Annotated in this window: 103 protein-coding genes and 4 tRNA genes (2 of these 107 only partly in view); 31 read left to right on the forward strand and 76 right to left on the reverse strand. The window is 65.0% G+C overall.

Annotated features, from left to right (window positions below; genetic code table 11):
* The 9 genes from murD to LB310_RS07845 all read right to left on the reverse strand — a co-directional run.
* Window positions 1–1570: the 5' portion of a UDP-N-acetylmuramoyl-L-alanine--D-glutamate ligase gene (murD, locus tag LB310_RS07805; RefSeq protein WP_301154861.1), read on the reverse strand. The gene continues 152 nt to the left of window position 1, outside the view; only the first 1570 of its 1722 coding nucleotides appear in the window; its start codon is at window positions 1568–1570; the stop codon falls past the left edge of the window.
* 3 nt (window positions 1571–1573) lie between these two features.
* Window positions 1574–2620, reverse strand: coding sequence for a phospho-N-acetylmuramoyl-pentapeptide-transferase (gene mraY / locus LB310_RS07810; protein ID WP_227153981.1), 1047 nt, complete (start codon window positions 2618–2620; stop codon window positions 1574–1576).
* A 1-nt stretch (window position 2621) separates the two neighbouring features.
* Entirely contained in the window at window positions 2622–4118 is a 1497-nt protein-coding gene (murF, locus tag LB310_RS07815) for a UDP-N-acetylmuramoyl-tripeptide--D-alanyl-D-alanine ligase (RefSeq protein ID WP_301154862.1), read from the reverse strand.
* The gene (locus LB310_RS07820) at window positions 4118–5746 is read right to left on the reverse strand and encodes a UDP-N-acetylmuramoyl-L-alanyl-D-glutamate--2,6-diaminopimelate ligase (RefSeq protein WP_301154863.1); all 1629 of its coding nucleotides are present in this window, start codon (window positions 5744–5746) and stop codon (window positions 4118–4120) included. Before LB310_RS07820 ends, murF begins: the two co-directional genes overlap by 1 nt.
* 9 nt (window positions 5747–5755) lie before the next feature.
* Window positions 5756–7522 (reverse strand): penicillin-binding protein 2, encoded by a 1767-nt coding sequence (locus LB310_RS07825; protein WP_278807243.1) that lies wholly within the window; start codon window positions 7520–7522, stop codon window positions 5756–5758.
* A 4-nt stretch (window positions 7523–7526) separates the two neighbouring features.
* Window positions 7527–7997: a cell division protein FtsL gene (locus LB310_RS07830; RefSeq protein WP_096226918.1), complete on the reverse strand. Its 471-nt coding sequence runs from the start codon at window positions 7995–7997 to the stop codon at window positions 7527–7529.
* 110 nt (window positions 7998–8107) lie between these two features.
* On the reverse strand, window positions 8108–9079 hold the full coding sequence (gene rsmH / locus LB310_RS07835; protein WP_278807246.1) for a 16S rRNA (cytosine(1402)-N(4))-methyltransferase RsmH: 972 nt from the start codon (window positions 9077–9079) through the stop codon (window positions 8108–8110).
* An 18-nt stretch (window positions 9080–9097) separates the two neighbouring features.
* Window positions 9098–9574 (reverse strand): division/cell wall cluster transcriptional repressor MraZ, encoded by a 477-nt coding sequence (locus LB310_RS07840; RefSeq protein WP_087191989.1) that lies wholly within the window; start codon window positions 9572–9574, stop codon window positions 9098–9100.
* Window positions 9575–10702: 1128 nt separating this feature from the next.
* Entirely contained in the window at window positions 10703–11608 is a 906-nt protein-coding gene (locus LB310_RS07845; protein WP_278807252.1) for a site-specific tyrosine recombinase, read from the reverse strand.
* 248 nt (window positions 11609–11856) lie between these two features.
* Between LB310_RS07845 and LB310_RS07850 the strand changes: the two genes are divergently transcribed.
* Window positions 11857–13338, forward strand: coding sequence for a DUF1846 domain-containing protein (locus tag LB310_RS07850; RefSeq protein WP_096226920.1), 1482 nt, complete (start codon window positions 11857–11859; stop codon window positions 13336–13338).
* 605 nt (window positions 13339–13943) lie between these two features.
* Here LB310_RS07850 and LB310_RS07855 read toward each other — a convergent pair.
* The 4 genes from LB310_RS07855 to LB310_RS07870 all read right to left on the reverse strand — a co-directional run bounded on the left by LB310_RS07855 (window position 13944) and on the right by LB310_RS07870 (window position 17901).
* Window positions 13944–15101: a hypothetical protein gene (locus LB310_RS07855; protein ID WP_301154864.1), complete on the reverse strand. Its 1158-nt coding sequence runs from the start codon at window positions 15099–15101 to the stop codon at window positions 13944–13946.
* 287 nt (window positions 15102–15388) lie between these two features.
* Window positions 15389–15970 (reverse strand): hypothetical protein, encoded by a 582-nt coding sequence (locus tag LB310_RS07860; protein WP_301154865.1) that lies wholly within the window; start codon window positions 15968–15970, stop codon window positions 15389–15391.
* Between the two features lie 71 nt (window positions 15971–16041).
* Complete coding sequence (locus LB310_RS07865; RefSeq protein WP_278806147.1) at window positions 16042–16539, reverse strand: hypothetical protein; 498 nt, start codon at window positions 16537–16539, stop codon at window positions 16042–16044.
* 414 nt (window positions 16540–16953) lie between these two features.
* A complete protein-coding gene (locus LB310_RS07870; protein WP_123673998.1) occupies window positions 16954–17901 on the reverse strand; it encodes an NAD(+)/NADH kinase in 948 nt (315 codons plus the stop codon).
* A gap of 66 nt (window positions 17902–17967) precedes the next feature.
* On the opposite strand from LB310_RS07870, the gene murJ reads away from it, so the two are divergent.
* A complete protein-coding gene (murJ, locus tag LB310_RS07875; protein WP_123673997.1) occupies window positions 17968–20088 on the forward strand; it encodes a murein biosynthesis integral membrane protein MurJ in 2121 nt (706 codons plus the stop codon).
* Window positions 20089–20106: 18 nt separating this feature from the next.
* Here murJ and LB310_RS07880 read toward each other — a convergent pair whose 3' ends face one another.
* The 6 genes from LB310_RS07880 to LB310_RS07905 all read right to left on the reverse strand — a co-directional run bounded on the left by LB310_RS07880 (window position 20107) and on the right by LB310_RS07905 (window position 29776).
* Entirely contained in the window at window positions 20107–21339 is a 1233-nt protein-coding gene (locus LB310_RS07880) for a hypothetical protein (protein ID WP_301154866.1), read from the reverse strand.
* 475 nt (window positions 21340–21814) lie between these two features.
* The gene (locus LB310_RS07885) at window positions 21815–22114 is read right to left on the reverse strand and encodes a 4Fe-4S dicluster domain-containing protein (RefSeq protein WP_096226925.1); all 300 of its coding nucleotides are present in this window, start codon (window positions 22112–22114) and stop codon (window positions 21815–21817) included.
* Window positions 22115–22160: 46 nt separating this feature from the next.
* Window positions 22161–22472, reverse strand: a complete 312-nt coding sequence (locus LB310_RS07890) for a hypothetical protein (RefSeq protein WP_096226926.1) — start codon at window positions 22470–22472, stop codon at window positions 22161–22163.
* A gap of 154 nt (window positions 22473–22626) precedes the next feature.
* Complete coding sequence (locus LB310_RS07895) at window positions 22627–25374, reverse strand: molybdopterin-dependent oxidoreductase (protein WP_161959456.1); 2748 nt, start codon at window positions 25372–25374, stop codon at window positions 22627–22629.
* Between the two features lie 247 nt (window positions 25375–25621).
* Window positions 25622–28369, reverse strand: coding sequence for a LuxR C-terminal-related transcriptional regulator (locus tag LB310_RS07900; protein ID WP_301154867.1), 2748 nt, complete (start codon window positions 28367–28369; stop codon window positions 25622–25624).
* 48 nt (window positions 28370–28417) lie between these two features.
* On the reverse strand, window positions 28418–29776 hold the full coding sequence (locus tag LB310_RS07905; protein ID WP_278806158.1) for a trigger factor: 1359 nt from the start codon (window positions 29774–29776) through the stop codon (window positions 28418–28420).
* 318 nt (window positions 29777–30094) lie between these two features.
* Between LB310_RS07905 and LB310_RS07910 the strand changes: the two genes are divergently transcribed.
* Both LB310_RS07910 and LB310_RS07915 read left to right on the forward strand, forming a co-directional pair.
* Window positions 30095–31519 carry an AAA family ATPase gene (locus LB310_RS07910; RefSeq protein ID WP_301154868.1) on the forward strand — a complete coding sequence of 475 codons (1425 nt, stop codon included), beginning with the start codon at window positions 30095–30097 and terminating at the stop codon, window positions 31517–31519.
* Window positions 31520–31523: 4 nt separating this feature from the next.
* Entirely contained in the window at window positions 31524–33302 is a 1779-nt protein-coding gene (locus tag LB310_RS07915; protein ID WP_301154869.1) for a vWA domain-containing protein, read from the forward strand.
* A gap of 1 nt (window position 33303) precedes the next feature.
* Here LB310_RS07915 and asnB read toward each other — a convergent pair whose 3' ends face one another.
* A complete protein-coding gene (gene asnB, locus LB310_RS07920; RefSeq protein ID WP_278806162.1) occupies window positions 33304–35265 on the reverse strand; it encodes an asparagine synthase (glutamine-hydrolyzing) in 1962 nt (653 codons plus the stop codon).
* A gap of 418 nt (window positions 35266–35683) precedes the next feature.
* Between asnB and LB310_RS07925 the strand changes: the two genes are divergently transcribed.
* A complete protein-coding gene (locus LB310_RS07925; protein WP_301154870.1) occupies window positions 35684–36973 on the forward strand; it encodes a carboxylate--amine ligase in 1290 nt (429 codons plus the stop codon).
* A gap of 57 nt (window positions 36974–37030) precedes the next feature.
* Window positions 37031–37387 carry a DUF1648 domain-containing protein gene (locus LB310_RS07930; RefSeq protein ID WP_301154871.1) on the forward strand — a complete coding sequence of 119 codons (357 nt, stop codon included), beginning with the start codon at window positions 37031–37033 and terminating at the stop codon, window positions 37385–37387.
* Here the strand turns inward: LB310_RS07930 and map are convergent.
* Window positions 37384–38154 (reverse strand): type I methionyl aminopeptidase, encoded by a 771-nt coding sequence (gene map / locus LB310_RS07935; RefSeq protein ID WP_087192241.1) that lies wholly within the window; start codon window positions 38152–38154, stop codon window positions 37384–37386. The two genes, LB310_RS07930 and map, sit on opposite strands and share 4 nt — an antisense overlap.
* Before the next feature lie 205 nt (window positions 38155–38359).
* Between map and LB310_RS07940 the strand changes: the two genes are divergently transcribed.
* Window positions 38360–39670, forward strand: a complete 1311-nt coding sequence (locus LB310_RS07940; RefSeq protein WP_301154872.1) for a hypothetical protein — start codon at window positions 38360–38362, stop codon at window positions 39668–39670.
* Window positions 39671–39799: 129 nt separating this feature from the next.
* On the opposite strand, the gene LB310_RS07945 is transcribed toward LB310_RS07940, so the two are convergent.
* The 12 genes from LB310_RS07945 to LB310_RS08000 form a co-directional block, all read right to left on the reverse strand.
* Complete coding sequence (locus LB310_RS07945; protein ID WP_087191847.1) at window positions 39800–39991, reverse strand: hypothetical protein; 192 nt, start codon at window positions 39989–39991, stop codon at window positions 39800–39802.
* 49 nt (window positions 39992–40040) lie between these two features.
* Window positions 40041–41048, reverse strand: coding sequence for an SPFH domain-containing protein (locus tag LB310_RS07950; protein ID WP_301154873.1), 1008 nt, complete (start codon window positions 41046–41048; stop codon window positions 40041–40043).
* Between the two features lie 266 nt (window positions 41049–41314).
* Window positions 41315–42025, reverse strand: a complete 711-nt coding sequence (rplA, locus tag LB310_RS07955) for a 50S ribosomal protein L1 (RefSeq protein ID WP_301154874.1) — start codon at window positions 42023–42025, stop codon at window positions 41315–41317.
* A gap of 114 nt (window positions 42026–42139) precedes the next feature.
* Window positions 42140–42646, reverse strand: coding sequence for a 50S ribosomal protein L11 (gene rplK / locus LB310_RS07960; protein WP_087191848.1), 507 nt, complete (start codon window positions 42644–42646; stop codon window positions 42140–42142).
* A gap of 114 nt (window positions 42647–42760) precedes the next feature.
* Window positions 42761–43303, reverse strand: a complete 543-nt coding sequence (gene nusG / locus LB310_RS07965; protein WP_015539791.1) for a transcription termination/antitermination protein NusG — start codon at window positions 43301–43303, stop codon at window positions 42761–42763.
* A 4-nt stretch (window positions 43304–43307) separates the two neighbouring features.
* Window positions 43308–43745 carry a preprotein translocase subunit SecE gene (gene secE, locus LB310_RS07970; RefSeq protein ID WP_015539792.1) on the reverse strand — a complete coding sequence of 146 codons (438 nt, stop codon included), beginning with the start codon at window positions 43743–43745 and terminating at the stop codon, window positions 43308–43310.
* Window positions 43746–43865: 120 nt separating this feature from the next.
* Window positions 43866–43942 (reverse strand) — tRNA-Trp (locus LB310_RS07975).
* Between the two features lie 24 nt (window positions 43943–43966).
* Window positions 43967–44116, reverse strand: a complete 150-nt coding sequence (gene rpmG / locus LB310_RS07980) for a 50S ribosomal protein L33 (RefSeq protein ID WP_041239432.1) — start codon at window positions 44114–44116, stop codon at window positions 43967–43969.
* A 112-nt stretch (window positions 44117–44228) separates the two neighbouring features.
* Window positions 44229–45431, reverse strand: coding sequence for an elongation factor Tu (tuf, locus tag LB310_RS07985; RefSeq protein ID WP_087191850.1), 1203 nt, complete (start codon window positions 45429–45431; stop codon window positions 44229–44231).
* Window positions 45432–45518: 87 nt separating this feature from the next.
* Window positions 45519–45595 (reverse strand) — tRNA-Met (locus LB310_RS07990).
* Window positions 45596–45606: 11 nt separating this feature from the next.
* Window positions 45607–45682, reverse strand: a tRNA-Thr gene (locus tag LB310_RS07995).
* Between the two features lie 7 nt (window positions 45683–45689).
* Window positions 45690–45774 (reverse strand) — tRNA-Tyr (locus LB310_RS08000).
* Between the two features lie 675 nt (window positions 45775–46449).
* Here LB310_RS08000 and LB310_RS08005 point away from each other — a divergent pair.
* The 3 genes from LB310_RS08005 (at window position 46450) to LB310_RS08015 (ending at window position 48720) form a co-directional block, all read left to right on the forward strand.
* Window positions 46450–47589 (forward strand): C40 family peptidase, encoded by a 1140-nt coding sequence (locus LB310_RS08005; protein ID WP_096226939.1) that lies wholly within the window; start codon window positions 46450–46452, stop codon window positions 47587–47589.
* Between the two features lie 94 nt (window positions 47590–47683).
* Entirely contained in the window at window positions 47684–48196 is a 513-nt protein-coding gene (locus tag LB310_RS08010) for a YbhB/YbcL family Raf kinase inhibitor-like protein (protein ID WP_096226940.1), read from the forward strand.
* Window positions 48197–48210: 14 nt separating this feature from the next.
* The gene (locus tag LB310_RS08015; protein WP_096226941.1) at window positions 48211–48720 is read left to right on the forward strand and encodes a DNA-deoxyinosine glycosylase; all 510 of its coding nucleotides are present in this window, start codon (window positions 48211–48213) and stop codon (window positions 48718–48720) included.
* Window positions 48721–48856: 136 nt separating this feature from the next.
* Here LB310_RS08015 and LB310_RS08020 read toward each other — a convergent pair whose 3' ends face one another.
* On the reverse strand, window positions 48857–49039 hold the full coding sequence (locus tag LB310_RS08020; protein ID WP_015539795.1) for a hypothetical protein: 183 nt from the start codon (window positions 49037–49039) through the stop codon (window positions 48857–48859).
* Window positions 49040–49430: 391 nt separating this feature from the next.
* Between LB310_RS08020 and LB310_RS08025 the strand changes: the two genes are divergently transcribed.
* Entirely contained in the window at window positions 49431–50717 is a 1287-nt protein-coding gene (locus tag LB310_RS08025; protein WP_301154875.1) for an aminotransferase, read from the forward strand.
* Between the two features lie 207 nt (window positions 50718–50924).
* On the opposite strand, the gene LB310_RS15325 is transcribed toward LB310_RS08025, so the two are convergent.
* The 7 genes from LB310_RS15325 to LB310_RS08050 form a co-directional block, all read right to left on the reverse strand.
* The gene (locus LB310_RS15325; RefSeq protein ID WP_367316808.1) at window positions 50925–51212 is read right to left on the reverse strand and encodes a zinc-ribbon domain-containing protein; all 288 of its coding nucleotides are present in this window, start codon (window positions 51210–51212) and stop codon (window positions 50925–50927) included.
* Window positions 51213–51223: 11 nt separating this feature from the next.
* Window positions 51224–51637 (reverse strand): hypothetical protein, encoded by a 414-nt coding sequence (locus tag LB310_RS08030; protein ID WP_301154876.1) that lies wholly within the window; start codon window positions 51635–51637, stop codon window positions 51224–51226.
* 64 nt (window positions 51638–51701) lie between these two features.
* Complete coding sequence (locus LB310_RS08035; RefSeq protein ID WP_301154877.1) at window positions 51702–52073, reverse strand: hypothetical protein; 372 nt, start codon at window positions 52071–52073, stop codon at window positions 51702–51704.
* A 29-nt stretch (window positions 52074–52102) separates the two neighbouring features.
* Window positions 52103–53239: an AAA family ATPase gene (locus tag LB310_RS08040; RefSeq protein WP_301154878.1), complete on the reverse strand. Its 1137-nt coding sequence runs from the start codon at window positions 53237–53239 to the stop codon at window positions 52103–52105.
* A gap of 31 nt (window positions 53240–53270) precedes the next feature.
* Window positions 53271–53492, reverse strand: a complete 222-nt coding sequence (locus tag LB310_RS15330) for an ATP-binding protein (RefSeq protein ID WP_367316809.1) — start codon at window positions 53490–53492, stop codon at window positions 53271–53273.
* Window positions 53493–53551: 59 nt separating this feature from the next.
* Complete coding sequence (locus tag LB310_RS08045; protein ID WP_301154879.1) at window positions 53552–55822, reverse strand: molybdopterin-dependent oxidoreductase; 2271 nt, start codon at window positions 55820–55822, stop codon at window positions 53552–53554.
* 104 nt (window positions 55823–55926) lie between these two features.
* Window positions 55927–56385, reverse strand: coding sequence for a response regulator transcription factor (locus LB310_RS08050; protein ID WP_301154880.1), 459 nt, complete (start codon window positions 56383–56385; stop codon window positions 55927–55929).
* A gap of 334 nt (window positions 56386–56719) precedes the next feature.
* Between LB310_RS08050 and LB310_RS08055 the strand changes: the two genes are divergently transcribed.
* Window positions 56720–57205, forward strand: a complete 486-nt coding sequence (locus LB310_RS08055) for a hypothetical protein (RefSeq protein WP_301154881.1) — start codon at window positions 56720–56722, stop codon at window positions 57203–57205.
* Window positions 57206–57319: 114 nt separating this feature from the next.
* On the opposite strand, the gene LB310_RS08060 is transcribed toward LB310_RS08055, so the two are convergent.
* From LB310_RS08060 to LB310_RS08075, 4 genes are all read right to left on the reverse strand, one after another.
* Window positions 57320–57784 carry a PIN domain-containing protein gene (locus LB310_RS08060; protein WP_301154882.1) on the reverse strand — a complete coding sequence of 155 codons (465 nt, stop codon included), beginning with the start codon at window positions 57782–57784 and terminating at the stop codon, window positions 57320–57322.
* A 1-nt stretch (window position 57785) separates the two neighbouring features.
* Window positions 57786–58085 carry a type II toxin-antitoxin system RelB/DinJ family antitoxin gene (locus LB310_RS08065; protein ID WP_301154883.1) on the reverse strand — a complete coding sequence of 100 codons (300 nt, stop codon included), beginning with the start codon at window positions 58083–58085 and terminating at the stop codon, window positions 57786–57788.
* A 166-nt stretch (window positions 58086–58251) separates the two neighbouring features.
* Complete coding sequence (nifJ, locus tag LB310_RS08070) at window positions 58252–61794, reverse strand: pyruvate:ferredoxin (flavodoxin) oxidoreductase (RefSeq protein ID WP_301154884.1); 3543 nt, start codon at window positions 61792–61794, stop codon at window positions 58252–58254.
* 300 nt (window positions 61795–62094) lie between these two features.
* Window positions 62095–62688: a very short patch repair endonuclease gene (locus LB310_RS08075; protein ID WP_096226950.1), complete on the reverse strand. Its 594-nt coding sequence runs from the start codon at window positions 62686–62688 to the stop codon at window positions 62095–62097.
* A 210-nt stretch (window positions 62689–62898) separates the two neighbouring features.
* On the opposite strand from LB310_RS08075, the gene LB310_RS08080 reads away from it, so the two are divergent.
* The 7 genes from LB310_RS08080 (at window position 62899) to LB310_RS08110 (ending at window position 72410) form a co-directional block, all read left to right on the forward strand.
* Window positions 62899–64509, forward strand: a complete 1611-nt coding sequence (locus LB310_RS08080) for an ABC transporter substrate-binding protein (protein WP_096226951.1) — start codon at window positions 62899–62901, stop codon at window positions 64507–64509.
* A 281-nt stretch (window positions 64510–64790) separates the two neighbouring features.
* Complete coding sequence (locus LB310_RS08085) at window positions 64791–65747, forward strand: ABC transporter permease (RefSeq protein ID WP_087191865.1); 957 nt, start codon at window positions 64791–64793, stop codon at window positions 65745–65747.
* A gap of 1 nt (window position 65748) precedes the next feature.
* Window positions 65749–67776, forward strand: coding sequence for a dipeptide/oligopeptide/nickel ABC transporter permease/ATP-binding protein (locus LB310_RS08090; protein ID WP_096226952.1), 2028 nt, complete (start codon window positions 65749–65751; stop codon window positions 67774–67776).
* On the forward strand, window positions 67773–68633 hold the full coding sequence (locus LB310_RS08095; RefSeq protein WP_015539808.1) for an ABC transporter ATP-binding protein: 861 nt from the start codon (window positions 67773–67775) through the stop codon (window positions 68631–68633). Before LB310_RS08090 ends, LB310_RS08095 begins: the two co-directional genes overlap by 4 nt.
* Window positions 68634–68823: 190 nt before the next feature.
* Window positions 68824–69807, forward strand: coding sequence for a dihydrodipicolinate synthase family protein (locus LB310_RS08100; RefSeq protein WP_087191867.1), 984 nt, complete (start codon window positions 68824–68826; stop codon window positions 69805–69807).
* 10 nt (window positions 69808–69817) lie between these two features.
* Complete coding sequence (locus tag LB310_RS08105; RefSeq protein ID WP_087191868.1) at window positions 69818–71032, forward strand: AGE family epimerase/isomerase; 1215 nt, start codon at window positions 69818–69820, stop codon at window positions 71030–71032.
* A 4-nt stretch (window positions 71033–71036) separates the two neighbouring features.
* Window positions 71037–72410: an ROK family protein gene (locus LB310_RS08110; RefSeq protein ID WP_087191869.1), complete on the forward strand. Its 1374-nt coding sequence runs from the start codon at window positions 71037–71039 to the stop codon at window positions 72408–72410.
* A gap of 441 nt (window positions 72411–72851) precedes the next feature.
* On the opposite strand, the gene nagA is transcribed toward LB310_RS08110, so the two are convergent.
* The 5 genes from nagA to LB310_RS08135 form a co-directional block, all read right to left on the reverse strand.
* Entirely contained in the window at window positions 72852–73979 is a 1128-nt protein-coding gene (nagA, locus tag LB310_RS08115) for an N-acetylglucosamine-6-phosphate deacetylase (protein ID WP_301154885.1), read from the reverse strand.
* Window positions 73980–74399: 420 nt separating this feature from the next.
* Window positions 74400–75137 (reverse strand): glucosamine-6-phosphate deaminase, encoded by a 738-nt coding sequence (nagB, locus tag LB310_RS08120; protein WP_301154886.1) that lies wholly within the window; start codon window positions 75135–75137, stop codon window positions 74400–74402.
* Between the two features lie 103 nt (window positions 75138–75240).
* Entirely contained in the window at window positions 75241–77430 is a 2190-nt protein-coding gene (locus LB310_RS08125) for a cytochrome C oxidase Cbb3 (protein WP_087191872.1), read from the reverse strand.
* 92 nt (window positions 77431–77522) lie between these two features.
* Window positions 77523–78149 carry an adenylate kinase gene (locus tag LB310_RS08130; protein WP_087191873.1) on the reverse strand — a complete coding sequence of 209 codons (627 nt, stop codon included), beginning with the start codon at window positions 78147–78149 and terminating at the stop codon, window positions 77523–77525.
* A gap of 234 nt (window positions 78150–78383) precedes the next feature.
* Complete coding sequence (locus tag LB310_RS08135) at window positions 78384–79823, reverse strand: helix-turn-helix transcriptional regulator (protein WP_157780532.1); 1440 nt, start codon at window positions 79821–79823, stop codon at window positions 78384–78386.
* A gap of 334 nt (window positions 79824–80157) precedes the next feature.
* Here LB310_RS08135 and LB310_RS08140 point away from each other — a divergent pair, with 334 nt between their 5' ends.
* From LB310_RS08140 to LB310_RS08155, 4 genes are all read left to right on the forward strand, one after another.
* Window positions 80158–82407 (forward strand): molybdopterin-dependent oxidoreductase, encoded by a 2250-nt coding sequence (locus LB310_RS08140; RefSeq protein ID WP_096226958.1) that lies wholly within the window; start codon window positions 80158–80160, stop codon window positions 82405–82407.
* 2 nt (window positions 82408–82409) lie between these two features.
* Window positions 82410–82742: a 4Fe-4S binding protein gene (locus tag LB310_RS08145; protein WP_096226959.1), complete on the forward strand. Its 333-nt coding sequence runs from the start codon at window positions 82410–82412 to the stop codon at window positions 82740–82742.
* A 69-nt stretch (window positions 82743–82811) separates the two neighbouring features.
* Window positions 82812–83201: a SpoVA/SpoVAEb family sporulation membrane protein gene (locus LB310_RS08150; RefSeq protein WP_096226960.1), complete on the forward strand. Its 390-nt coding sequence runs from the start codon at window positions 82812–82814 to the stop codon at window positions 83199–83201.
* An 11-nt stretch (window positions 83202–83212) separates the two neighbouring features.
* Entirely contained in the window at window positions 83213–83608 is a 396-nt protein-coding gene (locus tag LB310_RS08155) for a SpoVA/SpoVAEb family sporulation membrane protein (protein ID WP_096226961.1), read from the forward strand.
* A gap of 568 nt (window positions 83609–84176) precedes the next feature.
* On the opposite strand, the gene secY is transcribed toward LB310_RS08155, so the two are convergent.
* The 19 genes from secY to LB310_RS08250 all read right to left on the reverse strand — a co-directional run bounded on the left by secY (window position 84177) and on the right by LB310_RS08250 (window position 96026).
* Window positions 84177–85457 carry a preprotein translocase subunit SecY gene (gene secY, locus LB310_RS08160; protein WP_087192276.1) on the reverse strand — a complete coding sequence of 427 codons (1281 nt, stop codon included), beginning with the start codon at window positions 85455–85457 and terminating at the stop codon, window positions 84177–84179.
* Window positions 85451–85900 (reverse strand): 50S ribosomal protein L15, encoded by a 450-nt coding sequence (gene rplO, locus LB310_RS08165; RefSeq protein ID WP_087192275.1) that lies wholly within the window; start codon window positions 85898–85900, stop codon window positions 85451–85453. The genes secY and rplO overlap by 7 nt, the downstream gene beginning before the upstream one ends.
* A 183-nt stretch (window positions 85901–86083) precedes the next feature.
* A complete protein-coding gene (gene rpmD, locus LB310_RS08170; RefSeq protein WP_015539820.1) occupies window positions 86084–86275 on the reverse strand; it encodes a 50S ribosomal protein L30 in 192 nt (63 codons plus the stop codon).
* Window positions 86275–86805 (reverse strand): 30S ribosomal protein S5, encoded by a 531-nt coding sequence (gene rpsE, locus LB310_RS08175; RefSeq protein WP_015539821.1) that lies wholly within the window; start codon window positions 86803–86805, stop codon window positions 86275–86277. Before rpsE ends, rpmD begins: the two co-directional genes overlap by 1 nt.
* A gap of 15 nt (window positions 86806–86820) precedes the next feature.
* Window positions 86821–87189, reverse strand: coding sequence for a 50S ribosomal protein L18 (gene rplR / locus LB310_RS08180; RefSeq protein WP_015539822.1), 369 nt, complete (start codon window positions 87187–87189; stop codon window positions 86821–86823).
* A gap of 40 nt (window positions 87190–87229) precedes the next feature.
* Window positions 87230–87772, reverse strand: a complete 543-nt coding sequence (rplF, locus tag LB310_RS08185) for a 50S ribosomal protein L6 (protein ID WP_087192274.1) — start codon at window positions 87770–87772, stop codon at window positions 87230–87232.
* 19 nt (window positions 87773–87791) lie between these two features.
* Window positions 87792–88190, reverse strand: a complete 399-nt coding sequence (rpsH, locus tag LB310_RS08190) for a 30S ribosomal protein S8 (protein ID WP_015539824.1) — start codon at window positions 88188–88190, stop codon at window positions 87792–87794.
* Window positions 88191–88301: 111 nt separating this feature from the next.
* Window positions 88302–88487: a type Z 30S ribosomal protein S14 gene (locus tag LB310_RS08195; RefSeq protein WP_041239446.1), complete on the reverse strand. Its 186-nt coding sequence runs from the start codon at window positions 88485–88487 to the stop codon at window positions 88302–88304.
* 71 nt (window positions 88488–88558) lie between these two features.
* The gene (gene rplE / locus LB310_RS08200; RefSeq protein WP_015539826.1) at window positions 88559–89107 is read right to left on the reverse strand and encodes a 50S ribosomal protein L5; all 549 of its coding nucleotides are present in this window, start codon (window positions 89105–89107) and stop codon (window positions 88559–88561) included.
* 258 nt (window positions 89108–89365) lie between these two features.
* Window positions 89366–89677 carry a 50S ribosomal protein L24 gene (rplX, locus tag LB310_RS08205; protein ID WP_172623276.1) on the reverse strand — a complete coding sequence of 104 codons (312 nt, stop codon included), beginning with the start codon at window positions 89675–89677 and terminating at the stop codon, window positions 89366–89368.
* 25 nt (window positions 89678–89702) lie between these two features.
* A complete protein-coding gene (gene rplN, locus LB310_RS08210; protein ID WP_015539828.1) occupies window positions 89703–90071 on the reverse strand; it encodes a 50S ribosomal protein L14 in 369 nt (122 codons plus the stop codon).
* 48 nt (window positions 90072–90119) lie between these two features.
* Window positions 90120–90380 (reverse strand): 30S ribosomal protein S17, encoded by a 261-nt coding sequence (rpsQ, locus tag LB310_RS08215; RefSeq protein ID WP_015539829.1) that lies wholly within the window; start codon window positions 90378–90380, stop codon window positions 90120–90122.
* Between the two features lie 25 nt (window positions 90381–90405).
* Window positions 90406–90600, reverse strand: coding sequence for a 50S ribosomal protein L29 (gene rpmC, locus LB310_RS08220; protein ID WP_015539830.1), 195 nt, complete (start codon window positions 90598–90600; stop codon window positions 90406–90408).
* The gene (gene rplP / locus LB310_RS08225; RefSeq protein ID WP_015539831.1) at window positions 90601–91023 is read right to left on the reverse strand and encodes a 50S ribosomal protein L16; all 423 of its coding nucleotides are present in this window, start codon (window positions 91021–91023) and stop codon (window positions 90601–90603) included.
* Window positions 91024–91737, reverse strand: a complete 714-nt coding sequence (gene rpsC / locus LB310_RS08230) for a 30S ribosomal protein S3 (RefSeq protein WP_015539832.1) — start codon at window positions 91735–91737, stop codon at window positions 91024–91026.
* Between the two features lie 5 nt (window positions 91738–91742).
* On the reverse strand, window positions 91743–92084 hold the full coding sequence (gene rplV / locus LB310_RS08235; protein WP_015539833.1) for a 50S ribosomal protein L22: 342 nt from the start codon (window positions 92082–92084) through the stop codon (window positions 91743–91745).
* A 15-nt stretch (window positions 92085–92099) separates the two neighbouring features.
* Window positions 92100–92372 carry a 30S ribosomal protein S19 gene (gene rpsS / locus LB310_RS08240; RefSeq protein WP_041239448.1) on the reverse strand — a complete coding sequence of 91 codons (273 nt, stop codon included), beginning with the start codon at window positions 92370–92372 and terminating at the stop codon, window positions 92100–92102.
* Between the two features lie 22 nt (window positions 92373–92394).
* Window positions 92395–93225 (reverse strand): 50S ribosomal protein L2, encoded by an 831-nt coding sequence (gene rplB, locus LB310_RS08245; protein ID WP_015539834.1) that lies wholly within the window; start codon window positions 93223–93225, stop codon window positions 92395–92397.
* A gap of 653 nt (window positions 93226–93878) precedes the next feature.
* Window positions 93879–96026: a YgiQ family radical SAM protein gene (locus LB310_RS08250; RefSeq protein WP_123673977.1), complete on the reverse strand. Its 2148-nt coding sequence runs from the start codon at window positions 96024–96026 to the stop codon at window positions 93879–93881.
* Window positions 96027–96254: 228 nt separating this feature from the next.
* Here LB310_RS08250 and LB310_RS08255 point away from each other — a divergent pair, with 228 nt between their 5' ends.
* Window positions 96255–97145: a DUF5996 family protein gene (locus LB310_RS08255; protein WP_096226964.1), complete on the forward strand. Its 891-nt coding sequence runs from the start codon at window positions 96255–96257 to the stop codon at window positions 97143–97145.
* A 163-nt stretch (window positions 97146–97308) separates the two neighbouring features.
* Here LB310_RS08255 and LB310_RS08260 read toward each other — a convergent pair whose 3' ends face one another.
* Both LB310_RS08260 and LB310_RS08265 read right to left on the reverse strand, forming a co-directional pair.
* Window positions 97309–98238, reverse strand: coding sequence for a diacylglycerol kinase family protein (locus LB310_RS08260; RefSeq protein WP_123673976.1), 930 nt, complete (start codon window positions 98236–98238; stop codon window positions 97309–97311).
* 95 nt (window positions 98239–98333) lie between these two features.
* Window positions 98334–99518 (reverse strand): FprA family A-type flavoprotein, encoded by a 1185-nt coding sequence (locus LB310_RS08265; protein ID WP_123673975.1) that lies wholly within the window; start codon window positions 99516–99518, stop codon window positions 98334–98336.
* A gap of 355 nt (window positions 99519–99873) precedes the next feature.
* Here LB310_RS08265 and LB310_RS08270 point away from each other — a divergent pair, with 355 nt between their 5' ends.
* Both LB310_RS08270 and LB310_RS08275 read left to right on the forward strand, forming a co-directional pair.
* The gene (locus LB310_RS08270; RefSeq protein ID WP_301154890.1) at window positions 99874–100752 is read left to right on the forward strand and encodes an SDR family oxidoreductase; all 879 of its coding nucleotides are present in this window, start codon (window positions 99874–99876) and stop codon (window positions 100750–100752) included.
* 355 nt (window positions 100753–101107) lie between these two features.
* Window positions 101108–103075, forward strand: a complete 1968-nt coding sequence (locus tag LB310_RS08275) for a GGDEF and EAL domain-containing protein (protein ID WP_301154891.1) — start codon at window positions 101108–101110, stop codon at window positions 103073–103075.
* Between the two features lie 55 nt (window positions 103076–103130).
* Here the strand turns inward: LB310_RS08275 and LB310_RS08280 are convergent, their stop codons facing one another.
* Window positions 103131–103838: a DUF5714 domain-containing protein gene (locus tag LB310_RS08280; RefSeq protein ID WP_123673972.1), complete on the reverse strand. Its 708-nt coding sequence runs from the start codon at window positions 103836–103838 to the stop codon at window positions 103131–103133.
* 193 nt (window positions 103839–104031) lie between these two features.
* On the opposite strand from LB310_RS08280, the gene LB310_RS08285 reads away from it, so the two are divergent.
* From LB310_RS08285 to LB310_RS08295, 3 genes are all read left to right on the forward strand, one after another.
* Window positions 104032–104658: a type IV toxin-antitoxin system AbiEi family antitoxin domain-containing protein gene (locus LB310_RS08285; RefSeq protein ID WP_123673971.1), complete on the forward strand. Its 627-nt coding sequence runs from the start codon at window positions 104032–104034 to the stop codon at window positions 104656–104658.
* Window positions 104655–105545: a nucleotidyl transferase AbiEii/AbiGii toxin family protein gene (locus LB310_RS08290; protein WP_301154892.1), complete on the forward strand. Its 891-nt coding sequence runs from the start codon at window positions 104655–104657 to the stop codon at window positions 105543–105545. The genes LB310_RS08285 and LB310_RS08290 overlap by 4 nt, the downstream gene beginning before the upstream one ends.
* A gap of 105 nt (window positions 105546–105650) precedes the next feature.
* Complete coding sequence (locus LB310_RS08295) at window positions 105651–107354, forward strand: CdaR family transcriptional regulator (protein WP_123673970.1); 1704 nt, start codon at window positions 105651–105653, stop codon at window positions 107352–107354.
* Here LB310_RS08295 and LB310_RS08300 read toward each other — a convergent pair.
* From LB310_RS08300 to LB310_RS08315, 4 genes are all read right to left on the reverse strand, one after another.
* Window positions 107351–107542, reverse strand: coding sequence for a hypothetical protein (locus LB310_RS08300; RefSeq protein ID WP_301154893.1), 192 nt, complete (start codon window positions 107540–107542; stop codon window positions 107351–107353). The two genes, LB310_RS08295 and LB310_RS08300, sit on opposite strands and share 4 nt — an antisense overlap.
* Window positions 107543–107608: 66 nt before the next feature.
* Window positions 107609–108877: a CynX/NimT family MFS transporter gene (locus tag LB310_RS08305; RefSeq protein ID WP_301154894.1), complete on the reverse strand. Its 1269-nt coding sequence runs from the start codon at window positions 108875–108877 to the stop codon at window positions 107609–107611.
* A 231-nt stretch (window positions 108878–109108) separates the two neighbouring features.
* Window positions 109109–109456: an oxidoreductase gene (locus LB310_RS08310; protein WP_087191808.1), complete on the reverse strand. Its 348-nt coding sequence runs from the start codon at window positions 109454–109456 to the stop codon at window positions 109109–109111.
* 13 nt (window positions 109457–109469) lie between these two features.
* Window positions 109470–111869, reverse strand: a complete 2400-nt coding sequence (locus LB310_RS08315) for a molybdopterin-dependent oxidoreductase (RefSeq protein WP_123673966.1) — start codon at window positions 111867–111869, stop codon at window positions 109470–109472.
* Window positions 111870–112198: 329 nt separating this feature from the next.
* Between LB310_RS08315 and LB310_RS08320 the strand changes: the two genes are divergently transcribed.
* Together LB310_RS08320 and LB310_RS08325 are read left to right on the forward strand one after the other, a co-directional pair.
* The gene (locus LB310_RS08320; RefSeq protein ID WP_096226974.1) at window positions 112199–112435 is read left to right on the forward strand and encodes a hypothetical protein; all 237 of its coding nucleotides are present in this window, start codon (window positions 112199–112201) and stop codon (window positions 112433–112435) included.
* A 94-nt stretch (window positions 112436–112529) separates the two neighbouring features.
* On the forward strand, window positions 112530–113054 hold the 5' portion of the coding sequence (locus LB310_RS08325) for a CynX/NimT family MFS transporter (protein WP_123674606.1). It continues 717 nt past the right edge of the window; only the first 525 of its 1242 coding nucleotides appear in the window; the start codon lies at window positions 112530–112532; the stop codon falls past the right edge of the window.

Genomic DNA, 113054 nt, shown 5'->3' on the forward strand with positions numbered 1-113054 from the left:
CGTCCTCCAGGTGCGATGCCCGGAGGACGGCGAAGTCGCTGCCGTCCCGACCCGCAGGTCCACCAAGGTCAGCGAGGGTTTCCCCGGCACCCTGCATCGTGGGGAGGGCGAGGGCGTGGCGTACTTCGGTACGCGAGTCCTCGGCCTCGCCGCGAGGCGGGGTGCCGGGGGAAGCCGCAGCGTCGGCCGGTTCCGACGGCCGGCAGCCCGCCGGAGCCCCGAACGCCGTCGCGAAGCGCGGGCCCGCCGCCCCGAAGCAGACGACGCCGCGCGCGCGGGCGCGGGCGGCCGCCACGAGGGGGGCCAGGTCGGTGCCCTTGTCGTCGCCGCCGAGCAGCACGATGGGGCGCGTCTCGGGGAACGCGGCCAGCGCGGTGAGCGTCGCGTCGACGTTCGTGGCCTTGGAGTCGTTGTAGCAGGTCACGCCCGCAACGGTGCCGCAGGGCTCGATGCGGTGCTCGAGCGGCTTGAACGAGCTCAGATGCGCCGCCACGTCGGGGTCGTCCACGCCGAGCGCGAACGCGGCGGCTGCCACGGCCAGCGCGTTCGAGGCGTTGTGCGCGCCCTTGACCTGCAAGTCGCCGGCACGCCCCGCCTTGTGCTCCTTCCCGTCCAGCGCCACGCACAGCATGCCGTCGGCATCGAGAAACGCGGCGTTGTCGCTGCCGCACCGCGCGCGCATGTCGCCGCCCAGGCCCTCGGCCGTGCCCATCGGCACGTACGCGAAGCCGCGCCCGCCCTCGCCCAGCGCGCGCAGGCGGCGCACCTCGGCACGCACGACATCGTTCGTCGCATCGAGCACGGCCACGGCCCCCGGCACGCCGGCCAAGTTCGCCAGCAGCTTGAGCTTCGCGTCGCGGTACGCCTCGAAGCTGCGATGCCAGTGCAGGTGGTCGGGAGTGATGTTCAGCAGCACGGCCACGTTAGGCGCGAAGCGCACCGTGGACGCCAGCTGGTAGGACGACACCTCGGCCACGTACACGTCCGTGGCGCCCGCGCCCACCGCGGAGATGCACGGGTCGCCGATGTTGCCGACGGCGGCAGCGGCCAGGCCGGCGCCCGCCAGCACATGCGCGGCGAGCGCGCAGACCGTCGTCTTGCCGTTCGTGCCCGTCACGGCCACCCAGCGGCTGTCGGCGGCGCTCTCGCGCCAGGCGAACTCGACTTCGCTCACCAGCTCGGAGCACGAGGCGGCCGCCGCCTGGTAGAACGCCGAGAACTGCGGGATGCCGGGACTCGCTATGCCAAGGTCGAAAACCGGCGCGGCGCCGGCTTCCCGCGCGCTTTCGCCGTCGGCGCCCGCACCCTGCGCCGCCCTTGCGGCCAGCTCCGCCACGGCGCCGTCGCCGAACGCCACGAGCGCGCCGCGCGCCGCCGCCTCGGCAGCGAACGCCTCGGAGGCCTCCGTGCGCGCGCCGGCCGCCACGGCCAGCGCGTCCACGCGCCCGCCCACCAGCGGCAGCAGGTATTCCACGGCCGCGCGGCCGCTCTTCCCCAGCCCCAAAACGAGCACGCGCCCGAGGTGCTGCGGCGCGTGCTTCCTTCCCGGTATCAGGTCCCTGCGCGCCATCCGCTACGCCACCGCCATGAGCGTCTGGGCGAAGTACAGCGAGAAGCCGCAGGCCGCCAGCACGCCCGACACGATCCAGAAGCGCACGACCACCTTCGTCTCGCTCCACCCCTTCTTCTCGAAGTGGTGGTGCAAGGGCGCCATGAGGAAGATGCGCTTCCTCGTCTTCTTGTAGTAGAACACCTGGATCATGACGGACAGGGCCTCGGCCACGAACAGGCCGCCGATGATGATGGACACGAACTCGGTCTTCGTGAGCACGGCCAGGCACCCCAGCGCCATGCCGAGCGCGAGCGAGCCGGTGTCGCCCATGAAGATGTCGGCCGGGAACGAGTTGAACCACAAAAAGCCGATGCACGCGCCCGCGAGCGCCGCCGCGAAGATGGCGGGCTCCAGCATATCGGAGCGGTACGCGATGGCGGCCATCACTATCATCACGATCATCACCGTGCCCGCCGCCAGGCCGTCCAGGCCGTCGGTGAGGTTCACGGCGTTGCACATGCCCACCAGCAGGATGTTCGCGAATATCAGGTAGAGCCACGGGATGGCGATGCCGTCGCCCACGGGCACCACCGTGGTGAGCAGCCCCAGGTCGAACGTGTACACGAAGGGTATCTCCACCGTGGGGGCCACCCCCAGCCAGTTCACCGCCACGAGCGTGAACACGGTGGCGATGGCGAACTGGCCCGCGAGCTTCGCCTTCGGCGTGAGGCCGAGCGAGCGCTCCTTCACCACCTTCGAGGCGTCGTCCACGAGCCCCAGAAGGCCCGTGAGCACGGTGGCGCCCAGGAGCAGGAATGTCTCGGGCGTGGGCATGCCGATGACGAGCGCCGTGGCTATCACGGCCACGAGCATGATGACGCCGCCCATGGTGGGCGTGCCCTGCTTCACCAGGTGGCTCTCGGGCCCGTCGGCGCGCACCTGCTGGCCGATATGGCTCGACTTCAGGAACTTGATCCATATTGGCATGAGCGCCATCGTGACCACGATGGCGGCCACGATGGCCAGGAACACGAGGAACGTCGGGTAGTGGGAGAATATCGCAAACATATCAGTTGACCAGTCCTTCGACCACGCGCTCGAGCCCCATGAAGTGGGACGCCTTCACCAGCACGGCGTCGCCCGGCTCGAGGTACGTATCCATCTCTCCGAGCACGTCGGAGACCGTTGCCGCGCGCACGATGCGCGCCGCGTCCATGCCCACCGCCTCGGCGGCGTCGGCGATGTGCGCCGCCAGCTCGCCCACGCATACGAGGCGGTCGAGCGGCAGCGTTCCCGCCAGCTCGCCGATGCCCGCATGGCAGGCGCGCGCGAAGTCGCCGAGCTCGCCCATGTCGCCGAGCACCGCCACGCGGCGGCCCGGCACCTCCAGCGCGCAGAACGTGGTGAGCGAGGCGCACATGGAGTCGGGGTTCGCGTTGTAGGCGTCGTTCACCACGGTGAACCCGCCGCGCGCGGCGAGCACCTCTTGGCGCCCCGCCTCGGGCTCGGCATGCGCGAGGGCCTCGGCCACGGCGGCGAGCGGCATGCCGAACGCACGGCCCACGGCCGCGGCGGCGCAGGCGTTGCCCACGTTGTGCAGCCCGCGCAGGTTGAGCGAGCAGGGAGCCTGCTCGCCGTGCGGGGCGGAGGCATCCGAGCCGCCGAAGCCGACGGCGTGCAGCACGAAGCGCGGGCGGCCCTGCTCGTCCAACTCCACCTGCTCGGCCCACACGGCCGGGCGCACCATGTCCGCCGCGTCGGCGGCCACGCGGCGGGCGGCGGCGTCCGGCGACCCGTCGAACAGCACGCACGGCACGCACCGGGCGTCCAGCCGGGCCTCCTCGCGCACGAAGCCCGCGAAGTCGTCGGCCGCGTTCACGAACGCGAGCCCCGCGCCCTCCGGCAGCTCGCGCAAAAGCTCGGCCTTGGCGCGCGCGATGTTCTCGCGGCTGCCCAAGAGCTCTATATGGCTCTCGCCCACGTTCACCACCAGGCCCCAGTCGGGGCGCACGAACGAGCACAGCTCGGCTATCTGGCCGGCGCCGCGCATGCCCATCTCCACCACCACGGCCTCCGTCTCCGGTTCGGCCGAGAGCAGCGTCTTGGGAACGCCCAGCTCGTTGTTCTGGTTGCCCACCGTGGCCACCACGCTATGCGCAGCCGCCAGCACGTCGCGCACGAGGTTCTTCGTGGTGGTCTTGCCCGTCGAGCCCGTGAGCGCGACCACGCGCCCCTGCAGGTGGGCGCGCCACTCGCGCGCAAGGTCGGTCACGGCGCCCGCCGTGTCGGGCACGTCGACGACGGCCGCGCCCAGCTCGCGCGCGAGCGCCCGCACGTCCTCGGCCACCGGCTGCATGACCAGCGCGCCCAGCGCGCCCGCGGAGAGCGCCGCGGCCACGAAGTCGTGCCCGTCCGCGCGCTCGCCCGGAAGCGCCACGTACAAATCGCCCGGGCGCACGTCGCGGGAGTCCCAGGTAATGCCCGTGAGCAGCGCCCGCGGGTCGAGCGGCTCCACGGCGAACGTCCCGCCCGTGTAGGCCGCAATCTGCTTCGCGTTCAGACGCATTACTTTTCCTCACCCGCTTGTCCATCAAAGTCAGCGAGGGTTTCCGCAGTGCCGGAGATTGCGGGGCTGGCGGAGGCGTAGCGTACTTCGCTACGTGAGCCTCCGTCAGCACCGCAAGATCCGGTGCTGCGGGAAGCCGCAGCGTCGGCAGGCACGAAGAGCTTGCAGAGCTCTTCGGCCGCAACAACACGGTCGTCGAAGGACAGCACCTCGTCGCCCACCAGCTGGTAGTCCTCGTGGCCCTTGCCCGCGATGAGCACGGAGTCGTCGGGCCCGGCCCATTCCAACGCCAGCGCGATGGCCGCGCGGCGGTCGGGCTCCACGGCAAAGCGCCCCTCGCCCGAGCCCATGCCGCCCACGATGTCGTCGATGATGGCCAGCGGGTCCTCGTGCCGCGGGTTGTCGCTCGTCACCACGGCGTAGTCGGCCGCGAGCGCGGCCTTGCCCATGATGGAGCGCTTCGACGCGTCGCGGTCGCCGCCGCAGCCGAACACGCAGACGGTGCGCCCGAGCGTCAGCGCCATGATGGACGAAAGCGCCTTCTCCAGCGCGTCGGGGGTGTGCGCGTAGTCCACGAACACGGCGATGCCGCCGTCGCACGGCGCGCTCACGCGCTCCAGGCGGCCGGGGATCTGCGGCGCCTCTTCCAGCGCCTCCACTATCACGTCGGCCGGGATGCCCAGCTGCAGCCCGATGCCGAAGGCGCACATGACGTTCTCCACGTTGAACTTGCCCACCAAGGGGTAGCGGAAGCGGTGGCGGCTGCCGCGCACGTCCAGCTCCACCTCGGTGTGCGTGGGGGCGTAGCGCACGTCCACGGGATGGATCTGCGCCGCCGCGTCGAAGCCCGTGGTCACGATGCTGTCCTCGTTCGTGGCGCAGCGGCGCAGAAGCTCGCGGCCCCACTTGTCGTCGATGCAGATGACGCGGCGGGCCGGGTAGTCCTTGCCGAACAGGCGCGCCTTGGCCTCGAAGTAGGCCTCGAACGTGTGATGGTAGTCCAGGTGGTCCTGCGTGAGGTTCGAGAACGCGGTCACGGCGAACGTCGTGCCCCACGTGCGCTCCAGGTCGAGCGCGTGCGAGCTCACCTCCATGGCCACCACGCCGCAGCGCTCGTCGCGCATGCGCGCGAGCAGCTTCTGCAGGTCGGGCGACTCGGGCGTGGTGTGCGCCGTCTTCTCCTGCTCCCCGCCTATGCGCACGCCCACGGTGCCGATGACGCCCGTGCGCTTGCCGGCCACGTGCGCGATATGCTCCACGAGGTAGGTGGTGGTGGTCTTGCCGTTCGTGCCGGTGATGCCCACGAGCGCGAAGTCCTTCGAGGGGTGGTCGTAGAAGTTGGCCGACGCGGCCGCCATGGCCTTGCGCGTGTCGGCCACCACCACCTCGGTCACATCGGTGGCGTCGGCCAGGTACACCTTGCGCTCCACCACGAGCACCTTGGCGCCGCGGTCGATGGCGTCCTGCGCGAACGAGTGGCCGTCCGCCGTCAAGCCCACGATGCAGAAGAACGCGTCGCCCGGCTGCACGCGGTCGCTGCGGTAGGCGATGCCGCCCACTTCCTCGTCGGCGTTGCCGATGACGGTGCAGTCAATTCCTGCGAACAGGTCGGTGCAGGTTTTCCCCATGGCTTGTCCTCACTCAGGCATTATCTGGAATCGGTCGATGGCAGTTGACATTATATCCTTAAACACCGGCGTGACGATGGAACCGTATTCCGTCTCGTTGGCACCCACAAAACAAACCAATTGGGGACCCGTGGAGTCGGCTATGAAGCCGGTGAACGCCATGTTGTACACGCCCTTGCGGTAACCGCCGTTCACCTCGTCGTAGATCTCCGCCGTGGAGGTCTTGCCCGCCACGTTGTACCCCTCGATAGCGGCGTCGGTGCCCGTGCCCTGGCTGACCACGGTCTTGAGCATGTCGGTCATGTCGGAGAGCGCCTTCTCGCTGCCGATAACCTTCTCCGTGGCGTACTCGGGCGTCTCCCCGGACTGCGGCTTGCCGATGAGGAAGTGCGGCGTGCACTCCACCCCGTCGTTGGCGAGCGCCCCGTAGAAGCGCGTCATCTGCAGCGGCGTCACCGACACGCCCTGGCCGAAGCTGATGTTGTAGGCCTGCACCTTGCCCCACTTGTCGAACGGAAGGAGCGCCCCCAGGTACTCGGTGCCCTCCTCGCCCTCGCCGGGGTAGTCCACGCCGGTGCGCGTGTGCAGGTTGTACTCGTTTATCTTGTTGTACAGGTTCTCGAAACCCGATACGCCGTTCGCGGTGGCGTTCTCCGTGGCCAGCGAGATGCCCACGTTCGACGACTGGTCCATGATCTGTTCCAGCGTGAAGGTGGCGTCGCCGCGGTCGTGCGCGTCGGAGATGATGTAGCCGTCCGCCTCGATCTCGCTCGGGCAGAACAGCTCGCTCTCGGGCGTCATGGTGCCCGACTCCAGAATGGCCATGGCCGAGACGGACTTGAAGATGGAGCCGGGCTCGAACAGGTGCGTGACCACCTTGAGCTCCGTCGCACCGGCCGGGATGTTTTCGCGATCGTTCGGGTCGAGCAGCGGAAGCGACGCGGCGGCGTAGATCTCGCCCGTCTCGGCGTCCATGACCACGGAGCTGCCGCCGTTGGAGGTGAGCCCCTCCTTGTCGGCCAGCAGGCGGTCCTCCACGTACTGCTGCAGCTCTATGTCCACGGATATGATGATGTCCTGGCCGTCCACGGCGGGCGTCTCCTCGTGCACGCCGCCGGGGATGGGCGTGCCGTCGCGGCCGCGCTCGGCCTCGTAGCGGCCGGGCTCGCCGGACAGGATGTCGTCGTAGTACTTCTCCAAACCGCTCAGGCCGTTGCCGTCGATGTCGGTCAGGCCGACGATCTGCGCGCCCACCCGCCCGTTGGGATAGGTGCGCTTCGTGTCGGCGATGAAGTAGATGCCCTTGAGGTCCAGGGCGCGCACCTGGTCGGCCACGGCGGTGTCGGCCTTGCGCTGGATGAAGGCGAACGTAGAGGTGCCGGCGGACAGCGCGTTCTGGTAGTCGGCCGCCTCGCCGCCCAGCACGCCGGCCAGCGCCGCGGCCGTGCCCGGCAGGTCCTCCACTTCGGAAGGATTGGCGTAGATGGTGGTGGCATCCACGCTCACGGCCAGCACCGTGCCGTTGCGATCGTAGATGGTGCCGCGCCGAGGCTCGATGTCGAAACCCACGGTGCGCGCCTGCTCGGCCTGCGAGGCGTACGAAGGAGCCACGATGACCTGCAGGTACACCAACCGCACGAGAAAGAGGGCCGCTATGACGGCGAAGGCGACAAGGGGGATGAACGCGCGGCTCGAATCAGCTGCGAAACCGGGAGCCGATGCGCGCGGCGCGCCCGGGCGGCGCGGGGCGCGCGGGGTGTGGGGCCGTCCCGCCACGCCGCTACTCCGCGGCGCCGGCGGCGATCTGCACGCTCTTGGAAAGCGACAGGTTCCCGGCCTCGTCGGTGGCGACGACGTCGGTGCCCAGGTCGATGACGCCGACGCTCTCGGGCGCGGCCATCTTGAGGCGGCTCGCCTCGGCCTTCACGCGCGTGGGGTTGGAAAGCGAGCTCTGCTGCACTTCCAGGTTGTTCCCGCTGGCGCGGGCGTCGCTTATCTGGCTTTCGAGCTGCTGCGACTGCACGGACGTGGCCACGGTCGCCGATCCGATGGCAATGCGGGCAAAGCACAAGAGCGCCGCCACCACCAGCACCACGGCGAGCGTCTTGGCCATGAACACGACGGTGGAGGGAATGGTCTGGGTGCTTGTGCGGGTGCCCTGGCCCGGCACGACGCGAACGCGCGGGCGTTCGGGACGCTCGGGTACGCGCTCGGAATAATTGTAGGAAAACGCCGGTGCGGCTCCTGCCATGACCAACCTCCTTTTCTTCGTTTCTGGCTGCGGTTTCGGTGGTCGCGGTGCTGTTTATGATGTTGCTTGCAAGGCGGCCGGGACCAAGGCCCCGGCCGGATAGGTCGGTTTCAGCGTTTTCGGGCGACGCGCAGCTTGGCGCTGCGTGCCCGGGGATTGCGCTCTATCTCCCCTGCCGTGGGCAGAAGCGGCTTGCGCGTGACCAGGTCGAGTATCGGCTCCTTGCCGCACACGCACACCGGAAGGTCCGGCGGGCAGGTGCAGCGGTTCGCATACGCGTTGAAGGTTTCCTTCACGATGCGGTCTTCGAGCGAATGGTAGCTGATGACCACGAGGCGCCCGCCCGGATTGAGCCAGCGGACGGCGGCGTCGAGACCTCGACGCAGCACGTCCAGCTCCGAGTTGACTTCTATCCGAAGCGCCTGGAACGTCCGTTTCGCCGGATGCCCCCCGGCGCGGCGCGCCGAGGCCGGTATGGCGGCCTTGATGATGTCCACGAGCTGCTCGCTCGTCTCTATCCTCCCATTCGCCCGCGACCGCACGATGAAATCTGCGATGCGGCTGGCCCATTTCTCGTCCGAGTAGGCACGGATGATCCGAGTGAGATCTGCTGCGTTGTAGGTGTTCACGATCTCTGCTGCGGTTAGGGTGGTTTTCCCCGGATCCATCCGCATATCAAGGGGGCCGTTCTCCTTGAAGGAGAAGCCGCGGGACGGTGTGTCTATCTGCACCGACGAGACGCCCAGGTCGAAGAGGAACGCATCGACCCCAGGTACCTCGGCGCTGACGAGAAGGTTGTCCATATCCCCGAAGTTGCCGCGCAAGAGCTCCAAGTTGGGGCGTTGCTCGTCGGGCAGTGCCTCGAGCCGGGAGCGGGCGGCGGCGAGCGCCACCTCATCCTGGTCGATGCCGATGAGCGTGCCCCCCGGACCTACGAGCTTGGCCATTTCAAGGGAATGCCCTGCCCCGCCGAGTGTTGCGTCCACGAACGTTTGCTGTGGTTTGAGGTTCGATTGTTCGAGGCACTCGGCGAGCAGAACGGGGGTATGCTGGAATTCATGTTGCCGATATTCGCTTGTCATTGCGCTCACGTCCTACGATCAGCCGAACAGGACACCGAGGTCGGTGTCGTCGTCCTGCGCCTCGTAACGCTTCGCGTCCCACACTTCGAAGTAGCCCGTGTTGCCCACGACGACGACGTCCTTGTCGATGTCCGTCGCCTCGCGCGCCTCCGTCGGGAGCATGATGCGCCCGGAGCCGTCCACTTCCACGTCCTTCGCGCGGGCCTTGAGCTTGCGGCGCAGGCGCACGTGCAGGTCGTTGGAGGAGTCGTACTTGCCGAACTTGTCCTCGAACACCTCCGCGACCCAGGCGTTGAAGCCACGGGGCTCGAAGACGTAGAGGCACTCGTCCTTCGGATTGCGGGTTACCACCAAGTCGGTCGAAAGCACCTTGCGGAATTTCGCGGGCAGGGACATACGGCCCTTGGCATCGACCTTGAAACGGAACTCGCCGTTGAGGTCGACGATATGCGCCGCCCCCTCCGTGCTCTCCGTTGTGTCGACGACCTCCGCCATGCCATCCTTTCCGCGTGCAGCCGTTCGGCCCTTTCGATGTTTGGCATTCTATCCCACTTCGCCCCACTTCGCAACATTTATAGGGTATTCCGCCCCCTTTTTGCCGTGATGAAACCCACTGTTCACCCACCCGTCATTCATTTTCCAGCACGCGGAAAAACGGCCATACCACGGGTAGGCAGAGCCGCGGAATCGTCCACAACATATGGATTCGCTGCCCGCCGTGGCACGAAGTGGGAGAATTTGTGACGCCCTCCCACCCCGCCCCACGCAGACCCCGCAGGATCAACCGCTCGTTCAAGCGCTCCGGCCATCGGGCCGGGAATCGGGGCCGGGTCGGAAACGGAGGCGGATGGGCACCGGGGCGGCGCCCGCGCTCCCAGCGCGGGCGTACCGGGCCTAAGCGGGGACGGGAACGGGGGCGGGGGTCCCGCACGGAGGCGGGAGCAGGTCGGGGGTCGGGGGGGCGTCACCCAGCAACTCCAGTCAAGCCCGGCAGCAGCGCGAAGGGAGCAAGCGAAAGATCGAATTAGCGAACGGATGTTTCACGTGAAACATCCGTTTCGTAGCGAGCCCTATTTCTGCACAAGCACACCATCCCTTTCCGAAGAAGCTGCGAGCCCGTCCCGCGTGCGCCTCCAAACAGCACCCAAGAAGCTCCGCACGCTCCCAGCGCGGGCGTACCCGGGCCTCGGCGATCAGCGGAGTCTAATATTACCAATTCGGTCATGTACAAGATCGGAGCCTGTGGTAGGTTTTTGCGACCGCGCGTAAGCAATTCCCGTAAAAGGCCTGTTCGCAACAAGCATCTGGCGATTCAGACACCAGCAATCGTGCCATAGACTCGAATCTCGTCCACGCGGATTTGCGCCAGGCGCGCGACAGACTGCCCCACCGAATACGCATCGCTGCACGACGCACGCAGCAGGCCGCTGCCCGAGCGCAGATGATTGCGGTCGCATACGCAACAAGTCGCCGCGCCAGGCGCGGGCGACCGTACTGCGCACGCAACGGGCTCCTGCACCGAACGCGGGAGCATGCGTCGCGCATGCGACGGGGATGCTGCACCAAGCGCACGAGCCAGAGCGTTATCCACGCGAAGCGCCATGTGCATGACGAGCAGGTGCGCTATGCTCGCGGGCATTGCGCGCGCGGGTGGGCGCTCAGGTACTCCTCGCGGATGTGGGCGCGGCTCACGTGAGTGTATACCTGGGTGGTGGAGATGTCGGAGTGGCCGAGGATCTCCTGGATAACGCGCAGGTCCGCACCGCCTTCCAGCAGGTGGGTGGCGAAGGAGTGGCGGAGCGTATGAGGATGCAGGTTCGCCACGCCCACGAGGCGTCCGGCATCGGCGACGATGGCATGCACGCTCTGGCGCGTCAGGCGGCCGCCGCGGGCGTTCAGGAACACCGCCGCCGTGGGCTTGGCGTAGGGCCTCGCAAGCGCGGGGCGGGCATGCTCCAGGTACGCGCCCAGCGCCTCGAGCGCAGCGCCCGAGATGGGGCTGATGCGCTCCTTGCCCCCTTTGCCCACGACGCGCAGGTACCCTTCCTCCAGGATGCAATCGCCCAGATCGAGCCCCGTGCACTCGCTCACGCGCAACCCGCAGCCGTACAGCACCTCCAGGATGGCGCGGTTGCGCATCTCCGACGGACTGTCGCCCGTGCAGGCAGCCAGCATGGTTGACACCTGATTCACCGACAGCACGTCGGGCAGCCGCTCGGGGGGCTTGGGCAGCTGCAGGGTGTCGGTGGGGTTGCGGCGCGCATAGCCCTCGCGCACGAGGAAGCGGTGGAATCCCTTGATCACCGAAACGCGCCGATCCACGCTCGACGTGGCGTAGCCGCGGTCCACGAGGTCGGCCTCGTAGGCCACCACGCAGGCGCGGTCCACGTCATCGGCATTGTCCACTCCGCGCCCGTCGAGGAAGGCGGCGTAATCGCGCAGGTCGGTGGCGTACGCCGACACGGTGAGCGGCGAGGACCCCCGCTCCACGCGCAAGTGCGAGAGGTACTCTTCCATGAGCGTGCGCACGGCGTCCACATCCGCCCCCCTTTCCAGCGGCCCTCGGGATCGCCTACGAGTATAGCACCGGCCTACCGGTCCTTAAGGGGGCTTTCGGCGCACTGCCCAACATGGGAGACGCTGCACTCCCCGCCGCACCGCCCTGCCCGCGGCGAGTTTTTACACGCTAGCAACACCGGGTACGGCAAGTGCGATATACTTTGGTTCGCGCGCGTACGCGCATCACCGTCTTCTCACGAAAGGGGCGCCGCAGACCCATGCGCATAGGATTCGACAACGACCAGTATATCGCGCTGCAGGCAGAGCACATCCGCAACCGCATCGACCAGTTCGGCGGCAAACTCTATCTGGAGTTCGGCGGCAAGCTCTTCGACGACTACCATGCCTCGCGCGTGCTGCCCGGCTTCGAACCCGACTCCAAGATCCGCATGCTGAAGAGCCTCATCGACGACGCCGAGATCATCATCGCCATCAACGCGAACGACATCGAGAAGAGCAAGGTGCGCGGCGACCTGGGCATCACCTACGACGAGGACGTGCTGCGCCTCATGGACATCTTCCGCGGCATGGGCTTCGCCACCAGCGGCGTGGTCATCACCCATTACACGAACCAGCCCTCGGCCGAGGCGTTCCGCAAGCGCCTGGACAGCCTGGGCATCCGCAGCTACCTGCACTACCCCATCCCCGGCTACCCCTACGACATCGACCGCATCGTGAGCGACGAAGGCTATGGGCGCAACGAGTTCATCGAGACCACGCGGCCGCTCGTGGTGGTGACGGCCCCCGGCCCCGGCAGCGGCAAGATGGCCACGTGCCTCTCGCAGCTCTACCACGAGCACAAGCGCGGGGTGGCGGCCGGCTACGCGAAGTACGAGACGTTCCCCATCTGGAACCTGCCGCTCAAGCACCCGGTGAACATAGCCTACGAGGCGGCCACCGTCGACCTGAACGACGCGAACACCATCGACCCGTTCCATTTGGAAGCGTACGGCGAGACCACGGTGAACTACAACCGCGACGTGGAGATATTCCCCGTGCTGAAGGCCATGATGGAGCGCATTTCCGGCGAGAGCCCCTACCAGTCGCCCACCGACATGGGCGTGAACATGGCGGGCAACGCCATCGTGGACGACGAGGCCGTGCGCGAGGCGGCGAAGATGGAGATCGTGCGCCGCTACTTCCAGACCGCCGTGGAGACGCGCCGCAGCGGCACGGGCCAGGAGCACGTGGAGAAGCTGGAGCTGCTGATGAACCAGGCCGGCGTGAACGCGAGCTTCTCGCCGGCCCGCTCGGCCGCGCTGCTGAAGGAGGAGACGACCGGCGGACCGGTGGGCGCCATGGTGTTGCCGGACGGCTCGGTGGTCACGGGAAAGACGTCGTCGCTTCTGGGCGCGGCGTCGTCGCTCATGATGAACGCGCTCAAGGGCGTCTCCGGCGTCGACGATGAGATCGACGTCATCAGCGACGAGGTCATCGAGCCCATCTGCCGCCTGAAGACCGACTGCCTGCACAGCCGCAACCCGCGTCTGCACTCCGACGAGACGCTCATCGCGCTGTCCATCAGCTCCGCCACCGACCCGCTTGCCGCCAAGCTCATCGAGCACATCGACGACCTGCGCGGCTGCGACGCGTACTTCTCGGTCATCATCTCGTCCACCGACGAGAAGCTCTACCGCACCCTTGGCATCAACGTCTGCTGCGAGCCCAAGTACGAGCAGCACCGGTACTACCACAAGTAAGACGGCGCGCGCAACGAACCCTATCGAACGCCCCCCTCACCTCAGAATTACAAGGCGAGGGGGGGCGTTCTCACGAGGGCCCTCAAAACACCGGCAAAACCTTGCACGGATCTTTCCAAAGCCTTGCAGGAATCCAGTGCATTTTCGCTCGTTTTCTGCCTTTTACCAGGCTGAATAGCCTCTATCCAAGTGTGCGTTCAAGGCGTAGAATGAGCGTGCCGGCGGTGTCCGCGCTCGGGTGGCGCTTCTTTCGAGAGGAGTGTTCGCCTATGAACGCAGCTCTAGAAATTCTTAACGCCTACGCAGCGATAGCCACGATCGCGAGTTTCTTCCTCGCCCTGTGGACGAACCATAAGAACGCGGACGAAGCAGGGAGGGAACCAGGAGATGGAAAAGGCCGGGATTAACCCGGCCTCCCACTAGTACCCGCGCCGCCCAACCTGGATGGTGAAGCCCGTTAAACTCGCCGTCCTGGGCACCGCCGGTAATTTGCATTATAGCGACTCGATGCCATCAAATGCAAGAAGGCCGGCCTCGCATATTATAGGCGACACGTTCGCCGCAGCCACTGGAATGAAAAGATTGCTCCAAGGGAAGCAAGCCGATCAGGCGGCTGAGACTATCCAGATCATGGAGCCGTAGGTGAAGCCGGAGTCGCCGGAGGCGATGACGGCGTCGAGCAGGGTACGCATGCCGTAGTCGGTGAAGGCGCCGTGCCAGACAAGCTGGGTGCCCATGTCGCCGGCGGCGATGATGACGGGGCGGTCGAACGTCACCTCCAGGCCGAGAGGCGTGAAGCGGGCGTCCTGCACGAACGTCGTGGCGCCGCCCTGGGTGGAGAGCGACCACGAACCGCCCGGCAGGTCCATGTCGGAGCGCTTGAGGCGCGCGCCCGTGATGGCCACGGCGCGCTCGGAGCGGTTGGCCACCATGACGGGGATGGTGGCGGCGTTGGGGTCGTCCTCGCCCAGCATCATGGAAACCGACGAGGGGATGGTGATGTTAACCTGGGCGGCCTCTTCCTCGGGGGCGTTCGGCACGACTGGCTCGGCTTCGGGCTCGGACGTTTCCTCCGTCGGGACGGGCGGCTCGTCGCTTTCGGGCAGCGGCGCCTCCACAGCGTCCTCGGCGGGATCGTCCGCAGGCTCGTCGGAGGAGTCGTCGGCGGGCGCCTCGGGGTCGGCCGGCTCCTCGACCGCAGGCGGCTCGGGCACGTCGGGGTTCACGAGCGCGCGGCCGTCGAGGTCCCACGCGTAGGCGAGCACGTTCTCGTCCGCGCCACGATAGACGGTGGACAGCGGCTCGTCAGGCAGCTCGGCGAAGCCAAAGCACTCCTCGAGGATCGCATCATCAGCGAACGCGAGATCGTCCGGCAGCTCCACGAGCTTCGGGCAGTCGAAGAACGCGCGCGTGAGGTCCTTGACGTCGGCGGGGACGTTCGCGACCTCCTCGAGGTTCGCGCACCCCTCGAACCAGTGCGCCAGGCTGGAAGGCTCCACCGCATCGGCGAACACAACGCGCTTGATGTCGTCTGCCACGCCATCCGCAAGCCACGGCACCTCGTCGGCACTCTCGAACGCAAGGGTGTCCCCCGCCCCGTCCACGACGAACGTCCCGTCGTCCCACAACTCGGCAACGACCGCCGAGGTTTCGTCAAGTCCGATAGGCCAGGCGTTTTCGTACTTGGGGACGGAAGGAGTCGCGGGGGGCTCGACCGGAGCGGTCGGTGCCGAAGGCTCGTTCGAAGGAGTTGTGACGATCACGTTGTCTGCATCGTTGACAGAAGGTGCCGTGGTAGCAGGAGGTTCGGCGGACTTTGCCGCACCAGACGTAGCTTCAGGAGCAGCTTCAACCGAAGGAGGAGTTTCGCTGGAAGCCGCTTCCGAAGCAGCAAACGAACACGGAACAGGCCATAATACGCCGAAAAGCAGCATCAAGCAAAGAATCAAGGCCGCGCTCCAAGAGAGCGCGGCCTTGGCAGATCGAATCCTATATGCTGCCGGCTTCGTCATTCGAAACCATTATTCACTATACTTGAGGCTTTTGCGAACTAAGCAGCCGGCAAAGTATCAGCTGCGATCGTCCAAGTGATGGTAACAAAGTCGAGCGCCGGGGCACCCATCGCCTCTGCAGTCAAATTCTTGATCGCGCCAGAGAATTTGACGTCTGCGGTCGCCCCGGTTCCAAGTTCAATAGCGGAAGTCGGCTTAGTCGCTGTCGAATAGGATGCCAAATCGAGGGGCACACTACCAACAGTAGCACTAAGCTTGGCGATATTGTTAGTTGCAGTATCCGTCCCGAACTCCGTATCACCCTTCAAGGTCATGATACTGTCGGCCGTTTTTGCGACGGCAATCTTAGAAACATGAACCCCACAAAGGGAGTTATTCGTAAACGTTCCCCCCGCTATATCGGTAAAAGTTCCGTTCGAGCCCACGGCTACCGCTACAGGGGATGTTGGAACGGTCACGCTGATATTTACGTCAGCAGTCTTAAGTTGAACAGCCGTCTGTGATTCCTGGTCAGCAACAGCGCCAAACGCCGTCCCCGCGCACAAACCCGTCAGCATCGTGGCGGCGCATACGCCTACCAGACCCCGCTTGATGTAGTTGAACCGGCTCGTCTTCGTCATGATACTTTCCCTTTCCTGATGTGCCCTTACGTTGTCTGACATGCTCTGACTATCTCTCGTCGAAGGTTGTCTTAGCCTTCGACGCGTAACGTGATCTCGGCGGCCGCTTGGCCGGTCTTCTTATGCGTCTCGCGGTCATAACCTGTGAACGTGGCCACGGCGGCGTACTCGCCGGGCTCCAGATCGCGCGACAGCTTGATGTTCTGGATGTGCTGGTCGGGCGCGATGGCGCCGGACTCGTAAACCGTCTCTTCGGAGTCCTTGAGCGTGATGGTCACCTTCTGGTCCATCGGGTTCGCGGCGATGTTCTCGATGCGCGCTTCGCCCTCGGACGCGCCGTCGGGGAACGTGATGACGGCGGCGATGGAGATGTTCATCATACCCTTCGCCACCTCCTCGTTCAGGGCGGCCTGGATCTCTTCCTTGGACTTGCCCTCGAACTGGCCTTGGGCGGCATTCGAGTCGAACCAGTCCTCCACGGCCGGCTGCTGCGTCAGCACGACGCCCGCGGTAACGGCGGCAGCCACGGCTACCACGGCCACCAGGCCGGCGAAGACGTGCTTGGACATCCCGAGAATCTTCCCGGTTTTCTTGGCCGTCTCGACGGCAGCGTTCGTTGCAGTTGAATGAGAGTCAGAAGCCCCGGTTTGGGAGGCCTGTTCGGCAGATGTCGAATCAGGAACGGCACCCGAACCCTGCTTGCCCGCGGCACTATCGGCGGCGTTTCCGCCATCCGCCTGGTGCGAGGAAGCATTCAGTTCGGTGTCGTCTACTGGAAAGCTCTGCGTGCTCTGGCTGTCTTGCTTGCTCATACGTATAACCCCTTGGTCCGGTTCGCATGCTGAGGCATGGAACTTAGTAAGCTAAGATACGACAGGGGGGTGGCGAAGTCAACCGAGACCGTATACAACGATTATTCTATTTTCGGCATATAGGCAGGTAAAATCCCAGTAGAACACGCATATTTATCAACACGCATGCACCTAGAAGAACACCCGCGCCGCATGCTCGTAGAAGCCTTCCCGCTGGTAGCGCAGCAGTACCGTGGGGGTGTCACCGCGGCGGACGTAGACGCGGCGCACGGGGCGCTCGAACTCCAGCAGCTCGCCGTCGACGAACAGCGTGGCCTCGCGGGTGTCGGCGTTGTGCGACAGGTCCATCTCCACCACGTCGTTGGACGCCGTGACGATGGCGCGCGAGTGCAGCGTATGGGGCGCGAGCGGCACGGCCACGAGACCCGCGAAGCCCGGCGACACGAGCGGCCCGCCGGCCGAGAGCGCGTAGGCCGTAGAGCCCGTTGCCGTGGCCACCACCAGGCCGTCACCGCGCATGTCGGCGATGTGCGCACCCGAGATGCTCAAGCCGAAGTCGATGATGCGGCCGTGCGCGCCGCGCGTCACCGCCAGCTCGTTGAGCGCGAAGAACGTGCGCGCATCGCTTCCGCAGGGGAACCCGGATGCGGAGGGCGCCCCGTCGGGCCTTCCCCCTTCGTCGGGACCGTCTGACATGAGGTCGCCGTCGTCGCCCCAGCGGTCCCGCTCGCCCTCGCACACCACGTCGATGCGCAGGTTCGTGCGCTGTTCGGCCACCACGTCGCCGGCGAGCGCGGCGGCCACCACGGCCACCACCCCCTCGTCGCTCGTGTTCGCCAAGAAGCCCAGGCGGCCGAAGTTCACCCCCAGGATGGGCACGCCCGACGTGCCGATCTGGCGCGCCGTGCGCAGGATGGTGCCGTCGCCGCCCAGCACCACGGCCATCTCCACCCCGTCGGCAAGCGCCGCGTTCAGCCCTTCGTGGTCGCCGCGGCACGACAGGTCCGACGAGTCCACGAGCGTGTAATCCGCTCCCTGCGTGGCCAGGTACGTGGCCAGCAAGAGCGAGGCGTCCACGGCCTTCGAGTTGGAATTATTGCGTACGATGAGGATGCGCATGAGGGTCTTCTTTCCGGGTTTGCTATGATGGGCCATTATATCCGATGCGCAAGAAAGCGTCCGTCCATGTCCGACAAGCTCGCACGAGCTCAACATACGCGCGTTGCCGAGCCGACACCAGCCCCCACGCCCGCTTCTCCGACCGCCCCCGCCAAGCGCGCCGCGACGCCGTCGCATGCGCGCGCGGCCGATCCGGGCTCGACGTCGGAGATACGCGTGGGCGGGCGGCATGCGGGTCTCGACCGCACGGCCATCGCGGCCGCCGTGGCACAGCAGGTCGTTCCGCGCCCAGAGCCCCGGCTCGACCCTGCCAGCGCGAAGGCCCGCCTACGCGGCGCGGCGCCCGGCGAGACGTCGGAGATACGCATCGGCGGAAACCATGCCGGTCCCGACCGCACGGCGCCGGCACGCGACCCCTTCGAGCCCCAGACGCCCGACCCGCGCGCAGCGGCGCGGGCTGCGGCCGTGGCGAGCCGCCGCGCCGAACGGGCGGCCTTCCCCGGCTCGACCTCCGAGCTGCCCATCGTCAGCAAGCACGCCGGCGTGGACAAGACGGCGCTCGCGCGCACGGACGATGCCGCGCAGGGCGACGCGGCCGCCGTCGGGTCGTCGGCCGCACTCATCAGCGTGTGCACCATGGTCTCGCGCGTGCTGGGCTTCGTGCGCACCTGGACCATGGCCTTCGCGCTGGGCTCAACGCTGCTCTCCAGCTCCTACCAGGTGGCAAATAACCTTCCCTCCCAGCTCTACGAGCTGGTGATAGGCGGCATCCTGGTGACGGCGTTTTTGCCGGTGTATATGTCGGTGAAGAAGAGGCTCGGGCAGCAGGCGGGCAACGAGTACGCCTCCACCCTGCTCACCATCGTGGTGGTGCTGCTGGGCGCGGTGTCGGCGCTCTGCATCGCGTTCCCGTCGTTCTTCATCTACACGCAGAGCTTCTACTCCGACCAGCGCGAGATGGCGCAATCGGTGTTCTTCTTCCAGTTCTTCGCCATCCAGATCGTGTTCTCCGGGGCCACGGCCATCATATCGGGCCTGCTCAACGCTAACCGCGATTACCTGTGGTCGGCCATCGCGCCGGCGGCGCAGAGCATCGTGGTCATCGTGTCGTTCCTGACGTACGCGGCGCTCGCGCCGGGCAACCCCGACGCGGCGCTCTACGTCATAGCCATCGGCAACCCGCTGGGCGTGTTCGTGGCGCTGGCCATCCAGCTGCCGGCACTGCGCCGCAACGGCATCAGGCTGCGCCCGCGCATGAACCTGCGCGACCCGGCTCTGCGCGAGACGCTCTCGTTGGGCGTGCCGGCACTGTTCGTCATGGTATGCTCGTTCGCGGTGGTGTCGGTGCAGAACGCGGCGGCGTACAGCTTCGCCGACAACGGGCCTTCCATCCTGCTGTACGCGCGCCAATGGTTCACGCTCCCCTACTCGTTCTTGGCCGTGCCCATTACCACGGCCATGTTCACCGAGCTGGCCGACATGCAGGCAGAGGGCAACGCCAAGGGCGTGAAGCGCGGCATCGTGAGCGGCACGAACCAGATACTGTTCTTCATGATCCCCTTCGCGCTGTACCTCATGGTGTTCTCGCTGCCGCTCATCACCGTGTTCCGCGCCGGCGCGTTCACGGCGGAGAACGTGGCGTCCATCGCCTCGTACATGAGTGTGCTGGCGTTCGCGCTGCCGGTGTACGGCGTGAACACCTACCTGCAGAAGATATTCTCGAGCCTGCGCAAGATGGGCGTGTTCGCGGCGTTCAACTTCGTGGCGGGCGCCGCCCAGGTGGCGCTCACGATGTTCGGCGCGTCGCACGCGGAGAGCTTCCCCATCGAGATCATCGCCGTGGGCGAGGTGCTGTTCTACGTGGTGGCCGACGTGTGCCTGTTCGCGTACCTGCGCCGCCGCCTGGGGCCGTTCGGGCTGCGCTCCACGGCGAAGGCGTTTCTCGTGGCGCTGGTGTTCGGGGGGCTGGGCGCGGCGGCGGGCGGCGGCGTGCTGTTCGCGCTCACGACGTTCGTCGGGCCGCTGTCCGGGTCCATCCCGCAGGCGCTCGCCTATGTGGCGTGCGGCGGCCTGGTGTCGCTGGCGGTGACGTTCGGCCTGGCCATCAAGCTGCACGTGCCGGAAGCGGCGTTCGTTGGCAACATCGTGGGCAAGGTGGCCGGCAAACTGGGGCGCGGCCGGGCGTAGCGCGTCTCGGTACGCGGCCTACCCGCGGCGTTTGCCTGCCGCCGCAGCCACGACCGCCGCCGCGGCTGCGGCGGAGCCGGCGGCTGCGATTGCCCCGAGCCCCCAACCGGCCGCATCGCCCGTTGCGGCGAGCTTCTTGGGGGCCGGGTAGTACCTCGACGGAGGCACCGACGTCGACGCCGGTGCAGCAGAGGGCGCGCCCGACCCGCCCGTCGGCGGAGCCGAGGCCGGCTCGGGCTGCGGCGCGGGATCGGGCAGCTTCTCGAACAGGGCCGTTACGGTCAGGTTCTGCACGATATGCGAGAAATCGACATCCCATCCTGTGAAGCGATAGCCTTCGGGGGCTTCCACATCGGGCGCGGTTGCTGCGCTGAACAGCGGCACCTCCTCGGTGGCGAGCACTTGGCCCTCCCAGCCTGCGAACGTCACCGTGCGCGTGGCGGTGATGAGGAACGAGCCGTCGTCCTGGAGCGTGCCCACGCGTTCGCCGTCCTCCACGATGGCGGTGTCGCCGCCGTTCACGAACAGGTGGTCGAGCGTCATGAGCTCGGAAAGGCGCGTCGCCCCGAACGGCGCCACGATGGTGTTCGACGTGCAATCGCCGCCCACCGAGTAGCCCAGCACCCGCACGGGGGCGCCGAACACGATATGCGAGAGATCGAGGGTGCCGCCGAAATGCGTGATGTTGCTGAGGCTGGCTCCCGGCTCGAGCACGAGCGTGGCACCGGCCCAGATGGACATGCTATAAGCGCCGCCCGTGAGCGTGACAGTGGCCGAGGGCAGCAGGTCAAGGGGAAGCGTGGCCTCGGCGATCGTGACGGAGCCGGGGCCGCTCACGTTGGCAGGCCGCGTCAGGTCGAACGCCTGCACCTCGTTGCCGGCACCGTCCAAGCGAAGCGCCGTGACCCCGGCGAACGAGAGCGTGCCAATGCGCACGCCCGAGCCCACGTTGATCGCGCCCACGCCCGCGGCGACCCGCACGTCGCCCATCGCCGCCGAGGTCGGGTCCGCCATGCCGGCGATGGTCACGCCGTCGCCCGTGACGGAGAGCACCGCGCCATCCCACGCGTAGGCATCGGCGGGCCCCTCCACATCGAACGGCCCTGCCGGAGCGGCGTCGGCCTGGCCAGGGGCAAGCGCAAAGAGCACCGTGGCAAGAGCGCAGACGACGATCGCAAACGTGAGCGCATGACGGCGCGGCTGCGGCTCCGGCGCGCGGAATCGGGGCGGGACGACGGTTTCGGCGGGCATGGGGTCACTCCTATCGCATCGGTTGATGCGACGAGCCTATCACCTGCGCCCGACATCGCCCCACCCATCCGCCAGCCTGCACTCAACGGTAGCAAGGCCGTTGACCTGGCGAACGCACAACGAGAACCCGATGCTCCCGCTTACTTTCGGAAGGGAGCCTCGGGGGATTCAGGCGTGGCGGAAGCGCCAAGGGCACCAGGCGTCCCGGGAGCTTTGGGGGCTCCGGGAGCACCAGGGGCTCCCGGGGCACCAGGGGCACTAGGAGCCCCGGGAGCGCTTGAGCTGCCTGCGCCTTCGGGATTGTTGACTACCGGGGTCGACGGTCTGAAGCACATGGGAAAACCTCCTTTTGAAATGAAAGCAGCCTGTCCTCGCCGCTTTCCCTGTTCGCTATTGTAGGGGCGGATGCCATGCAGAACATGACCCTGCCTGCGTGGTTTACCCCACCCTATCGCACGGTGAGAAGAGGGGCGGTTCAAGGGGTGGCACGATGCTGACCGGGAGCGATAACGGGCACCATACGAGGAGAAAGCGCTCCTTTCACGAGCTCTTCCTCCATATGCACGGCGTTGGCGGGGCAGATGCGCAGGCACGCCCCGCACCCGCCGCACACCAAGGCATCGTCCACATAGGCACGGCGCGCGTCCGCATCGTAGCCGATCACCTTGCCCAAAGGGCAGCAGCGCATGCAGAGCTTGCAGCCCACGCACAGGCCAGCATCTATCGTGATGCGCTTTCGCGAAGTGAAATGGGTTCTGAGAGGTCCGTAAGCCATTCATCCATCCAGTCCTACGGCAAGCCGCACGCCGCAAACGCGGCGTCTAGCCGTCTTCCAACGCGCACGCCGCCTGCGCCTCGCGTTCCTTGTCGCGCTTCGAGTTGATGAAGTACAGCACGATATCGGTTCCCACGAAGCAAAGGTTGATCACGTAGAACACCACCACGTAGCTCAAGGACGTAGCCATGAACTTCGAGGTGATTCCGCACAGGTAGGCGCAAAACGATATGCTCAAGAACAGTAGGCTCTTGCCTTTCGCCGTTTTCGAGCGGATCGATTTCACGATGGAGGAAGGCCAGGCGATACCGAAGCCCACCAGAAACAGCATCTCGAAGAATTGCGACCAAAACGTCATGGGACGTCTCCTCCCCCGCCGCCGTGCGTCCGCGCTCACCGTGCCGCCACGCGCTGTCTTTCAACGCTCCGTCGAGGGGGCGCCAGCACCAGCTGCCGCCCCCTCGGTTCCACTCGTTACGGGAGCGAACCACCTCTCCCGTCCCGACAGCCTGCTACTTGCCGAGCGTGTCGTACGTGCACTTGGGATGCTGGCCCGGATCGTCGTTCTCCCAGTCGATCCGCTTGATCTCACGGCAGCCCAGCTTGTCGTACTGGTCGTTGAAATAGGTGTCGCCCTCGATGAACTGGTCGCCCGTCACCGTCACATCCGTGCGGTCGGCAGGATCGATGCACGGGTAGATGCGGCAGAGCAGGCCGCGGTTCGTCCACGTTCCCGTGGCCTCGTCGGAACCCCTGACCGTGCCATCCACCAAACAGCCGACGTTGGAGATGAACGCACCCTGGCTCCACGGCTCCTCCGCCGGAAGCTCCGGATACCACCACGAGGGCATGGCCTGCACAGTGCCCTTGATGATGGCCTGGTCGACATGGGCAACCTGCTTGATGCGGCCGCGCTCGTTCTCGATCCACACCCAGTCGCCGTCGCGCACACCGCAGGCACGGGCATCCTCGCGGTGCATGTACACGCTGGGATACGGGAAGATGGAGCGCGTGCCCTGGCCGGGAACGCGGTTCTCGGAGTGGTACAGAACCGAGACGCGGCCGCCGGTGGTCAGGCGCAGCGGGTACTTCTTGGCAAGCTCTGGATTCGAAAGCGGCGTCTCGGGCAGCTCGCGGTAGTACGGGAGCGCGCTGTAGTCCAGATCTTCCATGAGCGTGGGGTAGATCTCGGCCTTGCGGGTGGGCGTCGCGAAGCCCTTGGTCTGGCCGTTCGGCAGCGTCTCGGCGTACTTGAAGGAGCGGGTGGGACCGGGGAACCAGGTACCCTGCTCGCACAGCGTGGTGTAATCCACGTCGACTCCGCGCGAGATACGGTGCTTGATGACATCTTCGTAGGTCTCCCACGGCCAAGCCTCGGCCTGACCCATGCGGATGCCCAGGCCACGGAAGAAGTCGTAGTCCATAACGCGGTCACCCACCGGCTTGGAGCCGCGGTCGCCGCACACCACGAAGTCGTTGGAATCCTCGGCGGTGGTGAAGCACGGGCGCTCGAGGGAGTCACAGCCGGGGATGATGTAGTCGGCCATAGCTGCGGCAGGGGTCTTCCAGTACTCGACGGAGACGATCAGCTCCAGGTTGTTCTTCATGATCTTGTACAGGCGCTGCGGATCGGGCGCCCAGGCGAACGGGTTGGACGACCACATGATCATGGCCTTGATGGGATAGGGATCCCCGAACTCCATGGCATCGTATACCAGCACCGGCGAGCACAACAGCTGATGCAGCATCGGGCGCGGAACGCCGAACATCTTCATGTAGGCGTCGTAAATCGGCTCGTAGCCCTTCCAGCTCATAGCGCGGAACTGGTCGTAGCCGATGTACTTCTTGCGAATCTCGGGCGTGACGAGCTCGGACATCTCCATCTCGGCATCGCGGTACGGGAACGGCTTGGAGCCGTCGGCCTGCACGACACCGGGCTCGCCCACGTACTCGCCGCCCGGCTTGTCGATGTAGTTGCAGATGATACGCAGAATGGTCTTGGTGATGCACAGGCGCGAGGCGTTCGGGCCGGCCTGGTCGCCGCCTCCGAGGCCCCAGGTGATGAACGCGTTGCCGTTGGTGGCGTACACGCGGGCGGAATCGGCGATCTTGTTCTCGGGGATGCCGGTGATGGGAGATGCCCACTGCGGGCTGTAGGGCTCGGCCATCTCCTTGATGGCATCCCAAGCGGTGTAGCACTCGACCGTGGAGCCGTCGAGCAGCGAGATGGTATGGGTACCGCTCAGAGCCGGGTCGACGTCGCCGTCGGCGAACCACTCGTTCTTGTCGGAGTTCCACAGCAAGATGTTGCTGGCAAGGTTGTCCCACACCACGAAGTCGGAGTGCGCGGCGCCTTCTTTAACCTGGTCGGCGCGAATGGTGTGCTTGGTCTTCTTGTCCAGCAGGAACGGGCCGTTCGACCACCACTTGATGAACTCCTCGTCGTACCAGCCGTTCTCGATGACCTCGTGCAGCCAAGCCAGGGCAAGCGCATGGTCGGTGCCGGGGTAGATGGGCATCCAGATGTCGGCAAGCAGGGCCTGCGTGGTGCAGTACGGGTCGATGACGATCATCTTCGGCTTCTTGCCGGGGCGGTCCATCGCAGCCAGGTACTGGCGCCACATGGGGCTTTGCGGGCCGTATTTCTCGGAAGCCGAAAGGCCCCACACCACGAACGTATCGGACTGGTCGATGCCCACCGGAGAGATAGCTTCGATGGGCCAGCCCACCATGGCCATGTTCAGCGTGTAGTTCCAGCACCAGCAGATGGTGCCGGGATCGATGACGTTGCCCGGGTTGCCGAGGTTGTTGAAGAAGCGGGTGCGCGCCCACAGGTGGTCGGAGCGGTACGTGCCCTCGGAAGAGACCAACGTCTCGGGGCCGTACTTGTCGATAAGCGCCTGCAGCTTGTCGGCGATCTCGTCCATCGCCTGCTCGTAGGGGATCTCCTCCCATTTGTCCTCGCCGCGCTCGCCGGCACGCTTCAGAGCATGGTTGATGCGCTTGGGATGGTAGTGCATCTGGATGGCCTTCTGGCCGCGCTCGCCCATGCGGTCGCACAGCACCGTACCCTCTTTCCAATTGCCGCGAATCTCCACCACGCGGTCGGTCTTGGTGTCGGCGCCGATGACGATGCCGCAGTTCATGTGGCAGTAAAAGCAGCGGGAATACGTCCATTGGACACCGGTCTCGTCGATGTACTTGTTCGGCATGTCGGCAGGAAGCTTGACCTCGACCCGTTCGGTCTTCTTAAGTTCCATTGAAGCCCCTCTCGAATAGTCTGTGCGGGGCATTCTCCCAGCCCCGCGAAAGTCACATGCGAGCAAGCCCGGGTTCCGCTCGCATGCCGTTGAGACCATTCTATTGAGGGAGGGAGCGGAGGGCATGACGCGCCCAAGGTGGTTTCCCCAGCCTATTCCGGGGAGGGAGCCTAGGATGAGAGGCAGGGTGAGGCAGAGACGTGCCCCCGCCCCCGCCGATGCCGGCTGGGGCGGGGGCGGGGCGCGATTATTCGTCCTCGCCGTCGTGGACGATAGAGAAGGCGTCGATGCGGTTGGTGACGCCCAGCTTGCTGTAGATACCGCCCACGTGGCTTTTCACCGTGTTCAGCGACACGGTGAGCATCTCCGCAATCTCGCGCCTGGAAAGGCCCGCGTCAAGGAGCTCCAGCACTTCGCACTCGCGCTCGGTCAAGCCGAAGCGGGCCATAGGATTCACCGTACGCTCCAGCACCGTCTCCTCGGCTTCGTTGGCCCCGAAGCGATGCAGCACCGCCTTCGCAAGCTGACGGGCCTGTCCGCCGGATTTGCGCACGTCCACGATCTCGTGGAGCAGCGCGCGGATTTTCCCGCCGGCACGCAAGAAGGGGCCTACCACCTGCTGGCCGGCTTGCAGCCTGAGCGCGCGGTTGAGGTACATGAGCGCATCGGAGCGCCTTCCGCATGCCGCCAAACGCTCGGTCGCCCGAAGGGAAAGCTCAAGCTCGCGCAAGCCGAGCCCCGCTTCGCACGCGCGCTCGACGAGCGGCAGGATGTCGTCGGGGTCGCCGACGCTTCCCGAAGCATCGTCCACGGCAGCGCGCACGGCCAAGCCGGCCAGCTCGAAGTCGATATCACCCCGGCCGATGCCCGCCTCGAGGCGCCTCGCCGCCGCATCCGCCTCGGGGATATACCCCATAGCCAACGCAACCTGGGCTTGCCTGACATGCACGAGCAGGTTGATGCTGCGCGGCACGCTTGCCGTGCCCATCTGCAGTGCCGTCTTCGTTATCAGGTTGAAAGCCTGGGCGTGCTTCCCCGCCGCCGCGTAGTAATGGGCGCGCTCGGCCTCGGCCTCGTAGAGCATATCCACGTTGCGAGACGTGGACACGATACGGTGGGCGCGCTCAACGCACTCGCGCGCCTCTTCCAACCGGTCCATCTCCACGCAGAGGTATCCCTTGGAGGCAAGCAACGATCCGTACGGGATAACGGTATCGGGACATTCGGCAAGCGCCTTCTCGCACAGCTCGAGGGCTTCCTTCAACTCTCCTTGCGCAATGCGCAAGGAGATGATGCCCATGCGGCACATGGCAAGGTAGAAGTCCGATTTACCCAGCTCGGCCATGACCTCCGCCTGCAGATAGTTCTTCAGTGCCTCGTCGAAGCGGCCTCTGCGTGCATACGATTCCGCCAGCGAGTGCAGCAGCAGGCAACGCTGCGGAAGGGAGAGCTCTTCCTCGTGGGAGCGCAGGATAGCCTCGCTTTTGGCCATGGCTTCATCGTGAAGGCAGTCCATCTCAAGGCATTTTGCCCGGAACAGGTCAACCACGATCGAGGCATCGGGTCCGTCCTGACCAGGCTCGTGGGCTGCGGCGCGCTCGAACACCTCGATCCAGCGCAAGCCCTCGTCCGTTCGGGCGCAGATAACGTACCCCCATGCCGCATGGAGCGCCAACTGGGGAGACTCGGTGAACCGAGCTGCCGTGATGCGGCTGATCCAATCGAAGTAGGACATGCCGGTGCGCTGCGATTCATATCCCGAGGCCTGGGCCAGGTTCTCGATGAAGTTGGAATCTGACGCCATCAGCAGGTACTTCGCCGCCTCGGAGGTCATCTTGTGCGCCTCGTACCAGTCGCTTGCCGTCCGGCAGAGCTCAAGCAGATGGTTGGCGTCCATTTGCCCCTGCTTCATGCGCAGCCACCGGCGAAACAGCGGATGGAACTCGAACCAGCCCGCCTCGTTGGCGCACGGGCTGAGAAAGCACCCCCGTATGCGCAAATCGCGCAGGACGAACTTGGAGTCGGTGCGCCCGGTCAGCGCATTGCACAAGTCGGCGCACACCGTATCGGTCAGCGCTACCTCTATCACGAACTGCGCCAGATCTTCGGGCAGCGCATCCAACACGCTGCTGCGGAAGAAACGGTTGAGCATCTGGCCGAGCGCGCGCTCGTCCACCGTTGCAGAACAGTCGATCGACCCGCGGACAAGCGCATCGGCATACGTGCGAACACCGAGCGACCAGCCGTTCGTAATACCCCACAGATCAGCCGCAAGCGCCTTTAAATCCCGCGCATCCAGCTTGATGGGTGTTTCGGAAACGTAGGAGACCCGAGGCGATGTCTGAGCGTCCATGGCCTGTCTCAAGATGGCCTCCACCTCGTCTTGGCTGAAATTGAGCTTATCCGAGGGGAACATGCGCACCTCGTCACGAAAAGCCAAATCGATGTGCTCCCACAACAGGTAGTTTCCCGAGGCTACCACGTGCACCGTTTCGGGGAAATAGCGCGCCGCCGAATTGAGGAATTCCGCTATGGCGTCGGGGGCCGCCCTATGTAGGTCGTCGACGAGCAAAACCACATCCACCCCCACATCGGAGGCGCGTTCAAGCAGGAAGTTGCTGAGCGCAACCCAAAAATAAGTAGGGTTTTCCTGGTAAAGCCGAACCAGCTCGACCATATCGAGCTCGGACCATACCGTATGCAGGGCGGCAAGCACATGGCGCGCCAACCTATCGCAGTCGTCGGCATCATCCACCGACAACCAGGCTGTTCGCCAATGCTCGGCATCATCGCCAAGGCGCCGGTACGCTTCCGCCAGAAAGCCGCTTCTTGCCGACCCCACCGGAGCCTCAACCGTCACGATCTTGCCGCTCAAGCACTCGATCAGGCTTTGCAGCGCACCGTCCCGGTCGATGGAGAGAGACGAGCGGCGAGGTGGAGTGATCTTCGCCAAAGCAACGTCATGCGAAACCTTCATAGGTATGCCTGCCGCCATGGTCCTTCCCCCTTGCCAACCCGTGCGCTGCCGGTATCCACCCTGCCATTATGCTACTTTTCCTACCGCCGGAGCAGACCCTGCCGGCATTTGCAGAGAAGCATCTTCAATCAACGTGGAGCACGCCACCAGATCCTCGCTTGCCTTGAGGCGCAAGGCACCCTCGCGCGCCAGGTAAAGATAGCCGCCGCTTTCAACCTCTTCGCGCATCTGGGCGCCCCGGCCCTGCGCCGAAGAGGCGAAGAACGCATCGACGTCGGCGTCGGTTATCTCAAGGCCGCGATACCTGGCCCACGCGTCGAGCGCAGCCCCCTGGCGCAGCTGGGCGCGTGCCTGCATAAGCACCATCATGCGGTACTCCTCCTCGCTCGAGCCTTGCGCGCTCAGAAGCTCGTCGACCGTCGTATGCTGGGCGCGGGCCTGCTCGTACAGCGAATCCATCATCTGGTCGGCCACGGCATCGTAGGCCGCATCGGGAAGGTAGCCCTCGATGCGCTTGGCAAGCTCGCCCGCCGCGAGGAAGTTGCGGTAATGGCGCATCTGCTCCGCCTTTTGCCGCTCAAGCTCCTTGCGGGACAGCTCCCGCAGTTCAACCACGCTGCTGGCGCCGGGAATGCTCTGGGAGATGAAGTCGTCGTTCAGCACGCAGGCCACCTCGCGCATGATAGCCTCCACTTTCACCTCCGCGCACACAGAAGGACCCGAAAGCGTCCCATCGAGCTCCTCGCGCGTCGGCAGCAGGAAATCGACGTGCACCATGCTGCCCACGGGCGCATGGGCAAGCGCCTCGTCGAAGCCATCCGGCATCTGCCCCGAGCCCGCTCGGTACAAGCGGTTGGCGAAGCACAGCTGCTCGAAGCGCTCTCCGTCCTTCAGGCAGTCCATCGATATCTGCACCACATCGCCCTCGGCAACCTGGGTGCGGCTCTCATCGGGTTCGACGCCGGTGTAGGTCTGCGCCACTTCCTCCATCCGCGCATCGATTTCGGCCTCGCTCACCGAAACGGGCGGAACCGCCAGCTCAAGGGGTTCGTAGGAGGAAAGCGTCACGGCGCCGAGGCGCGTCCACGTTGCATCGAAGACTAAATCCCCTTCGGCTTCCAATCTGCGATCGGCATCGAAGATTGGCGCGCCCACCACCGAGTAGTCTTCGCTTTCCGATGACAGGGCAAACGGTGCGACGAAGTTCTTCATGGTTTGCGTCACCAGCGACGCCGCCTCGGATACGCCAAGCGCGCTCTCGAGCAGCTGGCGTGCCGTCTCGTTGCGGCCCAGATCGATGTTGTTTCGCTGGGCCACCACCAAGCAGGCGCCGCGCTCGAGCGACTCCAGCTCGCTTGCAGCCACGCGCACCGTCAGCGTTACCGACTCGTCCTCAACACGCCTGCCCTCAACCCGGATCTCCATGCTTTCATCCTCCTTGTGCGCCATCATGCCGACACCGCAAACCATCCCCGCAGTGCGCTTTCGACGATAGTGAACCCCTCTCACCCCTCCGTACAGCTACTACCCGGGTGGTTTGACAGGGTGAGAGACAGGGCGAGATCGAATGCCCGCAACCATCCTTCTTTTCTTCAGAGTCCAAGAAGGAAACGTATCGCCTGATCACGTTCATTTCGCCCCGTGTTTCACCCTATCATTTCACCCTTTCGAGCGCATGAAGTCGCCCCGGGTGGGCGCTAGGGTGAAAGCACGAGCCATACCGACCAGGAAACGAGGGGGATCATGCGGTTTGAAAACCTCGCCAAACACTATATTCCCGCCCTGCAGTCATACGGGATTACCATCCCCCAAGACGGAGAAGGGCGCTTCATGCTTTTCGAGGAAGACGGGACCATCGTGCCCGAAGTGCGCAAGCAGATAATTCCGTTGGGCGAAGAGGGCTTGATTCCCCAAAAGCTCATGCAGGACGCGGTTTTGCAGTACCTCGACTACCAGCAGCAAGAAGACGACATCCTGGCAACCTACGCGCTCGCGGAGCTTCACGAACGCCAGCTCGATGCGCATCTGGCTTTGTGGCAGACGATGGTCGATGCCGCCAAGGCCGGCCGCGCCTTCACCGATGTCGAGCTGGCCTGCTACGAGAAGGATATCTCCCGTGCGCGCAAAGACCTGAAAGCCGCGCGCAGCAACGCGCGGGCCGACATAGCCGAGCGCGCCCAAGCGCTGCACGACCGCGAGACCATACGGCGCTACGGCCTGCTGTTCGACCGCGAGATGATACAGGACATCGATACGCTGGTCGGCAACGCCCTCTCGGCGCGCCCCACCCTCCTCGTCGGCGACAAAGGCATAGCGAAAACCCAATTGGCGAAGTTCGTCATGCGCCTCTACGGCACCGAGCCGCTCATCGTCTCGGTCAAGGGCGACATGATGAGCGACGAGCTGGTAGGGAAGATGGTTCACGATGCCCCCCGCAATACGTTCGTGTTCGAGGAAGGAGCCCTTCCCCGCGCCATGCGCGCCGGCGTTCCACTGCTGCTCGACGAAATCAACTTCGGCGATCAGGCGATCATCGCGCGTTTGCAGGACATCCTTCTCAAGGGCCCCGGCGAATCGGTGTTTTTGCAGGAAGAGGGCATCGACCTGGTAGTACAGCCCGGATTCACCGTGTTCGCCACCGCCAACGAAGCATCGGCGCGATATCGGCACCGCGAGGTCCTAGACCCCGCCATCCGCGACCGCTTTGAGGTCATCGAGCGAACCTATCCCGACCTTGATCGGGATCCCCTGCGCCGTCCCAGCCCCTCCCTGATGCGGCTCGCCCTCTGCGAGGCGGTCGATGCCGACGGGGTTTTCAGCCGCCATCTCGACCGCGACCTGCTGAACGCCTTGGTGCATCTTGCCACCTTGACCGAGCACCTCTATGCCGTGCCGGCGAAAGACGCGGCCATCTCGCTTGAGAAAGACCAAGCTGGCAGCATCGTGCGCGAAGACACCGCCCCTTTGCTGACCGACTGCATCACGCCGCGCGCCCTCAATCGCGCCGTCCAGGACAGCGCAGGAGGAAACCTGCCCGGACGCCACCTTGACCTCTACCTCATCGACAAGCTGCTGCGCACCCTTGACCAAGCAGGATCGAACCATAACGCCAGCCTAGCGCGGCAAGCCGCCCTGCTGGTGGGCATCGACCTAAGCCCGGTTGGCTGAACCCATGGCCACCCGTGTTGAACAGGTGAAGCGCACGGTCGAGCACGTTGCGGCAATCAGCGGGCTCCGCACCGCCACGGTTTGCGTGAGCGCCGAGGGCAAAACCGGATGCCGGCTTACCCGCAGCGGCATCGACCTGCTGGTAAACCACGAGCTCAACGAGGACATTGCCGCGCGTAAGCGTTATGGCGTGCGCGGCACCATCGCCCTTGGCGAAGTCGACACCATGGTTGCCTGCTTCGTGGCAACCCGTGCGCAGGATTTCCTGCTCGACGACTGGCGCCAGCGCTTCGACTACCAAAACAACCTGTCGTCCCCCGCGCAACGCTACCTGCAGACGTGCATCGACGATATGGCAGCGTATGCGCGCATGATCAGCCGCATTCCCTTTGCCAAGCTGCACTTCGAAGCCTACCTCTCGCGCGCGGCGGCCCATGTGATGGCGAGCGAGCCTCTACACATCCAGATTATGCGCACCCTGCGCCTCTACCTTTTCGAAGACCAGCCCAACGTGGTCGTCTCGCCGCTCATCGTCGAATGCCTGGGCACCGCCGCCGCCATGGACCCGCGCGTTGCCGCACTCGAGCGCCTCCTGTTCGACGAGAGCCTGTCCTACAGCGCCCGCCACAACCAGGCAGCGCGCCTGATAACGCCGCTGTTCGCACGCATGATAAAGTTGGATGAGGAGGCATTGAGCTTTTACGACCTGGTGCACCTCTACGACAACGAGCAATCCTACGGCGCTTCCAAAGATGCCGCCAACGACGAGAACGCGCTGCGCCAAGAGGCTAACGAAACCGAGTTCATCCAGGCGTCGCTCGCCACGGTGAACGAAGGTAATATCGACCAGCTGATCGCCGACAACAACGAAGCACCCGTCGAGGCGGGCAAGACGCCCAGCCTCAGCCTGCCCAGCATGTCCGCCGAAGCGAAAGCCATGGCGTTCCTCGACGATGGCCGGGCGTCCTACGAACGCACGGCAGAGCGCTATCACGACACCATCGAGCGCATTGCCGAGGTTCTCGTGCGCATAGCCACTCCGCAGGAGCAGTTGGGCGTTTTCCGCTACCGCGCCCGACTTACCCGCAGCGGCACCCGCATGCATCCCAGCACGCTCGTGCAAGCCCATCTCCAACTCGAGTCCGGTTGCGAGAATGCGATCTGGCAGAAGCGGCAGCGGCGCAGCCGCCCACAGAACAGGCAGTTTCACGGCATGGATATATACGTGCTGCTTGACGTGAGCATCTCAATGACAGGAAAAAATGCCAGCAGCGCCGGTGCACTGGCGGTTTGCCTTGTCGAAGGCATCGATCGGGCACTACAGCTTGCCGCGCGCGATCAGCAGCAGGGTGCGGTGGATATACGCACCCAGCTGCTTGCCTTCGGCGAAGGCTGGGCAGAGCTGACGCCCCTGGAGTTCACCCATGATCATGAGCGCAAGCGCTTTGCCTTCAACCTGGTCAACAACCCCACGAGCGAGCAAACCCTGATCACCGCAGCACTCAAGCAGGTGCAGGCCCGCGCCGCTGCCGAACCGACACGCAACATCGTATGCCTGGTGGTGGGCGACGGCCTATTTGCCGACGGCCTGCAGGCCAGAAAATGCGCGATGGGGTTGCCGCCCAACGTTTACCTCGCGCACATCAACATCGGCGCGTTCAATGGACTGCCCCTGACGGGCAACTTCGAGACGATCCAGGATCCTGCCCTGCTCCCCGAGAAGCTGCACCTCGTCTTGGCCCGGCAGCTTGAGCGCCCGGACGACTCCCTCGACGCCCGATAGGCTACGCCACCTTCGTCTTCGGCGCCAGCTTCTCGCTCGACTTCCCGAAGAACACCTCGTACCAGCACAGGAAGCAGTAGATGTTCCAGATGCGCATCATCTTGAGCTTACCGCGGCCCTCCACCGTGGAGAAGTCGGCCGACTTGTGGTCGTCGAGCATCTGCACGAGGTAATCCACGTTGAAGAACTCGTGCGCAGCCTCGCTCGTGAATGCCTCCTTGATGCGGTCGTAGTAGAGGTCGGTCTGCAGCCACACCGTGAGCGGCGTGATGAACGGCTGCTTCGGCATGTTCGCCACCTTCTTCTGGAAGCCCAGCTTGCTCGCGGCCACGCGCAGCGCGTATTTGGCGTGCTCGTCGTCCACGCGGCACGCGGTGGGCAGCTGCAGCGCCACGTCGAGCACCTTCTTGTCCAAGAACGGCACGCGCAGCTCGAGCGACTGCGACATGGACATCTTGTCGGCCTTGAGGCAGATGTCGAAGGGCATGTAGCTCACCATGTCAACGTACTGCGTCTGCGTGATGATGTCGATGTCCTGCTTCGCCGCCTCGTCGAAGTGCGGCTTGCACCATTCCCACGGCTTGCAGGGACCGTCGTAATCGCGCAGCACGTTGGGGATCTCGTCCCACATGTAGTTCATGCTCGCGCGCTGGTAGCTTTTCTCGGGGCCGCCCGACCCGCGCATGGCGAAGCGGCGCCCGTGGAACGGCGGCAGCTTCTCGGCCACCGCGCCCGCGGCGGCGCGCAGGGGGCGCGGCACGCGGAAGTACTTGCCGAACTCGAACTGGTCGTGGTAGATCCAGTACCCGCCGAACAGCTCGTCGGCGCCCTCGCCCGACTGCACCACCTTCACCTGCTCGCGCGCCAGGCGGCTCACGAAGAAGAGCGGGATGGCGCTCGGCGCGCCCAGGGGCTCGTCCATGTGGTACTGCTCGGTGGGCACGATGTCGAGGAACTCCTGCGCGTCCACCTTCACCTGCCAGTTCGGCAGGTTGGCCCACTTCGCGAACTCTTCGGCGTCCTCCAGCTCGTTCAGCTTGATCTCGAAGTCGGACTGCGCGGCGATCTCGGCCAGCTTGTCCTCGCAGCCGATGTCGTAGCCCACCGAGAACGTCTTGATGTCCGGCGCGTGCTGCCCCATGCAGTACGCGGCCAACGAACTGTCGATGCCGCCCGACAGGAAGCTGCCTATCTCCACGTCGGCGATCTCGTGCGCCGCCACCGATTCGTCGAACGCGCGCACGATGACGTCGGCCCACTCGTCGAGCGATTTCGAATCGTCGATCTTGTACGTGATGTGGTAGAAGCACTCAGTGCGCAGCTCGCCGCCCTCGAGCACCATGAAGTGGCCGGGCAGCAGCTTGTGCACGTCTTTGAACATGGTCTGCGAGTCGTTCATGTACTCGAAGCACAAATACTGCGGCAGCTGCTCGCGGTTGAGCTCCTTCTTGAACGCGGGATGCGCGAGGAACGCCTTGATCTCGCTGCCGTAGATCAGGCGGCCACCGTCGTGCTGGTAGTAGAACGGCTTGATGCCGAAGAGGTCGCGCGCGCACACGAGGCGCTTCTTCGGCGCGTCCCAGATGGCGATGGCGAACATGCCGCGCAGCTTCTCGAACACGTCCGTGCCCCACGCCTCGTAGCCGTGGACGATGGTCTCCGTGTCGCCGTTCGTGACGAACGTGTAGCCCATCGCCTCGAGCTCGGCGCGCAGCTCCTGGAAGTTGTAGATCTCGCCGTTGAACGTGACGGTCACGGTGCCGTCGGTGTTCTGCATGGGCTGGCGGGAGCCTTCGAGGTCGATGATCGACAGGCGGCGAAAGCCCATCGCGATGTCGTCGTCCACGAAGAAGCCCTCGTCGTCGGGCCCGCGGTGGGCGATGCGGTCGGCCATGTCCTTGACGATGGCCTGGTTGGCCTCCCGGTCGTAGTCGACCGCGGTGAATCCCACGAATCCGCACATGTGACTGGTTCTCCTGTTCACGTGACGATGCTGTGAATCTCATATGATACGGCAACCTCTCCCGCCCCGGATGGTTTCCACGAAACCGGCAAGGAGAATGCGCTGCCCGACCAGCTGTTCGATCGGCCAGCCACGCGCCGGACGACGAACCTCGCGGGTGCCGGCACATTTGACGCATCGATCGGGGGTTTTCTGCCAAAAAATGCACGGTTTGGCAATTCCGAAAAGCGGAATCCTCGGTTGCTTTTTCTGCGACCAGGCGAAACGGAAAATCACAGCCTTGAAAACCGGCCGAAAAGAGCGCGTCGATTGCCAAACCGGCCGTTTTTTGGCAGAAGGATGGGTTTTCGATGTCAAGGCGCCGAGCGATCAAGATATGGGATAATGAGCGGTCGAGAAGAACACACAAGGAGACCACATGACCGCGCAGAACCTCCGCATCGCCTCCGCCGCCGACGTGGCGCGCCGCTTGCAGCCCGTCGTGGTGGGCGGCGACATCCTCGCGTACAGCTACGTGCGCGAGCTGCACCGCGCCTACGGCGTGGAGCGCACCATCGTGCTGGCCGCGCACGACATCAAGATGCTCTCGACCAGCCGCTTCACCGACTACCGCCTGGAGCCGAACGTCCACGACCCGGAGGGCCTCTACGACGCGCTCGAGGGCGTGGCCGCCGAGGTGCGCGCGGCAGACCCCGAGCGCGTGCTGCTCGTGCTTGGCTGCGACGACTGTCACGCGCGCATGCTCTCGTCGGGCAAGCCGCGCCTCGAGGCCGCCGGCTACACGGTGCCCTACCTCGACTTCGCCCTGCTCGACGACATCACGCAGAAGCGCCGCTTCTACGAGCTGTGCGAGCAGCTGGACATCCCCTACCCGCGCACGTGGTACTTCTCGTGCGGCCCGGACGGCCCCGAGGAGCTGCCGGTGCACGACTTCCCCTACCCGCTCATCGCGAAGCCGTCGAACTCGGCGCAATTCCAAAGCGCGACCATCGAGGGCTGGCGCAAGATCTACGAGATAGAGAGCCCCGAGGAGCTGGCGCAAGTCTGGCGCAGCATCCGCACGTCGGACTACAATAACGAGCTGGTGCTGCAGGACTTCATCCCCGGCGGCGACGATGCCATCCGCACGCTCACCACATTCTCGGACGCGTCGGGCGAGCTGCGCGTGGTGTCCGGCGGCGTCGTGTGCCTGCAGGACCACGACCCCACCGCGCTCGGCAACCCGCTCTGCATCATGGGCGAGCGGGAGCAGGCTATCATCGACGGCGCGCGGCGCTTCCTCAAGGAAGTCGGCTACCGTGGCTTCGCGAACTTCGACATCAAGTACGACGAACGGGACGGGAGCTTCCGCTTCTTCGAGGTGAACACGCGCTGCGGCCGCAACACGTACTATATGAGCCTGGGCGGCCAGAATTTCGTGGAGCTCATCGTGCGCGAGTTCATCCTGGGTGAGACCATCGAGTACCGCGAGGCGTACGACCCCTTCGTCTACTCCTGCGTGCCGCGCTACGTGCTCGACCGCTCCATGGAGAACCGAGCGCGCCTGCAGCAGGCTCTCGACGTGCTGCGCCGCACGCCCGAGCCCTACCCGCTGCACTACGCGCCCGACTCGCTCGCACACAACTTCTGGGCGCGCGTCATGCACGTGAATCAGATCCCCAAGTTCAAGCGCTTCTACTGGGACACGAACGGCAAGCAGCTGAAATAGGGGACCTCCCAAGCGGGGCTATCCTCTTTCGAGAGGTTGCAGAGAGAAGGGGCGGGAATGAAGGCTTGGCAATGGGCAGTCTGGCTGGCTCTGTGCATCGCGCCGCTCGCCGTGGCGGCAGCATCCTTGGGCTCGCTGCCGGACACCGTCGCGATGCACATCGGCCCTGACGGCACGATCGACCGCTATGGCTCCAAGTACGAGCTGCTGCGCATAGCGTGCCTCTTGGCCCTTCCCAACCTCCTCTTGATGCTCGCCTCCTGGAAGGCGGAGGCGCTCTTCGCCAAAGGGCTCGTGCACGGCATCGACGACCCCCACAACCTCAGAGTCCTTTTCCTGGTACTCGGCATGATCGAAACCGTCATCTACGCCGGTATCGTGCTCTCGTTCGGCCGCGGCGTCCTCGCGGGCTAAACCGGGCGCCGGTGCCCCTCCTCGCAGGTGAGCACCACAGGCCCGTCCTCGGTGATGGCGACCGTCTTCTCGAAGTGGGCGGAGGGAAGCCCGTCGCGCGTGCACACCAGCCAGCCATCCGGCATCTGGCGCGTCTTGTAGGTACCCAGGTTGATCATGGGCTCGATGGCCAGCACCATGCCGGCCTCCAGCTTCACGCCCGTGTGGCGATGGCCGAAGTTCGGCACGTTCGGATCCTCGTGCATGTCGCGGCCGATGCCGTGCCCCACGTACTCGCGCACCACGCCGAAGCCCTCGGCCTCGGCGATGCTCTGCACCGCATGCCCGATATCCCCCAGGTGGTTGCCGGGACGCGCCGCCTCAAGGCCGGCCCACATGCACTTCTCCGTCACGTCCAGCAGGCGCTGCTTCTCCGGCGAGATGCGGCCGACGGCATAGGTCCAGGCGTTGTCGCCCACCCAGCCGTCCACGATGGCACCCGTGTCGATGGAGATGATGTCGCCGTCCTGCAGCACGACGCCCGCCGACGGGATGCCGTGGACGATCTGCTCGTTCACGGAAGCGCAGATGGAGCCGGGGAACCCGCCGTAGCCCTTGAACGCGGGGATGCCGCCCTCCGCGCGGATGAGCGCCTCGGCCAGCTCGTCCAGCTCAAGCGTGGACACGCCAGGCCGCACGCGCGCCCCCACCTCTCGCAGCACCTTGGCCGATACGCGGCCCGCCTCCTTCATGGCCTCTATCTCGGCCGGTGACTTCCTGATGATCATGCCTCGCCCACACCTTCCGCACGTCGCGTCCGTTTGCTGCCGACCAGTATAGCACTCCCTTTCCACCCCGTTACGCATCCTCCACGCTCGGAAAACGCCCGCCCGCACGCCCCCTGGACCGCCTGCGCGCCCCTCTAGCATGGAGGGGAATCCGCGTCCGCGCCGACGAGCCGGAGCGCACCGTACCAGCAAAGAAGGAGGCTCTATGAACCCGTTTGAGCAGAAGCCGAAGAAGTCGTTGATGGAGATGGTCCCCAACTGGAAGCAGCTCGCCGTCAAGCCCTACGACAAGCTCGAAGCCGACCCTTACACCAAGGCGCGCATCATCCTCATGAACGGCATCGAGGTTGAGGCGGTTATGTTCGGCCACAACTTCAACCGACACTGCGAGAACAACGACCTGCGTCGCGACCTGGCCCTATGCCGTCGCATGGAGCAGGAGCAGCAGAAGCGCATCAACTGGATGAGCCCGAGCAACGAATCCACGCTCGAGCTCACCATCGGTTACGAGCAGCTGGCGGTCGACCTCACGGCGTGGCTCGCCATGCACGAGCCCGACGAGTACGCCAAGTCCTGCATGGACTTCGCCTTGCTCGAGGACTTCGACCACCTGTACCGCTACGCCGACCAGCTCAAGTTCGACGAGGACATCCCCGCGCACAAGCTCGTGCGAGACACGATCGAGATCACCCCGGGCCGCCCGACCATAGCGCACCATCGCCACCCGTTCGACTCCGTGCGCATGCCGCGCAACTCCAAGACCGGCGATATCCGCACCACGCTCGGCGCGCTCATCCTCACTGCAGGCGAGCAGCAGACGATGAACTTCTACATGAACCTGGGCAACACGGTGCCCGAGGGCCCCGGCCGCGACCTCTACCAGGAGATCGGCATGGTGGAGGAACAGCACGTGACGCACTACGGCTCGCTCATCGACCCGTCCATGAGCTGGCTCGAGATGCTGCTGTGGCACGAGTACCAGGAATGCTACCTGTACTACTCGTTCTACGAGACCGAGGTGGACGCCCGTGTCAAGAAGATGTGGGAGATGCACTTCGAGCAGGAGTGCATGCACCTGGCCATGGCGAGCGATCTGCTGAAGAAGTACGAGGGCACCGAGTGGCAGCAGATCATTCCCGCCGGCGAGTTCCCCGAGCTTCTGGACTTCCATCCCACGAAGGACTACGTCCGCCAGGTCCTGGCCGAGCAGGTCACCCTCACCGCGCAGGACGAGGAGCTCGTCGACATCGACGACGTGCCGAGCGACTTCCGCTTCTTCGAGTGGAACGACACGGTCAACGGCCGCGTCCAGGACGTGCCGAGCCATGAGGCCGTGCGCCAGCTCATCGAGCGAGACGGCGAGGACTACCGCTCCGAGGACGCCGAGAGCCCCATCCCGGAGCTTCGCAGCCGCAAGAAGGACGACACCAAGCTCGCCCGCGTGCAGGGCTACGGCGAGAAGGCTCACGAAGTCGAGAAGCAGGCCAAGGAAGAGCGCGAGGCCGTGCTCGCGTAAGCGCACCACCCACCGTCAGCAAGCGAACAGGGCGCCCACCGGGCGCCCTGTTTTCTGTTGGGCAAGGGCTCTTCCCTTGCCGTCGGGCCGGACTCGCCCTCAGGCGGCGACAAGGGCAGAGCCCTTGCCCTACGCCTCTTCCCGGCCTTCTCCCCCGTCCGCGCCGCCCGGCGGCTTCAGCCGCCCGGCATCCTTTAGCGCGCGGCGCAGGATGAACTCCACCTGCGCGTTCACGCTGCGCAGGTCGTCCGCAGCCCAGCGCTCGACGGCCTCCCAGAGAGCCGGGTCGACGCGCAGCGGGTATTGTTTGCGTTTCGCCATGTCTCACACTGTGGGCGCCCCGGCAAACGCACGGGCCGCCCGCCCTTCCCTACTGGTACAGCGTCCCCGTGTTCAGCACGGGCTGGGCATCGGACTCGCCGCACAGCACCACCATGAGGTTCGACACCATGGCGGCCTTGCGCTCGTCGTCCAAGTCTACCACGTTCTTGCGCGACAGCTCGCCCAGCGCCATCTCCACCATGCCCACGGCGCCCTGCACGATCTTCTCGCGCGCGGCTATCACGGCGTCCGCCTGCTGGCGGCGCAGCATCGCCTGGGCGATCTCCGGCGCGTAGGCCAGGTGCGTGAGGCGCGCATCGTCGATAACCACGCCGGCCTTCTCCAGGCGCACGGCCAGCTCCTCCTTGAGGGCGGCCGACACCTCCTCGATGTTGCTGCGCAGCGTTATCTCGCCCTCGATCTCGCCGGGCATCTGGTCGTAGGCATAGGTGGTGGCCACGTGACGCAGCGCCGTCTCGCTCTGCGTGTGCACGTAGGAGTTGTAGTCGTCCACGTCGAACAGGGCCTTCGCCGTGTTCTCGACGCGCCAGACGATGACGTCGGCTATCTCGATGGGGTTGCCGCACTTGTCGTTCACTTTTAGGTGTTCTCCGTTGTACGTGCGGGCGCGCAGCGAGACCTTCGTGGACAGCGGCGTGCTCTTCCCGGTGCGCGCATCGACGGTGCTGCCGGCCGAGCGTGAGTAGAACGGGTTCGCCCAATGGAAGCCCTCGTCGCGCACGGTGCCCTTGTAGTCGCCGAACAGGATGAGCACGCGCGCCTGGTTCGGCTGGATGGTAAAGAAGCCCATGAGCATCAACAGGGGCCCCACGCAGAGCACGACGATGCCCACGACCAACAGCACCACGCCCATCGTGTGGGCCGGCGTGGCGAGGGGCATGTCTTCGGGCGGCAGCATGGTCACCCCGGCCACGATGCAGGCGACGCACGCGGCTGCGAGAACGAACGTGAGCAGCAGAAGGGGCCAGCCGCTCCTTGCGTGGATGGTTTTCTCGACGGACGCGCCGCCGGTCGCACGCGCGGTCTTATCGGACATGACGGTTCCTTTCTCTCCCGAACAAGGCGCCCTATGCGCCCGCCCGCACCCTCATCGAACAAAGGTGATACGAATATGATATCACATTGAGATCGCATTGGCGAGAGCGCGAGCAAATGCCCGCGAGAAAGACCGGCGTCGAACCCCGCCGAATCCTCTTTTTCATATACAATGTTTCACGTGAAACATTTGTTCGTTTACAGGCATAAAAGAAGGGAGCCCTTGCGGACTCCCTTCTTTTCAAGCGTTCGGCTTCGTGCGCTCGATTACTCGCCAGCCTCCGTGTAGTTGCGGGTCACGCCGGAGTCGACGGACACGCCCGGCGTCATCGTAGCGGACACGGTGACGGACTTCACGTACTTGCCCTTGGCCGCAGCCGGCTTCATGCGGATGATCTCGTCGTACACGGCACCGTAGTTCTCGGCGAGCTGCTCGGCCGTGAAGCTGACCTTGCCGATGATGACGTGCGCGATGCCGTAACGGTCGGCACGGTACTCGACGCGGCCGCCCTTGAGCTCGTTGATGGCCTTCGCCACGTCGTTGGTGACGGTACCGAGCTTCGGGTTCGGCATGAGGCCGCGGGGGCCGAGGATCTTGCCGAGGCGGCCGACCTTGCCCATCTGGTCGGGCGTGGCCACGGCGGCGTCGAAGTTGAACTCGCCGGCCTGGATCTGCTGCATGAGCTCGTCGGAGCCCACGATGTCGGCGCCGGCCTCCTCGGCAGCGCGGGCAGCCTCGCCCTCGGCGAACACGGCCACGCGGACCGTCTTGCCCGAGCCGTTCGGCAGGCTCACGGTGCCGCGGAGCTGCTGGTCGGCCTGGCGGGTATCGATGCCCAGGCGGAAGTCGACCGTCACCGTCTCGTCGAACTTGGCGGTGGAGACTTCCTTCACCAGGTTCATGGCCGCCAGCGGCGCGTAGGCCTCCTCGCCGATCTTCTCGATCGCAGCGCGGTAGTTCTTGGACAATTTCGTCATGTTGGTTCCTTTCGTGGTTCGTAGCGGGCGCACGACGCGCCCTTCCACTGCCTTTTATCGCTCAAACGGCCGCCCGGTCGGACGGCCGCATTTGCGCTTTGGTTCGCCGAAGGACTAGTCCTCGTCCTCAAGCGTCTTGCCCTGCAGCATGGCGGCAACCTTCTTGGAAGGCACGTACTTGATCTTCATCTCGCGGCCCTCGATGCGCACGCCCATGGAACGAGCCGTGCCGGCGATGATCTCCATGGCGGCCTCGATCGTGTTGGCGTTGAGGTCCGGCAGCTTGATCTCGGCGATCTCGCGGAGCTGGTCCTCGGTGAGGGTGCCCACGGACTGCATGTGCGGGATGCCCGCGCCGCTCTTGATGCCCAGCTTCTCCTTGATGAGGATGGCCGCCGGCGGAGTCTTGCACACGAACGTGAACGACTTGTCCTCGTACACCGTGATCTCGACCGGGATGATGGTGCCGGACTGGTCCTGCGTCTGGGCGTTGAACGCCTGGCAGAACTGCATGATGTTGACGCCCTGGGCGCCCAGCGCCGGGCCGACCGGAGGAGCCGGGTTCGCGGCACCCGCGGGGATCTGCAGCTTGATAAAGCCGGTTTGCTTCTTTTCAGCCATGATAACTACCCTTTCAGCTGATCATAACGTTTCGAAAATCAATCTATCAACACAGCGGCATATGTCGAATGAGAAGCCCCGGTCCACGCGGGCACGCGACGCCGCCGATGTTCGCTAAATCTTGGCGATCTGGTCGAACGAGAGCTCCACGGGAGTCTCGCGCCCGAAGATCGACACGAGCACCTTCACCTTGCCGGCATCGGGGGACACCTCCGAGACCACGCCGTCGAACTCCGCCAACGGTCCGGAAACCACTTTGACGGACTGCCCCACCTCGATGGAGGAGGACGTCTTCTTCGGCGTGCCGGGACGGTTTTTGTCCGAGCGCATGCCCATGATCTTGTTGTACTCGTCGCGGGTCAGCGGAGCCGGGTTGCCCTGGCTGCCCACGAAACCCGTGACGCCCGGCGTGTTGCGCACGGCCGCCCAGCTGCGGTCGTCAAGCTCCATGCGGACGAGCACATAGCCCGGGAACACCTTCTTCTCGCTCTCGACGCGGCGCCCGCCCTCTTTGATTTCCGTCACCATCTCGGTGGGGATCTCGATGGCGAACACGTTGTTCTCGAGGCCCATGGTCTCGATACGCGTCTCGAGGTTCTTCTTCACCTTGTTCTCATAGCCCGAGTAGGTGTGCAGGACGTACCATTTCTTCGACATGTCCTTAAGCCCCCAAACTCGAGATGCCCACGAGAACCGGTGTGATGATGACGTTGTCGAGAAGAGCCACGTACACGCCGAAGAACAGCAGCGCGGCCACGACGACGACGCTCCAGCGGAGCACGTCCTTCTTCGTGGGCCACGTCACGCGCTTCATCTCGGCACGCACGTCCTTGAGGAAGCCGAAACGACGCTTCTTGGGCTTGCTCTCGACCTTCTTCTCGGCTTTCTTCTCTATCTTGCCCTTGTCCTGCTTGTTGGCGGCAGGGGTCTCGGCCTTGTCGGCTTTCTTGAAAAACCGCTTCTTGGGTTCCGCGGCGGCATCGGCCTCGGCGATATCCTTCGCCTCGACTGCGGCGCTCTCGGCCTCGAGGGCCTGCGCCTTTCGTGCGGCGCGTGCGGCCGAGGCCTTTGCGCGCTGTGTTTTCGATTTCTTCGCCATCTGGTTCCTTCGCCCGAGAAAACCGGGAAAATCGTTATCCGTCTAAACGCCAAACAAGCAGCCTGATTCCAAGCTGCTCGAACAAGCAACCTGAATGCAAGCTGCTCAAAATTAACAAGCTGGCAGGCCAGGAGGGACTCGAACCCCCAACATGCGGTTTTGGAGACCGCCGCTCTACCAATTGGAGCTACTGGCCTATTGCTTGTCCTACCCTGATAACGCTATCGAGTCTCTTTGTGCGTCGTGTGATGACCGCACCACTTGCAGTACTTCTTCAACTCGATGCGATCAGGATTGTTCTGCTTGTTCTTCTTGGTCGTGTAATTGCGGCGCTTGCAATCAGTGCAGGCCAAAGTGACCAACGTGCGCATGAATTCTCCTCTTATCGCTTACGTGTCGAGCTTGATAACGTAATCGGCATACACATGAATTCTCAAGGGCGGGGCCCGCCGGAGCGGACCCCGCGTTACTGGTGAAGCGGTGTTACTTGATGATCTTCGTCACGCGGCCGGAGCCAACGGTGCGGCCACCCTCGCGGATAGCGAAGCGCAGGCCCTCTTCCATGGCGATCGGGTGAATGAGCTCGCCCTTGATCTCCACGTTGTCGCCCGGCATGACCATCTCGGTGCCCTCGGGAAGGTGGGCAACGCCCGTCACGTCCGTCGTGCGGAAGTAGAACTGCGGACGGTAGCCATCGAAGAACGGCGTGTGGCGGCCGCCCTCTTCCTTCGTCAGGATGTAGACCTGGCCCTCGAACTCGGTGTGCGGGGTCACGCTACCGGGCTTGCAGAGAACCTGGCCGCGCACGATCTCCTCGCGCTTGATGCCGCGGAGCAGGCAGCCGATGTTGTCGCCGGCCTGGGCCTCGTCGAGCAGCTTGCGGAACATCTCGATACCGGTGCAGACCGTGTTCTGGGTCTCCTTGATGCCGATGATCTCCAGCGGGTCGTTCACATGGAGCGTGCCGCGCTCCACACGGCCGGTGGCAACGGTGCCGCGGCCGGTGATGGTCATGGTGTCCTCGACGGCCATCAGGAACGGCTTGTCGACCATGCGCTCCGGCGTGGGGATGTAGGAATCCACCGCGTCCATGAGCTCCCAAACCTTCTCCTGCCACTCCTTGTCGCCCTCGAGGGCCTTCAGAGCGGAGCCGCGGATGATCGGGGTGTCGTCGCCCGGGAACTCGTAGCTGTCGAGCAGCTCGCGAACTTCCATCTCGACGAGCTCGATGAGCTCCTCGTCGTCCACCATGTCGCACTTGTTCAGGAACACGACGATGTAGGGAACGCCGACCTGACGGGCGAGCAGGATGTGCTCGCGGGTCTGGGCCATCGGGCCGTCGGTGGCGGCGATAACGAGGATGGCGCCGTCCATCTGGGCCGCGCCCGTGATCATGTTCTTCACGTAGTCGGCGTGGCCGGGGCAGTCGACGTGAGCGTAGTGGCGGGAATCCGTCTCGTACTCGATGTGGGCGATGGAGATCGTGATGCCGCGCTCGCGCTCCTCGGGAGCCTTGTCGATGTTCTCGAAGGCCGTGAAGTCGGCGCGGGCGGAGCCGTGGCTGCCGTCGTTCTCGGACAGCGTCTTGGAAATGGCGGCCGTGAGCGTGGTCTTGCCGTGGTCAACGTGGCCGATGGTGCCGATGTTAACATGCGGCTTGGAACGCTCGAACTTCTCCTTAGCCATGTTTCATCCTCCTTATCAAGGTTTCGCTTGCGCGAAAGTCAAAACAAAATAATGACGCGCCCGGAAACGGACGCGGAATAATCAAAATGGTAGCGGTGACTGGATTTGAACCAGTGACGCCACGGGTATGAACCGTGTGCTCTAACCAACTGAGCTACACCGCCATGTTAGAAAATGGAGCCTGCGATCGGACTTGAACCGACGACCTCTTCCTTACCAAGGAAGTGCTCTACCTGCTGAGCTACACAGGCGATTAGATGGTGGGCGCGCTAGGATTCGAACCTAGGTAAGCATAGCTAACGGGTTTACAGCCCGTCCCCTTTAACCACTCGGGCACACGCCCCTGTTTCGCTCAATTCATGTGTATTTATCAAGCTGCCTGCCGCGTGTTTCGGTAGTTCCGAACGCGCGAGCAGATGAATAATACGCTAGGATCACCAGCGTGTCAACTACCTACACGCCCCCGGGCGTGTCTCCACGATTCCTCCTTTTTCGTGGGGAAACGCTTGCGGTCCCCCTCCTCCCCCGCCCTATGCGGCGTAAAAAAATTTCCCGAGGCGGGAGCGTCATCGTTTTGCCGAAGGCCCATCTATATTTATAGAGTAAGGCCTCTGCATCCATTTTGCGCGGTATGATGCGGAGAACGACGGAAGAAGGGCCGTACTGCCGGACATGAGGCCGCGCCAGTCATTTGGTGCGGATGCATCCTCGCATAGGGCGCGCAACGTCCTGGCGACTGCCGCGGGTTCGCCCTTGCTGGTTGGGCAACCGGTTCCCTACTATATATAGGTCATGCTTCCCTATACGTTGTGGTCATCTATTTCCCCTGTTCCACGGCTTGTTTGCCTTCGTTTGACGTCCTCGGAACGGTTGCGCGTCCTCGGCTTGGAAAACCCCCATCGTTGATCTGGGTTTATGAAACGCGTTCACAACAATTTTTGTCCATCTGCGCAAACGTGTTATGATGCGCACTGCTTTTGCCCACACATACTACGTGCTCAATTCAGGAGGTCTTCGAATGAGAGAGCATACAAACGGACTCAGCAGGCGAGCGTTCATTGGCGGTGCCGTCATGCTCGGTGCCGCATCGATCGTAGCTCCGACGACCGCATTCGCGGCGACGGCTGCGGAGAAGCAAGCCGAGGCGGACGCCGTCCGCAACCAGCTCGTCGGCCTTCAGGCGGATCTCGAAGCCGCCGCCGACAGTTACAAGCAGGCGCTCGACGCGCAAGAGGTTGCTCAGGCTGCCATGGAAGCCGAGCAGGTCAAAATCGATGAAGCCAACGGAAAGATCGCCGATCTTCAGGACAAGCTGGGAACGCGTGCGCGCAGCATGTACCGCTCCGGTTCGTCGAACTTCCTCGATTTTGTCATGGGCGCGACCTCGTTCGAGGAGTTCACGCAGAACTGGGACCTGCTGAACAAGATGAACGAGAACGACGGCCAGATGGTCGACGAGACGAAGACCCTGCGCGAGGAGCTGCAGGCGTCGAAGGACGAGTACGCCCGCCAAGAGAAGATCGCCGCCGACAAGGCCGCCGAGGCGAAGGTCATCCAAACCGAGGCCGAGGCGAAGGTCGCCCAGGCCACCGAGCTGGTGAACTCCCTGGACGCCGAGGCGCAGGCGCTGCTCGCCGAAGAGCAGGCAGCCGCCGCGCGTGCCGCAGCCGAGCAGGCCGCGGCCGAAGAGGCCGCCCGCCAGGCGCAGAACAACAACAATGGCTACAATGCGCCGAGCAGCAACAGCAACAATACGTACGTGCCCCCCGTCTACAACAACGGCGGCGGCGGTGGCGGTGGCGGCTCCGTGGGCAACTACGGCTCCGTCGTGGACTACGCCATGAGCCGCATCGGCTGCCCGTACGTATGGGCCGCCGAAGGCCCGAACGCGTTCGACTGTTCCGGGCTCGTGCGCTGGGCGTACCTGCAGGTGGGCGTCTCGCTCCCCCATTACACCGAGTCGCTGTACGCCTGCGCGAAGAACCGCGTGCCCATTTCCGAGGCGCGCCCGGGCGACGTGCTGTACCGCCCCGGCCACGTGGGCATCGCGGTGAGCTACGGCGGGTCGCATTATGTGCACGCCCCCACCTTCAACGCGTACGTGCGCGACACGGACCCGCTGTCGTGGGCCGACTTCACCTGCGCGCTGCAGTTCTAGGCCGCACCGTTTCAACCTGGTTTCGCAAGGAGGGCCTCGGGCCCTCCTTTTGTATAATAGGGGCACTTCACTCCCCGCGAAAGGAGCATGCGGCATGAACATCTCCGTGAGCCTGGAAAACGGCCTCCTCCCCGACCGGTACGGCAAGCACGCGCCGGCCGACGCGATGCTGGACGGGCACCCGTGCGTATCGTTCCCCCTGTCGATAGACGACGTGCCCGAGGGCACGCGATCCCTGGCGCTCACGTTCCTGGACTGGGACGCCATCCCCGTGGGCGGCTTCTGCTGGATACATTGGATAGCCTGCAACTTCCCCGCCGAAACGCGCCTCATACCCGAGAACGCGAGCGCCTCGGGTGCCGTGCCGTGCGTGCAGGGATCGAACAGCGACTGGTCGCCGCTGGCAGGTTCGCATACCGACCCGCGCATCATCCACCGCTACGCCGGGCCGTACCCGCCTGACAAGACGCACGATTACACGCTGACCGTGTATGCGCTCGACTGCGAGCTGGACCTGGCCGAGGGATACTACCTAAACGAGTTCCGCCGCGCCATCCGCGGCCACGTGCTGGCCGAGACCTCGCTCGAGCTGCCGAGCCGCGCCTAGCGGGACGCGCCGCCATGGAGCCGACGCATATCGAGCACCCGTTGGAACCGATCTTCGATGCCCGGTCGCGCGTGCTCGTGCTGGGCACGATGCCGTCGCCGAAGTCGCGCGAGGCGGGCTTCTACTACGCGCATCCGCAGAACCGCTTCTGGAAGGTGATGGCCGCGCTGTTCGAAGAGCCGGAGCCCCTCGGCAACGAGGCACGCGCGGCGTTCATGTTGGAGCGGCGCGTCGCGCTGTGGGACGTGCTGGCCTCGTGCACCATCGAGGGCGCCTCCGATGCCTCCATTTCCAATGCCCGCCCGAACGACCTCTCGCGCATCGGCTTGGCCGCGCCGCTCGAAGCCGTGTTCACCACGGGCTCGAAGGCGACGGGGCTCTACCGGCGCTTCTGTGCAGGCATGCTTCCGGGCGTGCCGCACGTGGGCTTGCCCTCCACGAGCCCCGCGAACGCCCGCATGCGCCTGGCCGACCTCGTGGAGGCGTACCGGCCGCTCCGGGACGCGCTGCGCCGAAGCGCCTGAGCCCCGGCGCGTTGGCCTGCGCAACCGCGGGTCGGCGGACGTTCCGACAGTCGTACCACCGCCTCCCGCGCCCAGTCGCGCGGGAGGCGGCCGATGCGGGACGGCGGCAGACAGGCGTGGTCGCCTGCGAACGCAGCTACTTCTCCGCCTTCTCGGGATGGCCGTGGTCCTTCTGCCAGCGATCCCAGGTGGAATAGCAGATTGCGGCGCGTTGGTCCTGGTCGGGCCATTTGTCCTTCTCATAGCGGGTGATGTGCTCCATGCAGCGGGAGATGTACGTCTCCTTCTTCTCGTTGCCGCGAGGGTCGGGTATGGGCATGTCCTGCCTCCTTTCGCCGGGCCGGCAGCGCGGCGCGCCGTCGGCCGTCCGGGTAACGTCAGCCGCATCGTAGGCGACGTGCGCCCGGCGCACCCGGAGTCCCTGCAGTTGCGACACGGCGGTTTCCGCCGGGTTGCCCTGCCGTCGCCCGCTACGCGGCGCCGTTCTTGCAGCCAATTGCTGCCTCGTGACCTACTTCCCTCCCCATCAGCCGCCTCAAGCCGAACCTCCCGCGGACGCGCTTCCTCCCGAGGCCCCCGCTGCCTGCCCCTACCTTCCCGCACGTTCACGCGGGAAATCCGCGTCCCGACGCAATCGCGGTCGACGCGTAGGATGCCAAGTCGTATACTGGCTGGTGGAATTGGCAGCACAGAGCGAAAGGATGCACACGATGACAACGTACGCGGACCTGCCCGGAGACGAGCTCGACGCCCTCAAGGCCGAGTTGGAGGCGCAGTACGCCGAGATCAAGGCGCGCGGCCTCGCGCTCAACATGGCACGCGGCAAGCCCGGGGCCGACCAGCTCGACCTGAGCATGCCCATGCTGGCCACGGTGACGACGGCCGAGGACTGCCGCGCGGAGGACGGCACGGACTGCCGCAACTACGGCGTGCTGGACGGCCTGCCCGAGGCGAAGCGCTTCATGGCGTGCATGGTGGAGGAGGACCCGGCGAACATCGTCGTGGGCGGCAACTCCAGCCTTTCGCTCATGTACGAGACCGTGGCCCGCTGCCTCGACTTCGGCACGCTCGGTTCCAAGCCGTGGAGCCAGTACGACGGCATCAAGTGGCTCTGCCCCGTGCCGGGCTACGACCGCCACTTCGGCATCACCGAGGCGTTCGGCATCGAGATGATCCCCGTGGCCATGACGGCCGACGGCCCCGACATGGACGAGGTGGAGCGCCTCGTGGCCGGCGATGCCTCCGTGAAGGGAATCTGGTGCGTGCCGAAGTACTCGAACCCTGGCGGCGTGACCTACTCCGACGACGTGGTGCGCCGCCTGGCCGCCATGGAGTGCGCGGCCGACGACTTCCGCATCTTCTGGGACAACGCCTACTGCGTGCACCATCTCTACGACGACGCGGCCGACCAGGACCAGCTGCTCGACATCGGCGCGGCGTGCCGCGAGGCGGGCAACCCTCACCGCTACTTCAAGTTCGCCTCCACGTCGAAGGTGACGCACCCCGGCTCGGGCATCTCCGCCATCGCGGCCAGCCCCGACAACGTGGCCGAGATCAAGAAGCGCATGGGCGTGGGCACCATCGGCTACGACAAGCTCAACCAGCTGCGTCACGTGAGGTTCCTGAAGGACGCCGACGGCCTGGCGGCCCACATGGCCAAGCACGCCGCCATCCTGCGCCCGAAGTTCGAGCTCGTGGTGAGCAAGCTGGAGGAGGGCCTGGCCGAGGTGGGCGGCTGCTCATGGTCGAGCCCGCGCGGCGGCTACTTCGTGTCGTTCGACGCCCCCGAGGGCACGGCGAAACGCATCGTGGGCCTGGCGAAGGAGGCCGGCGTGACCATGACCGGCGCCGGCGCCACCTACCCCTACAAGCAGGACCCGCGCGACAGCAACATCCGCATCGCCCCCACCCTGCCCCCGCTCGCCGAGCTGGACGCCGCCATGGACGTGTTCGTGTGCTGCGTGAAACTGGCCTACGCGGAGAAGCTGCTGGGCTAGGACGCTCAGAGGGCACGACACCGCGTCGCACCCCTTCCCCATCGATTCTCCAAGGGGCCGCGTCAAAAGCCCCAAGATGCAAACTCGTCACAGGATCGCCCCGCAAGTTGCGGGGCGATCCCACTCGTTGGCAAGGGCAGAGCCCTTGCCCTACGTTCAGCCTGTCAGAAGCGGCTCGGCAGAACTTTTGGTACAGCCCCGTCGTATCTAGTCAGATGCGTCGGGCGTCTTCGGAGGGGCGGGCGAATTCGGCGCCGCAGGGGCACCGGGTTTGCCTGCAGTACCGAAGGCACCTGGAACCCCCGGAGCCCCCGACGCCCCGGGCGCACCGGGAAAGGCTTGCGTTATGGGCAGGTTTGCTCCACATGCAGAGCAAACCTGCGCTGAAGGATCGTTTGTCTCGCCGCATTTCGGGCACGTCTTGTCTAGCGTTACCGCCGCTGGTCTAAAGCACATATCTACCTTCCTTCTTGATGGATGCCGCCTCGCTCGCATCGATTATCGATTTACCTCCCTATACTGAGCAGCGACTCGTCGAGCTTGGGCTCGAACTCCTCGGGATCGAACTGCTGGGACGGGATGGTATAGGGAAGCTTCTCTATATCCAGCGCCACCGGCTCGAGATCGAGGAACCCGCGTTCTTTCAGCTGCTCTACCGCCGAAGCGGACAGCCTGATCTGGAATTTCTCCTCGCCGTCGACCCGCATGGTGAGCAGGCTCGCCCAAAGCCTCACCCCTTCGTCGCAGGCCGTCCGCCCCGATCGTGCTGCACTTCGAACCGTCAGCGCCACTTCTTCGTCGCCGAACCCGCGCGAGATGAGGCTGAGGTGGTCTTCTTGGCCGAGTCCGATGATCCCCTCTTTCGTGCAGAACCCGTCGATGAAGAACAGGGTTCCTTGCGTCGTATGCTTTGTTTCCATAGCTATCGCCACCGTTCCTTGTATCTCCCGGCCGAATCCCCGGACTGCCGCATGTGCCCGCCGCTCATCGCTTTTCCCTCGACGGCTTCGCCACCGAGAGTTTCGCGCTTGCCGCGAGGCCGTCCACATACCGCCCGACCTCGGCGACCCAACGGTCGAACACCGCTTTAAGGTCGGCTACAGGGTACCTTCCCTCGCGATAGTAGAGCTTGTACGGGTATTCCACGATGAGGCGATACGCCTCGCTTCCCTCCGCGACAGCGCGTACATCCGGCGGACTTATCATGGTCGCCGAAGTCGCCGCCTGGTAAAGCTTGTAGAACGCCGCACGTGCCTTTCCGTCCGCGTTAGGGTCGGTCGCGTGCAAGAGCGCCTCATCCATCAGGGCCGATGCCTCGCGTAACAGCACGAACGAGTCTTCGTAGAGAACTGCCATACCGACCACCTTCCGATGTGCTTGCGCATCTACGAGAACAGCTCGCGCAGAGCGGCTTCGTCGGTTACGTCGATCTCGGAAGCGCGGGTGGTGCGGTCTTCCTTGGCGAAGTGGTAGACCTTCACGTCCTCTTCGGGCACCTTCCCCGCCAAAACGAGCTTCCGCAGCTCTTGGAGCACATGGTCGGAGTGCGAGGTGATGAGCACCTGCTTGCCCTCTTTCGTGAAATCGGCAAGGATCTGGGCCATAGTGCGCTGGAACCGAGGATGCAGGTGGGTTTCCGGCTCCTCGATCATGACGAGGGAACCCGGTTCGGACAGCGAGCCCAGGACGATCGAGGCGACCGACTGGTTCACACCGTAACCCGAATTGACCGCGCTCACCCACATACCGCTTTCGGCTAGATCGATGACCACGCTCGGCCCGCTCATCACGTACGGGCTGATCTCGACACCGAGCGATGACAACCGATCCGTCATACGGTTGAGCTGCGCTTCCATAGCGGGATAGCGCTTCGCCTCGTTGATGCGGTAGATGATGAGGTTGGACAGCCACTCTTCGAGCGCGGAAGAGTCGCCGGTGCGGTTCGAGATGTCCTCGACCGTAGGTTTTCCCGCAAGCAGAGGATAATTGTACTTGGTGAAGCCACGGTTAGAGGACAGGTAGAGCATGTTCTCGAACCATCCCATCGCACGCTTCTGTTCCTGCATGGTTTTCACTGGGTCGGACGACATGAACACGCCGCCGCCGTATCCTCCGGCCGCTATCGGGAAGAACAAGCGCCCCGAGGCCTCGACGGCACCGTCGGTGCGGCTGTCCCATTTCCATCCTTCCTCTCCATCGACGGCGAAGGACTCCACCACGCCGCCCATAGACGCCTCGAGGCCGTATCGCAGCTCTTCCCCGCCCTCGTCCAGGGTGACGGATATCCTGATGGGAAGATCGGTATCGTGGCGGGACACCACCTCCCGGTAATCGCCGAGGCGCAGAAGGTAGTCGTTGAAGCTCAGCTCCTTCTTCTGCAGGCTCTGCTTGATGAAGGCGAGCGACTGGATGACCGTCGTCTTGCCGGTCGAGTTGAACCCGGTGAGTACGTTGATCTTCGAGAAATCGAGATCGGCAGCTTGCTGGGCTTTGAAGTTTTCCAGGTGAATATGCTTAAGCATGGTTATCTCCTCAAGGTAAATACCGCGGCTGTCATCGTGCGCGCAGGTAGGCGCTTACCGGCTTCGCAGGCTCTACGGCAAGCGCGTGGGTCGGGCACCATTTCACGCACGCCATGCATCCTACGCACACGTAATCTTTCCTCAATTCGGCCCGATCGCCGGTACGCTCGAAGTTGCCGCGCTCGCATCGCGGCGCACACGCTCCGCAACCGCAGCACGACGAGCCGATATGGACGATATAAGGCGAGTACATGTCACCATCCCCATTGTGCGGCCCCCGCCCGCAGGCAGAGCGGGGGTCTCTCGTCTGGCCTATTTCGTAAACGTGTTGAACGGAGCTTCGGCCGCCTTGTACACCTTGCACTGCGCAAGCTTCATGTTGTACACACCGCTTAGCTTGCAGCAGTTCTCCACGGCGTTGTCGGTGCACATGTTGATGTTGGATATGAACCAACCGCCGAGCCAGGGGTCCTCCTCGGGAAGCTCAGGGAACCACCAGCCGTGCTGGGCCGATATAACCTGGGGCATGATGCCCGAATCGAGCTTGGCGCGCTGGAGGCACTTGCCGCGCAGCGTCTCGATCCAGCACCACATGCCGTCGCCGATACCGAGGTTCGCCGCCGTTTCCGGATGGATCTGGAAGTACGGATCGGGATAACGCTCGCGACATCCCTTTACCTGGCGGTACTCGGAATGGTAGTACGGCATGAAGCGCGACCCCGCCGTGAGGATGAGCGGATACTCGGCTGCAAGCTCGGGCGTCGACACCGGGGACTCGAACGGCTCCTCATAATAGGGAATGGCCTCGTCCTCGGAGAAGAGCTTCTCCAGGATGGTCGAGTATATCTCCACCTTGCCCGTGGGCGTGCCGAATCCGTACAGCTCGCCGGTCTGCGGGTCGGTGAGCTCGTGCCACTTGTCGGGCGAGGGGCAGAACACCGGCTTGCCGACGGTATCGGCCGATTTGATGCCGAGCGGCTCCACCATGAAGTCGTTCGCCTCCTCGGAATCCTTCCATGGCCAGTATTTCTCGAACTCCTCCTTCTTGAACGTGCCCTCGGCCAGGGAACGCCAGAACGCGTAGTTGTCGCGGCGCTCGTACAAAGGCTCGATGGCAGCCTCGCCGGTAAGGGCAACACCGGAGATGGCAGGTCCGCCGCCGTTGGTTCCCCATGCCTGTACGCGCTCGAGCCAGCCCGCCGCGGGCAGCACGTAGTCGGAGAGCATCGCAGCCGGTGTCATGGTGTACTCGTGAGTCACCATAAGGTCGAGCAGTTTGATGCACTCGTACAGGTCGTTCGAATTCGAAAGGTTGGAGAAGGGATTGGACGCGAAGCAGATCATGCCCTTGACCGGGTAGGGTTTGCCCGTCCTGATGGCCTGGCTGACCACCGACCAATTTTGCGTGCACGTGGCATCTTGGTTGAGGAAGTAGGGATGCTTGAACACGCGGCTCTGCGCATCGGATATCATCTGGTAGCTCGGCCAACTGTGCATGGGGAACTGGTCGGCACCGAGCTGCTTCTCGCGCTGGGAGACGGGGAGCAAATCGGGCATCTCCATCGAGGCGAGCGGGCGGACGGCGTTGGGCGGTGCGAGATAGGTCTGCCCCATCTCGTTGACGCCTACGAGCGCCTTGAGCAGCGCTTTCGCACGATTCGCCTGCGTCATGTTCCTGCCGATTGTGTCGGTAGGAAGGCCCCACGGCATGAAGCACGGGCGGATGGTCGCATACATGCGCGCCGCCGCCCGGATCTTCTCGGCGGGAACCCACGTGATCTCGGCGACCTTCTCGGGCGTATAGGCCTGCACGGCTTCTTTAAGCTGGTCGAAACCGTACGTCCACTTCTCCACGAACTCCTTGTTGTAGAGTTCCTCGTTGATGATGACGTTCATCCAGCCGAGCGCGAGCGCGCCGTCGGTGCCGGGGCGCAGGCGCAGCCAGATGTCGGCACGCGCCGCGTACTCGGTGCAGCGCGGGTCGACCACGATGATCTTCGCATCAGGATTGTTGGCGAACAGCTGGCTGTAGCCCCAATGCTCGGGAAAGTCGCCGCACTGGGCGGGATTGCGGCCCCAGAACACGACGCATTGGGTATTCGGCGCCGTAGAGGTGGCTCCGAACTGGCCGAACGTCGCGCTTTCGATTGAATAGGTGGGACACCAGCACATCTCGGCACCTCCCATGGCAACGTTGGGGCTGCCATACTGGTTGAAGAAGCGCGAGATGTACCATTCGTCGGAGCGGCCGGTGCCATGCGAGAACACGACCGTTTCAGGACCGTACTCGTCGGCGAGCCTGCGCAGCTCGGCGCCTATCTCCTTGCACGCCTGATCCCAAGTGATCTGCTGCCACTTGCCCGATCCGCGCGCGCCGATCCGCTTGAGCGGGTAGTTCAAGCGCTTCGGGTGGTCGAGCCACTCGAGCTGGAACCCCACGCGCTCGCACACCTTTCCCTGGTTGATGGGACACTGCGGATCGCCTTCGATCTTCGTTGCTTTGCCATCTTCAACGGTAACGAGCACCCCGCAATTCGAGTGGCAACCGAAGCACAGTGATTTTTTCAGTTCTACGTTTGACATGACGTCTTCCCTTCCGTCCATGATATTCATGTCCAGCTTGCCGGAAAACGCATGATGCCGAGGTGGTAGTGCCGAGCGCCTGCTTTCGCGTTGCGAATATCGCTTCACTCCGCGTCGGTGGAGGCTCGAGCAGCACCATCGCCAGGCTGCTCGACTTGCGTACCGCTCCCAGGATCGAACGGGTTGCACAGTTCCAAAGCTCCGACGATAGCCATGAGCTGATCGCGGCTTTCCGCGTTGAAGCGCTTTTTCAAAGCGTTGATATGCATTCTCACGGTCGCCTCCGAGATAGCGAGTTCGCTTGCGATCTGCTTCGGTGCAAACGAGCGCGCCATAAGCTGGAGAATCTGTCGCTGCCGCTCGGTTAGGAGCGGAGCCACGCTTGGCGGCCCTTTAACTGGCTCCACGAGAAGGATCTCCCCGCTGATGGACACCTCGAACGACTCGTCGGAATACCGCGGTTGCAATTCGGTGCGAAAAACCTTGAACAACTCTTGCATGTCGTTGATGTCGCATCTATGGATGAAATCGCCGCTGCTGCTGTATACCAGTATCGATAGCATATCAAGCTCCTCGTGCTTGCCCCACACACGCCACGACACATTCCGATCAGATTCGGAACTACTCCCCTTGAAGGCCTGCCGAGCCTCCCTACCAGTATAAAAACCCGGGCCCTCGCAACGCAACCTATCTAAATGGATAGGTGCTCGCATCTACTAGCAAATTTGACAGGTAGCCAACGAGTACCGCAGGGCGGTATCGTTTATTCACTGCATGATGCCGAACATGCCCTTTACCCGATACGTTCGCAAGGAGGTGATGCGCCCAGCATAACCAGCACCACCGCGCCACTGCCCACCTGCCAGCCTTTTCGCCCTCGTCGAAAAGAGGTATGCCATGCCATTAGCATTTCGCGTAGCCATGGGTTTTCTCATGTCGGTGTTTCTTGCCTTTACCATGAGCCTATTCTCGCCGATCGTCGCAGGAGCATCGGTCGAGCCGATGGGGCTCTTGATGGGAACGCTTGCAGGGACTGTCATCGGAACGGTCGTCATGGCAGCGCTTCCCGTTATTCCGCTCTCTATGAAATTCGCCGTATCGTGCGGAGCTAAAGAGGGGTCGCTTAGTTGGTTTTTGCTCAAGGACGTCCTCCTGTGCACCATCATGTACCTTATCCTGTCGTTCTGCCTCAACGCCATGGTTTCCGGTATCGATGCGTCGTTCGTGAATCGCTGGCTCTCTCCTGCTCCTTTGCTGTGGATCATCTGCTATGTCGTCGCTATACAGGTGGAACCCCTGTGCATGTTACTCTCGTGCAAGATCACGCGCACCGAGCTTTCGTTCGGTGCGCCCGAGCCGGCTCCCAAGGCGGAAGGTCGTTAGCCGCACGCGCAAGCCCCGCGCAACACCCCGCCTAGCGCCTCGCCGGTTAGAAGGCAGAACCCCGCCCGTCGCCCCGTGATAAGCGGGGTTCTGCCAACATCGAGACGGCGTCAGCTAGATGGCCACTTCGTCGTAATCAAAGCCGAATTCGTCGCGCATCCAGGCGAAGAACTCATTGCAGTCAACAACTTTGATCACCGATGACTCGAAGTCTTTCTGGTTACGCGTGATGATAGCGTCAGCCCTCATTTCCAAAGCCGACTCGAAAATCAGCGAGTCCTCCGGATCCTTCCACGAAGCTGCCAGCATGCGGTCGACCTCTCGGTCGCTTACGGCATGCACGTTCACGAATGTCCGCAAACCGCGCAGCTGATCGAGCACGCGCGGCAGCAAGGAGCGGTTTCCGCCTTCGGAGAGGATATAGATGAGATCGGTCACCTGGGAAGACGTGATCCACAGGTCGAATTCTCCCACGCGTCCCGCCATCATGAGCAAGCGAGCGTCGCGATAGTGCGGCTCTCGCTCATGCAGGAAGTCAATGACGATATTGGTGTCCAGTAGCAGCTTCAACCGAGCCATCTCACATCAGACCCCTCGAACGAAGTCGCTCTTGGCGTACCTCGGCCTTGCTCATGTCGTCAAATCGCGAGCTGCACTTCGACGATAAGGAGTCGACGAAACACGCTGCAGCGGCCCACCTCTCCCCATCGTCGCGCCGCGCTTCACCATCGCAAAGAAACGCCGCTCCCCCTTCTTCGATCAGCTTGTCATACATGAGGTTTATGGCCTGGGAGGCGCTCAACCCTTCCTCCGAGAGAATGCTCGCGCCCCGCCGTTTCTTCTCGGCAGCCATCCGAGCCGTCACCATCGAATCGTCCATCGATCCTCCCTTCATTTCCAGTATTGTACAACATATATACGTACAACATCAAGAGAGTAAGGGAGACGACAGAATTGGAGCCGAGCCATTTCTGTCTTTGCAGGCACGAAAAAGAACGGGAACCCGCAGGTCCCCGTTCTCGTAACACTATCGTTCTTTCAGCTCCTTACGCCTGGGCGTAGAGGTCCTTCAGCTTCAGCAGGTGCTCGTAGCGGTCCAGGGCGGCCTGCTCGTTGCGCTCGAAGAGCTCGGTGGCGCGCTCGGGGAACTCGCGGGTCAGGCGGCTGTAGCGGGCCTCGTTCATGAGGAAGTCCTGGTAGCCGCCCGCCGGCTCCTTGGAGTCGAGCGTGAACTTCTTGCCCTCGGGCGCGGCCGGGTTGAAGCGGAACAGGTTCCAATAGCCGCAGTCCACGGCCTTCTTCATCTCGTCCTGGCAGTTCGCCATGCCGCCCTTGATGGAGTGCATCTCGCACGGCGAGTAGCCGATGATGAGCGACGGTCCGGGATACGCCTCGGCCTCGGCGACGGCCTTGATGGTCTGGGCCGGCTTGGCGCCCATGGCAACCTGCGCCACGTACACGTAGCCGTAGCTCATCGCGATCTCGGTGAGGCTCTTCTTCTTGATGTCCTTGCCGGCCGCGGCGAACTGCGCCACCTGGCCGATGTTGGAGGCCTTGGAGGCCTGGCCGCCCGTGTTGGAGTACACCTCGGTGTCGAACACGAACACGTTCACGTCCTCGCCGGAAGCCAGCACGTGGTCGAGGCCGCCGTAGCCGATGTCGTAGGCCCAACCGTCGCCGCCGAAGATCCAGACGGACTTCTTGGCCAGGTAGTCCTTCTCCTCGAGGATGGCGGGCGCCACGGGGCAGCCGTCGGCAGCCGCGGCCTCAAGGGCCGGGATCAGGGCCTTGGCGGCCTTTGCGTTGGCGGCGCCGTCGGAGGCGGTGTCCTTATACGCCGCGATGAGCTCCTTGGTCGCATCAGGCGTCTTGTCGCTGGCTGCCATTTCCTCCAGCTTGCCCATCAGGCGGTTGCGTACCGCCTCGTGCCCGAGCAACATGCCGAGGCCGTGCTCGGCGTTGTCCTCGAACAGCGAGTTCGACCAAGCCGGGCCGCGCCCATCCTTGTTCACCGCGTAAGGAGACGTGGCAGCCGGGCCGCCCCAGATGGACGAGCAGCCGGTGGCGTTCGTGATGTACATGCGCTCGCCGAACAGCTGGGTGACGAGCTTGGCGTACGCCGTCTCGGCGCAGCCGGCGCAGGCGCCGGAGAACTCGAGCAGCGGCTGCTTGAACTGGCTGCCCTTGACGCTGGCGTCCTCCAGCTCGGGCTTGTCGGACACGTTGGCCACACAGTAGTCGAACACGTCCTGCTGGGCGAGCTCGTCTTCCTGCGGCACCATGGACAGCGAGTCGGACGGGCACACGTTCACGCACACGCCGCAGCCCATGCAGTCAAGCGGCGACACGGCCAGCGTGTACTGCAGGCCGGCAGCGGCTTTGCCCTTCGCCGGCACGAGGGTGGTCGCCGCCGGCGCCGCCGCAGCTTCCTCCTCGGTGAGGGCGAACGGGCGGATGGTGGCATGCGGGCAGACGAACGCACACTGGTTGCACTGGATGCAGGTGGCGGCATCCCAAGCGGGAACGCTCACGGCCACGCCGCGCTTCTCGTACGCCGCAGCGCCCTGCTCGAACTGGCCGTCCACGTGCGGAACGAACGCGGACACGGGCAGGCGGTCGCCGTCCATGCGGCCCACCGGCTCCATGATCTCGCGGACCATCTTCACCACTTCGGCGCGGCCCTCGAGCGCGGGGGCCTCGCCCTCGTCGACAGCCTCGGCCCAGCTAGCCGGAACCTCCACCTGCACGAACGCGGTGGCACCCGCATCGATGGCGCGGTGGTTCATATCGACGACGTCCTGGCCCTTCTTCATATAGGACTTCGTGGCCGCATCCTTCATGTACCGGATGGCCTCGTCCTGCGGGATGACGTTCGCCAGCGTGAAGAACGCCGATTGCAGGATGGTGTTCGTGCGCTTGCCCATGCCGATCTCGCGGGCAAGGTCGATGGCGTTGATGGTGTAGAGCTTGATGCCGTTGTTGGCGATGTAGCGCTTGGCCTCGGCGTTCAGATGGTGCTCGAGCTCTTCCGGCGTCCACTGGCAGTTGATCATGAACGTGCCGCCCGGCTTCACGTCGTTCACCATGCGGAAGCCCTTGGTGACGTAGGACGGGTTGTGGCAGGCCACGAAGTCGGCCTTGTTCACATAATAGGTGCTGCGGATGGGAGAGTCGCCGAAGCGCAGGTGGCTGATGGTCACGCCGCCGGTCTTCTTCGAGTCGTACTGGAAGTAGGCCTGCACGTACTTGTCGGTGTGGTCGCCGATGATCTTGATGGAGTTCTTGTTCGCGCCCACGGTGCCGTCGCCGCCGAGGCCCCAGAACTTGCACTCCACCGTGCCCGCGGCCGCCGTGTTGGGGCTCGCCGGGTCCTCGGGAAGCGACAGGTTAGTCACGTCGTCCACGATGCCCACGGTGAACTCGCGCGCCGGGGCGTCCTTCTCCAGCTCCTTGTACACGGCGAACACCGAAGAGGGCGGGGTGTCCTTCGAGGCCAGGCCGTAGCGGCCGCCTACCACCGTGAGGTCGCCTCGGCCCTCGTGCGCCAGCGCGTTCACCACGTCCATGTACAGCGGCTCGCCGAGCGCGCCCGGCTCCTTCGTGCGATCCATGACGGCGATCTTCTTGCACGTGGCCGGCAGCGCCGCCACGAACTTCTCGCTCACGAACGGGCGGTACAAGCGCACCTTCACCAGGCCCACCTTCTCGCCGTGCGCGTTCAGGTAGTCGACGACCTCCTCGACCACGTCGCAGAACGAGCCCATGGCCACGATCACGCGGTCGGCGTCCGGGGCGCCGTAGTAGTTGAACAGCTCGTAGTTCGTGCCCAGCTTGGCGTTCACCTGGTGCATGTAGTCCTCGACCACGGCGGGCAGCGCATCGTAGATGCCGTTGCATGCCTCGCGGTGCTGGAAGAACACGTCGCCGTTCTCATGGCTGCCGCGCATGGCGGGGTGCTCGGGGTTGAGCGCATGCTCGCGGAAGGCGCGCACCGCGTCCATGTCGCACATCTCGGCCAGGTCGTCGTAGTTCCACACGGAGATCTTCTGCACCTCGTGGGAGGTGCGGAAGCCGTCGAAGAAGTTGATGAACGGCACGCGCCCCTTGATGGCGGCGAGGTGCGCCACGGCGGACAGGTCCATGACCTCCTGCACGTTCGTCTCGGCCAGCATGGCGAAGCCCGTCTGGCGGCAGGCCATGACGTCGGAGTGGTCGCCGAAGATGGAGAGCGCCTGAGTGGCCACGGTACGGGCGCTCACATGGAACACGCACGGCAGCTGCTCGGCGGCCATCTTGTACATGTTGGGGATCATGAGGAGCAAGCCCTGCGAGGCCGTGTAGGTGGTGGTGAGCGCGCCGGCGGCCAGCGACCCATGGACCGCGCCCGCGGCGCCGCCCTCGGACTGCATCTCGCACACCTTCACCTTCGTGCCGAAGATGTTCTTCTGGCCGGCGGCGGACCACTGGTCAACGAGGTCGGCCATCGGGCTCGACGGGGTGATGGGATAGATGCCCGCCACCTCGGTGAACGCGTAGGACACGTACGCCGCGGCGTTGTTGCCGTCCATGGATTTGAATTCTCTCGTCATGCTTTCCTCTCCTCTTAAGGGGATTTCGACCAGGGCCGAACCTCGCGCCTGGAGAACACACCTCGCCTATGATACCAGTAGGGGTTCGCCATCGAGCGCCGCAGGTGCAGTGGCTGGCACGGCACGGTCGCCCGCATCGGCAAGCGGTGGAAATTATGGCGAGGACGTGGAGAGACGCGGGGGACGGTGTGCAGGGGACGGCGCTTGGGCAACCCTGGGCTCGCATGAACGGCACGGCGGGCCGTCCGGCTCGTGCGGATCTCGCGCCGGCCTCCGCACGTTTCCCATGGGCAACCGAGATCAACCAGGGCGACCATCCGAGCCGGCAGCCAGCTCCTTCCCTAGCTCCTCGGCGAGCGCGGGCAGGAGCTTGGCCATCGTGGCGTCGATGGTTTTCTTCTTCAGCTGGCATTCCCAGACCACGTGCACCTTCCAGCCCAGGGCCTCCAGGGCGGTGCGGCTCTGCTCGTCGCGCTCCACGTTGCGCGCGAACTTCACTACCCAGTACTCCACGTTGCTCTTGGGCAGCGAGAGGTTGCAGTGCGGGCAACGGTGCCAGAAGCACCCGTTGACGAACAGGGCCACCTTCTTGCCCGGCCAGGCCACGTCGGGATGCCCCGGCACCTTCCACTGCAGGCGGTAGCCCGAAAGCCCCGCCGCGCGCAGGCGGGCCCGCACGACGAGCTCGGGCCTCGTGTCGGCGCGCTTGTTGCCCCGCATGGACTTGCGCACGTTCTCGTTCGTGGCGGGCGGGGCCGCCACGCGCACCGGGGCGGGCAGCGCGCGGCCGGCGAGCAGCTCCACGCGCGCCCGGAAGGGCCCAACGCCCGGCCCGGCCGCCTCGCAGCCCGCGGAACCTGCTCGCTCGCCCCGGTTCCCCACCCCGTTACCCATCTGTTTACTTACGCTCATGCGCCGCATGATAGCACGTGTTTTCCCAGTTCATATATTTTCTTCTTAGAATGATAATCCCAATATTGAGTTTACAAGTTCTTTATTTTCTCGGCGTTTTACACCATAATAGGCAAAGCTGTTGTGCGCGTGCGCAAGCACGTGCGTATGCTCGGGGCTAGGAAGGCCCCGTCACCGAATGGAGGGAAACCTATGGAACAGCCTTTGAAAGCACCTTTGACCCGCCGCACGTTCCTGGCGGGAGGCGCCGTCGCCGCGACGGCCGCCGGACTCGCGCTCGCCGGTTGCGGCGGCGGCGAGGCCCCCAAGGAAGAGCCCAAGCAGGACGCCGGCACCGACGCCCCTGCCGAGGGCGGCACCCTGACGGGCGCGTGCGCCTACACGTCCACGAACGTGAACCCCGTGGGCCTGAACGGCGGCTCCGCGCTCATGCTGGCCGCCACGTGGCACGTGTTCGAGGGCCTGTACGACCTCGACCTGCACACGTACAAGACCTACAACGCGCTCGCCGCCGGCGACCCCACGAAGGTCTCCGACACCGAGTACGAAGTGGCCCTGCGCGACGGCGCCAAGTTCTCCGACGGCACGGACGTGACCGTGGCCGACGTGGTGAACGCGCTCGAGGTCAACATGGCCGACGCCACCTGCGGCGCGTTCCTGTCGTTCATCGACTCGGTCGCCGAGAAGGACGACAAGACGGTCACCATCAAGCTGAAGTACCCCTTCGCGCTGTTGAAGGACCGTCTGACCGTGGCGAAGGTGTTCCCCGCCTCCCTCACCGAGGACCAGCTCAAGACCATGCCCATCGGCTCCGGCCCGTGGATGTACGAGAGCGTGAACGGCGACGACGGCGGCACCATCAAGTTCGTCCCCAACCCGAACTACGAGGGCCAGTACAAGCCCACGGCCGACGCCATGGAGTGGAACATCCTGCTGGACGGCACCGCCCGCACGACGGCGCTGCAGGAGGCCACGGTGCAGGTCATGGAGAACGTGCCCGACGCCAACGCCGACCAGCTCTCGGGCGCCGGCGCCACCGTCGAGTACGCCCAGGGCTTCAACCAGGCGTTCTTCATGTTCAACACGCTGAAGGCCCCGTTCGACGACTACCGCGTGCGCCAGGCGCTCTACTACGCCGTGGACGTGGAGAAGCTCATCTCCAACCAGCTCAACGGCCATGCCGCCCCGGTCACGGGCTTCCTGCCGGAAGAGCATGCCAACTACCACAAGGCCGCCACGGTCTACACGCACGACGTGGAGAAGGCCAAGAGCCTGCTCGCCGAGGCCGGCGTTGAGAACCTGGCCTTCACGCTCGTCGTGAACAACAACTGGGTGAAGGACCTCGCCCCGCAGATCAAGGAAGACCTCAAGGCCGCCGGCGTCGAGTGCACCATCGACGAGCAGAAGATCAACTGGAGCGAGTACGCCGCCTCCGACACGACGCTCGCCTACGACGTCATGCTCACCCCGGGCGACCCGACCTGCTTCGGCAACGACCCCGACCTGCTCATGAGCTGGTGGTACGGCGACAACATCTGGACGCAGGGCCGCACGTGCTGGAGCAAGGCCGCCGACGGCAAGTGGGCCGAGCTGCAGGAGCTCATGCAGCAGGCGCGCGAGGCGGATTCCTCCAAGCAGCAGGACCTGTGGAACCAGTGCTTCGACCTCCTGGCCGAGCAGGTGCCGCTGTATCCGCTGTTCCACCGTCAGATCGCCACGGGCTACCAGGAGAGCATGATCTCCGGCTTCAAGCCCATCGCCACGACGGGCCTCGTGTTCCTGGGCGCCAGCCCCAAGGCGTAAGGGAACTGCTGCTCGCGCACGATGCTTTTCTTAGGGCCTGCCCATTTGGTGCAGGCCCTTTTTTCGGGTGTGCGACCCACGCGGCAACAGGCCGCACATTGTCGGCCCCACCTGCGTCCCCTTTCTCACTTTGCTCCCTAATTTTCACAGAGAAACCCCAAAGACTCATATAGAATAGGGAAAGCTGCTCCACGAGGGGTCATGGTCACCATGCGCGCGAGAAGGGCAGCTGCCAACAAGTAACGGTAACCGATCAGAGCCAAGAGCGAAAGGAGGGTGCGGTGAGCAACCTGCTGCGTATGATCGGACGGCGCCTCATAGCGCTGCCGATCATGATATTCGGTGTCACCATCCTCGTATTCTTCGTCATGGCGCTCTCGCCTATCGACCAAGCGTATTCGGTCCTGGGAGAGAACGCGACCGAGGCGCAAGTCCAACAGTATCGCGAGGACCACGGGCTGAACGACCCGATCCTCGTGCAGTACGGCAACTACATGGTGGGCCTAGCCCAAGGCGACCTGGGTACCTACGGCGCGAACAACGCCTCCGTGGCCGAGCGCATCGGCCAGGCGCTGCCAGTCACACTCCAGCTGACGTTCTTCGGCCTCATCATCGGCGTGGTGGTGGCGGTGATCCTGGGCGTGGTCTCGGCGCTGTACCGTGACCGATGGCCCGACCAGATCATCCGCGTGTTCTCCATCGCGTGCATCGCCACCCCGTCGTTCTGGCTGGCGGTGCTCATGATCCTGCTGTTCTCGTCCATGCTGCACGTGCTGCCCGCCTCGGGCCCCCTGCCCTCCTTGTTCTCCGATCCCGGCGGATGGCTCGCGCGCATGGCGCTGCCGGCCATCGCGCTGGGCGTGCCGGTATCGGGCCAGCTCACGCGTGTCATTCGCACGTCAATGGTGGAGGAGCTCGACCGCGACTACGTGCGCACCGCGCTCGGCGCCGGCATCCCGAAGAGCGTCGTGGTGGCCCGCAACGTGCTGCGTAACGCGCTCATCACCCCGGTGACGGTGCTGGGCCTGCGCATCGGCTACCTCATCGGCGGCGCCGTGGTCATCGAGGTCATCTTCAACCTGCCCGGCATGGGCATGGCCATCCTCTCGGGCATCCAGTCCAGCTACACGATGCTCGTCCAGGGCGTCGTGCTGGTGGTGGCCATCACGTTCATCATCATCAACATCATCGTGGATATGCTCTATATCCTGATCGATCCGCGCATCAGGACGGTGTGACATGGTTAAGCTACGAGAAAACACTACCGCAAAGCTCGAGTCCAACCCCGGCAAGGTGCACTTCCGCCGCTGGAAGGCCATGTCCATCGGGTCGCGCATCTCGCTCATCGTGCTGGTCCTCATCGTCATGATCGCCGTGCTGGCCAACATCCTCGCGCCGCACGACCCGTACGCCATCTTCACCGCCCGCCAAGCGCCCGACGCGCAGTTCCTGTTCGGCACCGACGACAAGGGCCGCGACGTGCTGTCGCGCATGATGTACGGCGCGCGCTACTCGCTCATCATCGGCCTGGGCGCCACGGCGTTCGCGCTCATCTGCGGCTCCATCATCGGCGCTATCGCCGCCGTGTCACGCAAGTGGGTGTCGGAAGTCATCATGCGCGTCCTCGACGTGGTCATGTCCTTCCCCGGCATCGCCCTGGCCGCCACGTTCGTCATCGCGTTCGGCAGCTCGGTGCCCTCGCTCATCTTCGCCATCGGCTTCCTGTACATTCCGCAGATCGCGCGTATCGTGCGTGCCAACGTGGTGAGCGAGTACAACCAGGATTACGTGCGCGCCGTCGTCGTCTCCGGCGCACGGGCGCCGTGGATCCTCGTGAAGCACGTCATCCGCAACTGCATCGCCCCGGTCATGGTGTTCACCATCGTGCTGGTGGCCGACGCCATCGTGTTCGAGGCATCCCTGTCCTTCATCTCGGCCGGCATCCCTGAGCCCACGCCCACGTGGGGCAACATTTTGTCCGACGCGCGCGGCGGCGTGCTGGCGGGCCGCTGGTGGCAGGCGCTGTTCCCGGGCCTGGCCATCATGATCACGGTGCTCTGCCTGAACATCCTGTCCGAGGGCATCACCGACGCCATGGCCGCGGCCCCCAAGGCCCCGGTCAAGGCCGCCGACGACGCGCTCGCCGCGAACCGCGAGGCCGACAAGATGGTGGCCGACCCGACGCTGGCCTACGCCGCCCAGGCCGAGATGCTGGAGAAGCGCCTGGCCCAGCTGCAAGCCGTGGAGAAGACGCGCACCGACCGCTTCGAGGCGCGCACGGACGTGCCGCCCATCCTGGAGGTCAAGGACCTCTGCATCAAGTTCCCGCGCCATGGCGACGTGAACGTGGTAGACCATGTGAGCTTCGTGGTGCGCCCGCGCCAGACCATGGGCCTCGTGGGCGAGTCGGGCTGCGGCAAGTCCATCACCTCGCTCACCATCATGGGCCTTTTGGACCCGAAGGCCACCGTCACCGGCGAGGTGCTCTACGACGGGCAGAACCTGCTCGCCATGAGCCAACGTCAGATGAACGCGCTGCGCGGCCGCGAGATCGCCATGATCTACCAGGACGCGCTGTCGTCCTTGAACCCCTCCATGCTCATCAAGTCGCAGATGAAGCAGCTGACGAAGCGCGGCGGCACCCGCAGCGCCGAGGAGCTGCTGGAGCTGGTGGGCCTGGATCCGAAGCGCACGCTTGGCTCCTACCCCCACGAGCTCTCCGGCGGGCAGCGCCAGCGCGTGCTCATCGCCATGGCGCTGACGCGCGACCCGAAGCTCATCATTGCCGACGAGCCTACCACCGCCCTCGACGTGACGGTGCAGAAGCAGGTCATCGACCTGCTGAACAAGCTGCAGAAGGAGCTGGGCTTCGCGATGGTGTTCGTGAGCCACGACTTGGCCCTCGTGGCCGAGGTGGCCAACTCCATTACCGTCATGTACGCCGGCCAGGTGGTGGAGCAGGGCCCGGTCACGGACATCCTGTGCCACCCCGTGCACGAGTACACGCGCGGCCTGCTGGGATCGGTGCTGTCCATCGAGGCCGGCGGCGCCCGCCTGCACCAGGTGCCGGGCTCCGTGCCCTCGCCGAAGGACTTCCCCGAGGGCGACCGCTTCACGCCGCGCTCGAGCCATCCCGACAAGGTCTCGCAGCTGCGCCCCGTGCTCAAGCGCGTGGAGGGCACCGACCACTACTACGGCGAGCTGCCTGACAGCGAGCTGAAACGACTTGGTATCAAGCCCTATGTGCCAGGAGGTCCGCTGATATGAGCGATGAGAAACTGAACGGGACGGCCGCCGCACCTGCGGGTGCGGACGGCGAGCCCACCCCCATCATCTTCCTCGACGACATCCGCGTGACGTTCAAGACGCGCACCGGCTCCATCCTGCACCCGAACAAGGTGCAGGCCGTGCGCGGGCTCACGCTCAAACTCATGCCGGGACAGACGCTGGGCATCGTGGGCGAATCGGGCTGCGGCAAGTCCACGACGGCCAACGTCATGTGCGGCTTGCAGCAGCCCACGTCGGGCAGGGTGTTCTTCAAGGGCAAGGACGTGACGAAGCGCACCGCCGCCGAGCGCCGCCTCATCGGCCGCGTGATCTCGGTGGTGTTCCAGGACCCGGCCACGGCCCTGAACGCCCGCATGAGCGTGCACGACCAGCTCATGGACCCGCTCGTGGTGCACAAGATCGGCGACAAGGCCTCGCGCGAGGCACGCGTGCAGGAACTCATCGAGATGGTGGGCCTGCCGGGATCGGTGCTCGACGCGCTACCGGGGCAGCTTTCCGGCGGCCAGCGGCAGCGCGTGGCCATCGCCCGCGCCCTGTCGCTCAAGCCCGACGCCATCATCGCCGACGAGCCCACGAGCGCGCTGGACGTGTCGGTGCGCGCACAGATCCTGAACCTGCTGATGGACCTGAAGCGCGACCTGGGCCTGTCGATGGTGTTCATCAGCCACGACATACAGACGGTGCGCTACATATCGGATCGCATCATCGTCATGAACGCCGGCGTGGCCGTGGAGAACGGCACGGCGGAGGAGGTGTTCTCGAACCCTAAGGACGAGTACACGAAGCTGCTTTTGGGCGCAGCGCCCTCGCTGCTGCATCCCGAACTGGGCAAGTAGGCCCGAATCCGGCGCATTCGGCGGATCGCGGCCCCCGGAGAGATCCGGGGGCCGCGTTGTATCGCTAGCCATGCACGCCGATCCGGGCGCTTTTCTTGTGGTCGCCCCTTACCGTGCGTTGACGGCGACCATCAGGGGAATTAAAGTTCTATCGTTTAGATTCGAACAACGGAAAAGAGGATTAGCTCCCATGACTGACTCACCGTTTCGCGGCGTGATCCCACCGGTCGTCATACCGCTGACCGAGAAGCGCCAACTCGACCTCGAGGCACTCGAGCGCTCCATCAACCGCATGATCGATGCCGGCGTGGACGGCCTGTTCTTCCTCGGCTCCTCGGGCGAGGTGGCCTTCCTCACCGATGCGCAGCGCTATCACGTGCTGCAGGAGGCCGTGGCCATGGTACATGGCCGCGTGCCGGTGCTGGCAGGCATCATCGACATGGAGACGTTGCGCGTGGTCGACCAGGCCAAGCGCGCGTCCGGCTACGGCGTGGACGCACTCGTGGCCACCGCCCCCTTCTACGCCCTCGGCGGCCCGAAAGAGGTGGAACGTCACTTCCGCGCCATCCGCGAACACACCGACCTGCCACTGTTCGCCTACGACCTGCCCGTGTGCGTGCACACGAAGCTCGACCCCACGATGCTCGTGCGCCTGGGCAAGGACGGCGTGCTGCAGGGCGTGAAGGACTCCTCGGGGGACGACGTGTCGTTCCGCTGGCTGCTGCTGGAGAACGAGGATGCGGGGCACCCGCTGCAGCTGCTCACCGGCCACGAGGTATGCGTGGACGGCGCATACCTCGCAGGTGCGGACGGCGCCGTGCCGGGACTCGCGAACCTCGACCCGGCGAGCTACGTGGAGCAGTGGCGCGCGGCGCAGGCCGGCGACTGGGAGCGCGTGCGCGACATCCAGAATCATCTGGCCCGCCTTATGTTCGTGACGCGCGAGGTGAAGGCCACCGTGGGCTTCGGCGCCGGCGTGGGCGCGTTCAAGACGGCGCTGTGGCAGATGGGCGTGTTCAATACGAACCAGATGCGCGAGCCCGTGTGCGCGCTCGAGGGCGAGGACGTGGAGCACATCGTGACCGTGCTCAAGCAGGCCGGCCTCATGGACGCCGACGCACCCACGCGCGAGTCCACCTGGAGCGCCTGCCCCGTCTTCGGCTGTTCGAAGTAGGAGGGGCCGCATGACCGACGTAACTTTGCAGAAGCTGACCGCCACGCGCGACTGGTGCCGCTTAGAGCTGGACGCCTGCGTGGACTTCTGGCTCGCGCACGGCATGGACCGCGAGAACGGCGGCGTGTACACCTGCCTCGACCGCACGGGCGAGGTGTACTCCACCGACAAGAGCGTGTGGATGCAGGGGCGCTGCGCCTGGACGTTCGCGCACCTGTGCCGCCTGTACGGCGAGCGCCCCGAATGGATGGAGGCCGCGAAGAGCTGCCTGGACTTCCTGGAGGAGCACTGCATCAACCGCGAGGCGGGCGGCCGCCTGTACTTCACGGTGACGGCCGAGGGCAAGCCCCTGCGCCAGAGGCGCTACTGCTTCTCGGAGGGCTTCTACGCCATCGCGAACGCCGAGTACTACGGGCTCACGGGCGAGGTTGAGCATCTGGAGCGCGCGCGCCGGGCGTACGAGATGATCCACAACCTGAACAACGGCCTGATCGAGGACCCGACAGGGCTCGGGCCCAAGACCATCGCGGAAACGCGCTCGGGCTACGCGCTGGGCGACCCGATGATCTTCCTGAACATCATCGGCATCATGCGACGCGTGGACCCGGCGAACGCGGAGGAGTACGACCGGCACGCGCGCGAGTGCACCGACCGCATCGTGAACTGGCACTACCGACCGGAGCTGGGATGCACGCTGGAGAGCGTGAACGCGCAGGGAGAGCCGGAGCTCGAGTACACGGCCGGACGCGTGGTGAACCCGGGCCACGACATAGAGTGCAGCTGGTTCATGATGGACGAGGCCAACTACCGCGGCGACAAGGAGCTGCACCGCACGGCCGAGCAGATCTTCCGCCTGGCCATCGAGGCCGGATGGGACGACGAGTACGACGGCCTGCTGTACTTCATCGACGCGCTGGGCAAGCCGACGGAAGCCTACGAGCACGACATGAAGCTGTGGTGGCCCCACAACGAGATCATGATCGCCGCGTCGAAGGCGTACCGCGACACCGGTGACGAGTACTACCTGGATTGGCTGCTGCGCACGGTGGACTACTGCAAGGAGCACTTCGCCGACCCCGAGTTCGGCGAATGGTACGGCTACCTGCGCCGCGACGGTCTGCCCACCATGCCCCCCACGAAGGGCTCCACGTTCAAGGGCCCCTTCCACGTGCCCCGCGCCCTGTCCATGACCGAACGAGTGCTGACCGAGCTGATAGGAGACTGACGACATGAACTACCTGGGTATCGATTACGACGTCAAGAACATGCCCGTCCTGGACGAGGGCTTCATCCCCTTCGGCGTGTGGATGAAGGCGTACCTCGAGGGCGCCACCCAGCCCATCGCCGTGGCCGTTGAGCGCGAGGACGGCTTGATCTCGGTGCGCGAGAGCTTCATCCGCGGCGGCGAGTTCGCCGAGGCCGACTTCCGCTACGTGGAGCGCCTGGTGAAGTTCGAGCTGTGGAGCATCGGCGGCTTCCGGGTGTACCTGCGCGGCTGCGATGACATCGCGGCGAAGCTGGCCGAGGCGTACTCGCCGGAGGGCGCACGTTCGTTCGACTACGGCTTCGTGGGCGACGTGTACGAGAAGCCGCTCGAGGTCGTGGCGTGCACGGAGGCCGACTTCCCCGCCGCCAACGAGGCCGCCAAGAAGATCGGCGGCCACCTGAAGGGCTGCCGCATCGGCTTCGACGCCGGCGGGTCGGACCGCAAGGTGTCGGCCGTCATCGACGGCGAGTCGGTGTACTCCGAGGAGGTCGTTTGGTTCCCGAAGGTCACCGAGGATCCGGAGTACCACTTCAACGAGATCGTGACCGCGTTCAAGACCGCCGCCTCCAAGATGCCGCGCGTGGACGCCATCGGCGTGTCGTCGGCCGGCACGTTCGTGGGCAACAGCCCCATGGTGGCCTCCCTGTTCATCAAGGTGCCGCGCGATCGCCGCGAAGAGGTGAAGAGCATCTACGACCGCGCCGGCTTGGAGATCGGCGACGTGCCGCTGGTGGTGGCCAACGACGGCGACGTGACCGCGCTCGCGGGCTTCATGAGCACGGGCAAGGGCGACATCCTCGGCATCGCCATGGGCACGAGCGAGGCCGTGGGCTACGTGAACGACGAGGGCAACGTGCTCGGTTGGATCAACGAGCTGGCGTTCGCGCCGGTGGACCTGTCGCCCGAGGCCATGCAGGACGAGTGGTCCGGCGACTTCGGCGTAGGCTGCAAGTACTTCAGCCAGGACGCCGTCATCAAGCTGGCGCCGGCCGCAGGTATCGAGCTGGACCCGGAGCTCTCCCCCGCCGAGAAGCTCAAGGTGGTGCAGGGCCTGGCCAACGAGGGCCACGAGGGCGCGCTCGACATCTTCCGCTCCATCGGCGTGTACCTGGCGCACACGCTCGTGCTGTACAGCTCGTTCTACGAGATCAAGACGCTCCTGGTGCTGGGCCGCGTGGCCTCCGGCGTGGGCGGCGACCTCGTGATCAGCGAGTGCAACCGCGTGTTGGCCGAGGAATACCCCGAGCTCGACGCGCAGATCAACGTGACGCTGCCCGACGAGATGATGCGCCGCGTGGGCCAGTCCGTGGCCGCCGCCTCGCTGCCGGAGGCGTAAAACGGCGCAAGGGGCATTCCCCCTTCATCGTTTAGACGAGGCCCGCGCCGCATGGCGCGGGCTTTTTTTCCGGCCTCTTCCGATCTCGTTCAAGGGCCTTGACGCCGAAAGAGCCGGTTGCTGCCAAAAACGGGGCGGTTTGGCAATCGTAGCGCGCCGCATGAGACAAATTCTTCGATGGAACAGCAGTCCTGGACAGTGTTTTCCCAGGTAGCGTTCTGTGATGATAATCCGAGCGAACTACCGTGGATTGCCAAACCGCCTTGTTTTTGACACTAAGGGCCCGTTTCGGCGTCAGCAAAGCCAGCCTTCGTGACGCTTCAGGCGGCCGCTGCCCCGATGCCCGCCCCGCATGCAGGCATCGGGCAATCCCCCTCTCGGGCAAAACGCCCCGCCGCGATCGCTCGCAGCGGGGCGCTTCTCGCGGCATCCGATGGTGCGCTACGCCAGCAGCTCGCCGCGCAGGACGACGGCGCGCACGTCGAGCGTCTCCTTGTCCAGCAGCACGGCGTCGGCCACCTTGCCGGGCTCGATGGAGCCGCGCTCGGCATCCAGGCCGAGGGCGCGGGCCGGGTTCGCGCTCGCCGCCTTCACGGCACTCGCGAGCGGGATGCCCATGTCGCGCACGGCAACGGTCAGGCAGCGCATGAGGTCGCTCACCGAGCCGGCGAGCGCGCCGTTGTCGATGGTGGCCACGGGGCCGCGCACCGTGACGTCCTGGCCGCCCAGGTCGTAGGTGCCGTCCTCGAGGCCGGCCGCGCGCAGCGTGTCGCTGATGAGGATCATGCGGTTGTCGCCGAACAGCTGGAAGGCCAGACGCACCATGGCGGGATGGATGTGCACGCCGTCGGCGATGATCTCGGCCGTCACCTCGCCGTGCTCGACGGCGGCCGGGATGGGGCCGGGCTTGCGGTGGTGCATGGGGTCCATGGCGTTGTACAGGTGCGTGAGCTGGCGCGCGCCCAGCTCGAACGCGCGGGCGGCCGTGTCGTAGTCCGTGCAGGTATGCGCGAGCGAGATGCGCACCTCGCTCGCCATCTCGCGGATGAACTCTTCGGCACCCGGCTCCTCGGGCGCGATGTCCACGAGCTTGAACAGGCCGTCAGCCGCCTCCTGCAGACGGCGGAACTCCTCGGCCGAGGGGTTGCGCACGTAGTCGGGGTTCTGCGCGCCCACCTTGCTCGGCGAGATGAAGGGGCCCTCCATGTTGATGCCCACGAGCGCCGCCTCGTCCGCAGCCGGCTCGTAGGCCGCCGCAGCCTGCGCGGCGCGCACGAGCACGTCCTCGGGCAGCGTCATCGTGGCCGGGCACATGGCCGTGACGCCGCGCGAGGCCTCGTAGGCCCCCATCCTGTGCAGGCCCGCCAGGTCGCCGTCGCTGATGTCGGCGCCGGCGCTACCGTGGAAATGCAGGTCCACCAAACCGGGGATCACGTAGCAGCCGGCCGCGTCGACGGTCTGGCCGCCTTCCGCTCGCGCGGCCTCCCCCACGAAGCGGCCGTCCGCCACGAACACGTCGCGCTCGACAAACCCCTCGCCAACGAACACGCTTCCGTTGATGATGCGCATAGGGCATTCTCCTTCCGAACTGCTTCAAGCAGGTGATTTTAGCAGGGACATTATACTGCCCCATCGGCCATTTTTCGTCCTCTGCTCCGAGAAGGTTGCCTCCGATTCGCCCCTTCTTCGCAAATTCGAGGTTCGAATTGCACGGAAATCGCCGCTCTGAAGCTCTGGAGGAGCCTGCAAGGCCCTTTTGCGCCGCCCGGCATCGCCATCCGATGCGTTTGCCCAGTTCGTAGAATACGATGCTCGTCCATGCCGGCTCCATGAGCTTCAGAGCGGCGATTTCCGTGCATCCAAGGGGCGATATTTTCGAAGCGCACCTTTGATTCGCTCGCAGCGAGAGGGAGCCGCGCGATGCAGCCCCTCTCGCTGCGACAGCCGCTGCGCCGATCCTCCCCCAGCACAGCGGCTCCTTTGCGCGCTTTACGCCAAATCGCGGCAGAGCTCGCCGGCGGCGGGGTCCACGATGACGGTGGCGTTGGGATGAAACTGCAGGATGGAGGCCGGCACCTGCGGAGCGACCGGGCCGAAAAACGCCTTCTTCACGATCTCGGCCTTGTGGGAGCCTTCCACCACCACAAGGACGCTGCGCGCGGCCATGATGGTGCCGATGCCCATGGTGTAGGCCTGGCGCGGCACGTCGTCGATGCTGTCGAACAGGCGGCTGTTCGCCTGGATGGTGCTCTCGGTGAGGTCGACGCAGTGGGTGGCCTTGGGGAACGTGTCCTCCGGCTCGTTGAAGCCGATGTGGCCGTTCGGCCCGAGGCCCAGCAGCTGCAGGTCGATGCCGCCCGCCTCTTCGATGGCCTCCTCGTAGGCTGCGCACACGGCATCGGCGTCCGGATTGAACCCTTCCGGCACGTGCGTACGAGCCTGGTCGATGTCCACATGGTCGAACAGGTGCTTCTTCATGAAGTAGCGGTAGCTCTGGTCGTGCTCGGGGTTGAGGCCGCGGTACTCGTCCAGGTTGAACGTGGTCACGTCGGCGAAGCTGATCTTGCCGGCCGCGCAGTCCTCCACGAGGCACGCGTACAGGCCGATGGGCGTCGTGCCCGTGGCCAGCCCCAGCACGCAGGACGGGTCGGCGTCGACGTACGAGGCGATGCGGTCGGCCGCCTGGCGGCTCATGTCCTCGGTGCTCTCGGCGATGATGAATTCCATGGAACCCTCTCTTCCCTTGCGTTTATTGCTTTCTATGCCGCGCATGCCGCAACGGCGGCGCGGCGCCTCCCTCGGCCCCGGTCGGAGCCGGAGGGGTTGGTGCCTAGGTCCAGAACTGAGCCGTCTCGATAACGTCCTGGTACGCCCACGAGTACACATCGGAATACCAGCCCGTTTCGGGCACGAAGCATACGAGCACGCTGTAGACCACCGAAACGGCCACCAGCACCAGCAGCACCTTCATGAGCAGGTTCTGCGCCATCGTCCCAGGCGACAGGTTCTCGTTCACGATGAACGCCAGCAGCACGACGGCCGCTAGGAACATGAAGCTGAAGTCGGCGAAGTAGCGCTGCAGGATGCCGGCCATCTGCGCGTCCAAGAGCGCCACGATGACGCCCGACGCCAGCAGCACCACGATGACGCCCATGATGGTGCGCGTGGAGCGCTGGCGCATGCGCAGCGCGAGGATGCGCTTCGCGAACGGCAGCACCCACAGCACCGGCAGGCACGCCAGGATGCCGCCGAACGTGACCTCCTTGATGGTCTGCCCCATGTAGGTGGTGTCGAACGGAGCCGGCTGCACGTACGGGAACACGCCCGTCACGCACGGAGGCTGCAGAAAGTACGCGAACAGCGCCGGCGCGAGGCGGCCCAGGTTCCAACCGCGCTTCGTCATGTCGTTCACCGTGAGGTTGTAGTTCGCCCCGAAATCCGTGAGCGAGCCGAAGCGGGCGTAGTTGTAGCCCATGAGGCCGGCCGCCACCACCGCATAGGGAGCCACGAGGCAGGCGAACTCGCGTCCGCCGCGCGGCGTGAACAGCCGGCGCTCCGTGATGTAGGGGCGCCAGAACAGCGGGAAGGCCAGCAGCGACAGCACCACGAGCTGCGGGCGGCAGCCCACCACGAGCGCCATGCACAGCGACCCTGCCAGGTACCACTTCTCCGGCCCGGTGGAACGCGCTGCCGACGCGCGGCCGCGCATCCAGAAATACAGCCCCCACACGGAGAACGCCAGCCCCAGCATGATGGGCAGCGAGTAGAACGTGGGGAACTTCAGCAGGTACAGGATGCCGCAGCAGGTGACGAGCGGTATCTGCAGCAGCAGGTACAGGCCCAGGCTCACCCGCTTGAAGTGATAGCGCGCGAAGCGGTCGAGCAACGCCGAGCAGCCCAGCACGAAGGCGACGCACGCAATGAGCACGCCGATAGCCGTGGGGAAGTTAGCGCCGGTGAGCAAGTAGAACGGCAGGTAGAACAACACGACCGGCACCACGCCGAAGTAGACGTAGTAGTGCCCGTCATGGTAGGCCACGTCGAACAGGTACGGCTCCCCCGTCTCCTTCTGCGCCTCGTCGCGCGCGCCCTTGTCGTAGGGGTCGGCCATGTCCTGCAGCCACTGGGGCGGCTCCTCCTCGAGGTAGAGCTGGCCGTGCGCCATGGCCTTGGCAAGCTCGGCATACTGCTGGGCGTTGTCGCCGCCCACCTCGAAGGTATTCACGATGCTGTGCCCGTCCCACGAGCCGCTGTTGTAGCCCTGCGTGGCGACGCCCACAAGGTTCGAGCCCATGAACAGGAACGCGGACATGAGGTACACCTCGATGACCACCGTGGCGATGATGGCCGCCTTCGACTTGCGCGGCTCGTCCACGATGTGGATGCGGTAGATGGCCGAGCGCGGGCGGAACGCGAACGCCAAGAGCAGAATGCCGGCCGTGGCCAGGAAGCGCCCCGTGTTGAAGTCGAACGGATGGTGCGCGTTCAGCACGATGTCCGAGAGCTTGATGGGATAGCTCACGTTCTCGCCCGTGATCTCGATCCTCAGGTTGTCCACGAGCCCCGCCGTGTTCAGGTTGATGTACTCGCTCTGGTCGGACAGGGTGGACACCGCCACGTCGGGCACGCCCACCGTGTACTCCGTGGAGTCGAAGTACGTGTGGTGAGCGTCGTCGGTGAACTGGATCTTCACCGTGAGCTCCTGGGCGGCCTGGCGGTAGTCGAAGTTAAGCCAGATATTGTGCACCTCGGTGTTGAGGTTCGAGAACTCCAGCGTGTGGTTCACGGCCGTGAGCTTGTACTGCTCGTCGGTCGTCTCCTGCAGGTTGAGCTTGTCGTTCAGGCTGATGGAGTTGTAGCCGGCAGACGTGAAGTAGTTCAGGTTGAACAGGAACGTCTCCAGCAGGAACGCCACGGCGAGGATGGCGAGGATGCTCTTCGCCAGGTGCCTGACCGCCGGCCGATGCGCGCGCATGAAGCCCGTGTAGGCGTAGGATATGTTCTGGCGGACGGTGGGCATACTGGTAACGAATTATAGATGAAAAAAGGCGGACAGGGCAGCTCAAGCCCTATCCGCCTTCAAGATTGCGTGCAAAACGCCGCGTTCGGCGCCTACAGGGCCAGCGCCTTCTTCACGTCGGCGTACACCACGTTCGGGTCACGGTCGCCGTCGATGGAGACGAGCAGGTCGCAGCCGCGGTAGTAGTCGATGAGCGGCGCCGTGGACTTCTCGTACACGTCGAGGCGGTTGCGCACCGTGGCCTCGTTGTCGTCGTCGCGCTGGTACATCTCGCCACCGCACTTGGGGCAGGTCTCGTCGGCGGCGGTGCCGATGTAGTTGCAGTCGCGGCACATGCGGCGCGACGTGAGGCGCTTGACGATGACCTCGGGGTCCACGTCCACGAGCAGCGCCGCGTCCAGCGGGCGGCCCAGCTTGGAGAGCTCCGCGTCAAGCGCGACAGCCTGGGCGGACGTGCGCGGGAAGCCGTCGAGGATGAAGCCCTTCTCGGTGTCCGCGTCCTGCAGGCGCTCGGTCACCAGGCCGATGATGACGTCGTCGGGCACGAGCTCGCCGGCGTCCATGTAGGACTTGGCCTTCTTGCCCAGCGGCGTGCCGGCTTTGACGGCCGCGCGCAGCATGTCCCCCGTCGAGATGTGCGGCGTGGCGAACTCTTCAACCAGCTTGGCCGCCTGCGTGCCCTTCCCGGCACCCGGCGCCCCCAACAACACGATGTTCATGAGTGATTTCCTTTCGACATACCATCGATGCCCCGTATTGTAGCAAACGGCGAAGCGCGCCGATCATATTTCAAAAGAAAGACGGAGGACGGGGACGGCAGGGAGACGGCGAAATCGCACACTTGCAGGATATACCGCAAGTTGGACGCGAACTCCCGCGAGGAGTTGCTCACCCTTGTGGAAAATGCCTCGGCATGCGAAGACGCCGACTAGGGCGATGCGAAGCGAGCCAGGCTACCCGCCGTCGCGCTTCTCCAGCAGCTCCCGCCTCGAGTTGACCCCCGCCTTCTGGTAGATATGGTACGTGTGGGACTTCACCGTATGGGGCGACAGAAACAACTTCTCAGCGACGGCATTCGTATCGTAGCCCTGCATTAGCAGCACAAGCACCTCGGTCTCTCGCCGCGACAGGCCGAACTCCTCGGCCATGGCCTTGCTCTTGGCGACGCCGCCGTCTACGCCGCCTGCCTCCCTCTCTGCACGCGCCGATGCCATACCCGGATCGTGGGGCATGACATCGATCTTGCCGCTGGCCGCCACCATGACGAACAGCAGCACGGCCAAGAAAAACGGCATGACGAAAGCGTAGTCGCGCGACAAGTCGAGGAAGTTCACGAGGACTAGGTTGACGGCACCTGCCGCCACCATGCCGCACTGAATGTATATCCTGCCTCGGGCGATGCTCTTGATGGGCGTGAGGCGCAGCCGATCCGTCAGATCGAACAAGAAGCAGAACGTGGACGCGTCGAACGCGGTGAGCAACATGAGCAGCAGCAGGTACATAACCCATTTCATGGTTCCCGACGCACCGGTGAGCACCATAAGGATAACTGCCACGGCAGGTAGCAGCACGGTAATGAACGTCTCGAACGCAATGGCGCGCTTCGTGTGCACCTCGAAGAGCAGCAGGCCGCCCACGCCTGCGGCAAGCGCTAAGCCCGTCAGGGGGTAACTCACGTACACTGGCAGATCAGGCGCCATGCAAGCATAGATGCCCACGCCGAACACGGCCCCGTAGATGACAAGGACAACGTTGCTCTTTCTGAGCGAGCGTGCGACATCCTTTGTCACAGGTCGATCGCCCAACGCATGGCTCGGCCAGAATTGATGCGTGAACACATAGCAAACAAGCGAGAGGAACGCCAGCAGCAGCGTAACGAACATACCGGCGGAAGAGGCCACCAGCGTAGTGAGCAAGAACAGCATCGCCCCAATGACGATGGATAGGTACAGGTAGCGCCGGACACTCTTGCGGTCCAGATACATGAACGCCTCGGCCCACAGGATATGGAAGGCACCCTGCCACATACCCGCCGCCAGCATGGCGATCGCGCATGGCCAACCGCCCAAGCCGAGCGCTTCGCCCAAGGCGCTCACCACCACCATGGCCGCAAGCGCAATATAAGCGGCGACGGCGAGCGGGATGCGGAATCGCGTGGAGCAGAAGCGTCCGAACAGCGCATAGAGCGCCATCTCGAATACGACGATGCCCCCAAGGTAACCGATGCGGCCCACATCGCGCTGCAAGGACGAGAACGCGTCAAGCGGCGTGAACACGAAGCTGTAGGCGATGATGTACATGACGGCCCAGCAAAGGCCAAACCCCACCACGACGAATGGTGCGAACTGGCCGTACGAGACCTCGGTCACGCGCGCTTGTGCTTTCTCCGACATGACACGCCCCCTTTCGGCGCCGACATGCCCGCCCGAAGCGTTCGGCATGCCGCTGCGCCCAGTGTACCCGCCCATTATATGGGGCACGGCGCTCGAAGACCGCAGAATAAGTGTCTCCCGGAGCCAACGCAGCACCCATAGGCTTTGCCACCTGCCATTACATCGGAGTATGAATTTTCTCATACCGACACCGACACCTAGGGGGAAACGTATGAAACGCGCATTCAATCCAATCGAGCGAAGATGCGCACTCCGGACGAGCCTAGAATCGCCCTGTCCCGCGAATGACGAAAGCGGGACAGGGCGAGTGAAAGAAGCGAGCGGAAGGAACAGCATGAGCGAGAACAAGTACCATCTCGTAGAGCACGAGAAGCCGTTCAAGTACGATGAGGACGGCCTGCACGTCACGCGCGGCAGCGCCTGGTCGGGCCCCGGCTGCCATATCGGCTGCGGCGTGCTGCTGTACACCGACGACGAGGGGAAGCTCGTCAAGGTGGAGGGCGACCCGGAGAACCCCTACAACCAAGGCAGGCTCTGCAACCGCTGCCTGGCGCTGACCGAGGTGGTGTACAACCCCGACCGCGTCACCACGCCCATGAGGCGCGATCCTGCGCACCGCGGTCAGGACAAGTGGGTGGACATCACCTGGGACGAGGCACTCGACCTCGTGTACGAGAAGTTCACCGAGATCAAGGAGAACTACGGCGCCTGGTCCATCCCGTTCGTGCAGGGCACGGGGCGCGACATAGCTGCCTGGATCACGCGCCTGGCCTGGTCGTTCGGCAGCCCAAACTATATGTTCAACATGTCGGGCATGGCCTGTTACCTACCGCGCGTGGCCGGCTGCGCCGCCACGACGGGCAACTTCTGGGTGGGCGACTTCTCCCAGCAGTTCCCCGACCGCTATGACGATCCCGCCTGGGTCCCCGCCGAGTACATCATGGTATGGGGCAACAACCCGCTCGTCGCGAACTCGGACGGCTTCTACGGTCATTGGATGGTCGACGTTATGAAGCGCGGCTCGAAGCTGATCGTGGTGGACCCGCGCTTGACGTGGCTCGCCTCGAAGGCCGAGTGGTGGCTGCAGGTGCGGCCGGGAACGGACGCGGCCCTCGCCCTCGGCATGCTGAACGTCATCATCTCCGAGGACCTCTACGACCACGATTTCGTGGACCGCTGGTGCTATGGCTTCGACGAGCTGGCCCAGACCGCGGCGGCCTACCCCGTTGGCAAGGTGGCCGAGATCACCTGGGTGCCCGCCGAGAAGATCGTCGGCGCGGCCCGCGCATGGGCGGGTGCCGAGAACGGCATCGTGCAATGGGGCCTGGCCGTGGACACCACAAAGGAGTCGCTACCGGCGGCCCAGGCCATCGGGGCGCTGTGGCAGGTATGCGGCTTCTGCGAGAAACCGGGCTGCATGATCGTACCGCCCGAGATCCTGGCCTACTCCGGCGGGTTCGGCGGCGAGCTGGTCACGCCCGAGATGGATGCGCACCGCATCGGACTGGACAAGTACTCCCTGCTGAAGTTCGGCTTCCAGGTGGCGTCCTCCGACGAGGTGATGAAAACGCTCGAGACCAAAGAGCCCTACAAGCTGCACGGCGCCTGGCTGCAAACGACGAACTTCCTCACCTGCACCTCCCCCGACCCCGAACGCTCCATGAGGGCCTGGCGCACGCTCGACTTCATCGTGGTGGTGGATATGTTCATGACGCCCACGGCCATGGCGTTGGCCGACGTGTTCCTGCCAGCCTGCACCTATGCCGAGCGCGACGGCATCCGCGTGGGCGACGGCGCGCAGCGCGGCGAGACCATCAACAAGGTGTGCCAGGTGGGCGCATGCAAATCGGACATGCAGATCAACCTGGAACTGGGAAAGCGCTTCAACCCCGAGGCGTGGCCGTGGAAGGACGACAAGGAGATGTTCAGCTCCGTCATCGCCTGCACGGGCTATACGTTCGAGGAGCTGCAGCAGGTGGCGCCCGCCTACATCCCCTTCGAGTACGGCCGCCACGAGAAGGGCCTGCTGCGCCCCGACGGCCAACCCGGCTTCAACACGCAGACGGGACGCATCGAGCTGTGGTCGACGTTCTACCACAATGCGGGCTTGAGCCCCGTGCCCTACTTCGAGGAGCCAACCGAGAGCCCGGCCGCGACACCCGACTTGTACGACGAGTACCCGTTCGTGCTCACCACCGGCGCGCGCAACTGGTTCATGTTCCACTCCGAGCATCGGCAGGTCCCGCACCTGCGAGCCGGCCGCCCCTGGCCCCTCGTGCAGATCAACCCCAAGGCCGCGGAGCGCATCGGCGTGCACGACGGCGAGTGGGTATGGCTGGAGAACGAGCGCGGTCGCTGCAAGCGCGTCGTGGAGTGCACGAACATCATGGACGAGCGCGTGGTTATGTCCGATCACGGCTGGTGGTTCCCCGAGGCTCCCGGCGAGGAGAAGGACGGGCTGTTCGGCATGCTCGATCTGAACGTCAACAAGCTTCTGAATTCGTACGTTCCCGGCAAATCCGGGTTCGGCGCCAACTACAAGTCCATGCTCTGCAAAATCTATCCCGCAAAGGACGGTGAATAATCATGACGGAATACGGCATGCTCATCGACTACGAATGGTGCACCGGCTGCCATAGCTGCGAGACAGCCTGTCAGATGGAGCACCACCTGCCCGTCGGCCAGTTCGGCATCAAGCTGAACGAGATCGGCCCCTTCGAGTACGCCCCCGACCGCTGGCAGCTGTCCTACGTGCCGGTGCCCACCGACCTGTGCGACTTCTGCGCCGAGCGGCAGGCGAAGGGCAAGCTGCCTACCTGCCAGCACCACTGCCAGGCACAGTGTCTGGAAGTCGGTCCTATCGATGAGTTGGCCAAGAAGATCGCATCGAAGAAGAAACTCGTGTTGTTCAACATCTAACATGGGACGGCCGCGCCGCCGTGCGGACACGACAGCATGTACGGCGGCGCCCCTTAGAAGGAGGAAGCGATGGACAAAGTGAAGGGATGGGCACTCGCATTCGCCGTCGGCGGCCTGTATGCCGTTATTGGACAGATTATCTGGAACATATTCGCCGGCGCCCTGGGAGCCGATTTTCCCTATCTCGGACCTCTCACGCTGCTGGGGATGGGCGCGGTAGCCCTCGTGCTGTACCTTCCCGGCATCCAGCAGAGGATAGGCGCTGTGAGCGGTTTCGGCTCGATCCTGCCGTTCAACGGGTTCGCAGGCGGCGTGGCAGGCGCCTACGAAAGGGCCGTTGCCGAAACCGGACAGCCAGGTAAAGGCGTGGCGGCGTCTGTAAAGCTCGTTCTGCTCGTCATCGGTGTCGGCGGCCTCGTCGACGCAATCGTGGGCGCATTGGCGTTCCTCGTGGCATAGGAGGCACCGCAATGGAATTCATCATGGCTTTCCTAGTGGGCGGAACGCTCTGCCTTCTGTTTCAAATCGTCGCGGACGCCACGAAAGCGCCCGTTCCCCTCATCTTGCTCGTCGGTTTGGCCCTTGGAGGCATCCTGACGCCCTTCGGCATCATGGATCAACTCGCAGAGTGGGGCGGCGCCGGCTTCACCATCATGGTGGTGGGCGCCGGGCAGGCCGTTTGCGCCACGACGCAGGCAGCTCTCGCCGGCAACCCCTGGCCGCTGCTGTCCGTCATCGGCGTGTTCTTAGCCCTCACGGCCATCGGATTGGTCTGCGGAAGCGGATACTGCGCACTCCACAAGCAGGACGACAACGCACATGGGGACGATGCGGCCGAAAAGCAAGCTACGATCGCTCGCCAATGACGGCCCATCCATCCCCTGGCGGGCACCTCGCGCAGGCGTCCGCATCCGCAGAACCCCCGACAAGGAGATGAAGCCATGTCATGTGGATACGCCTGCGTAAGCTGCGGACGCTGCCGGGGAAAGCCCCGGAAGTTGAACATCACTACTGTGTGCTTCCGTTGCGGGCACAAGAACCCCGAAGGCGCGGCACGATGCGAGAATTGCGGCCTCGAACTTCCGCGTCCACCGAAACCGTCCATCCCCATCGTCGCGGCCCAGCCGGAATAGCAGTACCGCCGGGAACTGACAGAAGGGCCCGGATTGTTCGGGCCCTTCTCTTCGCCAATCCATAATTGCAACCCGCAGCGAGCGAGTGAGGGCCTCATCCTGCTGCTGTCCATCCCGAAGGATATCGCGATTCCGCCAACCTCGTGTCAGCCGGCAGGAACCGTCTTTGCCAGCGCACCCGAAGGCGCGAAGCGCCCTGCATCCTCCCGGCGAGCGCCTTACAGCCCCCCCCGCCTCCGAAAACCAGCATCGGCGGCCCGAGGGCCGCCGATGCGCAGTTCGCCGTTCTTTCGATGCTTCCCTACTTGAAGAAGCCGTCGTAGTTGTGCATCTTCAGCTGGCTCTCCACCTTGCTCATGGTATCGAGGGCCACGCCGATCATGATGAGGATCGAGGTGCCGCCGAACGCCTGGATGAGCGTGTTGCCGGTGAAGAAGAACACGATGGACGGCACGACCGCGATGGCGGCGATGAAGATGCCGCCGGGAAGCGTCACGCGGTGCAGCACGTTCTTGATGTAGGTGACGGTGGCCGTGCCCGGGCGCACGCCGGGGATGAAGCCGCCCTGCTTGCGCAGGTTGTCGGCCGTGTCCTCGGGGTTGAACACCATGGAGGTGTAGAAGTACGCGAAGAACACGATCAAGAGCACCGTGAGGATCCAGTTGATCCAGCCCGTCGACATCGCGTTGGCCACGTTCGTGAGCCACTCGATGTTGAAGAGCGCCGCCAGCTGCGCGGGGAAGTAGATCAGGCAGCTCGCGAAGATGATGGGGATGACGCCCGCCGCGTTCACCTTCAGGGGGATGTACGTGGACTGGCCGCCCATCATCTTGCGCCCCTGCACGCGCTTGGCGTAGTTCACGGGGATGCGACGCTGCGCGCGCTCCACGAAGATGATCGCGGGGATGCACGCCAGCACCACGAGGATGATGAGCGCCGTGATGGCAATGCCCATACCCAGGTCCGCCGTCAGGTTCACCGACGAGAAGATGGCGCTCGGCACGCGCGACACGATGCTCACGAAGATGATGAGCGACATGCCGTTGCCGATGCCCCGCTGCGTGATGAGCTCGCCCATCCACATGATGAACGCGGTGCCCGCCACGAGCGTGAACACGACGATGATGTCGGTGAGCAGCTCGGGAACCTCCGTGCTGAACACTACGCCGTACGCCGACGACTTGAACAGGAACAGGTAGCCCACCGCGTTGATGAGGCCGAGTCCCAGCGTCAGGTAGCGCGTAACCTGCGTGATCTTCTTGCGTCCCGCATCGCCCTCCTTCGCCCAGCGGCCCACGGCGGGGATGACGCCCTGCATGAGCTGCATGATAATGGAGGCCGTGATGTAGGGCATGATGCCCAGCGAGAACACCGAGAAGTTCGACAGCGCGCCGCCCGTGAACAGGTCGAGCATCGTCATGGACACGCCCGAATCCTGGAACGAATTCGCGAACTCGTTGAACGGGATGCCCGGCACCGGCACGTACGCGCCGAAGCGGTACAGTGCGAGGATAGCCAGCGTGAAGAGGATCTTCTTACGCAGCTCCGGTACCTTGAACGCATCGATGATCGAGCTTAGCAAGGCTCTTCGACCTTTCCTCCAGCTGCTTCGATCTTCGCCTTGGCCGAAGCAGAAACCTTATCGACCTTGACCGTGAGCGCCTTGGTCAGGTCGCCGTCGCCGAGCACCTTCACCAGTGCGTCGGCATGCTTGATGATGCCCTTGGCCTTCAAGCTCTCGCCGTCGACCACGTCGCCGGCCTCGAACTTCTCGTCGAGACGGCTCACGTTGACGGGCAGGTACTCCACATGGTTGATGTTCTTGAAGCCGGGGAGCTTCGGCAGACGACGCGCGAGCGGGGTCTGGCCGCCCTCGAAGCCGACGCCCTTGCCGCCGCCAGCGCGAGACTTCTGGCCGTTCATGCCGCGGCCGGACGTCTTGCCCGTGCCGGAGGCAGGACCGCGGCCCACGCGCTTACGGTTCTTGGTCGCGCCCTCGGCCGGCTTGAGATCCTTCAATTCCATGGTTGTGACTCCTTCTCAGTCGCATACGGGCCCGCGGCCCGCGCTGGCAGCTCGCCGCCAGCTAACTTCCCTGGGCGTCCCGCCCCTTGGCGGAAACGCGATCACGCCGCAGAGGCGGCGATGATTCACAATCGAATATGATAACACGCGCCGCCCGAAGGCGGCGCGTGTAACCTCGCTGGTTTACAGCTCTTCGACCTGCACGAGGTGCTTGACCTTGAAGATCATGCCGCGCACGCAGTCGTTGTCCACCTGGTCGACCGTGCGGCCGATCTTGCCGAGGCCGAGCGCACGCAGCGTCTGGCCCTGGTCGGCTTTACGGCCGACGGAGCTCTTCACCTGGGTGATGCGCAGCGTCTTCTTCGCGTCTGCCATTACTCCTTCTCCTTCCAGCCGTAGATCTTCGCGACGGACGTGTCGCGGCGCGCAGCCACCTGCTCGGGGCTCTCCATGTTCTTGAGGCCCTCGGCGGCCGCCTTCACGATGTTCATGGCGTTGTTCGTGCCGAGAGACTTCGTGAGCACGTCGGTCACGCCGGCGAGCTCCATGATGGCGCGCACCGGACCGCCGGCGATAACGCCGGTACCGGGCGTGGCCGGCTTGATGAGCACGCGGCCGGCGCCGTAGATGCCCATGATCTCATGCGGCAGCGTCTTCTCGGGCGTCAGCGGCACGGTGAACATGTTCTTCTTCGCGTCCTCGACGCCCTTCTTGATAGCGATGGGCACTTCCTGGGACTTGCCCATGCCCACGCCGACGCGGCCGTTGCCGTCGCCGACGACCACGAGCGCGGTGAGCGCGAAGCGGCGGCCGCCCTTGACGACCTTGGACACGCGGTTGATGTAGACGACGCGCTCCTGGAGCTCGGGAACCCCGGCGTCGTTCTGCTGCTTGTTACGAGCCATAAGCTTTAACCCCTTCTAGAATTTCAGGCCGGCTTCGCGAGCCGCATCGGCCAGAGCCTGCACGCGCCCGTGATACAGATGACCGCCACGGTCGAACACGACCTCCGTGACGCCGTTCTCCTGCGCCTTCTTGCCGACGATCTCGCCGAGGGCAGCCGCGCCCTCGACGGTGCCGCCCTTCTTGCCCGTGGCCTTGAACTCGGCACCGAGCGTGGACACGCCGCAGATGGTCTTGCTGGCGACGTCGTCGACGAGCTGGACGTAGATGTTGTTGTTGCTGCGCGTGACGCACAGGCGCGGACGCGCCGCCGTGCCGGAAACCTTGCCGCGCACGCGGCGATGGCGGCGAGCCAACCCGGCTTGTTTCTTCTGAAGCTTGTTCATGATTATCCCTTCGATCTCAAACCGTGTAGAGGCTCAAACGTTAGTCGCCCTTGGCGGCCTTGCCCAGCTTGCGACGCACATGCTCGCCCTCGTAGCGAATGCCCTTGCCCTTGTAGGGCTCCGGCTTGCGCCACTTGCGGATGTTCGCCGCCACCTGGCCGACCTGCTCCTTGCTGGGGCCGGACACGATGATCTCGGTTTGGCTCGGGACCTCGAACGTGATGTTCTCCGGCGCCTCCACGAGCACGGGATGAGAGAAGCCGAGCTGCATCTCCAGGTCCTTGCCCTTGAGCGCGGCGCGGTAGCCGACGCCCACGAGCTGGAGCTTCTTGGAGAAGCCGTTCGCGGTGCCCTCGACCATGTTCGCGATGAGCGTGCGCACGAGGCCGTGGAAGGCCTTCGCGTCGCGGCTGTCGTCCGGACGCTCGACGATGATGTCGTCGCCCTCGCGCTTGATGATCATGATCTCGGGGAAGCTGCGGGTGAGCTCGCCCTTCGGGCCCTTGACCGTCACGGTGTTGCCGTCGATGGTAACGTCGACGCCGGCAGGAACGGTGATGGGCTGTTTGCCGATACGAGACATATCTACCTACCTCCCTTTCCTACCATACGTACGCGATGACCTCGCCGCCAACGCCCTTTTTGCGGGCGTCGCGGTCGGTCATCACGCCGAGGCTCGTCGAGATGATTGCGGTGCCGAGTCCGCCGAGCACCCGGGGCAGCTCGTCCTTGCCCGCGTAGATACGCAGGCCGGGCTTCGAGATGCGCTTGATGCCGCGGATGGTCTTGGCCTTCTTGTCGCCGTACTTCAGCACGATCTCCAGCGTCGCGCGGGGCTCGCCCTCGACGACGTCGTAGCGCTGGATATAGCCCTCTTCCTGCATGATGCGGGCTATCTCGACAAGCTTCTTGCTCGACGGCATGGAAACCGTCTGCTTGCCGGCAGAGTTTGCGTTACGCACGCGCGTAAGCATGTCTGCGATGGGGTCGGTCATGGTCATGGTTCTGTTCTCCTTTGGTCCGTGATGAGCCGCGCGCACGGTTCGTCGGCGCCCGTAACGCCTCCGCCTTCTACGCGGGCACACCCTTGAACGTGACTTGAGTCTGGCGGCTTACCACGAAGACTTGGTCACGCCGGGCAGTTCGCCTTTGTTGGCCAGCTCGCGCAGGCACACGCGGCACAGGCCGAACTTGCGGTAGTAAGCGCGGGGACGTCCGCAACGCGTGCAGCGGTTGTGCTGGCGCGTCGAGAACTTCGGCTCGCGCTTCGCCTTGGCGATCATCGATTTCTTAGCCATGCAATTCCTTCTTTCCTATCCTCGACCCGCGCTCGCGCGCGGGTGCAAGTACCATCGTGGGAACAAGCAACCTACTTGTCCTTGAAGGGGAAGCCCAGCGCGGAGAGCAGCGCGAAGGCGTCCTCGTTGTTGTCCGCGGTCGTGACGACCGTGATGTCCATGCCGCGCGTGCGGTCGATCTTGTCGTAGTCGATCTCCGGGAAGATCAGCTGCTCGGTGATGCCCATCGTGTAGTTGCCGCGGCCGTCGAAGCTCTTCGGCGAGATGCCGCGGAAGTCGCGGACGCGCGGAAGGGCGGTCGCCAGCAGGCGGTCCAGGAACTCCCACATGCGGTCGCCGCGCAGCGTGACCTTGCAGCCGATGGCCTGGCCCTCGCGCAGGTGGAAGCCGGCGATGGACTTCTTGGCGCGCGTGACGCAGGGCTGCTGGCCCGTGATGGTGCGCAGGTCGGCCATGGCGGCGTCGAGCAGCTTCGAGTCGGAGGCTGCGGCGCCCACGCCCATGTTCACGACGATCTTCTCGAGGCGCGGGACCTCGTTGATGTTCTTGATGCCGAGCTCCTGCTCGAGCTTGGGCACGATCTCGGTCTTGTACTGTTCCTTCAGGCGAGGAGCGGTCATTTCGTTTCCTTTCGATGAATTAAACGCAGGATTTCCGACCCTGCGTCCCTCGCCGCCGAAGCGGCAGGGGCCATTGTACTGCATTGGCCGTCGCTGGTCGCCGAAAAGTCAGCGAGGGTGGCTGTGGTGCCTCGAATTCGCGGGATCGCGAAGGCGAAGCGTACTTCGGTACGCGAGCCTTCGCGATCGTGCGAAGGCGGGGTGCCACAGCCACCCGCAGCGTCGACCCGTTCCGCCGATCGGAGATCGGCGGAACTACTAATCGATGTCCTTGCCGCACTTCTTGCAGACGCGGATCTTCTTGCCGTTCTCGTCGCGCTTCTTGCCCGTACGCGTGGGCTGCTTGCACTCGGGGCAGATGACCATGACGTTGGACACGTGGATGGGGGCCTCCATGGTGGAGATGCCGCCCTGCGGGTTCTGCTGGGTGGGGCGCATGGCCTTCTTGATCATGTTGACCTTCTCCACCACCACGCGCTCCTTCTGCGGAAGCGCGCGCAGCACGACGCCCTCCTTGCCCTTGTCCTTGCCGGACAGGACCTTGACCTTGTCGCCCTTCTTGATGTTCATACCACTCATATTACGCACACCTCCCCTACAGCGTTTCCGGTGCCAGAGACACGATCTTCATGTACTTCTTGTCGCGCAGCTCGCGGGCAACCGGCCCGAAGATGCGGGTGCCGCGGGGCGCGCCGTCGTTGTTGATGAGCACGGCGGCGTTCTGGTCGAACTTGATGTAGCTGCCGTCGGGGCGGCGGACTTCCTTCTTCACGCGCACGACGACGCAGCGCACGACCTCGCCCTTCTTGACGTTGCCGTTGGGCGCCGCTTCCTTCACGCTGCAGATGATCACGTCACCGAGGCCCGCGTAGCGGCGCTTGGAGCCGCCGAGGACCTTGATGCACTGCACCTTGCGAGCGCCGGAGTTGTCGGCCACTGCGAGCATGGTTTGCATCTGAATCATTGCTGTAACCTAACTTTCCTCTTACGGGCATGCATGCGAGCACGCAGGCTATTTGGCCTTTTCCACGATCTCGATCAGACGCCAGCGCTTCATCTTGGACAGCGGGCGCGTCTCCATGATGCGCACGGTGTCGCCGACGCCGGCCTCGTTGTTCTCGTCGTGGGCGTGGAACTTCTTCGTGGTCGTCATCATCTTGCCGTACACGGGATGCGGCTTGCGCTCCTTGACCTGCACGACGCAGGTCTTGTCGTTGACGGCGCTCACCACGGTGCCCTGGCGGACCTTGCGGGAGTTACGATCTTCACTCATGTATATAACCTTCCTTATCCGCGCTCTAGGCGTTCAGCTCGCGGGCGCGCATCTCGGTCTGGATGCGGGCGATGTCCTTTTTGACCTGACCCACGCGGGCGGTGTTGTCGAGCTGGCTCGTGGCCATCTGGAAGCGCAGATTGAAAAGCTCCGCGCGCGCTTCTTTGAGTTTCGCCTGCAAATCGTCGGCAGAAAGCTCACGGATCTCTGCTGCTTTCATTTATTCCTGCCCTTCCGTTTCCTTGGAAACAATCTTGCACTTGATGGGCAACTTGTTGATGGCGAGACGCAGAGCTTCCTTGGCGGTCTCCTCGTCGACACCGTCGATCTCGAACATGATGCGGCCGGGCTTGACGACGGCGACCCATGCCTCGGGGTTGCCCTTGCCGGAACCCATGCGGGTTTCTGCCGGCTTCTGCGTGATAGGCTTGTCGGGGAAGATCGTGATCCACACCTTGCCGCCACGCTTCATGTGACGGGTCATGGCGATACGGGCTGCCTCGATCTGGCGGTTGGTGATCCAGTGCGCCTCGAGCGCCTGGATACCCCACGTGCCGTGGTTCAGCCGGGTGCCGCCCTTGGCCTTGCCCTTCATGGAACCACGCTGCACCTTGCGGTGCTTGACGCGCTTAGGTACGAGCATTTACTTCGCCCCCCTCTCGTTGCGGTCGTTGCGACGGGAACGGTTCGGACGGGAGCTGCCCTCGAGCGCCGGGTTCGGCGCCTTCTGGCCGGGGAGCATCTCGCCGTGGTACACCCACACCTGCACGCCGATGGAGCCCATCGTGGTGGCGGCGGTGCAGAAACCGTAGTCGATCTTCGCGCGCAGCGTGTGCAGCGGCACGCGGCCTTCGCGATACCACTCGCGACGGCTCATCTCCGCGCCGCCCAGGCGGCCGGAGCACTGGATGCGGATGCCCTTGGCACCGCTCTTGCGGGCGGACTGGACCGCCTTGCGCATGGCGCGGCGGAAGGCCACGCGGCCCTCGAGCTGCTCGGCCACGGACTGCGCGATGAGCGCGGCATCGAGCTCGGGGCGCTTGACCTCGACGACCTCGATGGACACCGGGCCGCTGGCAACCTTCTCCAGCTTCTTGCGCAGGGAGTCGATCTCGGCGCCCTTCTTGCCGATCACGACGCCCGGGCGGGCCGTGGTGACGATGACCTTGATCTTGTCGCCGGCGCGCTCGATCTCAACCTTGGAGACGGCGGCACGGGCGAGGTACTTGTCCAGGAACTTCCTGATGGCCAAGTCGTTTTCCAGGTTCTTGGCGTAGTCCTTGTCGGAGTACCAACGGCTGCGCCAATCTTCGGTGATGCCAAGGCGGAACCCGGTGGGGCTAACTTTCTGACCCATACGGCTTATGCCTCCTCTCGCGGTGCAACGATGATCGTGATGTGGCTCGTGCGCTTGCGGATGCGCGACGCGGAGCCCTTGGCGCGCGGACGGATGCGCTTCAGCGTGGGGCCCTCGTCGACGAAGGCCGTCTTCACGATGAGCGATTCCGGACGCACGTGGTGCTGGTGCTCGGCGTTGGCCACGGCGGAGTTCAGCGTCTTCTCGACGGCTTCCGCCACACCGCGGTTCGTGAACGCGAGGATCTCGCGGGCCTGGATGACGGACTTGCCGCGGACCAGGTCTACTACGATGCGCGCCTTGCGGGGCGAAACGCGGACATAGCGTGCTACAGCTTTAGCTTCCATTGTTTTCACCCCTTCTTATCGCTTGCCCTTGTCGGCGGAGTGACCCTTGAACGTGCGGGTCGGGGCGAATTCGCCCAGCTTGTGGCCGACCATGGATTCGGTGACGTAGACCGGCACGTGCTTGCGGCCATCATGCACGGCGATGGTGTGCCCCACCATCTCCGGGAAGATGGTGCTGGAGCGCGACCAGGTCTTCACGACGTTCTTCTCGCCCGCCGCATTCATCTTCTCGATACGATCAAGAAGCCGCGGCTCAACGAAAGGACCCTTCTTCAAACTTCTACTCACTATTACTCCTTAACGCTTTGCGCTACTTCTTGCGACGGCGGATGATCAAGCGGCTCGAAGCCTTCTTGGGATTGCGGGTGCGATGGCCCTTCGTGGGGACGCCCCACGGGGTGACCGGGTGACGACCAGCGGACTTGTTCTTGCCCTCGCCGCCGCCGTGCGGGTGGTCGACCGGGTTCATGACGGTACCGCGGACGCTGGGGCGGATGCCCTTCCAGCGGTTGCGTCCGGCCTTGCCGATCTTGATGTTGGCATGCTCGGCGTTGCCGACCTCGCCCACCGTGGCGCGGCACGTGATGAGCACGCGGCGCATCTCGGAGGACGGCATGCGCAGGATGGCGTAGTTGCCCTCCTTGCCCATAAGCTGGATGCTGGTGCCGGCGGAACGCGCGATTGCGGCGCCCTTGCCCGGCTGCAGCTCCACGGCGTGGATGAGCGTGCCGACGGGGATGTTGGCCAGCGGCAGCGCGTTGCCCGGCTTGATGTCGGCCTCGGGGCCGCTCATGACGGTGTCGCCCACGCGGAGGCCCTTCGGATGAAGGATGTAGCGCTTCTCGCCGTCGACGTAGTGCAAAAGGGCGATGCGGGCGCTGCGGTTCGGGTCGTACTCGATGGTAGCGACCTTCGCGGGCACGCCGTCCTTCTGGCGCTTGAAGTCGATGATGCGGTAGCGGCGCTTGTTGCCGCCGCCCTGGTGCCGCGTCGTGATACGGCCGTTGTTGTTGCGGCCCGCCTTGTTCGACAGCGGCGCAAGCAGGGACTTCTCCGGCTTGTCCGTCGTGATCTCGGCGAAGTCCGAGACCGTCTGGAAACGTCGGCCGGGGCTCGTCGGCTTGTACTGTTTGACTCCCATTACTGTCCTTTCTTCGGATCTTTGCTCGCACGCCTCTCCGTACCCCAAAGACCCCTTGTCGCTTCGTGGACTGCCGATTGCCGCTGCGCCTTGGGGAGGCTTGACGCACGCGACTCCGGTGTACCACGCGTCCGGGTGTATCTATCAATGACCAGACGCAACCGAGAATTATAAACCCCTCCGGGTCAGGTATCAAGTGTTGATTTGCGCACACAAGTTGCGCACAAGTTGCGGGGGCTTTCGGAGGACGGTACGGGGCACGTGAAGGGGCGCCGCAGCTGTCTGTCCCACCTGGCGCCTTCGGCGGGACCGGAGCGGGCATGCGAGGAATGCACGGGAAGCGCAGGCGCGGGGCGCGGGATAGCCGCGCAAGTCGAGGGCGTCATTGGCTTTTTGCACAGTATTTACCAGTTTTCTACATCGGGAACCCCTAGGGGAGCCCTTTTCGGAATCGCGGAAACAACGAGCTGGGGTAATGCTGCCCAGATCCAATCGCAAGGTGAGCAAGCGGGTTTGCGGGGACCAAAGATGCAATAATCTGGTGAAAGGCGTGCGGAGCCGGCCACGACCGGTTCCGGGATGTCGAGCACAGCAAGCGGGAATCGCGCTTCCGTACCTATGCTTTTCAGGACGACCGCGCCAAAGGCCGTGCGCTAGCGGCGGGTCTTGCCGCCGCCCTTGGCGCGCGAAGCGCTCGAACTGCCGCTCGGGCGCTTCGGCGAGCCCTTTCCACCTGGGCGCTGCGCTTCCTTGCGCGGCCCCTTGGCCCCTGCAGCGTCGCGCGCGCCCTTGGACGACGAGGCGACGCGCTGGCCTTTACCGTTCCCCTTGCGCGAAGCCTCGCCCTTGCCTGCGCCCTTGCCGCTCCCCTTGCGCGCAGGCTCTCCTTTGCCGCCGCCCTTGCCGCTCCCCTTGCGCGCAGGCTCGGCCTTGCTCGCGGCCTTGCGCAGGGTGGACGAGCCGGACGCCTTGCCGCGGGGGCCCTTGGCGGGCGGGGCGCCCTCGGGGCGCACGAGGCATTCGCGGCCGTGGCCCACCAGGTCCATGCGGCCGGCCTTCTTCAGGGCCTCCATCACGAGGGAGCGGTTCTTCGGGTCGCGGTACTGGATAAGGGCGCGCTGGAGCGCCTTCTCGTGCGGGGACTTCGGCACGTAGACCGGCTGCATGGTGCGCGGGTCCGCGCCGGTGGCGTACATGACCGTGGACATAGTGGAGGGCGTGGGGTAGAAATCCTGCACCTGCTCGGGCATGTAGCCCAGGTCGCGCACGTACTCGGCCAGCTCCACGGCCTCGTCGAGCGTGGAGCCGGGGTGCGACGACATGAGGTAGGGCACGAGGTACTGCTTCTTCCCCAGCTCCTCGTTCGCCTGCTCGTACTTCTGCACGAAGCGCTCGTACACGGCGCGGGGCGGCTTGCCCATGTGGGCGAGCACGGTGTCGGACACGTGCTCGGGCGCCACCTTCAGCTGGCCGCTCACGTGGTTCTCGCAGAGCTCGTAGATGAACTCGTCGCCGTGCTTGCGGTCGGCCAACACGTAGTCGAAGCGGATGCCGGAGCGCACGAACACCTTCTTCACGCCGGGCAGCTTCTGCAGCCGCTCGAGCAGCTTGAGGTAGTCCACATGGTCGGCCTCGAGGCGCTCGCACGGCTCCGGGAACAGGCAGCGCTGGTGCGGGCAGGCGCCGGCCTTCGTCTGCTTGGCGCAGGCGGGGGCGCGGAAGTTCGCCGTGGGGCCGCCCACGTCGTGGATATAGCCCTTGAAGCCGGGCTCGTCCACGATGGCCCGCGCCTCCTCCACCAGCGAGTCGTGGCTGCGCGCCTGCACGATACGCCCCTGATGGAACGTGAGCGCGCAGAACGAGCACTCGCCGAAGCAGCCGCGGCTGCTGGTGAGGCTGAACCGCACCTCCTTGATGGCCGGCACGCCGCCGGCCTCCTCGTACATCGGATGGTACGTGCGCGCGAACGGCAGGCGGTACACGGCGTCCATCTCGGCCTGCGAGAGCGGGGCAGCCGGGGGGTTCTGCACGACGAACTCGTGGTCGGAATAGGGCTCCACCAAGCGCTTTCCAATGAAGGGGTCGCTGTTGGCGTACTGCACGGCGAAGCTGCGCGCGTAGTTCAGGGGATCGGCCTGCAGGTCGGGGAACGAGAGCAGCTCCACCGCGTCGTAGACGTGCTCGAGCGAGCTTGCGCGGTAGACGGTGCCGTCGATGAACGTGAGGTCGTCGATGGACAGTCCCGCATCGAGCGCGTCGGCTATCTCCACCACCGAGCGCTCCCCCATGCCGAAGCTCACGAGGTCGGCGCCGGAATCCAGCAGGATGGAGCGTTTGATCTTGTCCGACCAGTAGTCGTAGTGCGCGAGCCGCCGCAGGCTGGCCTCGATGCCGCCCAGCACGATGGGCGTTTTCTTGAACGTGCGGCGGATGAGGTTGGAGTACACGACGGCCGCGTGGTTCGGGCGCAGGCCCGCCTGCCCGCCTGGCGAGTACGCGTCCTCGCGGCGCCGCTTCCGCGCCACGGTGTAGTGGTTCACCATGGAGTCCATGTTGCCGGCCGACACGAGGAACGCCAGCCGCGGCTCGCCGAGCGCGGCCATCGAGGCCGGGTCGTTCCAATCGGGCTGCGCGATGACGCCCACCCGGTAGCCGTGCGACTCCAGAAGCCGCGTGATGATGGCCGCGCCGAACGAGGGGTGGTCGACGTACGCGTCGCCCGACACGTACACGAAGTCGACCTGGTCCCAGCCGCGTTCCGCCATGTCCTGACGATTCACCGGGAGAAACTGTGTGCTCATGGGACTCCTTGCCGGCGCGCGGGGGCGCGCGTGATCGCTGGGGCTACCCCGCCATCGTAGCGGAAATACGGACTGTCCGCCACCCGCGTAACCCCTTCCCCACGACCCGGTGACGCCTCCGGGCCGCCGGAGGGGGCCGGCGGGGTGGCCGCTAGACTGTATCGATTGAAATCGCGAACCTCTATTGCGCGTTCGGTTCCCTGCGAACCCGACAACAAGGAGAAGGCCATGCACCTGCAAACGTACAGCCAATGGCGCGAGACGTGCATCGCGCTGCATATGACGGCCCAGATGATGGGCAAGGTGAAGCTGGAATGCCTGGAGCCCCAGCCGGAGTGGAACCACGTGCTGCTGGACGCGACGCCCGACGGGTTCACCACCGGGTTCGTGCCGCACGGCACGGGCGGGTTCGAGATCCAGCTGCGCTTGGACGAGCCGCAGGTGCAGGCCGTGGCGACAACCGGCGAGGAGGCGTCGTTCCCGCTGGAGGACGGCACGTCCGTGGCCCGCTACTACGAGCGGTTCACGTTGCTGCTGGAAGCCATCGGACACCCGGTGCCCCTCTACCCGGTGCCGCAGGAGATGTTCACGCAGGCGCCCTTCTACACGCTCGTCGAGCCGCTCGCGTTCGACGGCGAGGCGGCCCGGCGCTACTTCGCGCAGTGCCTGTTCGCCCGCAACGCGCTGCTGGACTTCTCGGCCGGATTCCGCGGGAAGAAGATCCAGCCGTCGCTGTTCTGGGGCACGTTCGACATGACGTGCGTTCTGTTCTCGGGCAAGCCGTGCCCGTACTCCGGGGAGGGCGGCATCGTAGAGCGCGTGGCGTTCGACGAGCAGTTCGTTGAGTTCGGCTTTTGGCCGGGCGACGAGAAGGCCGACGACCCGGCGTTCTTCGTGCTGGCCTACCCCTTCCTCGAGGGGGCGATGCCCGAGGTCTCGGTGCCGGGCGCGTACTACGACCCCGCGAGCGCCGAGTACTTCCTCAAGCTGGAGGACGTGCTGCGTGCCGACGACCCCCACGCCGCCGTCGTGCGGTTCTGCCACGACGCCTTCGTGAACGTGGCCGCAGCCCAGCGCTGGGAGCGCTTCGACTGGCTCACGCGCCCGCTGTTGGTGTAGGACGGGGGGGGGAGGAGTAGCTCGTGCCGAACGCAAACGCGAAGAGCCACGGCCCCAGGGGCGGCACAGGCTGGCTCTCGCAGAGCGGCTGACCGCTCCAGACCGGCCGCCCGCGGCTGACCGGGCGGAGCCGATATGCGGCCCGTCCGGAATCTCGCGCAGGTCAGGCGGGCGTTTCGGGCACGAGCACGTCGAGGGCGCGGGGGACGACGTCGATGGCGTACTCGGAGGCCTCGAGGGGCTCGCCGTCGATCTGGACGGGCGGGGGCGCGTCGAAGCGCACCGACAGCGTGCGGGCTCGGCGCAGCTCTATCTGCCGGAAGCCGGTGTGACGGCCGCCTTTCGCCAGCAGGAACACGAAGACGGCGCGCGCGATGCCGAAGGGCGGGTGCGCGATGCACACGTCCAGCAGGCCGTCGTCGATGCGCGCGTCCGGGCAGATGCGGAAGCCTCCGCCGTAGGTGGGGCCCACCTGCACCGCGAAGGTGAACGACGCGCCGCGCACGGGCTCGCCGCCGTCGAACGAGGCCGTGTAGCGGTGGCAGTCCAGGTGGTGCAGCAGCTGGTCCATGCCGCTGGCCAGGTAGAGCGCCGTGCCGGTCCTGCCGGTGCGCGCCCGCCGCTCCACCGTGTCGAGCGCGATGGCCGCGTCCACGCCGAACGAGAGCGTCTCCACGAAGAACTCGCCGTTGCACCGTCCCACGTCGGCCGGACGGGCGCAGGCTGCGAGCAGCTGCGCCACGGCCGCGTCCACCGAGCGCGCCGACATGCCGAGCGTGCGCGCGTAGTCGTTTCCCGAGCCCACCGGCACGATGCCGAAGGCCGGGCGCTCCCCCGCCGGCAGCTGCATGAGCCCGTTGGCGGCCTCGTGGATGATGCCGTCGCCGCCGAGGGCGAGCACCGTTTCGTACGCGCCCGCGCCCGCCGCCAGGCGCACGGCCTCGCCGGGGCCGCGCGTGGGAGCCACATCGAGCGAGCCGTCGCCCAGGGCATCCCCCAGCAGTGCCGCCGCACGCTCGGCCGCAGCGGCGCCGTTGCCGTTCTGCGCCGCCGGATTGGCAATGAGCAGCGTCTTTCCCAAAGGGGTTGGCATGGGCTTCCTCTCGAGCGTATCGTTCCCGCCGGGCCGGGTCCCGGCGGATGCCGTCACCGCCTATTATAGGGGGAAAGCACGACTGCCGGCAGCAGTTACTTCCCCAGTCCGCTCACGACGGCGCGCTGGAGCTCTTCCAGGCTGGCGGCGTCGGCGGTCCACTGGTGCGCGAGCGTGCCGAGCGCGAGGTCGAAGCCGCACTTCTCAAGCACCTCGGCCACCTCGTCAGGGCCGTTCTTCCCCCAGCCGTACGAGCCGAACGGGATGCCCACGCGGCCTTCCCAGCCCGATTTCGGCGAGAGGCCCTTCAGGTAGCAGAGGAACGCCGCCACGGTGGGCATCATGCCGTTGTTGAGCGTGGGAGAGCCCACGGCCACGTACCTCGCCGACAGCACCTCGGTCATGATGTCGGAGATGTGGTTCGCCTTGAGGTCGAACAGGCGCGCAGGCACGCCGCACTCGATGAACGCCTCCAGTATCTCGTGGGCCATGGCCTCGGTGGTGTGCCACATGGAGTCGTACACCACGATTGCGTAGTCCTCGGGGGCGAGCGAGCTCCACCGCGCGTACGTCTCCAGTATCTCGGGCACGTGGCTGCGCCAGACCACGCCGTGGCTCGGCGCGATCATGTCGATGTCCAGGCCGCCGAGCGCCCCCAGCGCGCGCTGGACGTGGCGCGAGTAGGGCATGACGATGTTCGCGTAGTACTTCTTGGCCTGGGCCAGCACCTCGGGCAGGCCCACCTCGTCGTCGAAGTGCTTGGAGGAGGCGTAGTGCTGGCCGAACGCGTCGTTGGAGAACAGGATGCGATCGACGTCGGAGTACGCGGCCATGTTGTCGGGCCAGTGCACCATGACGGTCTGGGTGAACGTGAGCGTGCGCTTGCCGATGTTGAGCGTGTCGCCGGTCTTCACGGGCACGTAGCCGCGATCGCCGTAGTGCGCCGCGAGGCCGTTCACGCCGTGCGGGGCGCTTGCGTAGATGCGCGCGTTCGGCGCGAGCTCGCAGAGGGCGGGAAGCGCGCCGGAGTGGTCCTGCTCCACGTGGTTCGCCACGATGTTCTCGATGCGCGCGGGGTCCACCACCTCGCGCACGCGCTCGACGAGCTCGTCGGCGAACGCGGGCTTGCACGTGTCGATGAGCGTGGGATGCTCGTCCATGATGAGGTAGGCGTTGTACGTGGACCCTCTATCCGTCGTGTAGCCGTGGAAGTTCCGCTCGTTCCAATCGACTCCCCCGACCCAGTACACGTCCGGCTTTACCTCGACCGCATGCAGCATGATTAGCTCCTTTCTCGCGTTTTCGTCCAGTATAGCTACGGAGCGCTGCCGGCCGAGGGGTGCGCAGGTAAATGATAGCGAAAGACCCGCATTCGGATTGCGCGGGAGGTGCGGGCGTGGGCTGCGCAGGGAGGCGTTGTGGGGAGCGTAGGCGGGGCCAAGCGAGGGGCGTGGACTATGTTTTGGGAAGGCATTGCGAAGAGCAGGCTGCGCAGGGGTCACGGGCTGAACGGGGGGGGGCAGTTCTCGCGGGCGTTACCGCTGCCGAAGGGCCGCGTAACGCTGCGCGCCGGGGCGGGGCGGCGGGCGGGCGCAGGCGTAAGCTGCGCCCGTACCCGTGGGAAAGGAGCCCCTTATGACGCAATCCGCAACGCTCGAGACCCAGGCCCCGAAGGCGGGCTACGCCATGGACGACGTGCGCGCGAACGTGGATCCGAAGCCGCAGATCGAAAGCGACGACTACCGTCCCGCCGGCAAGCTGGAGGGCAGAGCCGCCCTCGTGACCGGGGGCGACAGCGGCATCGGTGCCGCTGCGGCCATCGCCTTCGCCAAGGAGGGAGCCGATGTGGCTCTCGTCTACTACTCCTCCGACGACGACGCGCAGGCGGTGGCCGAGCGCATCCGCTCGCTCGGCCGGCGCGCGCTCGTGTTCAAGGGCGACGTGGGCGACGAGGAGTTCTGCCGCCGCACGGTGGGCGGCATCATGGACGCCTGGGGCCGCCTGGACGTGCTCGTGAACAACGCCGGCGAGCAGACGCCGCAGAAGAGCATCCTCGACATCACGCAGGCTCAGCTCGTGCGCACGTTCCAGACGAACATCTTCAGCATGTTCTTCCTGGTTAAGGCCGCCCTGCCGCATATGCCGCGGGGCGGGGCCATCGTGAACACCACGTCGGTGACGGCCTACCAGGGAAGCCCCCAGCTTCTGGACTACTCGGCCACGAAGGGCGCCATCACGGCGTTCACCCGCTCGCTCTCCGAGAACGAGGAGCTGGTGGGCCGCGGCATCCGCGTGAACGCCGTGGCACCCGGCCCCATCTGGACGCCGCTGAACCCCGCGTCCTACGGCGCCGACAGCGACAAGGTGCGCCACTTCGGCGAGAGCGTGCCGATGGGCCGCCCCGGCCAGCCCTACGAGCTTGCCCCCGCCTACGTGTTCCTGGCCTGCGACGACTCCAGCTACATCTCGGGGCAGGTCATCCATGTGAACGGCGGCACCGTGGTGAACGGGTAGGCGCCGAGCGCCCGCCGGCCGGTCGGGGTCGGCGGGCGCGAACGCCGACCAAGGTCAGGAAGGGTACGGTTGATTCCGTTAATCGTAAAAACAGCAGAGAGCGCGAAACGGCTTCGCCCACTGCAAGCGGGAATCATGGAGTCCGACGCAGACGCTGCAGGCCCGCTTCCGCGTGGAACACGGGCGTCACCTTCCTCTAAAAGCCGTCTGTCCGCAGGACGGGATCGACGTTCGCCAGGAACTTTAGACGGAATTGTGCCGGGCAGGGCGAAGACGAGACGGTACAATACAGCAGGGGGTTGCGGGATGCGGCCCTCTCGGCGGGCGCCGGGGAAAACGAGGATGGGCGAACGACATGGGATGGAACGTATCGGCTGAGGTCATCGCCTTCATCATCGTGCTCATCATCTCCGTGTACTCGCGCCAAAGCCATGCGGTGCCGTCGCTGAAGAACCGGGTGTTCCGGCTCTGCCTGGGCACGACGCTGGGCGCCATCGGCACGAACCTGGCTTCCACGCTTCTGATTGCCTACGCGCCCCTGGAGCTGCTGCCGCTCACGTACCTCGTCACCCTCTGCTACTTCGTGCTCACGCCGCTTTTGGGCACCGTGTACTTCTACTACGCCGTGGCTGTGGTAAGCGAGGCGCGGCCGGTCGGGGGGACCTTCGCCCTGGCCAGCGGAGTGCCGTGCGCGGTGTACTTCCTGCTGGTGCTGGCGAACGTGCCCACCGGATGGTTGTTCTCCTTCGACGCGGCGGGCGCCTACGTGCAGGGGCCGTTCATCATCGCCACGTACCTGGTGTTCTACTTCTACTGCATGGCCTGCTTCGCGCTCGTCATGTTCACGCGGGCGCCCATCGACCCCGTCATCAAGCGCATCCTGGCCGTGTTCCCGCTCATCGCCGTGGCCGTGATCGCCGTGCAGCAGCTGTTCCCAACCTATCTGCTGTCGGGATCGGCGGCCGCGTGCTCGCTGCTCATCATCTACCTGTACTTGCAGAACAAGCGCCTGTCGGTCGATCAGCTTACCGGCGCCTCCAACCGCCAGGAGTTCCTGTCCATGGTCTCGCTCATGAACGAGAAGGAGCAGCCGTTCACGGCCGTGCTCGTGTCGCTTTCGAACTTCAAGTTCATCAACGACAAGTTCGGCCACGAGAGCGGCGACCGGTTCCTGCGCGAGTTCGCCTCGTACCTGGGCGCCATCGGCGACGCGCGGCTCTACCGCTACAGCGGCGACCAGTTCGCCTTCATCGTGAGCCGCGACGGCGGCTGGGGCGCGCATGGCGGACAAGACGGGGACGACGCGACCGCCTCCCTTCTGGCCCCGCTGCGACAGCGCCTCGGGGAGCCATGGCGCATCGGCGGGCACTCCTACACCGTGGGCGCCGCCATCGGGGCGGTGAGCTACCCCGTTATCGCGCGCACGCCCGGCGACGTGGTGGCCGCGCTGGAATACGCCACGGAGGAGTCGAAGAAGCTCGAGCCGAACACGCCGTGCGTGTGCACGCCGGGCATGATGAAGGCCATCCACCGCCGCAGCGCCATCGCCGACGTGGTGCGGCGTGCGGCCGAGCAGGACGGCTTCACCATGAACTTGCAGCCCGTGTGGTCCGAGAGCGCGCAGCGGTTCGTGGCGGCCGAGGCGCTCTGCCGCCTGACCGACGACGGGTTGGGTCCCATCCCGCCCGACGAGTTCATCCCCATCGCGGAGCAGATCGGCGTCATCTCCGATGTCACGCGCTTCATGCTGGACCGCGCCTGCGCGTTCGTTCGCTCCTACCGCGGCGCCCACCCCAGCTCAACGTTCCGCGGCGTGTCGGTGAACTTCTCGGCCGTGCAGTTCATACAGGACGACCTGGCCGAGTCGGTGCTGGCCGTGGTGGAGCGCCACGGCATTCCGGCATCGTGCCTGCGCGTGGAGGTGACGGAGAGCGCCATCATCGCGAACCCCGACGCCGTGCGCGCGTTCATGGAGAGGATGCACGCGCAGGGCGTGCGCTTCTACCTGGACGACTTCGGCACGGGGTACTCGAACCTCTCCACGCTGCTGGAGCTGCCGTTCGACATGGTGAAGCTGGACAAGAGCATCCTATGGTCCGTAACGGAGAACGACCACCTGGTGGAGTTCTTCGGGCTATTGGCCTCCGGGTTCGGTGCGTTGGGCACGCAGGCGCTCGCGGAGGGCGTGGAGACGCAGGAGCAGCGCGCCTTCCTGAACCTGTGCGGCTGCGACCTCATGCAGGGCTACCTGTTCTCGCGGCCTGTGCCGCCCGACGAGGCCGCCGCGGTGATTGCCGCGAGCGAGGAGTGCGCCGAGGGGTAGCCCCGTGCTGCGCAACGTAGCTGATGCAGGATGCCTATCGCTTTACCGCGAGCGTTCAAGCGGGACGGGGGAAGAACGGGCAGCCGACCTTCAGGCATTCCCGGTTGCGGTGGTAATAGCGGCAGGTTATGCGCTCGGGCATCTCCATCTCGATACCGCGCAGCTCGGCCGTGTACGCCGCCGCCTCCTGGAGGGCGACGAAGCCCGTGCGCTTGCAGCAGCGCGGCCCGCCCAGGTCGGCCAGTCGGCCGAGGATGCGCGAGGTCAAACGCTGCGTCTCGGCCCACGGCCCGCGCGTCATGGGCGTGGAACCCGACACGATGCTCCAGTACATGCCCGCGCTCACGGCCGCGCCGCAGGTCCCCCAGAGCCCGCAGGCGCCGCCCGGCACGTTCATCGAGCGGTTCCGCATCTCGGCAAGCGCCCGGGGCAGGTCGAGGTCACCGCCGGCGTTCTTGTAGGCGGCGAGCAGCGCGGCGCCCACGAGCGTGTGGTGCTCCGGCCCGTTGGGGAAGATGGACTTGTCGTCCATCATGGCCATCGCCATCTCCACCGGGTTCCTCGAATCGGTGGACGAGCAGTACTCCATGACATGGTCGACGCCGCCCTCGCGATGACAGGCATCGCACACGTAATGCCCCGCCGTGCACACGGAATGCCCCGTCTCCTTCTTACCGCAGATATGGCAGGCAACCTCCCGCGCCTCCTCGAAGTAATCGAGCGGCTTCCCGCACACCAGGCAAATCGCCAATCCCGCTGACATACGCCTCTCCTTCCCTCTCCTTCTTGCCGGTGCGACCTCACACCCTCAACTCCACTTGACGGTTTTCCTCACCACCATGCCCACCATAATAGCGGTTCGCGCAACCGTGAACCATCGTTCCGTGCCGAGCGTCCATAGGTTACATTTTCCAATATCTTGTTTCAAAAGTATTCTTATGCGATACAATTGAAACATGAATAGACGTGATTATCTTTCCATCATGAGCGAGCTTTCCGCATCGGAGGGCGTTTTCACCACGGCGCAAGCCCTGCGTCTCGGCATTCCGCGCAACGTGCTTGCCAAGGCTCGCGAAGCGGGAAAGCTCGTGCGCATCGCCCATGGTGCGTACCGGATGGCGGGGACTCCGGCGTCGCAGCTCGACGAGCTGACCGCTGCATGGAAGCTCACCGACCCCGCGAAGATGACGCACGAGCGGGTGCCCTTCGATGCCTGGGACGGCATTGCCGTCGCAGGGAACACGGCCGCCTCGATCCTCGGCATCGGGGATTTCTACCTCTCGCCTTACCGCATCCTCGCCCCGAGGCGCATCAACTCGCGCAACGTCGAGACGAGGTTCGGCGTGCGCGACATCACCCGCAACGAGGTGTCGTTCGCAAGCGGCATCCCCGTGACAAGCATCGAGCGCACCTTGGTTGACCTCGTGCTAGACGGCGAAGACCCGTCGCTTGTGGAGGACGCGCTCTCCGATGCTCGGGAAAAGGGCCTGGACGAAGAAAGGCTCATCCGCCTTGCGGCAGATGCCGGCGCCTCGGCTCAAGCGAAAAGGAAGATGGCAAGGCTCTTCGGGGAGGAAGCATGATGGCGTACGCAACTCCCACGGCCCTCGAAATGGCGGTCAAGGCCGCCGCGAAAGCATCATCGCTTGACACTGGGAGAGCCGTCTCGGGTTTCTACTTCCATCGATTCCTGTGCCGCATATTCAGCAGGCAGGACTCGCCTTTTGTGCTGAAGGGAGGCCAGAGCATGCTTGCACGTACTGCGGATGCACGAGCCACCCGAGACATCGACCTGCTTTCGGAGAAAGCGGATATCGACGAAGCGCTTGCCGAACTCAAGCATCTTGCAGCCATCGACCTCGAGGACTTCGTAACCTTCGAATTTGTCGGATGCAAGCCGATCAAGGCCGAAGACGACTACCGAGCGGGATTCAACGTCACCTTTACGCCCTTGCTCGGAAGAAAACGTCTGCAGGATATCTCCATCGACCTCGTGTTCGATCGGATTGCGTACGGCAAATCCGAGGTTGTCGAGCCAGCCGACAGAATCGACGTACCGGACATCCCGACGTTCGGCTATCGCATCTACCCCGCCACGAGCTCTCTTGCCGACAAACTTTGCGCCATGGTCGAAATGCATGACGGCAGGCCCTCCTCGCGCGTCAAGGACCTTGTAGACGTTGCGGTTTACGCCGTGACCACCGACTTCGACGGTGGAGAGCTTTGCAGGCGGGCGCGCATCGAGGCAACCGTGCGGGGAATAAAGCTTCCCGAGAAGTACGCGGCACCCATGGAGTGGAAGCGGCTTTACCGCGGCACCTTCAGGAAGCTCGTTCGGCAAACCGGTCTGCCCCCGGAATACGCCGAGATCGAGACGGCAGAATCCCTTGCGGCAAGCCTGCTCGACCCGATCTTGTCGCAAGAGGCCGATGGGCGCCGCTGGTACCACGAAAATCTGGGCTGGGAGTAACGCCCAGCGAACTTGCGCGGCTGCATCCGGCCTCCTGCTATACTGTTCGGGTATACCGGATAGCGGCACCTGCGCCTCCGGCCGTCACGTGAATGGGGGTTCTCAGTGGCATCTCACGATTTCGGGGACGACGTCTTCCTCACGCCCGCGCAAGGGGGCAGCCTGGCGACGGTGACGCTGCCCATGCTGGAAGATTTCCTGTCGGACTGCGAGGTCGTCCACCGCCCTCCCGCCGCGCGCCGCACGTTCCGCTGGTTCGCCGCCGTGTCGCACGAGCAGGTGGCGAGCACGGCGCCGAGCGATCTGGACGACGCGCGGCTGCTGTTCGTGTGCCGCCTCGGCATGGCCGGCACGCTCCTGCGCGACCGCCCGCGGGCCTTCGCGCTGGCGCTGGCGGACGGCGGGGAGCACGTCGGGCCCGCCCTCGCGGACGTGGCCGACCGCCTGCTCGTCATCCGCCAGCAGGACCGCTTCTCCTACTTCATCTTCCTCGTGCAATCCTACTTCATGCGCCTTTTGCTGTGGGAGGGCGAGCTCGACCGCATCGCGCTGCGCCACGGCACGCTCGCCGAGGCGCTCGACGCGAGCGCGCCGGTGATGCGCAACTTCATGTTCGTGACCGACAACGAGTTCAACCTCGTCGCGCGCACCTCCGCCATCGAGCCGCCCGACGCCCTGCACCGGCGCCTCGTCGAAACCGGCTGCCTGTCGCCCCAGATGATCGCGGAGAAGCGCTTCCACCTGCCCGAGAAGGCGTTCTACGAGAAGGAGCCCTCCGCCATCACGCCCTACGCGCGGCTGTCGCATCCGCTGTACCTAAGCCACACCTACTTCGGGTCGCTGTCCATGTCATGCCACGTCGCTCCGCTCACCGAGGGGCTGAAGGACCTGTTCTGCATCTTGATACGCCACGTCATGCCGCTGTGCGAGCAGCAGTGGCGCTCGCAGGTGAAGCTGAACATACCCCACTACTTCTTCTTCGAGAAGCTGCTGGAGCACGAGCCCGTGTCGTGCGAGTACGTGGACACGCAGCGGGAGATGGCCGGGCTCGCGGCCAACGCGCAGTACAAGCTCGTGGTGCTGGAGGTGGACGAGGGGGCCGATCCCGAGAAGGCGGGGCGCGCGGTGCGGGCGGCCGGGCGGCTGAACGGCGGCGACGTGCACTGCTTCGCGTACCGGGCCGAGGTGCTGGCGCTCTGCTACGCGCCGCCGAGCGACTGCCGCCTCGCGCACCGCCGCACCCTGGACGAGCTCGAGGAGCACGTGAGCGGCCCCTTGGGCATCGACTGCGGCGTGTCGGAGATATTCGAGGGCATCGAGAACCTCGACCTGGCATACCGGCAGGCGAAGATCGCGCTCGGGCTGCGCCAGACCATCCGCCTGCAGCTCTCCGCCGCCGAGGACGCCGACCGCGGTGCGTACCTCTTCGGCGACGCGCTCATGTACTTCCTCGTGGATCCGGCGGAGAAGGACGAGCGGTTCATGCGCTTCTGCTTCTCGCATACCGTGGTGGAGAAGATCCACGCCGAGGACGTTGCCAACAACACGAACTACCTGGTCCTGTTCTGGCACTACCTGAACAGCGGCCGCAACGCCACCGCCGTGGCCTCGCGGCTCCACCTGCACCGCAACACCGTGCTCTACCATATAGAGAAGATCCAGCGTCGCTTCGACTTCGACCTCGCCCTCCCCGGCGCCCGCGAGCGCATGCTCCTGGACTTCAAGGCCTTCTTCCTCACCAAGGGCAGCGAGTCGGTGGCCCGGATATTCGCCGAGGCCCCGGAGAGCAAAAGCGCCATGCGCGCTTAGGGAATCCTCTTCCCCGGCGCGAGGCTCGTCGTGCCGGATTGCAGCTCGAGGGAGCCGCCGCAGGCGGCGCAGGTGCGCGTGCCCGGATCGTTCATGTGGCCGCACGACGGGCAGCGGCGCACGAGGATGGCCGGGGGCTTCTCGCCCCGGCAGCGGCCGCAGTTCATACAGTAATGGCAGTTGCCCATGAGCAGCCCCCTCCCCTCGCTTCATGCGGGGAACCGGGCGGCTCGGCGCCCGGTTCCCCGCTGTTCTTACTCCGCCCGCTCGGCAGGAGCAGCGGCCTGCTCGTCGGCTATCTTGCGCGCCACGGAGCTGCGCACGTTCGGGAACAGGAAGAGCGACGCCGCGGCAACGAGGCAGAGCACGGCCGTGGCCACGTAGACGCCCTGGTAGTACGGCACGCCGTCCACCGCCCCCGTCGCCGCGATGGCGAGGGGCGAGATCACGTAGGACGCGATGAGGAACATGCCGAAGTTCTGGAACGTGGCCTGGATGCCGCCCACCACGCCGTAATGCTCGGGCTTCACGCTGGGAAGCAGCGTGGGGAGCATCTTCGTGAACGGCATGACCGAGGCCATGAGCACGGGCTGTATGCAGAAGAGCACCCAGGTGAGAGGCCCGTACGGCAGGAAGAACACGAGTGCGAAGCACACGGCCGTGCCCGCGAGGCACGCGATGAACGGCGCCCGCATGTTCTTGAACAGCTTCGCGAACACCACCGGCAGCGCCATGGACGCCACGCAGGCGATGACCGTGTTCAACGTGGACAGGTCGCCCGCCACGGCCGTGAGGCTCGGGTCGCCCATGAGCGTGGTCACGGCAGCCACCATGTAGGAGCCGTTCACGTTCGTCATGCCGAACACGAGAAGCGCCACGATGGCCACGGCCCACACGTGCCCGTTCCTCACCACCACGCGCAGGTACGTGCCCACCGGCTCGACCGAGCGGTGCTCGCCGTCAGGATGCTTGCGGTACACCGCGAACCACGCCACCACGCCCACCGCCATGAGGCCGAAGCTGAACCACCACGCGTCCTGGATGGCGGCCACGCGCGAGCCGTACCAGATGGCCAGCGCGGCACCCGCCGACATGCCGGCCGTGTACACGCCCATGGCGAACGAGTTCGCCGTGCCGGGAAACCACAGGCGCAGAAGCTTCGCGGAGTTCGCGTTGAGCGCCGCCACGCCCATGCCCATGAAGAAGCTCGAGGCGAAGAGCGTCCAGTAGTCGGCCGAGAAGCAGCGCGCGAGCGCGCCCAGAAGCGACACGACGAACGCCGCCGCGAACACCTTCCCCAGGCCCAGGCGGTCGGCCAGCACGCCGCCAGCCATGCAGAACAGCACGCCCGAGAAGTACGGAATGGACATGATCATGGAGAACATCATGGGCTCGCACCGGTACTGCTGCATCACCAGTATCGCCGCGCCGCCCGGCACGATGAACGAGAACTGCAGGCTCACGAGCAGCACCGTCATGCCTATCAGGATGGCCCATCGCCACGGATAGAGTTTCTCTTGCATGTTCGACCCCCTTGCGAAACGAAAAAGTAACACCCGGCGCGCCCCTTGCACACCGAGAGGCGAGGCCGTTGAAGAGCCTCGTCCGAAACGCCACCAGCCGGTCGTTTCACCGACCAGCCGATCCATGGTGCAGATTGTGAAGCGGGCGGGCGGCTTGGCGCCGCCCGCCGAGAGGGGGAACGCGGCGGGAGCGGAAAGCCGCACCCGCCGCAGCGCCTCCCCGCCGCGAGACTACTTCGCGAAGATCACCATCTTGTCCTTCGCGGCCGCCTTAGCCTTGGCGGCGAGCTCCTCCAGCGTGCCGTAGACCATGACGCCGGCCTGGCAGTGGTGCACGCAGGTGGGAAGCTTGCCGGCCTCCACGCGCGCGGCGCACAGGTCGCACAGGTGCGTGGGCACAGGCAGGTAGTCGTACTCCCACACGCCGTCGGAGCACTGGCGCGGGCCGTCCTGCAGGATCTTGATGCCGAAGTCGCCCTTGGGCAGGTCGTGCTCCTTCTTGCAGGCCACCTCGCAGGCGTGGCAACCCGAGCAGTACTGGTAGTCGATCAGAAGGCCGTATTCGCCGATGTTTGCCATGAGTACCTCCTCCTTACTTGTTCTGGTCGTAGAAGCTCGGCGTGTCGCTCTTGTGCGACGGGCCGTGCGTGTAGCCGTTCGTGGCCGTCACCTGGTAGGTGGGCTGGTCCTCGGGCGCGCTGTTCTCGGGCGTGCAGGGGTACACCTTCGCCATGCCGCACTTGATGGGCGCGCCGTAGCCGCTGTCGCCGTTCTCGCACATGGGAATGAGGTTGTTCGGGTTGCAGTCGAACACGCCGAACAGGCTCGGCTCGGCCGCCTCCTGCTCGGGGAACCACCAGCCGTGCTCGGTGGACACCACGCGCTCATCGAGCGTGGCGTTCAGGCGCACGACCTGGCGGCACTTGCCCATCTGGTTCTCGATCCAGGCCCACTCTCCCTCGTGCAGCCCGTACTTCGCCGCCGTGTCGGGGTGGATGTCGAAGTACGGCACCGGGTGCAGCTCGCGCGAGGTGGTGTTCGCCTGGCGCCACTCGGAGTGGAAGAACTCGAAGGAACGCTTGCCCGTGGTGAGCACGAGCGGGTACTCCTCGGCGAGCTCCGGTGTTGCCACGGGGCTGGTGGGCGGCTCCTCGTAGTACGGCAGCGCGTCCACGCCCCAGCTGTCGAACAGGCTGATGTAGAACTCGTAGCGGCCCGTGGGCGTCATGAAGCCGGGCTGGCCGTCGGGGCGCAGCAGGCCCTTCTCGTACTTGTAGTAGCGGAAGTCGTTGTAGATCATGCCCGCATGCTCGTTTTCCAGCTCCTCCATGGTGAAGCCGCAGTTGCCCACCTGCAGGCGCCAGTTCATGTAGTCGCGGGGCTCCTTGACCCACTCCGGCCACGCATCGGGGTTGAGGCGGTGGCCCAGATCGATCATGATCTGCTCGTCCTCCTTCGCCTCGTAGAAGCTGGAGCACTTCGTGAGCGAGCGGACCGGATCGAACCACACGCGGATGCAGTCGCGCTCGTTGGACATGGCGCAGGGCAGCAGGAGGTCGGCGCATGCTACGGCGAACGGGGTCTTGAACAGGTCGACCACGCAGATGAACGGGACGTTCTTCATGGCGCGGTAGATGCGCGGGGCGTCCTGGCCCATGTTCGTGATGGGGTTGGAGGACTGGATCCACAGCATGTTCACCGGGCGCGGATCGCCCTTCTCGTCGAGGCCGGTCTCGCATGCCACGAGGATGCAGTCGGACTGCGACGACGCCGTGAAGCCGTACTTCTTCAGGTTGTACTTGGAGTTGCCCAGGCGCTTCTCGACCATGCCCTCCTTCAGGTACTCGATGCCGGAGTTGTAGCCGAACTCCAGGCCGCAGGCCTGGTCGATGAGGATGTTGCCGCCGGGGTTGTCGATGTTGCCCGTGATGCCGGCCAAACACGCGATGGCATGGGCCGTAGGGGTGCCGATCTTGGACATGTCCACCGCAAGGCCCCACTGGATGGTGGAGGGGTGCGCCTTGGCGTAGAAACGTGCGGCCTCCACGATAAGCTCGGGCTCGACCCAGCAGATCTCGGCCACCTTCTCAACCGGATAGTCTTTCACGCGCTCGGCGAGCGCCTCGTAGCCGTAGGTCCACTTGTCGATGAAGTCGTGGTCCACGAGGTCCTCGCCGATGATGACGTTCATCATGCCGAGGGCGAGCGCCGCGTCGGTGCCGGGGCGCAGGCGCAGCCAGTACTTCGACTTGGAGGCGATCCACGTGAGCTGCGGGTCGATGGTCACGAGCTCGCTGCCGCGCTTCATGGCCTCCACGATCCAGTGGCCGAGGAAGGCGTCGGAGTTGCACACCACCGGGTTCGTGCCCCAGATGACGATGCACTCGGGAATCTGCCACTCGGGGTCGTTCTCGTAGCGGTCGGGGCGGAACTGGCTCATGTCTGCCACCCACTGGTTGCCCATGACCACGTAGCAGAGCGCCGTGCGGGGCAGCATGCACGAGTCGCCCGACAGGAAGCAGAGCGTGAGGTCGGGGCCGCCGAAGTTAGCGTACTGGTTGTGCGCGATAACCTGCGATACGTTGCGGCCGGTGCCGATCATGGAGATGATGGACTCGGGGCCGTCCTTCTCCTGGAACGCGCGCACCTTCTCCTCGATGAGGTCGTAGGCCTCGTCCCAGCTCACGCGCTCCCACTTGTCCTCGCCGCGCTCGCCTGCGCGCTTCAGGGGGTAGCGCAGGCGCTCCTCGTGGTTCACGAGCTCGGGCAGCTCCAGGCAGCGCATGCAGAGGCGCCCCTGGTTGAACGGGCTGTTGGGGTCGCCCTCCACCTTCACGAGCTTGCCGTCGTCGTCCGTGTAGAAGATGACCTGGCATCCCTCGTGGCAGCCCGGGCCCGACCACATGGTCGTGCGCGTGGCGGTGAGGTCGCCTTCCTTCCAGTGCAGCTTCTTCGGGTACAGGTCAAGGTTGTACTCGTTGTTGTACTCCATACCTATTCCTCTCTTCCCTCGTCCTTTGGGTCTCCGAACGCCGGGTGGAACCGGCCGCTCGTCGAATACCGCCATTCTAGGGAGCGGGCCTGCGGCCGCGAAACGGAGGAAGTTCCAAAAACTCGGGCGAACTTTTGGAACATCCTCTATAGGCCGCCGATCGGGGCGTTTTCTATACTGCAAAGCGTGGCGGACCCGTCGGACGCTGTGGACGTGAAACGCGTCGTGCCTGATGGGAGAGGTATCCGCTCGCAGCGAATGCCGCGCGCGGCCATGCGCCGACGCACCGCCAACCTGTCGGAACCAATCGGGAAAGAGGTTGAGAGACCATGTGCTTCAGACCAACGGCCGTCGAACTGAACAAGAAATGCCCGGAGTGCGGACGCTCGTGCGAGCCGAGCCTGTCCGCCTGCCCCGACTGCGGCGCAGCGCTGCCCGCGGGACCGTCGGCACCGGGCGCCCCGGGAGCGGCCGCCCCGGGAGCGCCCGGTGCTCCCGGGGCGCCGGCGGCGCCGGGGGCTCCCAAGCCGCCCGCCGTGCCCGGGAAGGCGCCGGGGCAGAACTAGCCTGCGGGCGCCCCGGCCAGCCGGGGAGGCGCGAGCTAGCGCAGGGTGCGGCCGCAAGCGGCCGCACGGGGAATCGACCAGCAAGGAGAGGAACATGGGAGAGAAAAGCAAGACCGGCAACGCCTGGGTGAACTTCATCCTCATCTTCGTCATGGGGGCCATCTTCGCCATCGGGTTCTTCAAGGTGCCGCCCGCCATGGGCAGCCTCATGGAGTACTTCCAGTGCGGCCTGGGCGAGGCGGGCTGGTTCATGTCGGCGTGCTCCGTGGCCGGCACCGTCATCGCGTTCGCAACCGGCGCCATCCAGACGAAGATCGGGCCGAAGGGCATGCTCATCGCCGCGCTGGTGTGCATGGCGCTCGACTCGCTCGTGGGCGTGCTCGCCCCGAACGTCGAGGTGTTCATCGCATCGCGCTTCATCGGCGGCCTGGGCAACGGCTTTCTGGCCACGGCCGGCCCCACGCTCATCGCGCTCTTGTTCAAGGATCCCGCCAAGCGCGGCCTGCCGAACTCCATCTGGGCCTGCTGGACGGCGGCCGGATCGCTCATCATGCTGAACTCCTATGCGTTCATCTTGGGCGCCACCGGCAGCTGGCAGGGCGTGTGGTGGGTGTGCCTG

Origin of the sequence: Gordonibacter sp. RACS_AR49, from assembly GCF_030418435.1 — a bacterium.
Lineage (GTDB): Bacteria > Actinomycetota > Coriobacteriia > Coriobacteriales > Eggerthellaceae > Gordonibacter > Gordonibacter urolithinfaciens.

What these genes read in the sequence shown, in the direction of transcription:
- nusG (WP_015539791.1), bottom strand. Translation starts at nt 43,303, where the DNA reads ATGTCGAAGAAATGGTACGTCCTGCACACCTACTCGGGCTATGAGAAC.
- rplA (WP_301154874.1), bottom strand. Translation starts at nt 42,025, where the DNA reads ATGACGAAATTGTCCAAGAACTACCGCGCTGCGATCGAGAAGATCGGC.
- LB310_RS08015 (WP_096226941.1), top strand. Translation starts at nt 48,211, where the DNA reads ATGGAGCCGACGCATATCGAGCACCCGTTGGAACCGATCTTCGATGCC.
- rpsC (WP_015539832.1), bottom strand. Translation starts at nt 91,737, where the DNA reads ATGGGTCAGAAAGTTAGCCCCACCGGGTTCCGCCTTGGCATCACCGAA.
- rplR (WP_015539822.1), bottom strand. Translation starts at nt 87,189, where the DNA reads ATGAACAAGCTTCAGAAGAAACAAGCCGGGTTGGCTCGCCGCCATCGC.
- tuf (WP_087191850.1), bottom strand. Translation starts at nt 45,431, where the DNA reads ATGGCTAAGGAGAAGTTCGAGCGTTCCAAGCCGCATGTTAACATCGGC.
- LB310_RS08145 (WP_096226959.1), top strand. Translation starts at nt 82,410, where the DNA reads ATGACGGAATACGGCATGCTCATCGACTACGAATGGTGCACCGGCTGC.
- rplV (WP_015539833.1), bottom strand. Translation starts at nt 92,084, where the DNA reads ATGGAAGCTAAAGCTGTAGCACGCTATGTCCGCGTTTCGCCCCGCAAG.
- LB310_RS08195 (WP_041239446.1), bottom strand. Translation starts at nt 88,487, where the DNA reads ATGGCTAAGAAATCGATGATCGCCAAGGCGAAGCGCGAGCCGAAGTTC.
- rpsH (WP_015539824.1), bottom strand. Translation starts at nt 88,190, where the DNA reads ATGACCATGACCGACCCCATCGCAGACATGCTTACGCGCGTGCGTAAC.
- LB310_RS07820 (WP_301154863.1), bottom strand. Translation starts at nt 5,746, where the DNA reads ATGGGGAAAACCTGCACCGACCTGTTCGCAGGAATTGACTGCACCGTC.
- LB310_RS08100 (WP_087191867.1), top strand. Translation starts at nt 68,824, where the DNA reads ATGACTGACTCACCGTTTCGCGGCGTGATCCCACCGGTCGTCATACCG.
- LB310_RS07915 (WP_301154869.1), top strand. Translation starts at nt 31,524, where the DNA reads ATGGCCACCCGTGTTGAACAGGTGAAGCGCACGGTCGAGCACGTTGCG.
- LB310_RS07870 (WP_123673998.1), bottom strand. Translation starts at nt 17,901, where the DNA reads ATGCGCATCCTCATCGTACGCAATAATTCCAACTCGAAGGCCGTGGAC.
- rpsQ (WP_015539829.1), bottom strand. Translation starts at nt 90,380, where the DNA reads ATGAGTGAAGATCGTAACTCCCGCAAGGTCCGCCAGGGCACCGTGGTG.
- murF (WP_301154862.1), bottom strand. Translation starts at nt 4,118, where the DNA reads ATGCGTCTGAACGCGAAGCAGATTGCGGCCTACACGGGCGGGACGTTC.
- LB310_RS08060 (WP_301154882.1), bottom strand. Translation starts at nt 57,784, where the DNA reads ATGGCTCGGTTGAAGCTGCTACTGGACACCAATATCGTCATTGACTTC.
- LB310_RS08010 (WP_096226940.1), top strand. Translation starts at nt 47,684, where the DNA reads ATGAACATCTCCGTGAGCCTGGAAAACGGCCTCCTCCCCGACCGGTAC.
- LB310_RS08305 (WP_301154894.1), bottom strand. Translation starts at nt 108,877, where the DNA reads ATGCAAGAGAAACTCTATCCGTGGCGATGGGCCATCCTGATAGGCATG.
- LB310_RS15325 (WP_367316808.1), bottom strand. Translation starts at nt 51,212, where the DNA reads ATGCGAGCGAGGCGGCATCCATCAAGAAGGAAGGTAGATATGTGCTTT.
- LB310_RS08125 (WP_087191872.1), bottom strand. Translation starts at nt 77,430, where the DNA reads ATGCCCACCGTCCGCCAGAACATATCCTACGCCTACACGGGCTTCATG.
- rplE (WP_015539826.1), bottom strand. Translation starts at nt 89,107, where the DNA reads ATGACCGCTCCTCGCCTGAAGGAACAGTACAAGACCGAGATCGTGCCC.
- rplX (WP_172623276.1), bottom strand. Translation starts at nt 89,677, where the DNA reads ATGAACATCAAGAAGGGCGACAAGGTCAAGGTCCTGTCCGGCAAGGAC.
- LB310_RS08130 (WP_087191873.1), bottom strand. Translation starts at nt 78,149, where the DNA reads ATGAACATCGTGTTGTTGGGGGCGCCGGGTGCCGGGAAGGGCACGCAG.
- nagB (WP_301154886.1), bottom strand. Translation starts at nt 75,137, where the DNA reads ATGGAATTCATCATCGCCGAGAGCACCGAGGACATGAGCCGCCAGGCG.
- LB310_RS07830 (WP_096226918.1), bottom strand. Translation starts at nt 7,997, where the DNA reads ATGGCAGGAGCCGCACCGGCGTTTTCCTACAATTATTCCGAGCGCGTA.
- rplP (WP_015539831.1), bottom strand. Translation starts at nt 91,023, where the DNA reads ATGCTCGTACCTAAGCGCGTCAAGCACCGCAAGGTGCAGCGTGGTTCC.
- LB310_RS07925 (WP_301154870.1), top strand. Translation starts at nt 35,684, where the DNA reads ATGACCGCGCAGAACCTCCGCATCGCCTCCGCCGCCGACGTGGCGCGC.
- LB310_RS08030 (WP_301154876.1), bottom strand. Translation starts at nt 51,637, where the DNA reads ATGGAAACAAAGCATACGACGCAAGGAACCCTGTTCTTCATCGACGGG.
- LB310_RS07880 (WP_301154866.1), bottom strand. Translation starts at nt 21,339, where the DNA reads ATGCCCGCCGAAACCGTCGTCCCGCCCCGATTCCGCGCGCCGGAGCCG.
- LB310_RS08095 (WP_015539808.1), top strand. Translation starts at nt 67,773, where the DNA reads ATGAGCGATGAGAAACTGAACGGGACGGCCGCCGCACCTGCGGGTGCG.
- LB310_RS08265 (WP_123673975.1), bottom strand. Translation starts at nt 99,518, where the DNA reads ATGCTGCATGCGGTCGAGGTAAAGCCGGACGTGTACTGGGTCGGGGGA.
- LB310_RS08045 (WP_301154879.1), bottom strand. Translation starts at nt 55,822, where the DNA reads ATGTCAAACGTAGAACTGAAAAAATCACTGTGCTTCGGTTGCCACTCG.
- LB310_RS07910 (WP_301154868.1), top strand. Translation starts at nt 30,095, where the DNA reads ATGCGGTTTGAAAACCTCGCCAAACACTATATTCCCGCCCTGCAGTCA.
- LB310_RS08320 (WP_096226974.1), top strand. Translation starts at nt 112,199, where the DNA reads ATGTGCTTCAGACCAACGGCCGTCGAACTGAACAAGAAATGCCCGGAG.
- rplN (WP_015539828.1), bottom strand. Translation starts at nt 90,071, where the DNA reads ATGATTCAGATGCAAACCATGCTCGCAGTGGCCGACAACTCCGGCGCT.
- LB310_RS07940 (WP_301154872.1), top strand. Translation starts at nt 38,360, where the DNA reads ATGAACCCGTTTGAGCAGAAGCCGAAGAAGTCGTTGATGGAGATGGTC.
- LB310_RS08155 (WP_096226961.1), top strand. Translation starts at nt 83,213, where the DNA reads ATGGAATTCATCATGGCTTTCCTAGTGGGCGGAACGCTCTGCCTTCTG.
- nagA (WP_301154885.1), bottom strand. Translation starts at nt 73,979, where the DNA reads ATGCGCATCATCAACGGAAGCGTGTTCGTTGGCGAGGGGTTTGTCGAG.
- LB310_RS07840 (WP_087191989.1), bottom strand. Translation starts at nt 9,574, where the DNA reads ATGGCGGAGGTCGTCGACACAACGGAGAGCACGGAGGGGGCGGCGCAT.
- LB310_RS08255 (WP_096226964.1), top strand. Translation starts at nt 96,255, where the DNA reads ATGCACCTGCAAACGTACAGCCAATGGCGCGAGACGTGCATCGCGCTG.
- LB310_RS08285 (WP_123673971.1), top strand. Translation starts at nt 104,032, where the DNA reads ATGAATAGACGTGATTATCTTTCCATCATGAGCGAGCTTTCCGCATCG.
- asnB (WP_278806162.1), bottom strand. Translation starts at nt 35,265, where the DNA reads ATGTGCGGATTCGTGGGATTCACCGCGGTCGACTACGACCGGGAGGCC.
- LB310_RS08150 (WP_096226960.1), top strand. Translation starts at nt 82,812, where the DNA reads ATGGACAAAGTGAAGGGATGGGCACTCGCATTCGCCGTCGGCGGCCTG.
- LB310_RS08260 (WP_123673976.1), bottom strand. Translation starts at nt 98,238, where the DNA reads ATGCCAACCCCTTTGGGAAAGACGCTGCTCATTGCCAATCCGGCGGCG.
- murJ (WP_123673997.1), top strand. Translation starts at nt 17,968, where the DNA reads ATGTCCGACAAGCTCGCACGAGCTCAACATACGCGCGTTGCCGAGCCG.
- nifJ (WP_301154884.1), bottom strand. Translation starts at nt 61,794, where the DNA reads ATGACGAGAGAATTCAAATCCATGGACGGCAACAACGCCGCGGCGTAC.
- LB310_RS07945 (WP_087191847.1), bottom strand. Translation starts at nt 39,991, where the DNA reads ATGGCGAAACGCAAACAATACCCGCTGCGCGTCGACCCGGCTCTCTGG.
- rplK (WP_087191848.1), bottom strand. Translation starts at nt 42,646, where the DNA reads ATGGCTGAAAAGAAGCAAACCGGCTTTATCAAGCTGCAGATCCCCGCG.
- rpmG (WP_041239432.1), bottom strand. Translation starts at nt 44,116, where the DNA reads ATGCGCACGTTGGTCACTTTGGCCTGCACTGATTGCAAGCGCCGCAAT.
- rplF (WP_087192274.1), bottom strand. Translation starts at nt 87,772, where the DNA reads ATGTCTCGTATCGGCAAACAGCCCATCACCGTTCCTGCCGGCGTCGAC.
- LB310_RS15330 (WP_367316809.1), bottom strand. Translation starts at nt 53,492, where the DNA reads ATGTACTCGCCTTATATCGTCCATATCGGCTCGTCGTGCTGCGGTTGC.
- map (WP_087192241.1), bottom strand. Translation starts at nt 38,154, where the DNA reads ATGATCATCAGGAAGTCACCGGCCGAGATAGAGGCCATGAAGGAGGCG.
- rpmC (WP_015539830.1), bottom strand. Translation starts at nt 90,600, where the DNA reads ATGAAAGCAGCAGAGATCCGTGAGCTTTCTGCCGACGATTTGCAGGCG.
- LB310_RS07890 (WP_096226926.1), bottom strand. Translation starts at nt 22,472, where the DNA reads ATGACGTTTTGGTCGCAATTCTTCGAGATGCTGTTTCTGGTGGGCTTC.
- LB310_RS08140 (WP_096226958.1), top strand. Translation starts at nt 80,158, where the DNA reads ATGAGCGAGAACAAGTACCATCTCGTAGAGCACGAGAAGCCGTTCAAG.
- LB310_RS07850 (WP_096226920.1), top strand. Translation starts at nt 11,857, where the DNA reads ATGCGCATAGGATTCGACAACGACCAGTATATCGCGCTGCAGGCAGAG.
- LB310_RS08110 (WP_087191869.1), top strand. Translation starts at nt 71,037, where the DNA reads ATGAACTACCTGGGTATCGATTACGACGTCAAGAACATGCCCGTCCTG.
- LB310_RS08035 (WP_301154877.1), bottom strand. Translation starts at nt 52,073, where the DNA reads ATGGCAGTTCTCTACGAAGACTCGTTCGTGCTGTTACGCGAGGCATCG.
- LB310_RS08270 (WP_301154890.1), top strand. Translation starts at nt 99,874, where the DNA reads ATGACGCAATCCGCAACGCTCGAGACCCAGGCCCCGAAGGCGGGCTAC.
- LB310_RS08135 (WP_157780532.1), bottom strand. Translation starts at nt 79,823, where the DNA reads ATGTCGGAGAAAGCACAAGCGCGCGTGACCGAGGTCTCGTACGGCCAG.
- LB310_RS08020 (WP_015539795.1), bottom strand. Translation starts at nt 49,039, where the DNA reads ATGCCCATACCCGACCCTCGCGGCAACGAGAAGAAGGAGACGTACATC.
- LB310_RS07865 (WP_278806147.1), bottom strand. Translation starts at nt 16,539, where the DNA reads ATGTCCAAGCACGTCTTCGCCGGCCTGGTGGCCGTGGTAGCCGTGGCT.
- LB310_RS07905 (WP_278806158.1), bottom strand. Translation starts at nt 29,776, where the DNA reads ATGGAGATCCGGGTTGAGGGCAGGCGTGTTGAGGACGAGTCGGTAACG.
- LB310_RS07885 (WP_096226925.1), bottom strand. Translation starts at nt 22,114, where the DNA reads ATGGCTTACGGACCTCTCAGAACCCATTTCACTTCGCGAAAGCGCATC.
- LB310_RS08250 (WP_123673977.1), bottom strand. Translation starts at nt 96,026, where the DNA reads ATGAGCACACAGTTTCTCCCGGTGAATCGTCAGGACATGGCGGAACGC.
- LB310_RS07895 (WP_161959456.1), bottom strand. Translation starts at nt 25,374, where the DNA reads ATGGAACTTAAGAAGACCGAACGGGTCGAGGTCAAGCTTCCTGCCGAC.
- LB310_RS07900 (WP_301154867.1), bottom strand. Translation starts at nt 28,369, where the DNA reads ATGGCGGCAGGCATACCTATGAAGGTTTCGCATGACGTTGCTTTGGCG.
- LB310_RS07950 (WP_301154873.1), bottom strand. Translation starts at nt 41,048, where the DNA reads ATGTCCGATAAGACCGCGCGTGCGACCGGCGGCGCGTCCGTCGAGAAA.
- rpmD (WP_015539820.1), bottom strand. Translation starts at nt 86,275, where the DNA reads ATGGCAGACGCGAAGAAGACGCTGCGCATCACCCAGGTGAAGAGCTCC.
- rsmH (WP_278807246.1), bottom strand. Translation starts at nt 9,079, where the DNA reads ATGACAAGCGAATATCGGCAACATGAATTCCAGCATACCCCCGTTCTG.
- LB310_RS08075 (WP_096226950.1), bottom strand. Translation starts at nt 62,688, where the DNA reads ATGGGTAACGGGGTGGGGAACCGGGGCGAGCGAGCAGGTTCCGCGGGC.
- LB310_RS08055 (WP_301154881.1), top strand. Translation starts at nt 56,720, where the DNA reads ATGCCATTAGCATTTCGCGTAGCCATGGGTTTTCTCATGTCGGTGTTT.
- secE (WP_015539792.1), bottom strand. Translation starts at nt 43,745, where the DNA reads ATGGCGAAGAAATCGAAAACACAGCGCGCAAAGGCCTCGGCCGCACGC.
- LB310_RS08065 (WP_301154883.1), bottom strand. Translation starts at nt 58,085, where the DNA reads ATGGACGATTCGATGGTGACGGCTCGGATGGCTGCCGAGAAGAAACGG.
- LB310_RS08105 (WP_087191868.1), top strand. Translation starts at nt 69,818, where the DNA reads ATGACCGACGTAACTTTGCAGAAGCTGACCGCCACGCGCGACTGGTGC.
- LB310_RS08080 (WP_096226951.1), top strand. Translation starts at nt 62,899, where the DNA reads ATGGAACAGCCTTTGAAAGCACCTTTGACCCGCCGCACGTTCCTGGCG.
- rplO (WP_087192275.1), bottom strand. Translation starts at nt 85,900, where the DNA reads ATGGAATTGAAGGATCTCAAGCCGGCCGAGGGCGCGACCAAGAACCGT.
- mraY (WP_227153981.1), bottom strand. Translation starts at nt 2,620, where the DNA reads ATGTTTGCGATATTCTCCCACTACCCGACGTTCCTCGTGTTCCTGGCC.
- LB310_RS08005 (WP_096226939.1), top strand. Translation starts at nt 46,450, where the DNA reads ATGAGAGAGCATACAAACGGACTCAGCAGGCGAGCGTTCATTGGCGGT.
- LB310_RS08280 (WP_123673972.1), bottom strand. Translation starts at nt 103,838, where the DNA reads ATGTCAGCGGGATTGGCGATTTGCCTGGTGTGCGGGAAGCCGCTCGAT.
- LB310_RS08090 (WP_096226952.1), top strand. Translation starts at nt 65,749, where the DNA reads ATGGTTAAGCTACGAGAAAACACTACCGCAAAGCTCGAGTCCAACCCC.
- LB310_RS08315 (WP_123673966.1), bottom strand. Translation starts at nt 111,869, where the DNA reads ATGGAGTACAACAACGAGTACAACCTTGACCTGTACCCGAAGAAGCTG.
- LB310_RS07930 (WP_301154871.1), top strand. Translation starts at nt 37,031, where the DNA reads ATGAAGGCTTGGCAATGGGCAGTCTGGCTGGCTCTGTGCATCGCGCCG.
- LB310_RS08040 (WP_301154878.1), bottom strand. Translation starts at nt 53,239, where the DNA reads ATGCTTAAGCATATTCACCTGGAAAACTTCAAAGCCCAGCAAGCTGCC.
- LB310_RS08025 (WP_301154875.1), top strand. Translation starts at nt 49,431, where the DNA reads ATGACAACGTACGCGGACCTGCCCGGAGACGAGCTCGACGCCCTCAAG.
- LB310_RS08310 (WP_087191808.1), bottom strand. Translation starts at nt 109,456, where the DNA reads ATGGCAAACATCGGCGAATACGGCCTTCTGATCGACTACCAGTACTGC.
- LB310_RS08275 (WP_301154891.1), top strand. Translation starts at nt 101,108, where the DNA reads ATGGGATGGAACGTATCGGCTGAGGTCATCGCCTTCATCATCGTGCTC.
- LB310_RS07860 (WP_301154865.1), bottom strand. Translation starts at nt 15,970, where the DNA reads ATGACGAAGACGAGCCGGTTCAACTACATCAAGCGGGGTCTGGTAGGC.
- LB310_RS08300 (WP_301154893.1), bottom strand. Translation starts at nt 107,542, where the DNA reads ATGGGCAACTGCCATTACTGTATGAACTGCGGCCGCTGCCGGGGCGAG.
- LB310_RS08050 (WP_301154880.1), bottom strand. Translation starts at nt 56,385, where the DNA reads ATGCTATCGATACTGGTATACAGCAGCAGCGGCGATTTCATCCATAGA.
- rpsE (WP_015539821.1), bottom strand. Translation starts at nt 86,805, where the DNA reads ATGGCTCGTAACAAGCAGCAGAACGACGCCGGGGTTCCCGAGCTCCAG.
- LB310_RS08290 (WP_301154892.1), top strand. Translation starts at nt 104,655, where the DNA reads ATGATGGCGTACGCAACTCCCACGGCCCTCGAAATGGCGGTCAAGGCC.
- rplB (WP_015539834.1), bottom strand. Translation starts at nt 93,225, where the DNA reads ATGGGAGTCAAACAGTACAAGCCGACGAGCCCCGGCCGACGTTTCCAG.